Consider the following 115343-nt stretch of genomic DNA (forward strand, 5'->3'; position numbering starts at 1 on the left):
ACCGAACATATGAATGAATACTCATTCATTTATCAGAGTCCAAAACCCTCTGTCAAGCGTTCGTGTCAAAAAATCAGTTGTTATTGATCCATTCAATGTGGCCGCCCCCCCGACAAAGGGATCACCAACGACAATGAACTGCCATTCATTTTTTCAAACAGGCTGCCGCTCGGATCATCCTTTTACATATTACCTTTTATATATTGACATAATCGATACGGTCTGGTTAATCTCGCTTCTTGGCTTACACTTATACATTACACGCACCCCCTTCAACCCGGCGTGAGTGTATCATCTCAATGGCAGTGACCCCATGCCATGACAAACAGGAGGAATGTCAAATGATTGTTGCGGAACGAAAGCCCATCGAAGAGGTCAGGGCCATGGTAAAGGATTATAAAAAAGTCCTTACCGTGGGATGCGGTACCTGCGTGGCGGTATGTCTGGCAGGCGGCGAAAAGGAGGTCGGCGTGCTGAACTCCGAACTGAAGATTGCCCGCCGCATGGAAGGCAACCCCATCGAAACCGGCGCAATGACGGTAGAGCGGCAGTGTGACATGGAGTTTCTCGAAGAACTGGACGGCATAGTGGATGAATACGATGCGCTCATCTCTATGGCTTGCGGTGCCGGCATCCAGTTTCTTGCTGAACGCTTTCCCGAGATCCCCGTGTTTCCGGCGGTCAACACCGCTTTTATCGGCGTCAACCGTGAAGTCGGATGGTACGAGGAAAAATGCCGGGCGTGCGGCACCTGTGTGCTGGGAATGACAGCAGGGATCTGTCCGGTGACCATGTGCGCCAAAGGTCTCTTCAATGGTCCTTGTGGCGGCACCAACAATGGAAGCTGCGAAATCAACACCGACCAACCCTGCGCTTGGCATCGCATTCATGAACGCCTTGCCAAACAAGGCCGCCTGGACAACATTCTGGAAATCTGTCCACCCAATGACTGGCGCAACCAAACCCCCCGAACCATTGTTCAGCCGGGGTACGAGGAACGCCTTGCCGCATTTGGTATCAAATAGCCGGACCCACCGGCAACCAACCATCAACACGACATAAGCCGATATCAATAGAGGGATTACCATATGAAATCAGGAAGCAATCTTGAACAAATACTGCGTGCCGGTCATTTTGCCTTCACCGGAGAGTTGGGGCCGCCCCGCGGATCCAATGTGGAGGCGGTACGGGAAAAGGCCAAACCGTTGGTCGGCAATGTGGATGCTGTCAATATCACCGACAACCAAACCGCCATGGTCAGAATGTCCAGCTGGGCCGCCTCGCTGATCGCCATTGAAGAGGGGCTGGAGCCCAACTATCAAATGGTTTGCCGAGACCGCAACCGGCTGGCCATGCAAGCCGACATCCTGGGTGCCTCGGCCTTGGGTATCCGCAATATGCTCTGCCTGTCCGGCGACCATCAACAGTTTGGTGATCACCCCCAATCCAAGGGTGTGTTCGACATCGACTCCACCCAACTGATCGGTTGCGTAAAAAAAATGCGCGATGAAGGAAAATTTTTAGGTGGCGCAGATATCGATGAGCCCCCGAAAATTTTTATCGGTGGCGCAGCCAACCCCTTTGCTACACCCCACGAATGGCGCGTCCATCGGCTGGCCAAAAAAGTTGCCGCGGGTGTGGATTTCATCCAGACCCAGTGTATTTTCAACATGGAGCGCATGCGCACCTGGGTGAAGGAAGCGGTTGACATGGGTCTTACGGATAAGGTCTATATCCTGGCCGGCGTTACCCCCATGAAGAGTATCGGTATGGCGCGATACATGCAGCTGAAGGTGCCCGGCATGGATGTTCCCAACGAAATTATCAAACGCCTCCAGGGTGTGGAAAAGAAAAAGGTGGCCGACGAGGGAATCAAGATCGCCTGTGAGCAGATTGAGGAGTTCAAGGAGATGAAAGGCGTCGCAGGTGTCCACCTGATGGCCATCGAATGGGAGCATAAGGTGCCGGAAATCGCCGAGCGGGCAGGTGTCCTGCCCCGGCCCAAAGTCTAATCTCCCGCCGCACATCCATTGTCAACCAACGATCACCAAAGGAGTTTTCAAGTGAGTAATGAATCGAAAAAAGTCATGGTCATTGGGGGCGGGATTGCCGGTCTGACGGCAGCCTGGGAGCTCGCCGGCCTCGGCGCACAGGTTGCGCTGGTGGAAAAGGCCGACTACCTCGGGGGACACGCCATCCAATATGCCTGCAAAGCCACCGATGAATGCAAACAATGCGGTGCCTGCGCTGTGGAAAGCATGCTTAAGAATGTGGTCAATGAACCCGCCATTTCCGTCCATCTGGCCACGGAAGTGACCGGCATCAATAAAAACGGTAATTTCAAAATCAGCCTCAAAAAAACCGAAATCAACAAAGACGCCAAGGCCTGCGAGGGCGGCTACAGCGCCGATCCGACCGGTTGCTCCGCGGTCAAAGGCTATTCGCTGAACAACGCCAAATTCTACCAGGCCGACGGCAGCCTGGATCCGGCCACCACCGGCAGCGCCGATGATCTTGAAGTGGATGCCGTGGTCGTGGCCACCGGTTTTACCCCCTTTGATCCAAACATCAAAGGCACCTACCGTTACAGCGAGCTTGCCAACGTTGTCAGCGGCATTGATCTGGAAACGTGTAAACGTGCCAATGGCAAGGTGCTGCGCCCCTCGGACGGCAATCCGCCGAAAAAGGTTGCCTTTATTCAGTGTGTGGGCAGCCGCGACGAACGCCTGGGCAACCTGTGGTGCAGCCAGGTCTGCTGCCCCTATGCCCTGAGAACCGCCCAATCCATGAAACACAAGGACCCTGAACTAGAGATTACCATTTTCTATATGGACATCCAGAATACGGGCAATGATTTCCCCGTTTTTTATCAGCAGTGCAAAGACGAGATGACGTTCGTACGCAACATCCCGGTTGACATGTACAAAACCGAAGATGACCGCATCCGCACCCGTTTCATGGCCTCCGAAGGCAGCAGTGAAGCCGTGGAGGAAGAATTCGACCTGGTGGTACTCTCCGTGGGTATTATGCCAGGCGCCGATAATCACGCGCTTGCCGAGGTGGTCGGCGCGCCGCTGAACAGTGATGGCTTCTTTGCCTGCGCCGACACGTTGAACCGGTCAGCGACCGGCCAGGAAGGTGTCTTTGTGGCCGGCACTGCATCAGGACCAAAAACCATTGCCGAATCCATCGTCCACGCCGGACAATCAGCCAGCGAAGTGATGAAATATCTGGGGAGGGCCTAATGACACAACAAACGCAAATGGAAACCATCAATTTAGCCACCGACGTTCTGGTGGTTGGCGCCGGCATGACCGGTGTAAAGGCCGCCTCTGAAATCGCCGCCAACGGATACAAGGTTGTGCTGATCGATCAGAACGCCGGCCTTGGCGCAACAGCGGGAGAAGCGGCGGGAGATCTTGACGGTGCGGAAGACACTGCGCTAAACGCCCTGCTTGAAATGGTACGGGGATCGGACAAGGTCGAGGTCATGACCGAGACCAGCATCGACGGCGCTGCCGGTGTGCCCGGTGATTTCAAGGTCTGGCTGTCAAGCAACGAAGACATCGTCGAGAAATCCGTGGGGGCCATTGTCGTGGCATCGGAACTGGTCTCCTGTCCCCTCAACGACGCTTATGGCCTCACCCTTTCCGACACCGTGCTCAGCCAAAGCCAGCTGGAAGAAGTCCTGAAAAATAACGCCGGTGCGTTTGCCGGAAAGACCATCGCCTTTCTTATGGGACTGGCCCAGGACGGCAATCCTCTGGTGCTGGAACGGGTGCTGAAAAGTGTGCTGGCCATCGAAAATGTGGATGCCACATCCGCCTATGTGGTTGCCGGTGATCTTAAAGTCGCCGAGGATGGTCTGGAACGGCTTTATCTGGAATGCCGGGACAAAGGCGCCATGTATGTCAAACTCTCCGCCATGCCCACCGTGAATCAGGAGGGCAGTGCCCTTTCCCTGACCTATGACGACCCGGTCCTGCAACGCCCGGTGGAAATCGATCCGGATATCATCGTGGTCGAAGAGGCGATTGGTGCCGACGAGGTCAATGCCGCCCTGGCCGAAATGCTGAAAATCGATGTTGGATCCATGGGCTTTTTGCAGACCGACAACGTTCATCGCTATCCGGTATCCACCAATCGTGAAGGCATTTTTGTAGTAGGCGGCAGCCGCCGGATAAAAAAACGCTACGGCGCCCTGATGGATGCAGAAAATGCGGCCCTCCAGGTTCAGCGTCTGCTGGGTGACGGCACCATCAGCGTCCCCACCGCCAAAGCCGTACTCGATACCGGAAAGTGCACCTTCTGCCTGACCTGCTACCGTTGCTGCCCCCATGGCGCTATATATTGGACGTCCGACAACAAACCGGTGATTTCCAAAGTGGCCTGCCAGGGATGCGGTATCTGCGCCTCTGAATGCCCCATGGATGCGATTCAGATCGGTGACTTCAACGATGCGGCCATGCTCGATGAGGTAACGCAATCGGCAACCGCGAAAACCGATGACGCCCCCACCATCGTGGCCTTCTGCTGCCAGAACAGCGGGCTGGAAGCGGCTCGCATGGCCGAATCCTTCGGCATGCCGCTGCCCAAGGGACTGAAGACGGTCGCCGTTCCCTGCGCTGGCAAGGTGGATATCGACTATGTCCTGCATGCCCTGGCCGAAGGCGCCGATGGCGTGGTGGTCATGGCCTGTCACAATGGCAATTGCAAATCGGAAAAAGGCAGCCTGTACGCCAGCTGGCGGGCAGCCAATGCCCAAACCATGCTGGAAGAGATCGGCATGGAAAAAGATCGCATCTGTTTTGCTACCACAGCGGCCAATATGGGCGCGGACTTTTCATCCATTGTCATGGAAATGGAAACACGCCTGAAAGAAAAATAGCCCGACAACGCTCAATACATTAAAATGCGCGCGTTGCTGCAAGATTGCAGCAACGCGCGTTTTTTTTGGAATCGGGTAAAATGCAACCATCAAGGCCGGCGACAAATCCATAAATAGATATGCAGATTGTGCAAAGCATCCGCTGATTTTAATTTTTTTCTTGTAATTTTCGTCTGTTTCGGAAATAGTTACTAACCTGACTATTTTTGTCAACTTAAAATCGTCGGTGGTCAACTTATAACGGAGGAAATAACAATATGGCGGATGAAGCGATCAAGCTCGGTGGTAAAAAACGATCCGGTTTCATCGACAAGGTGAAGGAAATCCTTCCTGAAGGGGGAAACCTGAACCTGTGCCTGACCTGCGGCGCCTGTTCTTCAGGCTGTCCGGCAACAGGTCTGGAGGGAATGGATCCACGGAAATTTTTGAGGATGGCAGCGCTGGGGATGGACGAAGAATTACTCAGCTCCAAATGGGTCTGGATGTGCAGCATGTGCCAACGCTGCATCTATGTCTGTCCCATGAAAATCGATATCCCCCAGCTGGTGTTCAATGCACGGGCCCAATGGCCCCGCGACCAGCGTCCCAAGGGCATTCTGGGGTCCTGTGACGTCGCGCTGCGCAATGACACCTGCAGTGCCATGGGGGCCACGGAAGAAGACTTCCAGTTCGTTGTCGAAGACGTTCTCGAAGAATACCAGGAAGCCCAACCCGAATTCGTGGAGATGCAGGCGCCGGTCAACAAACAGGGCGCTGAATTCTTTCTGAATCAGAACTCCCGCGAACCGGTCACCGAACCCGACGAGATGGTGCCCCTGTGGAAAATCCTGCACCTGGTCGGGGCGGACTGGACCTATGGCACCAAAGGCTGGGCGGCTGAAAACTACTGCATGTTCCTGGGTGACAATGAAAGCTGGAAACACATTGTCGAGGTAAAGAAAAAAGCCGTGGAGGATCTGGGCTGCAAAGTCTGGCTCAATACGGAGTGAGGGCACGAACTCTTTGCAGTCCGGGCCGGACTGAAAAAATTCAACCTCGATCATAACTTCGAAATCAAAAGCATTATTCAATACTACGCCCAGTGGATCCGCGAAGGCAAACTAAAGGTCAGTTCCGACTGGAACAAGGACCGTAAGATCAAGTTCACGGTTCAGGATCCCTGCCAACTGGTGAGAAAATCCTTTGGTGATCCGGTGGCCGAAGACCTGCGTTTCGTGGTCAAATCCGTGGTCGGTGAAGAAAACTTCGTGGACATGACCCCCAACCGCTCAAACAACTTCTGCTGCGGTGGTGGTGGTGGATTCCTGCAGTCCGGATACCCGGACGAACGGCGCGCCTACGGGAAGCTTAAGGCGGATCAGATCCTGGCCACCAAGGCGGCCTATGCGATCACCCCCTGCCACAACTGCCATGCCCAGGTTCACGATCTGAGCGACCAGTTGGGGCACCCCTGGCAGACTGTCCATCTGTGGACACTGATCTGTCTCTCACTGGGTATTCTGGGTCCCAACGAGCGTGAATACCTGGGTGATGATCTCAAGGATGTGGATGTGTTCCACCCGGAGTCGTCGAACTTCTAAAAACCTTTAGGGCGCAGGAAAGACGAAGGCCGGGGTTTTCAGGATCCCGGCCTTTTGTTTAGGTCATGTAATTCAGTAAACTTATTTAAACACGACCTTTACTTTATCTGCGCCCATTTTAGAGACCTGCAGTTTTTCTTTGTAAAAATTACCCACCCCTTTTATCAGCCCGACCAGGATGTCTACCAGCGCCCCATCGCACGTTCAAACCAAACAAAGCCGACCCCCTGGCAGGGGCCGGCTTTGTTATGGCAATTTCAATTGTTGGCGACGGCATTTCTGGCCAGGCCTGACGCTCTTTTAAAGCGCCGGTCAGGCCTGTCGTCGGGATCTCTGGTCAGGCCGCTTTTAAAACCTTTACCGCGCAGACCTTGAACTCGGGGATTCCGCAGACGGGATCCAGGGCCGCGTTGGTCAACTTATTGGCTGCCGCCTCGGCGAAGTGGAAGGGAATGAAGACCGTGCCTTCCACGGCCTTGTTCGACACCATCACCCGGGCATTGATCTGCCCGCGCCGTGAAGCAATGGTCACCCGATCGCCGTCCGCAATCCCTATTCCCGCTGCATCGCTTTGGGTGATCTCCACAAAGGATTCCGGCGCCCGTTCGTTGAGCCCATCCGTCTTCATGGTCATGGTGCCGGTATGGTAGTGATAGAGCACCCGGCCGGTGGTCAGGTATAACGGATAGTCGTTATCGGCCACTTCTGCCGGAGCGATCCATTCGAGGGCGTGAAACAGCCCCTTGCCCCGGGTAAACTGGGCGCTGTGCAGGATCGGTGTCCCCGGATGTTCCGGTGTGGGACAGGGCCAATGGATACCTTCTTTTTCGATGCGCGGGTAACTGATCCCTGCGTAGGAAGGCGTAACACTGGCCAATTCATTGAAAATGGCCTCGCTGTCCGGGTAAGCCATGGCATATCCCATGCGCGTGGCGATTTCACAGGTGATCGCCCAATCGTCCTTGGCCTGTCCCGGTGGATCCACAGCCTTTCTCACCCGCTGCACCCGCCGCTCGGTATTGGAAAAAGTACCGTCCTTTTCGGCAAAGCATTTTGAAGGCAGTACCACATCGGCCATGCGGGCGGTTTCGGTGAGGAAGATGTCCTGGACAACCAGAAAATCCAGGTGGTTGAAACAGTCCTCGGCATGATTCAGATCCGGATCGGAAACCATGGGGTTCTCACCGATGATGTACATGGCCTTGATCTCACCGTCGTGGGCCTTGGGCAGCATCTCGGTCACCTTGAGGCCCGGTTTGGTGGGCACCCCCTTAACGTTCCAGGCACTTTCAATTTTGGCGATGGCATCCAGGTTATCGACTGTCTGATAGCCGGTGAGCACATTGGGCAGCCCGCCCAAGTCGCAGGCGCCCTGGACGTTGTTCTGGCCGCGCAACGGATTGACCCCGCCGCCGCGAATGCCCATGTTGCCGCACAGCATGGCCAGGTTGGCCAGGGATTTGACATTGTCTGTTCCCGTGGTGTGCTGAGTAATGCCCATGCAGTAAAGGATACTGCCTGCCGGCGCCCCTGCATAAAGCCTTGCTGCGGTAATCAACTGCTCGGCCGGAATGCCGGTGATTTCCTGAACGTACTCAGGCGTATATTTCTCGACGACGGCTTTCATGGCCTCGAAATTCTCGGTACGCTGCTCGACAAAGGCCTTGTCGTAAAGATCTTCCTTGATAATCACGTGCATCATGCCGTTGATCCAGGCGACATCCGTACCTAGCGTGGGCCGAATCCATTGCTCGGCGAATTCGGTCATCTTGATGCGCCGTGGGTCCACCACGATAAGCCTGGCCCCCCGACGGGTCACGGCCCGTTTCACAAATGTGGAGATAACCGGATGGTTCTCGGTGGTGTTGGAACCGACAATGAGGATGACATCGGCTTCTTCGATATCGGCGATGGTGTTGGTCATTGCGCCACTTCCAAACGCTGCGGCCAGCCCGGCCACGGTGGAGCTGTGTCAGAGACGGGCGCAATGATCGATGTTGTTGGTCTTGAGTACCGCCCGGGTGAATTTGTGGGCGATATAGTTTTCCTCGTTGGTGATGCGGGCCGAGGTGAGCACCCCCAGGCTGTCGCTGCCATGGGCGTTGCGGATAGTTTTCAATCTTTCCGCCACCAGGTCAAGGGCTTCATCCCAGGAGGCTTTACGAAACTCACCATTTTCCTTGATTAGCGGATCGGTCAGGCGCTCTTCGCTACCGATAAACGTAAAGCCAAAACGCCCCTTGACGCACAGGCTGCCATGATTCGGGGCTTCATCCACACCCGTCACCTTGACCACACGGTTGTCCTTGGTGTGCAGGTAAAGTTGGCAGCCCACGCCGCAGTAGCTGCAGGTGGTGCGCACTTTTTGGGTTTCCCAGGGGCGCACCTGATAGCGCACATCCTTTTCCACCAGTGCACCGACCGGGCACGCCTGGACGCATTCACCGCAAAAAACGCAGTCCGAATCCTTGAGCGGACGGTCTCCAGCAGCGATGATTTTGGCCTTGGCGCCCTGATAACCGAATTTGATAGCATTGTTAACCTGCACCTCGTTGCAGGCCTGCACACAACGCCCGCATAAAATACAACGCGAAAAATCGCGCACGATAAACGGGTTGACCGTTTCCATGGGATATGTGGCGGGCCTTCCTTCAACGTCTTCACCACTCACCTGGTAGCGATAGGCCAGATCCTGAAGTCGGCAGTCTCCCCACACCGGACACAAGCCGTCACTGGCATCCGCCTTTTCGACACCCAACTGAAACTCGGTCCAGTCACCGTCGTCCCGCCCGCGGACGGCACAGTTGTGGTTGCCCGACGAGAGCATCATGCGCAAAATTTCCTTGCGCGCTTCCACCACCTGAGGGGTTTCGGTGCGCACAACCATGTTGGGCGAAGCCGGGGTGGAACAGGCCGTTAGCAGGGTGCTGGCACCCTCTACCTCCACCACACAGATTCGGCAGGCTCCGGTGGGGGTGGCGCCTTTTAAATGGCATAGGGTCGGGATATCAATATCCGCGCGCCGGGCCACCTCAAGGATGGTTTCCCCGGTTTCAAAGGGGAGTTCATTCCCGTTGATCACGATCAGGTTCGTTGCTTCCATAGGCAGATGCTCCTTTTCGGAGGGTCCTGTTGTGAAAAAGATTGGATGTCATAATAAGGTTATAAATGGACCTATATTTCCTATAAAAAAACGGTTTTTTTGTCAATCCGTGAGAATTGATTACAACGCGGCCATAGATAGACAGTATTGGATGATATTGGTAGCTTTTATATTTATCTATTATTGCATAAACTAAAAATTACTACATACAACGAAAAAAGTCAGACAAGATTTCGTATCGTCATTTTTATATTTTTATCATCTTCTTGTTTGGTTCAGCAGCCCATCAAAAGTGCCACGATGGTCGATACAGGCTGTTAGACATTTTCAGGTCCTTTTGATATCTGCATGAATCGATGTATCCGCATCGATTGTCTTCAAAGCCGTTACGCAGCAAAAGAAAGGTTTATGCATGTCCAGAATGAAAATCCTCGATGCCGCCGTTGCCACCAAACTCAAATTCGTAACCTTGTTCTCGGTGTCCTATCTTGATCGCAAGGCCAACGCCCGGGACTGGCACATGGTCAGTCGCTGTGAAACGCCCAAATGCGTTACCGGTAAAATTCAGCAGCCCGATGCAACCATCATTGTCCCCTATCACCGTGAGCAACAAAAACTGGTGGTGATCAAAGAATTCAGAGTGCCCGTGGGAGATTACATGTTCGGTTTCCCGGCCGGTCTGATCGATCCCGGAGAAGATATGGCCATCACCGCCGGTCGGGAATTGCACGAGGAAACCGGGCTGGAACTGGTCAGGGTGTATCGTCACAGCCCGGCGGTGTTCTCATCCGCCGGCATTACCGACGAGGCCATCAGCATGGTATTTGCCGAAGTAACCGGCACGCCCAGTATCCGTAACACCAGTGACTCGGAGGATATCGACATTTTTCTGATGGATCGTGGGGAAATACGCGAGCTGCTGAAAAGAGGCGATATCGCTTTTGGCGCCCGGGCCTGGTTGGCCATGGATGCCTTTGTGCGCATGGGAAGCAGCTACTTTACCGGTGAATAACAAGATCGATGGATGTGGGGAAATTTGCTTAGAGCCTGTTTTGGAAGTCTGGATCAGGCCCGCTAACAAGGCGGAAAGTGGCTCAAAAGCGGCGCATATATGGTATATGTGAGCATTTTGAGACAGTTTCCAACGCCGTTAGCGGGCCTTAGACGGATTTACCAAACAGGCTCTTAGGCTGAAAACATCGCGTCCAGTCCATGCTGCGCGTAAATATCGGCCACAGGGGAGCTAAACAGGAAATCAAGGCAGCGCCGCCCCCAGGGCCCGCCGTCACCGATTAATCCGGCATGGGTGAACCCGACGACATTCCCCGGTTCAGGATCAGGGACGTTGACGGTCCCGCCCAGCGGGATCAAATCAAAGTCTTCAGGAAAGATGCGCATATAGCGCAAGGCCAAATGATAATAGACCATGGCGGCATCGACGATACCCGAAACCACGGATTCCGGTGCCTCACGATGATGAACAGACTGCCCGAAATAGATTTTGGCGGTCGATACGCGCGTTTCCAGAAAAGCCATATCGCTGCCGGCCCTGGTCCCCAACGCTTTCAGAGTATCCACATATCCCCGATAGCTGACCGTTTCCGTAACCGGGTTGGACAAGAACAAACGCACGTCTTCACGGGCAAGATCACCAGCACCGAGAATCTTTTTGGGGTTCCCCTTGCCGACTAGCAGCACGCTCCCCCGATTGCGCACAAACGGCCGGTGGTCTGCCATGTGGCCCTGGCTGACAAGTTTGTCCAGGACATGGGGCGGGCTGAGAAAAACATGGGGAGCGACCGAAAGAATGAAATTTCCGATCCTGAGCCGGCCATTTTGAAGAAGGTTGAGGATGGGGCCAGGTGGCGTGGTGGCATAGAAAATCTCCCCAACCTGGGGATGGAGTTCCTTGAATGCCTGCAAACTGGGCTCAAGGGCCATGTGATGATTACCATCGGAAAAAACAACCAGATCGGCGTTCAGCGGATCTCCATGAAAATCCAATACCAGGTTCGATTCGGGCTGTGACCATGTTTCGAGCGTACCCTGGGAAAAGATTCCTTCATCGGGCCAGGTCAGCATGATGCCTCCCTTTTCGAACTGGCTGCCGACCCGATGTTGTCCACCGCAGGGTCAGTGAATGGTCGGCCGATCATCATCTTTCTTTTTGCCATCGATAACCGTAAATTTAGATCGGTGTTTCTTCTGCGAGTAATTGAAATATTGCCAACGCCACCAGTTGGGGTCCAAAAGGTACGCGGGCGAGCGGAAATACAGCCAGGCCAGGCCAATCCCGCCCAGATGGTAGGCACCGTATACATTGGTGCGGGCCAGAAACGTCAGGGCGGTCACAATCACGGTACCGTAACTGATATACTTGGCTTTGACCGGCAGAACGAACATCAACAAAATCGTGGATTCGGGTTGCAGCAACCCAAAAACAACAATCAGTCCCAACAGGCTGGGCATCATCCCGGCATAAGGGATCATCGCCGATGTCAGGCCGCTGAAAAGCAGTCCGGCGGCAGCACCGCCAAAGGCGGCGATGATATACAGGTATAGAAACCGCCGGGTACCCAGCGCCGATTCGACCGTACCGGCAAAAAAGAAAAAGACCACGCAATCGATCAGAAACCCGATCGGTGCCGATGGATCGTGGATGAGCGGATGGGTAACCAGTTGCCATGCATAAAACCCGCCACTGCCAAGCGGACTGAGCGCCAGCATCTGGTAAAAGGGTAATCCGAGCCAATGCTGGCCAAGCAGTTCCACAACATACACCGCCGCATAGACGATCAGCATGATTTTACCGGTCTGTGTCAGCGGGTTGTTGAATCCCATTGTCGGTCGTTGACTTTGTTGAAACATGATTGGATCTTAGTTCTATAGTTGACGATAAGCGGTTGTGATTAAATCCTCGGTTTCATCCCAGCCGATACACGCGTCGGTGATGGAAACAAATGGATTCAAATCTTCCTTTTTTGTTTCACCATAAACAAAGGGTTGCTTCCCTTCCTCGACGTTGCTTTCCAGCATCAATCCGCAGATGGCCTTATTGGGGTTGATGTGGATACCATTGGTGTGGCCCATGCGCTGAATCAAAACGCGGTTGAAGACCTCACCCTGACGGCGGTAATCCTTACCCGAATTCTTATGCGAGCAGTCAACAACGACAGCCTGATGAAGCGTTGGGTACTTGGAAAGCATTTCGCAGGCCTCCCCGATGCTGACCGAATCATAGTTGGGGCGTTTACCGCCGCGCAGCACGATATGGCAGTATTTGTTGCCCTTTGAAAATACCCTGGACGTGACGCCAACGGGATCATTACCGATAAATACCTGTGGGGTGGAGGCTGCCAGCAGCGCATTGATTGCGGTGCTCAAATTTCCATCGGTTCCGTTTTTGAATCCCACCGGCATGGAAAACGCGCTGGCCCATTCACGATGATTTTGCGACTCGGTTGTTCGGGCACCGATACACGCCCACGCAATCAAACCGGAAAGGCGCTCCGCAGCCGTTTGACTGAGGATCTCCGTGCCTGCGGCCACGCCCATCTCGTTCAGGTCCATGAGTATTTTTCTGGCCTTGCGCATTCCTTCATCGATATCAAAGGTTTTTTTATCAATATGGGGATCAGAGATCAGGCCTTTGAACCCGACATTGGTGCGCGGTTTTTCAAAATAAACCCGCATGATGAGTTTTATTTTGGTTTTCACTTTTTCCTGCAGCCCCGCCAGCAATTCACCATATTTGATGGCTTGGCGGTGGCTGATAATCGAGCACGGACCGGTTATGACGAGCAGCCGTGGATCGTTGCCGTCGAGGATATTTTTAATATCCTGGCGGCCATCAATAACGGTTTGGGTGGCCCGCTCGGTCATCGGAAATTCTTCACGAAGCTGATCCGGGGTAATAATCGACGTTCGCTTAATGACATTTAAATCATAGGTTTTTTGCATATTCAACTCTTACTGATAAGACTCCCATACCAAATAAGCTCCCAAAACAAGGCTGTCCAGCTAAGGGGGCATTTTCGTTCATCCACTGGAACCGGCTTCTATCCCTTGAATCGTTTTTTTCTACCACAATCCAATCGTCAACTCAATCTTGACGGTTTCGTAAAAAGGCGAAGATTCCAATTTGGCGTCATTCCGGCGCAGGCCGGAATCCAGTGATTTCAATCTGTTCTGGATGCCGAATCAAGCCCGGCATGACGAGTCTGGCACTTTTTACGAGTTTATCAATCTTGACGGTTTCGAAAAAGAAAAAAGGACAGCCGCCTGTTGTGGCACCTGTCCCTTTTTTATTAACTGGTATTAAATTAAATTCTTAGACAACAGTTACATTTGCCGCAGCCGGCCCCTTGGGACCTTCAACGATATCGAATGTAACCCGGTCGCCTTCATTAAGCGTCCGAAAACCACTAGAATTGATTCCTGAATGATGAACAAAGACGTCCGGTCCATCTTCTTGTTCGATAAAACCATAGCCTTTACTACTGTTAAACCACTTGACCACGCCGTTAACCATGCTGGCACCCTCCTTTCGAAAAAATTCTCTTGCTTCATCCATAAAGGGTGCCACTCGACCAACATGACCACCACCTTAGTAACGAAACCGGCCCGCCAAACTGAAACAGGCCTTCGATTAGTACGAATACTATCACGATTTTATGTGAAATCAAGCATTTTTTTATCTACCGGAAATTCCCACCCGAGATGTGCACAAAGCAATCATACGAACACAAAATTCGTCAATTATCGTTCGAACAAAACCATGTCACACCAGGTACAAACACGCTTGTCGACCGTGCAGGGTTCGCTGCCGGCAAACTAAAAAATCAGTCGATGACCATAGACGGTGAATTGACAAACCGGTCCGGGTCGACTAAGACCAAGAGCAGCATTGCTTTTGCTAATGGCGTAATTGAAGTTGGATATTCAAACTGGCGCAACCAACCAACGGAACCGCACCGTGAGTATCAATACGTTTACCTGCCACTGCATTGGTGACACATTGGATGGCCTCCGCGATGGGCTGTCTCATTTTTCGGGCCCCAGCCGCGCCGCGGTTGTCTTTGCCATCACCGGCAATGCGTCCATGTACGTTTTTGATCCCCAGCATTTGCTTTCCGGCCATGAACCCCGACTGAAAGAATTATACGTCGAAAATCAAACCTGGCGCGATTTTCCCTCCATTCAACGGTCCAGTCTGAGATATAACCATATCGTTGCGGAAAAAAACCTTCAGTTGACCGGTCTGATCTCTTATGGTGGCCGTTCCGGTGCAGTCTACTACCAGATGTGGTTTACCGAACATCATCCGGATATGTGCAGCATTGGTCCGACCGAACGATGGCTGGAACATGCGGCGTGGCGGTTTTCCCATGATATGGCCAGCGAAAGTGCCCTTTATACCGGCATTTCCGGCGGTTTTCTGCGTGAATACGCCACCCACGCCGTACGTGATGACATTGTTGATCGCATGAATATTCTGTTGGGGTGGGATACCCGGCTTCGAATCTATCCCATTTTAGATGCGATTTTGGAGCTCTCACGCACCCGCGAAGAGGGCGCTTGGCCCCGTGGGAAACTGGTTTTTGTTGAGCCCCAAAGCCTGGACAGCATTTCTTTTCTGGCTCATTTTTCAACAGCGGAACAGCCTTCCCTGGAAAATATTAAACATGTCCGCAAATTGTTGGCGGCAGTCGAGCAATCCAACCTCAAACTGATTTCAGATGGCTATAATGTTGCGGGTATCGCTTCCGACAATCTGCCGGAATTTACCATCACTGCCGATTTCAGGGGGGGGCACGGTTTTCTGAAGGTTATCGACGACCAAATCTGCAGCTTTGCCGACGGCACATACCAGTCAACCACCCGGCGGGCCAACCTTGTTCATTTAGAAGAAGCCCTTTTGGAAACGGATATTGATCCGGAAGCCGGTAACACACTTTTCAAAATCGTGGCCGCCCTGGTCCATCAGGCGGAAGATCAAAAACATGGCGCAACCCTGGTACTGGATCTCACACCGACACCGATTGCCATTGCCGGTCAGAGATTTGACAGCGCCCTGGATCTTCGCCAGCCGGCCATTTTAGATCTGGCCAAATCGTTGAGCCGCGTGGATGGTGCCCTTCACATTGGCGCCGATCAGTATCTGCATGGATTTGCCTGTCTCCTCGATGGGCATGCCATTGCCGGTGAAAACCGGGCCCGGGGTGCCCGCTACAATTCAGCGCTGCGGTTTACCGCCGAGCATGACCATATCATCGTCGTGGTCGTTTCAGCGGACCGTCCGGTCTCCATCATCCAATCCGGAATAGAAATCAGTGCCGCTTGCCAATGGAAGCCGCTTTCCTGCAGAATCAACCAACCGGTGCACCTTGACAAGTGGGTTGACCATAACGATGAGTAGTCCATCACCCATTTTGCGTTCAACCGTTTATTTCCACCAGGAATATTAAAGCTTGCGCGTCAATCTGCCGATTATCGCTTAAAATGACCCTGATTGAAGCGTGAGTATCTATGGACAAAAATATTGAAAAAATAATCGCCAAGTACGAAGAGCAATACAAAATCATCGAAAAGTCCATTGTTGATGTAATCTGGGTGGTGGATGTTGAAAAAATGCGATTTACCTATATTAGCCCCTCCGTGGAATCCATCAGCGGGTATAGACCGGAAGAGATCCAACACGTCCCCCTTAAAAAGCAACTGACGGAGAAGGGCTATCAAAAGGCAATGGAATACCTGTCTGAAGGGCATCGTAAATACAAGCTGGGGAAAAATGTAAAACGAAAAGCGGAATTTGAGCTCAGGCATAAAAATGGCTCCACCTACTGGGTAGAAATCACGGCCAAATTCTTCAAAGGAGAAGATAAACGAACGCAGCTGTTTGGAGTGATGCGCAATATCTCCAATCAGCGTTCTATTGAAAAGGAACGCGATGAATTGCTTTTGAAGCTGGAAGAATCCCTTAGCCAGCAAAAAGCCCTTGAAGCCGAAAATGAGATGCTCCGCGGATTGCTTCCCATTTGCTCAGGATGCAAAAAGATTAGAGACGAAAATGGCAAATGGTGGCAAGTGGAAGAGTATGTTGCCATGCATTCCGAAGCCGATTTCTCTCACACGATCTGTCCCCCCTGCCGCAAAAAATTCTACCCGGACATTGATTAATGATCGGTACCGGATTGATTGACCCGCCCATGGCAATATGATAATTCAAATGACAGGTAACGTGGTTTTCCCCCTTTCTTGCGTGAACAGGAGGAATTCAGGCGCCACCATTCAACACCATTGTTTTTGCGTCGGCCTCTTCCTACCGCCTATTCTATTGGCTGGCGCACGGCATTGATTAATTACAGATAAACAAAAATGCCGCATTAATTGATCTGTCGACAGCAATGATGCTGCAACGTTGGATGGTTTGGACATCATCACCAACCGCAAAACGACCCAATAAATTAGCATTGCAGCCTGTTTCATTACCATTTTTTATTTATTATTATCACATATAAAAAAGGAGAATCATGATGAGAACGCTGCTTAATCGATGTCTGTTCATTTTTCTTGTTTTAGTCATTACCGCGGCCTGTTCGCACGTTCAATCCCCCGGCCCATCGCCAAACCTGGACCGAATATTAGAAAATGGCGTTTTACGGGTGGGCACAGCAGCCGATATGCCCCCCTTGAACATGCTCAATAAAGCCGGCAGCCCCATGGGCCTGGATGTGGATCTGGCCGCATACATCGCCGGTGGGATGGGGGTCAAGCTGGACATCGTGGTCAAACCCTTCCCCGATCTGTTGCCGGCCCTTAAAGCCGGTGAAGTGGATATGGTCCTCTCCGGTCTGACCATCACCCCTAAACGAAATCTGGATGTTGCCTTTGTGGGTCCCTATCACATTACCGGCAAAGCCCTATTGACCAAATTCAAATCCATGGTCGCTGCCGAAGATCCCTCAAAACTCAACTCGGCCGCATTTGCCTACACGGCCCTGGAAAGTTCGACCTCTGCCGAACTGGTTGAGACCCTGATGCCGAAATCGCGTTTGGTCACGGCAAAAAACTACGACGATGCCGTTGCCATGGTGTTGACCAACAAGGTCGATGCATTGGTTGCTGACTACCACGTTTGTGTGCTGAGTCTGCTCAGGCACCCCAATGAGGGATTGGTGTCCCTGATCACGCCATTTACCTATGAACCGCTGGGGATCGCCATGCCCCCCGGGGATGCTCAGATGATCAACTGGATGACCAATTTTCTGGATACCATGCGGGAGTCCGATGAACTGCTCAAGCTGAAGACCAAATGGATCGAAGATCCGTCATGGTTGGCTGAAATGAAATAGCCGTCAATATCGATCCACTCAGCTAAAAGTGCCCTTTTGCAGGCGATCGCCAAATGGATTCCACAAACCGATTAACGTACTCAAAAAAAGTGCCCGTGTGAGAGAATTCACCAAAGCCCAAAAAGCTCGGCATGCTGTCCGTGAGTTTAAAACGCTAACCGACGCAACGGCCATTCGCGGATTTTACCGTCCTTGCGGAAAAATGGGTCGGGCGATCGAACAATGTCTGCTCAACCTGAGCCCTGAAATTTACGGCAGTATGAACGACCCCCGGATTGTGGAGCTCAAGGGACTTGAATACGTCATCGATCGCCTGCCGAAAGGAATCGAAGCCTGTAACCGCATCATTTTGACGGAAGAGGATCCGTTTAAAAATGAAGGATTATCGCCGACCATCCCCTTGAAACGCCGACGCACTTGCTATCGGGTGGGCCCCAATGAAATGTGTTTCGTCATTACCAGGGGCTTGAGCGAGATCTATGACATTTTCACCCACATGACCTTTCTGGTCGTGGAGGCCCGTAAAATCAACAGCCGTATGACCGATGATTCCGGGCAACCCACTATCGAGTGGCGTGAACTGGAAAAAATTGTACAACAAAAGGACCGGGTTTCCAGTACCGATCTGGATCAGGCGCTGTGGAGTTTAAGTATTATCCTGGGCCGTCCATACCGGGAAACCCGGGCCACCTTTCATTATCTGGACGCCAACCAACGTCAATTTGACAGCAACAATGGCCTGTTCAGTCTCATCTATAACCTGGGCCGGCGAATCGATATGGAACAAAAAAACCGCGACGACGCGATTGTCATTTACCTGACCCCCTCCCTCATGCGCATCATCGGTCAACAGGAATATGAGAAAAAATGGGCGACCGACATCAAGAGTCAGTTGGTCAGCCAAAACCTTCACCGACGCCCGATCCACATTATCAGTGCCAATATGCACAGCGTGTTGAACATGATCTACGGTTTTCCGGCATTGGGCCAGGCAGAACGAAACGATCATGACAACTGGGTTGATTTCTTTCACAATCTGCGAGCACGTCAAAAGGAAATTGAAAATTTTGCCACGGCCCATGGATTTCTAAACCTGCCTGACGACTCTGGTGCGCACATCGACAGCCAGATTATCGACACCCATCGATTACGGGAGCTTGATTTGCATCCCAGGCTGACCATCCATATTCCGGATGAGGCGTCAAAAGCGCCCGTAATTCTGGTTGTTGATTACGCATTTGGCGCCCAGGCTTTTGAAATCATGGAGAACTTGTTGGAGCCGATCCTTCACGGGGATCAGCTGCTGACTTTTGATTTCAGCTCAATTTCCATTATGGGCAAAGCCGGCATCATGACCGGCGATAAAGGGGACATCATGCTGGCCACGGCCCATGTTTTCGAGGGCACCTCCGACAATTACCGGGTGGATAACGATCTGTTGCCATCGGACTTTCCAGCAACGGAGCGTGTGTTTTTAGGGCCGATGGTCACGGTCTTAGGCACCTCCTTGCAAAACCGGGACATGCTGGAAAAGTTTCAGTCCGACTGGAAAGCCATCGGTCTGGAGATGGAAGGCGGGCATTTTCAACGGGCGATCAGTGCGGCCATTATCAAAGGCAACGCACGGGCAGACATGCCGGTGCGCTATGCCTACTATGCGTCGGACAATCCCATTAAAACCGGCAGTACCCTGGCCGCCGGGGCCATGGGCAAGGAAGGCGTCAAGCCAACCTATCTGATCACCAAGGTCATTCTTGAAAAAATTCTCGCCAAGGCGAATGATCCATCTGCAACCCAAATGGAAACATGAAAAACCTGGCACGCAACAATGTGATCCTTCTGGTCTGTCTGATGGCATTGATCTTCCTTGCGCCGTTATTTGTAAAGCAAAGCTCCCTTATTGCAGACATTTTGCGAACGGCAATATTCTTCTCCGGTATCTTTTCACTGGATTTTTCCGCAAAATCGCTGAAGATTCTTTTGCCGCTGGGGACAGCAACGGCAGCCACCACCTGGTTAGGCCGTTTCATCAGCATGAATGCCGTTTTCCTATTGGACCATTTAACCACGTTTCTTTTCCTAGTGGCCATCGTCGTCCTGATGATTCGCCATATCGCCCGCAGCAGCAATGTCACGCCAACTATTATCCTCAGTTCAATCAACGGTTATCTACTACTTGGCGTGTTAGGCAGCGTCCTTTTGGCCATCGCCGACAAGCTGCATTATGATTTCGTTGCTGTAGGCAGCCCCGGCATTCAATTCCCGGGGGCGGCAACGCCTCAGTTCGGCGACTTCATCTATTTTAGTTTTGTGACCTTATCGACACTGGGTTATGGGGATATCACACCGGTCTCTCATCTTTCCCGTTCCTTGACCATTCTCATTGCCATTGCCGGCCAGATGTATGTGACCATCCTCATTGCCATGTTGGTAGGCAAATATTTATCGGGCTACAAAAGGTAATCAAAATGCAACGCACCAGAAAACGCCTGCTGCTCGGTATCGTCTGCGCCTGTGTCTGCATAGTGCTTGGTCTGCTACTGACGGTCGTTTTAGCCCCCCGCCTGTTGGCCAATCGCGATCTGGTCAAGTCCTATATCGTAAAAAAAACCGCCCAGACCACCGGCGGACAGCTGGATTATGATCGCATTGAAATAGACTTCTTTCCGTTGCCGCATCTGGCAGTACAAAATGTGGATCTGGCACTGCCGGGAACATTCAGTGTCCGCGCTCACGAACTTTCGGTATACCCCCGACTTATGGCCCTGCTGCGCGGCCGGCTGTCAATCCACCGATTAAGACTGAGCACACCGGATATTCGGGTAAACATCCCCAAGACCGCTGAACCAGCCGCAGCAGAGGCCAAGGATGCCAAATGCGTTATTTTACCGGCCATTGAAAATCAAATCGGCTCGGTATTCAAGGTGCTCCCCGCCATTGATCCAGGCACCCAGGTGGAAATCCATCAGGGGCGACTGACACTTGATTTCACCGACAATCCGGATATTCAAATCCACGCCATCAATGCCATTGTCGAAAACAGCGACCACGAACTATCATTTGATTTTAGCTGCGCCTCCGACCTGATTAAAAAAGTAACGCTGCAGGCCACAGCCGACGTTGCCCATTCAAAAGCCAAAGGCAATATCACCCTTACCGATATCAATCCGCAACGGATCCTTTCCCAACAGCCCCTTCCCGCCGGCATCAGCGTGGATGGCACGCGGGCCAGCGCAGCCATTGACTTTACCGTCAACGGCACTGAAAATATCAATGGCAAACTCAACGTCCAGGTGCCGGAACTTGCCATCAAACGCGGCAATCAACGACTGAACCTATCGGCGGGTTCCCTTGCCGGTGAAATCGTCTATGAGAAAAACCGGTTGGCGCTGGGTCTGGATCAGATCGCAACCCGGCAGCCGGCTTTGGACCTTCGTGCAACCGCCGTCTTGAAGCAGGATCAGGCAACCGGCAACGCTGATTTGAATATCAGCGCAGCGGCAAAGCAATTGGATATTGCCGCAGTCTCCGATGCGGCCCTCGCCCTTGCTGGTGATCAGGCGTCCATTCGCACAGCGTTTGATATCGCCAGGGCCGGGATGCTGAACAGCCCGGCTTTCTCGGCCACGATGGCCTGCGATCAAAGCGGATGGCACCTGAACCGAATGCAAGCCACCGCCCGCCTTTCTCAAGGGCTGGTAAATATTTCAGCGATCAATGCAACGGTGGAAGACGTAGCTGGAAAAATTTCTTTTGAAAACGATCACGTCGATTTTTTGGACCTTAATGGCCGGTTTGAGGGCGCCACGTTCAACCGTCTGGACCTTGCCATGGATTGGGCCAACCAGTCCACCTGGTCCATCACCGCACCGTCAGTGGATGTTGAAGCGGTACCATTTTTTACCTGGATTACCAGTTTCGAGGCACTGGCCGGGATTCGGACGCATCTTTCCGTCGTCAGCGGCCACGCAGCCATATCCAGGCTCGATATCAGCGGTCCTTTAACCGAACCCGCCAAGTGGGATATGGATATCCTGGCATCGCCGCAAAACCTGGTTCTCAATACGCCGCAAGTTCCGTTTGACATCATACTGTCCGGTGGCCAGATGATCTACCGCCCCGGCAGTGATCAGTCGTCCCATATCGGCATTGAATTTCTGGATGCGTCCTTTGTGGCCTCGCATCAAACATCGGTTGCCGACGATAAAAGAAGCGTCAATCTGGCACTCGATGGATCCGCGGGAGCGGACACGTTGGCCTGGCTACACACCCGGGCCCACATTCCTGAGGACCTGCAGATCAACCCGCCCGTATCCTTAACAAGTGTCAATCTTACCTTAAAACCGGACGCGACGCTTTCACTCACAGGCGGACTCAGAACCGCAAGCGGTTTGGGGATTACCGTTGATCTCACAAAATCATCAGAAACAATTGACATCCACGAACTCCACGTTGCCGACGGATACTCTGATGTCCTTCTATCCGCCCGTATCAAAGACACGCTGATTGATTTGACGTTCAAGGGAAACGTGGAGCAACAAACGGTCGATGGCTTATTGAAAACCAATCCTTTTCTGCGAGGCAGGATCGATGGAGATTTCAAGGCAAGCATCCATACCGATAATCCGCTCGCCAGCACCGTTGTCGGCAAGCTAAGCGGAAACGGACTTCAGATTCCTGAACAAAAAGCGCCCATTCCCATAATGGTAAACCGTTTTTCCGCGGTCGGCCGCGGCAACCGGTTCGAGATCCTGCCTTCCGAGGTGGCCGTAGACGACATGTTGCTGCAGGTGGACGGCACATTGGTTCCGGGTGAGCGGGCCCTTTTTTTCGAGGTCAATGTGAACAGTGACCGGTTGGATCTAAACCTGATCCAATCCCTCAAAACAGATGAAAACGAAAGCCCCCCTGCAGAGGAGGAGAAAAAGCCACCGCCAACGATTGTCCCCAACGGAACGATTCATTTAAAAAGCCGGTCGTTGACCTACGGCGACTTCACCTGGTCACCGGTTGACGCAGATATTCGCATCGAATCCGGCAACACTTACATTACAGTCAATCAGGCGCAGCTGTGCGGCATTTCCACAACCGGAGATCTGGATATCACCGACCAGGGAATCGGACTATCGATCAGTCCCCTGGCAACGAATGCATCTCTTCAAAAGACATACGACTGTTTGTGGGACAAATACATCCGGGTCGACGCCCGCTATGATCTTGTGGGCAATATCGAATTGATGCCGACTCAAAAAGATCCCATATCATCCCTTTCCGGCCGGGCAACATTCTCTTCGAAAAACGGACGGATCTATCACTCCAGCACATTGTTAAAGATTTTCTCGGTACTGAACATCACCGAACTGTTCACCGGCGGCCAATCCGACCTGAACCGACAGGGGTATGGCTATTCCACGGCCTGGATAAAGGCCAGGTTGGGTGACGGGAAATTATATCTGGATGAGGTTCTGCTGGATGGAAACGCGCTGAAAATCACCGGTCAGGGCAGTATCGATCTTAAAGCGGCCACGGCCGATATCATCGTACTGGCCGCTCCCTTGAAAACGGTGGACCGACTTGTCAATAAAATCCCCATTTTCAGGTATATCACCGGTGGATCATTGATCACCGTACCGCTTCGCTTGCACGGTAAAGTCAAAGACCTTTCCGTGGTCCCCCTGCCCCCATCAGCGGTGGGAAAAGGATTGCTGAATTTCATGGAGCGCACATTAAAAGCCCCCTTCAAACTGGTTGAAGGGGCGAAAGGGGCGGTATCCGGTAAGGCAGAGAGAGAAAATTAGGTAGTGCCCATCCAGATTTCTGGACAGACACTAAATATTCTTTCCATCCGCGCGGTTTTGCACATCCTGATGGTGGGCACTTTGAATGTGGATTGAGAGCACATCGTTGTGACGAACCACACCGGCCAGGACTCTGGGGTTATCCTGCTCGACCACCAGCAAATACGCGTCATGGGGATAATTTTTCAGTTCGTGGATGGCTTTTTCCAGGGTGTCTTGCGGGGTGAGCTTCAAGCGGACATCGGAAGCGATGTCATCGGCCACAATCAAATGACGGAGGCTCGGATCAAACGGTGTATTGGCAATGTCACTGTATTTAATAACCCCCACCAGCTCTTTTTGATCATTCACCACCGGCAACCGATCATAACGGCTGTGTCCCAGCGCTTTCAAAACCTCGTCAAACGGCGCCCGGTTGGATATCACGTCCACATTGCGGCGCATGATGTGACCGACCCGAAGTTCGGACGTCTGTTTTCCATTTGATACCGGCGAAATCCCCAGCGCACTGCTGAACTGGGTCAGAACCTGGTGCAACCCCTCTCCATAGCCCACCCGACTGCGTTGGACCACAAGGTTAAGGACCGTTACTTCACCGGCGTTGACCAGCGAAATCCGGGTAAGCAAAGGCCCCACCCCTTCAAATACCACCACCGATGCCAAAATGATCGTCTGCACCACTTCACCGGATTCCGGCCACGCACGGGCCAATGTCTCGGCCAGCCCAATGGCCAGACCAGCCTGGGCCAGCATGGCCGGCCCCAGCCAGGCCTTGATGTTTGGAGACGTACCGGCGATCCTCGCCCCCAGTCGGCATCCAAGATATTTGCCGGCAAAACGCGCGGCCACATAGGCAATCCCCAAAAGGCCCATGCGGCCCAATGATTCCAGATGCAACTCAGCACCGGCCAGGATAAAGAAAAGCACATACAGCGGATAGTCGATCGCCGTCAGTTCCTCGAATATCCGCCTGCCAAACGGAGATGCATTCACGGCGATGACACCGGCAATCATGGTGGTCAGCATGGCCGATAGGTTCATCACATCAGCCAGGCCGGCGGTAATGGCAACCGCGGCGATCACCAGAATCTGCCGTTCCACAGGCCTAACCAACCGCTGATCCATGAGCGCGATACCAAAGCCGATCAAGGTTCCCAAAACAAACGGACCGCTGATTTGAATGATTATAGAAAGAACGGACGCGATTTCGGTCAGTGCACTGTTTCTCAGCAGGATAAAGGCGATAATGGCCACCAGGTTGTTAATGCCGATCAGTGGCAGGATCGTGTCGGTCAGAGAGCCTTCGGACTGATATTCGCGCATGACCATTTGGGTTGCCGCCGGCGCGGTGGTAACGGACATCACCGTCAGAAAAGCGGCCACCAATGGTGATGCCCCCGCAATCATGGTCCCGAATCCAACCAATAGTGCTGTCAGCCCGATTTCAATGACACTGATTCGAAAGCGCCGCAGGCCCATTTTTCGGACCGCCTCAAGACTGAAACTGCCGCCGATGGTGAAAACAATCAGCCCCAATATTGTATCGTGCAGGGGAACGAGGATATGAATTTTCTCAAGGGTAAGCAGCACGGGAAGGCCCAGAAGAGCAACAGAAGGTCCGGCGGCCAGCCCCACGATCAGGTAACCGGTCACGCGGGGCATTCCCATTGTAGCACTCAATCGGCCTGCGCCAAGGGCAAGCAAATACACCAAGCCAAGGGATAAAAGCAAAGGCATCATGGGCGATAGCGATCCAAAGGATAAAGGCATTACCATAAAATGGATGAGGCTTGGTTGCCGGTGATGCCGGCATTACGGTGCATCATCGACGGGCATTCTCTTTCTTTTCGTGAATGAATTCAAGAGAAGATTGTCGAATTGAAGTCCTAATTGGGTGAGATTTTATAAACCACATTGTCGATATCACTGGTCAGATAAATATTACCAGCCTTGGAAACCGTTACTCCACTTAAGGTGAAAAATCCTTCCGGAACGAATAACCCCACAGGCAGATGCTTGACCAACGTGTTGACAGCACCAGTCTCGGGATCTACCTGAAGCAATTCCTGGGTGCCGACATTCACAACCAGAATCGTCCCATCCGGTTTGACGGCGATGCCTTCGGGCTTGCGCAATTTATCGCTAATGGTTTGCTTTTTTCCGGTTTTGATGTCGATCTTCGTGATTCTGCCAGCCAAATACTCGGTCACATACACCGCCTTCTTGCCAGCAGGGGCAATATACATTGGCAGGGCCAGATCCGCAGCCACCGTGGTTCTTTTTTTACCGGCTTTGTCGTATACCCGAACAATGCTGTTGGTTTCCGCCTCAGCAACCAAAATGCTCTGATCATCCAGCATCAACATCCCCAAGGGAGTTTTAAAATCCGGGATGGTGTAGAGCAGATCATCGGTTTTGGCATCAAAGACTTCCACCGCCTTGCGCATCCAACCGGACATCAAAACGGTTTCCCCGGTAATACTGGCTGCGTTGGGAAAGGCGCCGCCCTTGGTCGACTCGTGAACTTCACCGGTAAACCCGTCCACGCGTTTGTAGGCAAAATTATCCGCCACAAACAGGACCTCTCCTTGGGGACTGTCCCAGACCGCAATCCCCTGGGGACAGGCCAGGCGGCCTTTGACCACGGTCCGGACTTTCCCGGTATCGACGTCAACCTCGAAAATGCTGCCATCGCCGTTGGTACTGATAAATATTCGGTCCTGCTGATCAATGGCAAGATTGTCCAGATGGGGCACCAGCGTGGCAACGACCTGCTTCTTTCCGGTCTTGATGTCCACACGGACCAATTCCCCGGCCTTGTTGTCGATTACGAACAGATTGCCCTTGGAGTCGAATTTGACTGCCGCGGGCACTTTAAATCCATCGGCAATCACCGTTATCTTGCCGGTCTTCACATTGACTTTGACCACATCCCCCTTGAACCAGCGGGGGCCGTAAATATAACCATCACTGTGAACCCTGAATGCATTCAATCCGCCCAGGTTTTCGGCAATTTTGCGGTTGTTCATCTTTCCCGACAGATCGAGTTCCCAAAGCGCATCCCCCATAAAGACCTGGGTAAAAAAAACACGCCCGTCCGGGCTCCTGGCGATGGCATTGGCACCGGGAAGGTTTTCTGCCAGGGTGAGGATTTTTCCATCAGCGCCACGGGCGAAAACTTTTCCCAGGAAAAAGGCAGTCCAGATGACCCGTCCACCGGGCTCAAAAATCAAGTCATCCGCGCCCCCATAGGGAGGCAGGATATACGGGGTGAGTTCCCCGCTCTCCTTGTCGATTTTATAGGTTGTGGATGACTGCACCACACCGCCGTATAGGGTTCCCTGGCTGTCGAAGGCAATCCCGTTGAATCCATTGACTTGTGTTTTGGGCATGAGGGCCTGGATCCGATAGCCGGGATCCACAACGGTGGGCAGTGTCATCTGTGTTCCTGCAAGCGCCATTGATGGAACCAGCAGACAAATCGTGAAAAAAAGTACCGATCTGACAAAATTCTTTTTCAACACCATCTCAATCCTCCTCCTTTTCATTGCCATAGTAACGGTTTCTCCAAACGCTTATCGCAATCCTAGCGACAACGACGCTTCATTATCCAAATTCAACGCTAAACGGAGTATTACAGGTGAAGTAAAGATCGGTTTTAACGCAGATTTAAATCGAGCGTTCTAAACAAGAATTAGTCGTTTATCGGTGGTCTGTCAAGAATTCATTGACCCTTTTCAGGTAAATCGATTAAGACGATACCCGTTGACAGGCTAGTTACCACTAGCTACCCATAAACCCATTGATAACTATTGAATTCTTATGATTATCTCACAGTCAGAACTATTTCAAAAAATATCCGCCGCAGTGCTGCACCTTAAAAGTGAAGCCGCTGATAAAATGGAAGCGGCCGGAACCATCGGCATGCTTGAGAACACCCTTAATCTTCTGAGCGCCGCGTCCATCCAACTGAACATCGATGAATTTCCCACCGATGAAGCGGACTGTCTGGCATTGATCAACAATGCTGAAAACGGCTTGGATGAATCCGACCTTGAAGAATTGAAATACTTGGCGCAAAGCCTGCGGTGGGCACTGGACGTCGTGTCCTGAAAAGGCAAGGGGCAACACCCAAAAAGCCTGAACCATCAGCGGGAAAGTGATCAATAACAGTGTGGGAGACTGAAAAAACGGCGAAACATTCTATCTATTCTGACAATTTACAAAGTATATCGACAAAATTTGAAATTTGATCCGATGCACCACTAAACCGGATTCCTGATCGATACTTGCCATCGGCATGGGGCATCGAATAGATTAGAAACGCATCAACCTTTAAGGTCTGCCCATCATTGTATGATGCATGAATGGACAATGTGGTGGCATCTACGGGTTCGTTCGACTCAAACATCATCCCGTCCGTGCTGATATCCAAAGCAAAACCGATCCCCTGGGTTTCAATTTGGCCATTTGAATCGCTGACCACATAAATAATCGGGTAGTTAATCTCTATTCGTTCGGATTTTCTACGTTCATTCATGATTGTTCCACCATTTCTAATTTTTGGTAACTGACTTATTCTCCAGGATAAAACGACAAAATGGTTTCTGCAATGGTTTATTGGGTGTTCTTTTGCCCGCCATTTAAAAAAAATAAAAACCCGGAAAGGGCGTTGTTACCTCCCTTTCCGGGTTTAACATCATCTGAAGTATGCTTAATCAAGCCGGAACAGCTTGCGGCGCAGCACTTTTATCGCCTTCTTCGTTCTCAATGCGTGATGCAACGTTTTTGATTTTTGTCGCCCGTTCAGCTTTTTTCTTCGGTTTTTCGGCCTGGTCAATCGGTTGCTCATATGATGCGAGAGAGGCTGCAATGGCATTGATTTTTTCAGCCATTTTCTGCATGTCGACAGCTAACGAATGGATTTCCTTTTTTATTTTTTCGTTATTGATCATTGTTAACATTTCCTTTCCTTTTTTAAGTTGTTCCAATTTCCTGTTTGCAGGTAGTTTTTTGATTCGGTGCTCAAGCTTGAGGGCGCCGCTTCTGGTCAGGTTTTCACACATTCCCACAAGCGTAACGGGTCTTCGCGATCGGGTATATTTAGCACCATTTCCGCTATTGTGGGCTTGCAACCGCCGCTTTAAATCGTTGGTCACGCCGCAATAAAGGGATTGATCTGCACACCTGACCAAATACACAATCCAGCTGTGATCAAGGCTCAACTGTTCACTCAACCGTTTGTTCTCTTAATTCGATTTCGAGCTTGTTCATGAAAAACACCGGTTTTGAAATCGGGGTTGAGACGTTAAAAAAGGAAGGTCTAAAACAAATATCCGTCGCCGGTTATAATGTCAACAACTTGTTGCTTGCCTGTGAAATTTTCGTTGAAGCGAATGAGAAAAAGTGTATCCACTTGTGCGTGATTGAGGGCAAAACGGGAATTGGAAGTCATCTTTTAGATAGTGTCCATCCAGAAATAGGCAAATTTGGTCGAGATCAAGGCGCCCTAAAAATTTTACCACAGACATATGGTTGATATTTCGAGGATAAAATTTTTCGCGCAACGCCGATATCGGGCAAATTGGTCATTTCTGGATTGGCAATAGATATGGGTAGTCTATTTATCCTCAAGCAAAGTCTCCACTTCCCTTATCCGGGTTTTAACCAGCTCCTCCGGGATATAGACCTGACCGCAGTCCGGGCACCGCAGAAGATCGGTGAAGAAATGGTTTCCCAGATACTCGAAATCGACTTTTTGCTTTTCCAGCCTTTTCTGGCACAACTGGCATATTTTATTTGGTTTGTCTGCTGCCATAGGTCACTTTTCCACTATCTCCATGCGATGCCCGTACCCGTTTACCAATTCATAGGTCAACGGGTTCCCGGCACGGCCCCGGATGCGGTATTCGACCCAGAAGGTCATGTGGCCGATCTTGAGATGGCCGATATAAAGGTTGGTGTCCGGGTCCAGGATTTTCTTGCCGGTGGTTTCACAAAAGGTCACCACGGCCTGCATGTCTGATTCCAGAATTCTCTTGCGGCTGAGATCGGCCTTGACCGTTTCGGGAATATGCAGGTTCACGCCGGCGTTCCTTTCTTCTGCCTTCGCATCAGGTTCTTCTCCCCAGAATTTCTTCAGGGCCTGCCGTTTGAGAAGCGCACGGTTGTTCTGCTGCTCGGTCAGGGTTGGCGGTCGCCGGTCCGGCCCGTTAATATTAAAAAGGATATCCAGGATATGGTAAACGGGTTTGCCCACCCGGGCAAAAATGTCACGGCAGTTGATGCAGTAGGCGACATAAGGATGGGGGCGCTGGCTGATCCTGGATCTGGCGATTTCACGGGCATATCCGGGGCTGGCAATGGAAATCTGCCCGCCCCAGCTGCAGCACTGGGCCAGGTCCTTTTCCATGGGCAGCGGCTTTATGTCAAATCCCGCTGCGCCGACAAGGTCCCTGATGGTCTGCTGAAGTTCTGGCTCTTCCCGGCTTGCACAGGGATCAAAGACGCAGACGGGTGCGGCTTGGCGGTTTTCGACCGTGTCCGCAATCGACTTTTCATCCCGCTCCTGAAGCAGAGGATAGAGGAATTGCCCCGGAATATCCGGCAGATGCCGCCGGATCAGCTGGCTGCAGGTGGGGCAGGCAAAAACCATCTGTGGTTTGCCCAGGGCAACCCATTGCTTCCGGATGTCCGCCAGTATGTCTCCGTGCTGCTTTTCCTCTCCGGCCCAGTGGGCAGGAGCACCGCAGCAACCGGTCATCAGGGCGGTGTCCGGGTAGAGCGCCAGCAGCCGCTCGTAGGCGCCGATCACATATCGGGGATCCGATCCGCCCAGTCGGCACCCCGGGAAAAACAGATAGCGGCTGGTTCCTTTTTTCTGATCGGCCTGTTCCGGTGGCGGCTTGACGAGCCGGACCCGATCCGAATTGCTGAAGGCCATATCCTTGAGCCAGAAATCGTGAAAGGCCCAGGGCATGGCCCCTTTTTGGGCCATGATGCGATGGCTGGCCAGCAGGAATTCGCCCATGTCGATGTCCAGGGGACAGACGGTGCGGCACAGCCCGCAATGGTTGCAGGAGGCCATGAATCGCTTGGCAATGGTGCCGTCGCCGGCCAGGGTGCCCGGATGGATGGTGGCTTCCACATCGTCGGCGACCTTTACGGGGGTTTTCTTGGCGTGCCGCATGAGATCACAGTGGCGCACACAGGCGTCGCAGGCACACTTCAGGCATCGTCGGGCCTCATTGACGGCTTCGTCTTTGGCATAGCCCGTCCCGTCTGCCGGTAAAACAGACGAAAGCGCTTCAATCCGCCGGGTATTCATCCGCAGACGGGTTCCCCGCTGCCGCATGGGGGCGTCCATGCGGCCCACCTTGAGATACCGTTCAATGGCATGTACGGCCTCGAGTCCATCGGCAATAGCCTCGCAGCAGTTTCTGCCCAGCAGCCCGCCGCCCATGAACACCCCGGGCCGGTCCGAGGCAAAAGCCCCGTTCCGATCCGGTTTTAACCCGAAATCCCGTCCATTGGCGCCGGTGGCCACATAGACGGCTTCAAAATCAGATATGATCTCATCAAGATGGGTGATTTCCCGATCGACCAGGGTGTATGTTTCATGCATGAACTGCTGGTCGATGTCCGGCATGTAGACATCTTCCGGCAGCAGATCCTTCAAGTGGCCGCCCACCCGCCCCTTTTTGTCAAACAGGGTCACCGCATATTTTTTCTGGCACAGGCGCAGGGCACAGGCCAGCCCGCCGGGGCCGGCCCCGATGACGGCAATGGTTTTGTTTTTTGCCGGCAGGTTGAAATCATAGGGTGCTGTCCGGGTGGCGTGATCCAGCACCGCCTTTTCCAGAAGCCCCATGGAAACGGAATCATCGACCTGCCCCCGGATGCAGACCGGTTTGCAGGGCTGCTCGCACAATCTGGACACAATGGCCGGAAATCCGACGGCATTGTGATAGGCCCTGAATGCCCCGTTAAATGCCCCTCGTTCAATTTTGGTCACAAAATCCGTGACATCCAGGTGAAACGGACAGGCCGCCGTACAGAAAGCCGGTTCGTTCTGCAGGCATTGGCCGATGATGTCCTTGCGGGAGATCAATAGAACCGCGCTCCTTCCCCTTCTCCCAGGAATTCAAACATGTCGTGTCCCCGGAATTTCACGGGATTGGCCTTGATGTTTTCCAGTTCCTCATACAGATCGGATCCCAGAAAATATTTTTTCGGCGGCGTGATCGTATTTCCTGCGGCCAGAAGATCCAGGCCGGCCTTGACTTTTTCAGGCAGGGCCGGCAGATCGAAGATCCGCACCCCGCAGGCATTGTAGATGGCGTTGATCAAGGCAACATGGCCGGAGGACTGGAAGGCCTCCGAGGCCCCGGAAGAGCCGAAGGGACCGTCTTCTCTGGCATTTTCGCAAGCGATCAGAACAATCTGGTCCGGAATGTCCTTGATATAGGGGACCCCGCTTCTGGCGATGTTGGTGTGTTTCTTCACATCACTGTAGTCCTCGCTGAGGGCAAACCCGATGGAGTGGGAAATGCCGCCGTAGGCCTGTCCCTCCACGGCAGCGATATTGCCGATTTTTCCCACATCGTAAACACAGACAAAGCGCATTACGGTGGTCTTACCCGTGGCTGTATCCACCTCCACCTCAGCCATGTTGAGCACGTAGGTGAAGGCCGGGGTGGGATCACCGACGCCGGTGTTGGGGTCCAGGCGGGTGATGGTGGGATCCACCGTGCAGGTATAGGTGGCCTCGAAGCGGGTATCGATGTCCTCGGCCTTCATCTGTGCATAGGTCCGGTAGGTGCCGTCGGGTTTTTGCATGGCCGCCATGAGTTTTTCCGCGGCCATTCGGGTCGCATGGCCGTTCATGTAATGGGACCGGCTGGCCGCGGACATGCCGGAATCCGGGCAGATTTTGGTGTCGTTCTGGCAGAGCCGGATTCGATCGGGGGTGACGCCCATGGGTTTCAGTGCCTCCAGGGTGACCATGAGCGATCCCACGTCACCTCCCTGGCCCAGGTCCTGCCAGGTGTCGAATTTGAGGATCCGATCCTCGGCATCCAGTTCCAGGATTACCGTACATTGATCGGTGCCGCCCTCGGTAACGTTGAAGCCGCCCCAGGCAAGACCGACGCCCCGCCTTTTCTCCGGCGTGTCGGCCGCTTTTGCATCGGCCACCGCCGTCTCGTAATGGGGGCGCAGCTTTTCCATCATCTCTTGCATGGGATAGTCTTTGAACACATGGCTGTTGATGTTGGTGTCACCGGGACGGGCAATGTTGATCCAGCGGAATTCAAAAGGATCGATGCCCATTTTCTCGGCCAGCATGTCCATGAGGGCTTCGGACATGGTATAGGCCTGGGGAGAACCATAGCTTCGGTAGGCGGTTCCAAAGGTATGGTTGGTGTTGGCCACCCGGCACAGGCCGGCCACATGGGGAACATTATAGGGAAAAAATGAAAACCGGACGGGTTTTTCCATGACATGGTCCCCTCCCCAGGAGTAGGCGCCGTGATCCAGCCCGACATCAAACTCGGCCGCCGTGATCCGCCCCTTTTCATCACAGGCCACCCGGCCGTTGGAATACGACGGACACCGTTTGCCGCTGAAATGCTGATGTTCTTCGTAACTCAGAGATAGCGCCACCGGGCCGTTGACGGCAACGGCGGCCGCCCCGGCCAGACACAGATCGCCGGCGTTGGTGGACCAGCCGAAACTGGCGCCGTTGAAATTGTCGACGATGCGCAGCTTATCCATGGGAACCCCGAGGGAAGCGCCGATCCGGCTGATGGACGTATAAAGTCCCTGGGATTTGCACTGGAAGGTCAGGCAGTCTTCTTCGTCGAAGTAGGCCTGAACCGTGCACCCTTCGATGGACAGATGCGGCTCCCGGGAGGAGTAAAAGCTGCCTTCCACACTGCAGGCCGAGTCGTCCAGGATTTCAGGAATTTTTTCCGCATCCTCCAGGGCATCCCCCTTCAGGACCGGCTGGTAGCAGAACAGGTTGGGGGTGTCCTCATGCACCCGGATCGCATCAGGCATGACCGCGTCCAGAAAATTGAGGTATTCGGGCAACGGCTCGACGTCCACCACCACCTTGGCGGCCGCGGCCCGGGCCTGGGCCGGGGTGTGGGCAATGGCCAGGGCCACCACATCCCCGTAGCGGAAGATTTTCTCATCACAGAGAATTTTTCTGGACGGAAGGGTTACTGTGGACCGTTCGTGCAGGTTGGCCTCGGCCATCTGGTTGGTGCCCCCGTTGGCCTTGATGTCCGCATGGGTGATCACCTTGACCACGCCCGGCATGTTAAGGGCCTCTTCCGTGTTGATTTTCAAAATTTTGGCGTGGTGGGCCACCCGGGGCTGGACCACGGCCACGTGAAGGGTTTCGGGCGGCATTTTCAGCGCCATGTCCTCGCCGTAGTCAGCCAGGCCCGTGACCTTTGCCAGGGCCGCCGGGCGAACCAGGGGCTTGCCATAGCATTCATTGTCTTCCGGCGGGGTGTAGGAGATCTCCTCGATGGTGGCTTCCCCACGGACTACCCGGGCCGCAGCCATGACCGCATCCACGAGCTGCTTGTATCCGGTGCAGCGGCACACGTTTCTATGCTTCTGAAACCAGCCCCTGACTTCTTCCCGGGTAGGATTGTCGTTTTGGAGCAGCAAAGCATAGGCGGAAACAATGAATCCCGGTGCGCAGAACCCGCACTGAACCGCGCCATGATTCATCCAGGCCACCTGAAGCGGATGCAGGTTGTCCGGGGTGCCGATGCCTTCGAGTGTCGTGATTCGGGAGTATTCCTCCACTTTCTTGATTTTTCTGGCACAGGAGCGGACGAGTTTGCCGTTCAGGATCACGGAGCATGATCCACAAACGCCCGTGTCACATCCGATTTTGACACTGGTCAGTCCGATACGGCGCAGTACCTGGGCAAGATAATCGTTTTCCGGATCGCAGACCAGCATGCGGTCCGCGCCATTGATGGTCAGCCATATTTTTCTTGGTTTCATAGCGTTTTTTCCTTCAAGCTTTATAACTTTTCAATAATCATTTGTCTTCTATACTACACCCTGATCGATCGTGGCATCAACTACCTTGACAAAGCCGAATCCTTATCGATTTCCTGTAAAATCGAGTCCACTGTTGCCGTGTATCCATAGGCCGTGCGGGCACCGGCCGGGCATTCGTCGACGCATTGCCGGCAGTCGCAGCAGCGGTTCATGTCGGTGGTGAAAACATCCTGTCCGGTATCGTAGGCAATGGCATTTTCGGGGCAGTTCTCCACGCAGTTGAAACAATGGGTACACTTGATTTGACGGACACCGAAATCGGTGACCATCTCGTGTGATTCCGGTGTGGAGCACCATTGGCATCGCAGCGGGCAGCCTTTCAGAAAAAACACGCTGCGCAATCCGTCTCCGTCGTAGCTGGAGAGCTTTTCTATTCTTAGAATCCTGCCACTGGTCATCTGTTTCACCTTATACAATCCTGAATTACGCACTTAACCAATGATTCGGTACTGATGGGCCATTCAGGTGAGTTGAAGGGCCCATCAGCGTTTTTCATGCGCTCGTGAATGAACCGTCGTGTTAGCAGCAGCCGCCTATGGGTGCGCCGGAAAACGACTCCTGAACGGTCCGGTCGATGATTTCATCTTGAACGTCCGGGCAAAGCTCAACAAAATAGGCGGTGTATCCGGCGACCCGTACCAGCAGGTCACGGTAGTCGTCCGGATCTTGTTGGGCTTTGATGAGGGTCTCTTTGTCCACCACATTGAATTGGGCATGATAAACGCCCAGTGAGCATGCACTTTTAACCGGAAGGCAGAGCACCCACCACTTTTCCCAGCGGCACGTGGGCGGTCACCGGCAAGATGCCCGCCATCAGCTTACCGTATTTGCTGTCCTGGGTGTTGGTTTTGATTGCCAAATAGGAAAGCATTTCTGCGGCCACCCGGTCGGGTCCTTCTAAATCGTTGCCGTATTTTTCGGCATCCAGGCATTTTTTGTGAACATCCTCAAAGCTGACAAAGTCGGCTGTCAAGGCGTGCAGGAGTTTTTCCATGGAAACGGTTTGCTTTTCGAAAACCAGTTCTTTGGCTGTGGCAATGCTGTTGATGAAGTCAGACACACCGTCATAGATAATGCCATTGCCGCACTCATACTTGGTGCCGCCGTGGGTGTAGTCGGTGGCCGTATCGATACAGTTGCGGAAGCTTAAAGAAATAAGCGGATGCGTCCGCTAAGGTTGGTCTCCACGCAGCCGCAAGGGTTCCAATCGTAGGCCTCGTGCAGCGGTACGCCTTTGTTCTGCATCATGCGGATGCCCACTTCGTCATTGTGAAAGGCAGGAAATCCATTACCGGTGTTGATGCATTCGGCGCATTTGCGCAGGTAGGAATCGGGATTCTTGGCCAGGTTATAGCGCACGGACAACGAGGGTTGGTAGAGCATGGTGTCCATGGAGGCCTGGATGACCATATAGGAGAGGTCGTTGACCGCGTCCTGCCCGTTGGCATCGATCCCGCCGGCACAGACGTTCTGAAACATGGTGTAGCCGTTGGCGTACTCGGCGGTGACTTCATCCTGGAACAGACAGGGCTCGGCCAGCTTGATCCAGGTGCAGTCCAAAAGCTCCTGGGCGGCTTCGGGAGTTATTCGGCCGGCCTCGATATCGGCCTTGTAGTAAGGATAAAGATACTGATCGATGCGGCCCAGGTTGTAGCTGGCGGCATTTTGTTCCATGAAGATCGATGAATGGTATAGGTAGACAAACTGCAAGGCCTCATGAAATGTGCGGGCAGGGCGGACGGGAATCTGGGAAAACACATCGGCAATGTTCTCCAACTCCTCCCGGCGCTGTTCATCGATTTCTGCGGCCGCCAGGCGCAACGCTTCCTCGCGAAATGATGAACCCTTGTCATCCAATGGCTTATTGTTGTGTGCGTATCAGGGCATTGATCGGTGTCGCCCTGTGACTATTCATTTTGTTTTAGAGTGTTACGGTCTCTGGCGCATTACCCACAGCTTTGTTGGCAGCCCTAAAGCTTTCAATTTAACATCGAATACGACCTGTCAAATGCTAAGGCATATACCAAAATGGAGAGATAAAAATAATGCAAACCCAAAGACATGTTCGCTTATTTCGAAACGGACGCAATCAGGCCATCCGGATTCCCCGTGAGTTTGAACTCGAGGGCGATGAAGCGATTCTGCGCAAAGAAGGCAACCGGTTGATCGTGGAACCCATCGAAAAAAGGGGATTACTAAAGATTCTGGGCGGTTTGAAAAAGCTGGACGAGACGTTTCCTGATATTGACGACGAACTGCCGTCTTTGGAAGATATAACACTGTGAATCCGAAACGACGCTTCTTACTGGACACCAACATTCTCTCGGACTTGGTTAGAAATCCTCAAGGAGCAGTTACCAATCACATTTTAAAAGAAGGCGAAAGCAGTGTCTGTACCAGTATCGTTGTCGCTACTGAATTACGATTCGGAGCCGAAAAGAGAGGACCTCAACGTCTCACCACGCAACTTGAAACCATACTTTCCGCCATAGAAATATTGCCGATGGAGGAACCGACGGATCGTCAATACGCCAGGCTCAGATATCATCTGGAAAAAGCAGGAACCCCTATCGGTCCGAACGATATGCTGATAGCAGCCCATGCGCTCACTCTGGGCCTAACCTTGGTCACTGCCAACCAGAATGAGTTTCACCGTGTTCCGGGACTTGCGGTGGGAAACTGGCTGGAGTGAGAATTCGCTGAATCAGATCCCAGCCGTCACCCATGGGCACCGCAGTACCCATGGGTGATATGGTTGATATGTTTTTTTGGTGCTCGAGAATCGAGCATTTCACGATGCCTAAACAGGCACATCCATAACGAAATAGCCATATGGTTTTTTGGTCAATGTGAACTCTGGGGGGACAACGATTGTCGTATCCGTTAACGGCACAATTGCCGGGCCGGTAACGACCATTCCCGTTTCAAGTTTTTCACCGTCATAAAACGGAGTCTCCGCAAAACCAAAATCAGGGCCAAAATATGCCTTCTGTTTTCCCAAAAGCGTTCCTGAAGGGTCTGCGGCTCTGATGTTGTCATCTTTTTTCAAGGAAGTCGCCAACCGCTGGTTGGAAATCCACATTAAGAGTTCAAAACGAAAAACCACATATGACCGATACAACTGAATGCTGAAACTGTATATCAACCCGCAGATCGGTTCATTTGAAATCGACTGTCTTGCCCGTGGTGATGTTATCAAGACGCTTCGGAGTATACGGGCAAAGGGAAAGTCCAAAAACACCGTTGAAGCTGGCAGGAACGTCATCAGCGGTGTTTGTGAATATGCAATCGACGAGGAACACATAAAGGACAATCCATGTGTCGGTGTGATCAGGCGCTTGGGCTTCCAGCGTAAAAAGGACCGAAAACCCATTACCGTCTTTACGCCGGATGAGGTGGAATCCATCCTGCAAAAAAGCCTGGAATATGGTCCACAATGGCATCCCCTATTCTTGGTTTGTTTTCGTGCCGGACTTCGGCTTGGTGAGGCGCTTGCGCTTGAATGGTCGGATCTGAACTGGAGAGAGGGTTATATTTTGGTGCAACGTTCTTTCCGCAATGGTCGAACCACACCAACAAAAAACGGTCGCCTTCGTCGAGTTGATATGACAGATCAACTGATTCCGGTTTTACGGAAATTGAACCTCAAGCGCACGGTTGATATTTACGGTCACATTCTGCCCACCGAAAACCGCAACATCCTCAACAGCCTGGACACACCCAACCGCACCCTATACGCACCCAGTAAAAATGAAAAGGCTGCAACCCGATAGGATTACAGCCTTTATGCTTAATTGGTGGCGATGCAGGGACTTGAACCCCGGACGCTGCGGATATGAGCCGCATGCTCTAACCAGCTGAGCTACATCGCCGTTGTTTTTTCCGTATCAAAAGAACAGCGGACTATTAACAGCTCATCGGCCATTAGTCAAGCCGAAAACCAAACCTTTTTATTTTAAGCTGGTCGAGCCAGTCACCTCAATGGTGAATTCTTCCAGGTCATCTGGTAAACTTGAAAAGACCACCATGAAAGGAATTGACTTGCCGGGTTCAATTTTCACATTACTCCGATTATCCCCCAAACGATTAGCCAGGCGGGCCTGGATTTTATCCCATTCCAGGTTGGACAACTCCAAATCTGACATCACATTTCCACAATAAACCGTCTCTTCATGGACTTCGACTTTGCCTGACTTAAAAATTTTACCAGTGATAGTGACCATGCCACGATTCTCGGTGTAACCATTTTTAACCTTACCAGTGATGACAAACAATTTTCCAACATTGGTATTGTCGATAAACCGGCTGTTGATATCATGCGTAGCCAATTTAATGTTGCCTGGATCCTGGTCTTTGGGTTTCAAATAGTCACTGATAAATGGAATTTCGATATTGCTCTTGTTTAAAAAATAATAACTCCCATACCCGGCACCGCCCAGAATAACGATAATCAGAACAAGAAATACGAGCGACTTACTACTGGTTTCTTTTTTCTCCGGTTTGGGTTCAGGTGCGGATGCTGGTGCCGCTGGGGGAACGGTATCAAGGGTCTCATCTGCGACGTCTTCTTGATCGGCCGGTGCTGCCGCTGCCACAGCGTCAACCATGGCGACAGTTTCTTCAAGGCCCTCATCGGCCAAGGCTTGGTCCTCTAAGCCACCTTCATCCATCTCGAATTCCAATTCCATGTCCGCTGGCTGTTCAGAGGCAGCCTTATCAGCGAATTTGGCTGGAACATCATCTTCAAAATCGGATAAATCAAATTCAAGATCGTTATCAATGGCAACCGTTTCCGCTGCTTTGGCATTGTCATTGTCATCAGATAAATCGAGTTCCAGTTCCTGATCCTCTATGGTATCGTCACCAGCATCCGTGTCAACGTCTTCCAAAACCTGCTCAAGTTCGGAAAGATCCAGTTCTTCATCCGCCACGATTTGATCATTTCCGGATTCGGACATCCACTTTTCTGATTCAAGACTGGCTTCGATATCCAGATCCAAATCCTGCTCCGGAACACTGACTTTCTGTCCGCCGGCTTGCGGTTCTTCAAGCATTTTCTCGATTTCCGACAAATCGAGTTCACTGTCCTCAACACCACCGCCTGAAGACTCGGTTTTGCCCTCCTCATCCAGTTCCAATTCAAGATCTGCCAGTGTTTCGTCAGCGCCCTGGCGTTGATCCGTCTCATCTTTTGTGGGTTCATCGTATAGTTCAAGATCTAATTCGGGCAATTCATCTGCATCAGCAACCATGGTTGCGCTGTCATCTGCGCTTTCTTCATCGAACATTTCCTCTAAACTGGTCATGTCCAAATCGTCTTTAAGCACGGTTCCATCCGTTTTCGGTTTTTCCTCGCCCAGGCCATCATCTTCCAGGTCAAGTTCCAGCTCCAGTTCCATTTCGTCATCGGCAGATACGTCCGTATCCGATGCCGGTTTTGCCTCTTCGTCGGTGTCCACTTCCAGATCGAAATCAAGGGAAAGCTCGTCCATCTCGATATCATCTGATTCAGCAACCGGCGCCTCGGTCGATGGAACCGCTTCATCGATTTCAAGGTCCAGCGAAAGATCCAGATCATCCCCCGTTTCCATTGGTTCTTTGTCGAGTGAAACCCCACTATCATCGTCTTCTTCGAGTTCCAGAGACAGGTCGTCATCGTCCAAATCAATGGATTCATCTTCATCCAGATCGGTAATGACCATAGTCACACTATCATCGTCATCACTCGTTTCAGCAGGCATATCCAGATCAAGGTCGTCTCCCTCAAGATCGACAATAAGGGTCTCATCAGAATCCGGTTTTTCATCAAATGAAAGATCAAAGTCATCATCATCTAAATCGGCAACAACAGTGGCCGATAAATCGTCATCCTCAGTTGGCTCTGAAGACAAGTCCAATTCCAGATCATCATCATCGTCCAGGTTGGCGATCATCGTTGCTTCATTATCACCACCGGTTTCACCGGCGTCTAAATTCAGATCCTCGAGATCTTCGTCCAAGGCTTTGCTGACGGCTTCATCAATTTCATCAACTGTGTCATCGTCCGTATCTTCCGGCATCCCCATCGCCGTGGTTAAAGCGGCCTTGGATTCCTCCCTGTCGTCTGTTGATTCGGACGACGATGCCTGATCCGGGAATACGGTAAAAACACTGGCGCACACCGAACACCTGACTTTTGAACCCGTTGGTTTAAGCATCTTGTCGTCAAGATTAAAACTGGTGTTGCACGCTTTGCAGGTGATAATCATGACACCCTCACTAAAGTTTCAAATGGTAAATTTCCGGTAGATTCCTGTAATCCTCCGCATAGTCCAAGCCATACCCGACGAGGAAACCTTCCTGCACAGCGACACAGGCATAATCAACCGTTATCGCCGTTTCTCTCCGTTCGCTTTTGTCAACCATGGCGCACACCTTAACACTTTTTGGACCAAAATTCTGCAGGTGGCGGATCAGATGAGTCAGGGTCAGGCCGGTATCGACGATATCCTCGACCAGGAGCACATCTTTACCGCGAATATCAATGTCGATATCTTTTTTCAATACGATCTTCTCTGAAGATATTGTATCGGCACCATAGCTAGAAGCTTGAATAAAATCGATTTTTATATTTTCCAAATTTATTTGGCGAACCAGATCAGCGAGAAAAAGAAAAGCCCCTTTTAGGACACCAATAAGCACCAGTTCACGCCCCTTGTAATCAGTGGAAATGGCTTTGGCAGTTCTGGATAGTTGGCGTTGGATCTCATCTTTCCCAATAACAGGTATGAATTCAGGCATATATATTCAGTATTCACTACCCTTTTATTAACGGGCAGGCGTTTGTCCCTCATAGTATAAAATAAGCAACAGGAATCATGGAAGCTTGTAAAAAAGCGCTGAGTGGATACCGTCACTGACAAGTTGGCGGATTCATGTCCATCAGTGTTGAGCTTCGAGAGGGAATAAATGCAAGTAATAATCCAAGCTTATCAAATAATCAAAAAAATACCTTAACTAGTGATAGATGTCAATGAATTTAATTTGTTACATGCCTGTGGCGGCCAGCTTTTTAACTAATTTTTTCTGTTCGCTGGTCAATTTTTTGGGAACATCAACGGCTACGGTTACGTAAAGATCACCCTTGGTGTGTTCTTTCATCTTAGGCAGACCATGCCCGGCCAGACGCATGCGGGTTTTATGCCGAGTCCCTGGTGGAATTTTTAAATTTAACTCTCCCCCCTCAATGGTGGCAACGGCAACCTGGGTGCCTAAAAGAGACTCACTGAGCCGAATCGTCACGGTTGTATTCAGGTCGTAATTTTCAGCGGAAAAAACGGGATCAGCGATGACCTTGGCCTGGATAAACAAATCACCGGGAGCCCCCCCATAACTGCTTTGTTCCCCTTTTCCTGATAAACGGAGCTTCTTACCGCTGATCATGCCCGGCGGAATTTTTACGGTGATGTTTTCCGTCCGGCCCTGATGCTGGAAGGTCACACTTTTGTTCGCACCGCTGGCCACCTCCTGCAAGGTCAAGGGCAATTCGTACACAAGGTCCGATCCTTTAGGGGGTGCCTGGCGTCGCTGGCGCCCACCAAAAGGGCTTCCCCCAAAGGGTGATCCACCGCCAAATGAAAACCGCATACCTTGGCCACCGAATCCAAACTCTTTGAGAATATCTCCCAGATCAGCATTTCTAAAGATATCCTCTTGAGAATAACGCTGATGAAAATCCGTTGATCCAAAGGTATCGTATTGCTGACGTTTCTCTTTATCACTGAGAACAGCATAGGCTTCACTGACCTTTTTGAACATTTCCTCTGCGTGCTTATCACCCTTTGAATGATCTGGATGATATTTCATCGCCAGTTTACGGTAGGCCTTTTTTATCTCAGCGTCTGTGGCGGTTTTGGATACACCCAATATCTGGTAATAGTCCTGTTGGGACATGGCTGACTTTGCTCCCTTATTTTTTGTTAATTTCAACACATGGTTGAATTTTCATCAATCATTCGATTTGACGATACAAAATAAGGTGTTAGAATTTCGATGTCAAGCAACTGAACAGTTCCTGATTGGGATGAATGCAATCCGTTTGCCCCTAATCGATGTCGGTCATGCAACCGGGGAATCAGCTATTTTTCCATACGCGCAAGTACACCATGAGAACGGAAATCGCCGCCGGCGTGATGCCTTCAATGCGGCTGGCCTGTCCCAGTGAGGCGGGCCTTACAGCGGTGAGTTTTTCCTTAAGCTCGCTGGAGAGGCCGTGAACAGAGGCATAGTCCAGGTTTTCGGGCAATTTGACCTGCTCCAGATGCCTGAACCGTTCGATCTCCTGCAACTGACGCTGAATATACCCCTCGTATTTGATTTCAATCTCCACTTGCCGGGTAACAGACCGGGGCAATGGGGGGGTGACCGGTGCCAGCGTTTCTACGGTATGGTAATCCAGCTCCGCCCGTTTGAGTAGCTGCGACAGATGAACACCGTTATCGATGGGCCGCGTTGCTCGCTTTTCCAGGTAGGTGTTGACCGCCGGTACAGGCTTGATCACCGTCTTTTTGACGCGCTTGATTTCCGCTGCGATCTGCGCTTTGCGCTGCTGGTTGTCCTTGACCGTATCGGTATCCACCAACCCCAGTTCATGGCCGATCTCAGAAAGCCGCAGATCGGCGTTATCCTCCCTTAGCATCAGCCGGTATTCGGCTCGCGAGGTGAACATACGGTAGGGCTCGCGGGTCCCTCGGGTGACCAGGTCATCCACCATCACGGCCATGTAAGCCTGGCTGCGATCCAGGATGAACGGCGGCCGCTTTTGAACCGCGCAGGCGGCATTGATACAGGCCCACATGCCCTGGGCCGCCGCCTCTTCATAGCCCGACGTCCCATTGATCTGGCCGGCCAGATAAAGTCCCTGAATTCGTTTGGTTTCAAGCGTCGGTCGCAGTTGCACGGGATTGATGAAATCGTACTCGATGGCATAGGCCGGCCGCATGATCTCGGCCTCCTCAAGGCCTCGCACCGACCGGACCACCTGGAGCTGAACCTCCATGGGCAGGCTGTTGCCCAGTCCCGAGGCATAGATTTCCTGGGTATCCAGTCCCTCGGGCTCAAGAATGATCTGATGACGGTCGCGGTCTGGAAAACGCACGATCTTGTCCTCGAATGACGGGCAATAACGCGCCGGTACGCCTTTAATGATACCGCTGTGCAGGGCGGAAAGGTGCAGATTGTCACGCACCAGTTGGTGAACCGCCTGGCTGGTATGACCGATGTAACTGGGCCGCTGGGGCAGGCGGTCAGCCGGCGCAGAAAAGGAAAACGGCCGGACCGGATCCTCCAGGACCTGCTCTTCAAACTGGGAAAAATCGATGGTGGTTCGATCCAGACGCGGCGGCGTACCAGTCTTCATACGCCCCAGGGTAAACCCCAGTTCCTTGAGATGAAGGGGCAGGCTGTACGCAGCAAACTCACCGGCCCGGCCGGCCTGAATGGATTTGAAACCGATGTGCACCAACCCTGAAAGAAACGTGCCTGTGGCCAGCACCACGCAGGGTGCCTGAAAACCAAATCCCGTGTGATCCTCAACGCCGCACACCCGATCTTTGTCAACGATCAGACGTTCCACCAGGGCTTGCTTGAGGTCCAGATTGGGTTGGCTCTCCACCACTTTTTTCATGGCCGTGTGATAACGGCCCTTATCATTTTGCGTACGGGTGGACTGAACCGCCGGCCCTTTTTTGGTGTTCAGGGTTTTGTACTGAATGGCCGTCAGGTCCGCCAGCTTGGCCATTTCGCCGCCCAGGGCATCGATTTCCTTGACCAGTTGCCCTTTGGCCATGCCGCCGATGGAGGGACTGCACGGCATGGCGGCAACCTTGTCCAAATCGATAGCCAGCAGCAAGACCCGGCAGCCCATGCGGGACGCGGCCAGCGCCCCTTCACACCCGGCATGCCCACCGCCAACAACGATGATGTCGTATTTTTTCTGATAAATTCCCATTAATCCACTGTCAGTTCTTTTACTTTTCAAATGGCAAACTATATAATTGAAAAATTACTAAGGTCAAGGACCGGATTGTCATGCAAAAAAAACCCTATCGGGATCTGAATACATACTTTCGAAGCCTGTTCGGCAGCCGGGTGCATAAGGTCACCGTGGATGCCGGCCTCACCTGTCCCAACCGGGACGGGACCCTGTCCACCGGTGGCTGCATCTATTGCAATGCCAAGGGCTCCGGAACCGGTGCCCATCAAAAGGGGATTTCCATCACCCAGCAGATCGAACGCAGCAAAGTCCGAATCGCCCGCCGTTTCAAAACCAACAAGTTGATGGCTTATTTTCAGGCCTTTACCAACACCTATGCGCCGGTTGCGCATCTTAAGGCGCTCTGGGACGAAGCGCTGGCCGTTGACGGTGTGGTGGGCCTTGCCATCGGCACCCGGCCGGACTGTGTTGAACCGTCGGTGCTCGACCTTTTGGAAAGCTATGCCCGCAGCCATTTAATCTGGATCGAATACGGTTTGCAAAGCGCCCATGACCAAACCCTGACCCGCATCAACAGAGGCCATGATTTTGCCTGCTTTGAGCGCACCGTGGCAGCCACCCGCAACCGCGGCATCAACATCTGCGCCCATGTCATTTTAGGGCTGCCCGGCGAATCCCGCCGACAAATGCTGGAAACCGCCGATGCCGTCGCAGCTCTGGGCATTGACGGTGTCAAGCTGCACCTTTTGTATGTAGTCCGAGGAACTGCGCTGGAAACTATTTACCGCCAAGGCCATTACCACCCTTTGGAACAACAGGCCTATGCTAATCTGGTCTGTGAATTTATCGAAAGGCTCCCCAAAGCGATGATCATCCAGCGTCTTACCGGAGACCCTCACCCGCACGAGTTGATCGCCCCGCAATGGTCTCTGCAAAAACGCGAAACCATGGAACTGATCGACCAGTGCTTTGCACAGAAACAAACCTGGCAGGGCAAACATTTCCGGGATAATGCCCGCACGCTTTGAATGCTATGCTATACCAGCCCATTGGATTTTCTTTCTCCGATCGGCCATGGGAAAAAAGAACGCCCGGCAACGCTTCCCCCAAACGGGACGTTGCCGGGCGTTGTGTCATTTTATGACGGATTCGTTACAAAACCGTCAAATCTTAAATTGATTTACAATCTCTTTCAGTTGAGACGCCATTTGATTTAATTGGGCGGCATTGCTAGTGACCTGACCGCTGGCCGTTGATATATCATTGGCTTCGTTATTGACCTGGGTAATATTCTGGGTAATGTCACCGGCAACGGTGGAACTTTGATTCACATTTTCATTCACCTCCTGAAGTCCGTCGGAGGCTTGGGCGATGTTATCGGCAATTTCCCTCATGGATACGGATTGTTCCTCAACGGCTGTGGCGATGGTCCCGACGATATCGTCAATATTACCGATAATACCTGAAATTTTATCTATATCGGTAACCGTCACCTCAGTGGTGGATTGAACTTCTTCGATCTGTCTTTTGATATCCAGGGTGGCCTCTGCCGTTTGTTTGGCCAACTCTTTGATTTCATTGGCCACTACCGCAAATCCTTTCCCTGCCTCCCCGGCCCGGGCCGCCTCGATGGTCGCGTTCAATGCCAGAAGGTTGGTCTGCTCGGAAATTTCCGTAATGGTCTCCGTTACCTTCCCAATGGCCTGGGCGGCGTTGCCCAAGGTATTCATTTTTTCCGACGTCTTCTTTGACTGTCCCACGGCCTGATTGGAAATATCCCTGGCCCGTTCTGCATTTTGGGCAATTTCAGCAATGGTAGCGCTCATCTCCCCTGCGGCGCTGCTGACCATGGACGTGTTGGTGGATGACTGTTCCATGGCCGCTGCCACGGTGTTCAGGTTGGCGCTCATCTCCTCGGCGGCGCTCGACACGTTGCTCGCCCGACTGGCAGTATTGTCAGCACTGTCTTTTAGCTGCAATGCGATGGAATTCAGTTCGCCTGAAGCATTGTCCACATTTTCGGTGTTTTCGCGAATCTGCCGGATCATGCCTTGCAGTTTTTCAATGAAGGTATTAAACCAGTGGGCCATTTGTCCCGCCTCGTCTTTGCTGTTGACGGCAAGGCGCATGGTCAAATCCCCCTCTCCATGGGCGATATCCTTCAGGTTGCCAATGGCTTGGTTGATGGGCTGAACCATCAGTTTGGAGATAAAGAAGATGACGCCGATGGCAACGACAACGCAAACGGTGCCCAGGAGCAGGGCGATCCATCGAATTCGGTGAACAGGCCCCATGAATTCGTCCGCCGAAACGGCTGCCGCGACAATGAGTTGCCGTTTGTCGTAAGAATTGAAATAGACCACCCACTCTTTTCCATCCTGAATATACGACAGGTGACCGTTTTTCATCTCCAGCATCTTTTGGCCCCAATCCGTCTCGGCGATATTCTCTTTGAAAATCATTTCTGTATTCGGGTGGGCAACGTATGTACCGTCTTCGTCTACCATGAACAAATATCCAGTTTGCCCCAACTTGAATTTACTGATGGCATCATCGGAAAACACATTGAGTTCAATGGGATTGCCCGTCATACCAAGAAACTCACCATTATTTCCCATGACGGGTGCGGAAATGAGCACCACAGGATGGCCCGAAGCCGGGGATTTTGAGACCCGGGAAACCGCCAGTTGTCCGGACTTGTTAAGATCGATATATTTTTTAAAAGGCGGAAGGTCCCCCAGCACCAGGCCAATGGTTTTCCCCCCCACAGCATCAATAACGACATTGGTGGTATGGTCTGTAATGAATATATTTTCATAGACCGGGGATGCCTTTTTGATTTCATTGACAAATGCCTGCGCCGTTTCACGCCCGTTGCCCTTTGCGGCTTCGACAAAGACAGGATTCTTGCTAAAAAGAACGCCTTCGCGAATACGGTCCTCGAACCATCGTTGCATTTCCCCCATGGTCTTTCCCACCAGTTTTTTCATCATGACTTCCTGGCTGGTAAAAACCGCTTTGGCACCCTGCAAATAGGTCATCCATGCAACGAAACCGATAGATAAAACGACAATGGGAACAAGTGTCACAAGCAGTTTGCTACGGAACTTCATTTTGCCTCCCGATCTAATGCGATTCACGGTTTGAAAATATGTTCATAAAAACAACCATCGCAAACCAGCTGGATGGAAACACCATTTTGACTCTGGAAAAAGCAGTCGTGTCAGCTGGTACAATGTCTTTTTATCGGTACTATTTCACTTTAATTAAGTTTTTTTAAAGTCGGAACGATATAACCAACTGGTTGCAGCTGGGATGGAGAATTATTGTGAAGCACTTCAGGTTGGAATTGATATTGAAAAACTTGATATTATCGATATTGAGGCTGTATTAGAAGATGTAACCACGCAGGATTTGGTAACCGTTTTGAATCATCTTCTCATCGGTCCGATTGCCGGGGCGTTTTTATATTCTGGTCCCTTCACTCCAACGGCCCCGGTTTGATGATGTTTTTACCAGCCTGTTTCAAAAGGTCTTCCGGTATTTCGATGCCGAATTGCTTTGCTTTTACCAAATCGAACGCCACACCAAACGCATCGACTTCTTCGGGTAATACTTCTTTTACAGCAGCACCGTCGAGCAATCGGCTGATGATTTTTGCGGTCTGTTTTCCGATTCCTTCGGTGGTGGGGAAAATGGACATGGTTGCCCCGCGTTGTTCCATCACATCCATTTTATTCAGACCGACGAGTGGCTTTGTCGACAACTCGTACACATTTTTGGGGAAAAAGGGTTGTGAGGCAAGCTGGTCATTTGGACTTAAAAACAAATCCACTTTCTGATCGAGTTCCTTGATGTGTTTTTTAGACTCCATCGCCATGCGGATCATCCCGCCTTTGCTTTCCACAAAAGGAACCGATCGGAAAAAGATCTCACAGCCATGACACTGTGCATTATTTTCCAGGTAGTCACGAAGCCAATTGTTGTAGCCACGGGATTGGGGCATATCGGCATAGATCAGTCCGATTTTTCTGGCCTCCGGCATCACTCGCTTTACAAAATTGATTCTTTCCGCAACAGGTATGGCATAGGTAACGCCGGTAAAATTATGCGTTGGCGGGCTGACAAAATCATCAATAACGCCAGCACCCACCGGATCGGTCACGCATGAGAAAACAATTTTTTCATATTCGGGATCATCCAAGATGTTTTCCTTGAGGGCAATCGTTCCGATAGTGCCAAAAACCGCGACCAGGTCGTAACGGTTTCCCTCCTCTATCAACAAAATTCTTTTCACCCTGCCTTTGTAATGGTCAATGGAGTATAGGGGCTGTTTCTAAAAAAAGCCTTAACATTTTTACTCAGTTATGCTGGTATGCCCAGCATGAGAAGACATGAGATATCAGATGAGAAATGGAAAATTATAGGCCCTTTGCTGGTTCGTGAAAAAAAGGATCCGCGTGGCAGACCGCCTAAAGACGACCGATTAATGTTTAACGGAATTCTTTGGATCATGAAAACAGGAGCTCCTTGGCGCGATTTGCCTGAATCGTTCGGCCCATGGCAGACCGTTTACAAACGGTTTGCCATGTGGGCCAAATTGGCCATTTGGGATGACATCCTCTTGGTGGTATCGAAGGATGCCGACTTAGAATCGATCATGATCGACGCTTCTTATGTAAAGGTCCACCAGCATGGGACCGGCGCAAAAGGGGGCACTTCAATCAGGACATCGGCCGAAGCGCGGGTGGCCTGACAACTAAAGTCCATGCTTTGGTAGACGCATTGGGCAATCCTTTGCGTATTGGTTTGACCGGTGGAAACGTTCACGACATTGTTCCAGCTCCGGATTTGGTTTCCAGCCAATCGGCTGATAACCTTCTCGGGGATAAAGCCTATGACGCAGATCAGTTCATTGCTCAGGTGCAATCTCAGGGAATAAAGATTGTAATCCCGCCCAAACGCAACAGACAAGAAATGCGGGATTACGACCGCCATATTTACAAAGAGCGGCATCTGGTGGAATGCTTTTTTGCCAAGATTAAACAATGCCGTCGTGTTGCCACTCGTTATGAAAAATTGGCCCTAACATTTAAAGCCGTTGTCATGATAGCTGCTTGCTTGGTTTGGTTAGATTGATTTTTTTAGAAACAGCCCCTAATTTGAATGAAAAATTTTTATCCTGAACATATCCCAACCTTGATAATTCGGATATCGTGAAATCAAAGGCACTTTGATAAGGCTCGCCCAGCTCGGACAGAATCACAAGCATGCTGTGCTGATTTGCCAGGCACTGGACATCCCCAGGCCCCCAAAAAGAGCAAAACAGAAACAATAAGCAAAAAATGGATAGACGCTTTTTCATTTTTCATATCGTCCGATCAAAAAAGAGGACCTCATAACTTGGCCGAACATTTAAATTGCTGTTTAATTTATATTCATAACAAACCAGAACGGAAATCTCAATTGGCCTGTGCAGGAAAAAAACAAAGGGCGCGGGCCAGGCTGCGGATAGAATATTGTCTAAAACCGAACCTGCTTATCCAGTGACAAAGCCACTGATGTGGTGGTAGAATAACAAATATTGTTTGTCTTTACAGCCAGCGCCCTCTTTTATCTGAACAACCCAATCCAATTTAACGCTTACAGGGGGTACCATGCAGATACCAAATGGAAAAAAGATGGAAATGCTAAGGTCGTTGCTGCTTTCCCGTAAATTTGAGGAAGAGCTGACCGAACTGTGCAAAATAGAGCGTAAAATCCCGGGCATGATGATCTTGTGCACGGGTCAGGAGGCCGTTGGGGCGGGGGTGTGTGCGGCGCTTGCCCCCGAGGACGTGATCATCACCAATCATCGCAGCCACAGCCATCTTTTGGCCAAGGGTGCCGATCCCAACGCATTGATGGCTGAAATTTTCGGCAAACGCACCGGGTGCAACAAGGGCAAAAGCGGGACACTGCACCTGGCGGTTCCCGAAGTCAATGCCCTGTGCACGACCACCGTGGTCGGCGGTGGTCCTCCCATTGCGGTCGGTACGGCCTTTGCCCAACAGTACCGGCAGGAAAAGTGGGTAACCGTCTGTTTTATCGGCGATGGCGCTGCCAACGAGGGGTCCGTTCACGAAGCACTGAATCTTGCCAGTGTCTGGGCGCTTCCGGTGATCTTTGTGTGCGAGAACAATCTTTACGCCGGTGCTCAGCGCTATGAAGAGCATACCAAATCATCAAACATCGCCGACCGGGCCGCCGGTTACGCCATGCCCGGCGTTGTGGTCGACGGCAATGATGCCCTGGCGGTCTATCAATCGGCCGTGGACGCCCGGGCGCGCGCCGTGGCCGGAGACGGCCCCACACTGATCGAATACAAAACCTACCGCTGGCGGGGTCATGGCGAAGCCGATCTCCAGCTTTACCAGCCCAAGGAAGAGATTGAGGCCTGGCAGGCCATGTGCCCGATTCCCAAGCTTCGGGGTGACATGCTTGCCCAGGGGCTGATCAGCCAGGAGGAATTAAAGGAAATGGAAAAGCGGGTTGCTTCCATTGTGCAGGATGCGATCCGCTTTGCAGAAGAGAGCCCTTATCCCGAGCCCTTCGAGGCCCTTGAGGATGTATTCGCTTAATCGATAATATTCCATCGTGAAAGGAACATCATTATGCAATCATTGGGAATGGGACAAGCCATCAATCAGGCCCTCAGAGAAGAAATGCAGCGGGACAAGGATGTATTTTTGGCCGGAGAGGGCGTTGGGGTGGGTATCCATAGCAGCCCCATGCTTCCCACCGCTGGCTTATTGGCGGATTTTGGTGCCAGCCGGGTAAAGGATACGCCCGTTTCAGAAGCAGCCATCGCAGGGCTGGCCGTAGGTGCGGCTGCGGCCGGATTGAAGCCGGTGGTGGAGATCATGTTCAATCCGTTCTTTACCCTTGCATCGGATATGATCGTCAATCATGCCGCCAAATTGCGTTATTTGTCCGGCGGTAAATCCGCTTTCCCGCTTGTGGTACGCATTAAAAGCGGTGCCGGCTTCGGTGCCGGCTGCCAGCATTCGCACAACCTGGAAGCATGGGCGGCGCATTGTCCAGGCCTGACGGTCGTCATGCCGTCCACACCGGCCGAAGCCAAAGGACTGCTCAAATCCGCAATCCGTGATCCCAATCCCGTTGTTTTTTTTGAAGACATGATGCTTTACTTTGTGCCCGGCCCGGTCCCAGAGGAAGACTATCTCACCCCTATCGGACAGGCCGACGTCAAACGCCGCGGCACCGATGTAACCGTGGTGACCTGGTCCAAAATGGTGGGCATCGCTCTCAGGGCGGCTAATACACTCGCCCAAGCGGGCGTTGAAATGGAAATCGTAGATCTGCGCACCCTCGTGCCGATGGACAAAAAGACGATCCTTGATTCGGTCAAGAAAACCGGTCGCCTGGTCGTTTTACATGAGGCCACGCGAACCGGCGGCTTTGCCGGTGAAGTGGCAGCCGTGGTGATGGAAGAAGCCTTTGAAAGTTTAAAAGCGCCCCTGCGGCGGGTGACCGGCCCGGATATTCCGGTTCCGGCCAGCCCCCCTTTGGAACAATTTTACATCCCTAACGAGGAAAAGCTGATCGTGGCGATCAAGGAAATCGTTTCGTAAGAGAGCAAAGAAAGGCCATGGGGTCGTTCCTCCTTGCCGGAGTAAAGACCGTCATGGCCTTGATTGTGTGCAATTACTGTATTGCCGCCATTGAGGTTGTTAATTAAAACTCAATCGCCAACTGGGCGGTTAATGCGGTTTCTTCGTTATCATTTTCATATTCATCCATCAGGTATTCCAGGGCCAGGGTAGTATTCTCGAAAATGCCCACACCGATAGAGCCCAGATAACGCGTCTCGGGTAGAATGTTCTGGGCATTGTCCGTGGCTTGATACGCCACGGCAAGGGTGGTTTCCTTTCCACCGATGGCGAACCCGAAACCGATTTCCAGGTTCCAGGCTGCAATTTTATCATTATTGTAATTTGTTACATCACCGGTGGTTTCATTTTGATACACCCACTCGACATCGTCCAAGGCCGTGATATATTCACCGATAAAGGTGATCGGTCCCACACCAATGATGGCATAGGCGCCAAGACCGCCGACATAGTCCTTCAGCCCGACGACGAACTCCTCATCATCCCCCACCAATTCATCTTCCACACCGGCTGTTATTTCCTCGAGCGTATCCTCCCAATTGTCGGCTTCGGTCAGGTTGTTGATGTAGCTGACCCCGACATCGACGCTGAAGGCATCGCTTTCCATCCCGAACCCGGCATTGGCGCCAAAATTATCGATGTGATCGTCACTATCATCGATTTCGTTCATGTCGCCATTGAAAATAAAGGCCGAGGCGTATAACCCGGCGATCTCGGTACCGACCTGGAGGGCGCCTTCGCCTGTCTCGGCGATTTCCAAGGTCAGCGGATCTGAAATCATATTCGATTCGAAATTACCGAAGGGGACATAAAGTTGACCGACACGCAGGTAGAGCGGAACGGCATCCTCGCCATCGATGGTGATAAATGCTTCGTCAATGTTGACACCGTCATCCCCGTCTTCATACAGAAAAAGAATGTCACCGGAAACATGATCGACGATTTTCGCACCGATCCCCACCTCTACCGTGGCCACGGCGATATCACTACCATCGGTACTCTCACCGCCCACCGGATCTGAGGTTGTATAACCGACTTCAGCCTCTACGACACCACCGATGGTGATCCGTTGGGCCCATTCAGCCAGAGCTCCTTCTTCCTCTGTTTGTAGTTTCTCCTCCAGTTGCTTCACGCGTTGCGACAATTCATGATTCGACATCACCTCTGCAATGGCCAATGGAATATTCACCACTGCATACAGAAGCAAGAACAGCAATACCCACGTCATCTTTTTCATCTTTTCACTCCTCAATAGTTAAATAATGTTAATTATCTTTTGTTTATCGCGTAAAGTTTTTTTCAACTAACTTTATAGGCGACAAACAGCCCTCCATCTTGCGATGTTATCGTTTATGATCGCAGGACAAAACCAAAACGCGGTCCGCACCGTTTTTCACAACAACGGTATTGTCAATGGATTTTCAAATCAGTTTGCTTTCGTTCGTTGGGGATTTGATCCTTAGGGCATGATTACGAACAGCAAGAAAACACCGAGCAATGCGCACCATGGATATGTGTTCTCGCTTGTCCGCTTGTGCATCATCGTGGTTCTACTCTTTTTTTTGTAATTGATTTCACTTGTCTTTCTGACCCCTCCGGCACCGAAGAATCGTTCATCTGAGACATTTTGGCCATGAAACGGCGCATGTATTCCACGACGGTATCTTCAACTACATGACCAAGACACTTCGCCGCCTGGTACGACGACGGTTTATCCATCAACAACACTTCTGTCATAAAACGGAAAAGAACACGATTGCGCCATGAAACATTTTCGGCAATTTGCCTCCCCATACGGGTCAATGTCACCGGATGATAGGGCCAATAGTTGATGAATTTTAGATCTCTCAGCTTTTTCAGGGCCCCGGAAACCGATCCTTTGCTCAATCCCAATTCGTTTGCGATATCGGTAACACGCGCCGCTCCATGGCTGTTTTCAATTTTTAAAATCGCTTCCAAATAATGATCACACTTATTCTTGCCTGGTAAATTACTGCTGCCTGACGCGAATTTCTGTCTAACCGTCTGTCTCCTTGCTGGTGGCATGCATGTGCCCTGGCATAGCCCCAATATGCATAGTTAAGGCTATTATAAACAAACCTCATTCATAATAGGCCGCCAGCGATTTAAAAGGCGCCTGATCGCGAAAAATCAACCCCCCTCTTTGCGCATCACCGGCGATCATATCGGCCGTGAACAGGGTCACCACCTGTTGTTGTATACAAAGCACATAATAATCGTTCTTGAACAACTCGATCCGGTAGAGTGTTTTCGGCTTTGATTCTCCCTTGTAAGTATCGGCAGACAAATACACCGTTCGCCCATCGTTTTGAACACGGTTCAATGCCTGGGCAATGACTCGCCGGATCTCTTTGCTGGTGCGGCGCTTTCGTTTTACCGCCGGATCGGGGACCCTGTTTTTATACGAGTTGACTGTATGTGCCCCAATCGTCCAGTTACTTCTCGTTCGTTTTCCGATTTTGGCCATAATTTTGCGTCCTTTCTGTCAAAAGGGATTGTATATAGGACTTCATGAACAGATGATTCCCTGTATACACCCTCCCAGCTTATCGCACCGACGCCTCAACCGAGGCGGAGCAAAAAGGGCCGCAAGTCGTAAGGTGTTCTAATTTTTATTAGAGCAATCTATTTTTTGTAGAGATGGCTCTTACAGCAATTTACTTGGGTTTGTCAACCTGTTTTCAATGAGAGTGGCTGGGTTTTCAGGATGCTTTTTCGATTGCCGTCAAAAAACGTTGCGCCGCCACCACTGGCGCCATGCACCTTTTGGTTGCAGACGTCATATCCAGACGGCCCTCGGATTCAAATGCGCTGTTGGCATAGGCTGTCAAAAGGGCATCCTCATAGGCCTGGCGAAGTTTTAGAAACGAGTCCTCAATTTCAGGATAGTCGTTGCCCTGGCGCATGGGCAGCATCAACGTTTCCCGGCAGTGACCGGTCTTGTGAGAAGGAGAACACAAATCATATACCTGGGTCGGCGCCTCCCGGCCGCGTTCCTTGGTTCCCGGCCACACATAGTGCTGACCGGCATCCGGCGGTTTGGGAATGGTGCTGGTGATTCTCACCATGGGAACGGCCAGTTCGACTTCAAAATCCTCCAGGGTCATCGCATAATATAATTTGGGACGCAGGTGCCCGGCCCGCTTATGGATTTTCCATTCAATGCGCATGCGTACTCCTTTTCTTATTTGATATGAACGCGCTCCCCAAATGGCGCACGCATGGCCTCATCGCCGATGGTCGCCCAGAGCACCGGGTAATCGGGTTCATCGGGAAACCGGTTGCAGGCCAGATCGGTCAGATAGATCATGCAAAGGGGTGAAATCCCATGCTGCGCGACCCAGTCAAAAGCCGGTCTGAAGTCCGTACCCCCACCGCCCATGGGTGTCACGGTAAGCGGCAAATCCTGGCGCTCTAAATTTTCCGCCCGGGCCACCTGCGTATCGCAGTAGAGAAGATGCACGCGTTGAACACAGGTTTCCAGAATCGCCGATAATTCAGCGGCAAACTGATCCAGTTCGCTTGCGCTGACACTGCCGGACGTGTCAATGGCAACAACGGCTTCGGGAAGGTCGCTGCTTCGCATGGCCGGTAGATAAAGCCCCTGGTGCACATATCGTCGGTTGGGCGGCATCCAGGCGTAGTCACAGCGTGCTGACGCCTGGATAAAACGGTGAAGCAACTGCCGCCAGTCCAGTTTCGGGCTGAGCAGAGTGTCGATAAAACGCGCTAATCCAGCCGGCAAATCCCCCATGGATCTGGCCCGTGTTGCAGCCTGAGCCAAATTGATGCGCCACTGACTTTCATCCGCTGTTTCCTCACCCATACCGCCGGCCCCCGCTTCGGGCGGCGGGGCATCCCGGACTTCTCCGGAACGGCCCGGATCACCCTGGGAGGACGCCTGCTGATCCGGATTTTCCCTTTGGCTGTCCGGTGTTCCCATAGCATCGGCGTCATCTATGGCCGCATCGGTTTCCTCATGAGGTTGCTGGTGACCTGGACCTGCGGCATCATCGGGAAGATCGATGGGCTCACCATCATGGGAAGAATGCTTCTCATGGGGGTTGTCGGAGGCCTCCGATTTCTTGCCTGAGCGCTCCGATTCAAGACGGACATAAATCTCATCGGCGGTCTTGCCACGCAGTTTGGGATCATCCAGAAAACCATCGGGCAGCACCAGCCCCGCCTCCAGCAGAATCCAATTGATCGCGTAATCGCAAGCCATGTTCCACATGCCGGGATCACGTCCATTGCGCCGCAGATGATGGCGGCAGACCGGGTGCATGACCACGTGGCTGACCAATCCCTTGAGTTTTTCGAAAGGCAGGATTTTTACATAATGTGGATTGTATGCGAGGATTTTACCGTTCGTCCACGCTGTATCGCATTTGCCATCTTCCACAAGTTTCATCCGTAGGGCCAGGTGACCGAAAAATGGATGCTCCAATACCAGCGCTGCCCGTGCACGAATGACGTCTCGATATGTTTCGGTACGGATAGTCATCGTCAAATCAAAACATCGGCATGCGCCACCGCCCATGAATTAAAATCCGGTGTCTGCACAATGGCGCTGTTGAGTCTGGCCGCATCGCGCACCAACAGGACGCTGAACTCCGGCGGTAATCGTTTGGCATAGGTCATCATCCGGGGCAGGTTCGACATATCTGTCCGTTGAGAAAGCAGTTCGCAAACCGCATACAACGTTGCCGGATCATCGGGTACCTCGGCTGTTTCCGGGGATTCCAGCAAGGTCTCCGGATCCGGGAGGTTGTGATAAATCCGTAAAAACCCACAGAACTCAGCTGCCGCCCCTTCCCCGACCACACCGGCGATCAACTCCAAGTCAGGGACGGCCTGGTGTTTTTGGTTCATGATGCGCGAGACAAATTCCCAGGAACGGGGCGTGGGAAAAGCCTTGTCGTCCTTCTGGTGATCGAAGGCATGCAAAAGCGTGGGACGAAAACGAATAAAGGCCGTCACTTCCGGGGCGATGTCGTTACCTTGAGCCCAGGTCAGCCATTCGTTTGCATCCACATCGAAATCAAGATGAACGAAGCGATTGGCCAGGGCCGAGGGCATACGGTGGGTAACGGCCCGGTCGGTTTCCCGATTTCCGGCAGCGACGATACTCCAGCCGTCGGGAAGCCGGTATTCGCCCAAGCGCCGATCCAGCACCAGTTGATAACAGGCGGCCTGTACCAGGGGCGGCGCGGCGTTGAGTTCATCCAGAAAAAGGATGCCTTTACCGTCCACGGGTAAAAACTCAGGCGGACACCAGCAGGCACGCCGGTTGTTATCGATATGGGGCAGCCCCCGCAGATCTACCGGATCCAGCAAAACGGCGCGGACGTCCACAAGGCTTAGCCCCTGTTTCCGGGCCACCAGGGCGACCACCTGACTTTTCCCCACACCGGGCGCCCCCCAAATGAACACCGGCTGGCGGACGTCGATCAGGGTTTTCAGGGTGTTTATAATGCGCGATGGTTTCATTGTTCTCCTCATGGGCTCAGACCAAAAAAAGGCGCTAATGGCTGCCCGATAAAAGCCGCCTTGCACCTTCACTGCCTTGCGCACCGCTAACCGGCCGCGAGTCGTAAGGTCTATTTATTTATATTAGACATATCTATTTTTTACAGATCATTTACCTTTCAATACGTCGGTTGTCAATCGTTTTTTGCGATCTTCGAAATCGGCCTTAAAAAGCGAGCGTTAATTCAATCTACCGCTTGTTCTCGCGCCCTACCTGCCAACGTTTGGAACTTTTGACTTTGTTCAGGCTTTGACTGCGATTACGGATTGGCCGGCGGAGTCGGTGTTAAACTTCCATTCCAGGCAATGTGGGAATCGCTCTGAAAAAAGACTTTGCCGGATTCGGTTTAATAGGAGCCATCGATTATATGGACCTGTCCCAAAACGTCGGCGAAGATAATGATTGGGCGAAGCGGCTCCACATGGGTATCGAATTCCAACTGCCCAAGATTCTGAGCTTACGAGCGGGACTCAACCAAGGGTACGGCACTGTTGGCGCCACCATCGATATCTGGCTGGTGCGGTTGGATTTCGCCACCTACGCTGAGGAGGTGGGCGCTTATTCCGGTCAACGCAGTGATCGCCGTTACATGGGGCAGCTGTCCATCGGCTGGTAATATGCGGGGACCATTTCCTCATGAGCATTGATAATTCTTCCAGTTCGCGTACAAAATTCTCGATAACCGCCACCTATTTATCCGTCAGTCGGCTCACCTATTCATAAGAGTCCCTATCCATCTTTTCTTGATATTGCTCGTAGGCGTATTAGACCAGCTTGCCCTTGTTTGTCAGAAAAATCGGCTGTCGCGAAACACTTCAGTTAGATTTCTCGCTTTGCCATGCCTTTATTGGGCCGTATGAAACAAGCTTATCGGCCGCAATAATACACATTCGCCTGACTCCTTTTGTTCCGCAAATGATCTTTATTGTTTCGCAAATGATATTATTCGAAAGGCCCTTATGGTGTTTTTAAACAAAATTCAAACGATGCAGTTAGCAGTTAGCGGTTAACATTATAAAAGGAACTGCAAGCACGGCTAAAAACGGATTGCACAGGTCAAATTTGACAGCGCCCCCCTTTTTTAATCCGCACCCCTGTTGCAAAGGCGCACCGGTTTTACCTCGAGCTGGAGAAACACAGGATGACAACCAGTATTCACTCGCCCAATACCCCATATCCGTCCATGGCGGCATTATTTGATCTGTTGGTTGCACCGGTCAGATGGGCTGTTCTGGAAGCCGCCATGGCGCTTGGCATGGCCGACATTCTTAATGAGACATCGAATGTGGATGAAATCGCCGCAAGAATCGGCATACAGACCGACACCGCCGGCCTTGTTTACTTTCTGGACGCCATGGTGGCGCTCGGGCTGGCCGATAAAGAAAACCGGAAATACAGCAATACAGACTTCGGAGCCCATTTCCTCGATAGCAAGAGTCCGGTTTTCATGGGCGGTCTGTTAACAAACATGAAAGCCATGCAGCATAAGAATCTTTCAAAAATTGTGGACATTGTGAAAAACGGCCCGCCAGCGGTGCCGCAGACAGAAGCCTTGCAAAACGAATCCAAGTGGGAACGGGCCACCGCTCATCTGGCAGCCTATCAGCGGGCGGGCATGGGGGCCATTTGTGCGGATCTGCTTGAAACGCTCCCGGAGTTTGGCAATGTGAAAAAAATTCTGGATCTGGGCGGCGGCCCCGGGCTTATCGGTGCCGAGATTCTGCGCCGCCGTCCCGAGGCAACAGGCGTGCTGCTGGATCTGCCGGCCATCATACGTCTGGCTGAAAAGGAGCTGAAAAAAGAAGGCATGGCCGACAGGATTTCCTGTATCGCCGGTGATTACAATGAGACGCCCCTGGGCAGCGGCTATGACCTGATCTGGGCCAGCCACAACCTTTATTACGTCAAAGAGCGGGTTTCCTTTTTTCAGCGCGTCAAGCAGTCGCTCGCCCCCAATGGCGTTTTGGTCTGCCTGCACGAAGGATTGACCGGTGAACGGACGGCGCCGTCCAATATTGTCTTGATGCGGCTTTCCCTGTCTCTGGAAGGGCAGGATTTTTCATTTGCCAAGGGAGAAATTGCCGCCTGCCTGACGCAGGCCGGTTTTAAAGAGGTGAATTCAACGATGCTTGATTTGCCTGCGGGACAGGCTGAACTGGTTGTAGCCAGGTAAAGGGATTCAAGAGAGCGTCCATGCGAACAGTCGTCGTTACTGCACTTTGTTGTATTTTGATGGAATTTCTTCTCCTAATCGGCGGCAGACAGGCTGCGGTTGCCGCTGACAAGGCCGCCGCCTTGCGGACCGTAACCGACCTTCAGGGCAACACGGTCAAGCTTCCACCGCCAAAGGACTTGCAGCGCGTCGTGATCGTTGCGCCGCCGCTGGTCTCGACATTTGCCGCGCTTCGTATTGAGAATACCAAAATCGTTGGTACGCACAAGGTCGCCTTTGCGGATGCAAACAACCAACTGCTCGATCTGCTCTTGCCGGGATGGAAGGGTATTCCGACCGGATTTCTCACCGGTTTTCAGTCAAACGCCGAAGAACTGCTCAAGCTCGAACCGGACGCCATCCTTGTATATGGAAAATTTCAGCGAGAAGGACTTCAGGGATTACCCGTTCCGGTCCTGGATTTTTATATCGACAACCAGGATAACGAAGTCTGGTCCGTGGCCATAGAAACCCTTATGCGGGAGATATTTACTGCCAGCGGTGGCACGCTTTCTTTGCAGAAGGAGTGGGATCAGGCGAAAAAAAAGGCGACCGCTCTTTTGTCCAACAGAAAAGGCCCTAAGAAGAAGGGCTTGATGATTATGTCCAATACGGGAGACAAGGTGACGGTTCGGGGCATCGGATCATACGGTGACGACTGGCTGAACAAAAGCGGTCTTGTCAATGCCGCCGATATCAAGGGCGACAACAGGGAAGTTTCCATGGAGCAGCTCTTGGCCTGGAACCCGGATGTTATCTATGTGTTCCGGGGAATTCCCGCCTCCAGATACTTAAATGGCAGTATTCCCGGCCAGAACTGGCACCCCATCACGGCGGTTCGCAAAGGGGCAGTCCATGACATGCCGTTGGGGCTCATGAATTGGGGGGCGCCCCATGCCGATTCACCGTTAACGCTTTTGTGGCTGATCGCAAAAAACTATCCGGACCTGATTAGTCGTGCTGAGTTCAAGAAAGAGATGAGGGCCTATTATTCCCGTCGATACAACATCACCCTTTCTGATCACCTCATGCAATCCATCCTGCATCCCCATGCCAAGTAAAAAAAACGAAAAAAATTACCGGCTGATCTATGCAATGCTGGTCATCTGCCTGCTGTCACTGATGTTTCTGTCCCTTTTCATGGGCAGGTACGCGGTGCCCCCGAAAGCGGTGGTATCGATTCTGCTGGATAAAATCCTCGGCATCACAGCCGATTGTACCGCAGCGACGGTGGTCTGGAATATACGCATGCCCCGGGTTCTGCTCTGTGTGATGGTCGGCGCCGGGTTATCTGTTGCCGGGGCATCGTTTCAGGGCATTTTCCAGAATCCGCTGGTCAGTCCTGATATCCTGGGCGTCAGCGCCGGGGCCGGGTTCGGTGCTGCGCTGGGGATTCTGTTAACCTCCGGGGGCACGGGCATTACCGCGGTATTGGCCTTTGGATTCGGCCTGCTGAGCGTCCTTTGTGCCTACACCATTTCCAAAATAAAAAAAATGTCCTCGCCGGTATCTCTGGTGCTGGCCGGCTTGATTGTCGGGTTTTTCTTCAATGCACTGATATCACTGGTCAAGCTTGTTGCCGACACGGATTCCCAGCTGCCGGCCATCACGTACTGGCTGATGGGCAGCTTTGCCAACACCACCTTTGCCGAACTGGCCGTTGTTGGCCCCCTGATTGGTGGCGCAACGGTGACACTTCTTCTCCTGCGGTGGCGGATGAATATACTCTCCATGGGCGATGAGGAGGCCTTTTCGCTGGGCATCCATCCAAGGCGCCTGCGATTCAGTATCATTGCCCTGGCAACGGTCGTCACGGCGGCAAGCGTGATGGTGTCCGGCATTATCGGCTGGGTCGGCCTGATCATTCCCAACGTCTGCCGGATGGTTGTGGGCGCCGATCACAAGCATCTTCTTCCGGCGGCGTTTTTCATGGGCGGCATTTTTCTCATCATCATTGATTTTATTGCCCGGGTGGCCACGGTGGCGGAGATTCCCATCGGCATCTTGACCGCCATTGCCGGGGTGCCGCTGTTTATCTATGTGTACAGATATTCCGGTTGGGGAAGCTGATGAAGGTTGAGGTTAGAAACGGTCACTTCAGTTACTCACGGGAAGAAGAGATCCTGAAGGGAATTTCTTTCACCCTGCCGTCCGCGCAGATCCTGACCATCCTTGGCCAGAACGGGATCGGTAAAACCACCCTGCTCAAATGCCTCTTGGGTATTCTGCCGTGGCAACAGGGGCAGACCCTGATTGACGGTGAGCAGATGAATTACAAAAAGCACATGCGCCGCATCGGCTATGTCCCCCAGGCGTACAAATTCGTATTCCCCTACTGCGTTGAAGATACGGTCATGATGGGCTTGGCCGGCAATATCGGTTTGTTTTCCATCCCCAGCCGGAAAGACAGGCAAAAAGTACATCAGACCCTGGCTGAAGTCGGCATCGCGCATTTGAAGAAAAGGCTCTGCTCCCAACTGAGCGGCGGCCAGCTGCAACTGGTGTTTATGGCGCGGGGGCTGGTGAAAGACCCTGAGCTGATGATCCTGGATGAGCCGGAATCGCACCTGGACTACAAAAATCAAATCCGGGTCCTGAAGATGCTGGAAAAGCTGGCCAAAGAACGCGGAATCTCGTGCATCATCAACACCCATTACCCTGAGCATGCCTTGCGGATCTCCGATTTGACGCTTATGCAGGGGCGTACGGCATCCGAAGAAAAGACCTACATTTGCGGACCGACTGCGAAGATCATCACTGAAGCGACCATCAGGTCGTTTTTTGAGGTCGAATCGAAAATCATTACTGTTGAGAAGGACGCGACAACAACATTCAAAGCGCTTGTTGTCATGGAATAATAGGGTTGGGCTACAAGGATCTTTATGAGGAGAAAAGCACATGGACAATGAATCAAAGGCAACGGGATTGCGCAGAAACGGTTACCGAAGGCGATTTTGCTTTAAGTCAATGGTGGTCATCATGGCCGTGTTTTGCTGTCAGCCGGTATGGGCCCAGGGTGATACAGCGGTTGATAAAAAGAGCAAGTCCGGTGCGCATATCGGCGATATCACCATTACCGCCACCAAGATGGCCACAACGGTTGACAACATTCCAACCAATATCGCGGTCATATCCCGTGAGAAACTGGAGCAGTATCCCGGGCATTACAATGCGCTCACCGTGCTGCGGGACATGAATATACCGGGCATGTATTTTGTCGGCACAGACAGGGGATCGACCAGTGGCGATATCTCGATGAGCAGCCGCGGCGGCGAAGTGTCGAACTGGGCCATGAAGGTAATGATCAACGGCATCGAGTTTAATCCGGGAATTGGATACGTGCGCTCCGGCAGCCTGGCCATCCACGATATCGAACGCATCGAAATCACCAAAACGCCGTCGGCCGAGTATGGAGACCAGGCCATCGGCGGTGTGATCAATATCATCACCCGAACAGCCAACAAACCGGTGGAGGCCAGCGCGGGTCTGGCGTTCAGCAGCCTGGGCGGCGGCAACGGGTATAGTGTCATCAATGGCGTTAAAGAGAAATGGCAATACTATATCGATGCATCTGCCGTACGCGAGGACGCGTATCAGGATGGCGGCTATCTCCATGGCGATAACGTTTATGCCATGACGCGATACGCCGTAAGTGATGATGCCGACATTTCCTTGCATGGATCTTTCCGCGACTCAAAGGGAAATTTTACACAAGCGCTGACCCGGCAGCAGTTCGAGGAAGATCCTTCCCAAAATCCGATTACCGGCGCTGATTATCACAACGAGACCGAAGGCATTTTGGGCGCCCTGGTGTACACCCAGCAGCTGGGACCGCATACACTCATGGCCAAAGCAGAAATGGAAGACACCAATTTTCAATTATATTGGGGAGCTTATGTTGACCAGGAGGGGTGGCAGGCGCACCCGGAGGTGAATGTGACCTTGAACCACGATATTGCCGGGATGGTCAACAAGCTTGTTGTCGGCGGGGAGTATCGCTACCACGATATGACGGCAAAAAGATATATGGCAACCAGTTTTTACGATATCGGGGAGATTAACAGAGACTTTTCACGCAAAGATATCAGTTATGCGGGGTATCTGCAGGATGAGCTGTGCATGACTGACAGGCTGACGGTTAGCGCCGGTCTTCGCTATGACTATTTTGATCTGGAGCAGGTCGCCAATATCGCCAGCAGCGATTCCTGGGATCAGGCCAAAGGCGACGTCAGCCCCAAGATCGGCTTTACCTATCAAGCCAGCAAAGCAGTGAACCTGTTTGCAGGGCTCAACAGCGGAATAAAAAGTCCGGTCAGGCTACCGATGTGGTACACGAACGGTGAGCTGGATCCGGAAAGGCTCTGGGCTTATGAAGCGGGTTTACGCGGCAATATCTCCAGCTGGCTGGACTACAACGTTGCCCTTTTCTGGCAGGATGTCACCGATAAATTCGTTCGATCCGGATCGGATTTGAGTGCGCAATACGAAAACGCCGGCGAAACCACCGCAAAAGGGGTCGAGGTCGGCGCCAATGCAAGATTGCCCCACGGCTTCTATGCCTCGACCAGCTTTACCTGGCAGCAATCCGAGTTTGATGAATTTGTCAGCCGGGGCGTTGATTATTCCGGGAATAAGTTGACCGGCGTGCCGGATATCATGTTTGCCTTCAAACTGGGTTTTCGCGATGAGATGTTGGGCGATATTTCCCTGAATCCCGTGTATACGGGAAAGCGGTATTTCAACTATGCCAATACCACCGAAGAAGATGGGTTTTGGATTCTCAATGCAAGATACGCAAAACAGATCGGCGCAGCCGAATTGTACCTTGTGGCCAACAATGTTTTTGGTGAAGATGCGGTTGGCAGCGGCAGCGGTAATCCCGGTGATGAATCTCTCTATCCATTGCCGGGGTTCAATGCGATCTTTGGTTTGAATGTGCGTTTTTAGACCGCTTGCGCAGCCGATGCTTTTTTTCAAGCGCACGAGCGAAAATCCCTGGGCGGCTTTCCATAGACTTGGTGGAAACAGTGACAAAAATGGCTGGAGGAGCAGAAGCCGGCCGCATGAGCGATGTCGGTGATGGGCATGTCTGTCTGGCACAACCACTGGCTTGCCCGGCGCAGCCGCTCCCGGCGAATATATTCGAACACGGTGCAGCCATGCACCTTTTTAAACAGGCGGTTGAGTTTGGTACGATTTACGCCCGCCATCCTGGCCAGGCTGGAAAGGTTGAAATCGCGACCGATGTCCGATGCAATGTACGCCGCCAGCTCGCGCACCCGATCGTTTTCTCTGGTGCCAATCGCAGCGTTTCGATCGAGAAAAATGTCGCAGATCAGATCGATGGCATGGGCCTGGGCCAGCAGGCACTCGGTGGCACTGTTCATCCGGTTGTGGTGGATTTTCTCAAGAATCACACTTGTTGACGGTGAATTGCCGCGAATCAGGGGCACATGTCCGCGCCTGAGTCCATTGGGCAGGGCAAGATCCAGGTCGCTGCAGATACTGGCCAGCCGCTCATCACCGACTCTGACGACCAGGGCTTCCATGGTTTGATGGGCTGGTGTCTCCCGCCGAATCAGGTCACCGCCATCAACATACGCACACACCTCACCGGCATGCATTTCCACCCAGGAAGGGCAGCCGGCAATGCGGATGCGCGTGCTGCCGCGGAGCATAAAAACAAAGGCCGTGGAATGGGTTGGCGGTTCAAAACGGGAACGAAAGGGCTGGGGTGAGCATAAATAGCTCTGGGTTAAAAAAAAATCGTCATCCAGTCGCCGGCGCCGGATATACCCTTCTCCAGCATCATTTTTCAAGCGCCAGTCAAAACGTGTTCCGGGAAAAGCTGCAGCTTCAGGCTGAGTAAAGTTTTTCGTAATCATCGTGTGCCCCCCGATCGGACAAAACAAAAATCCCGGGCCCAATGTGGACCCGGGATGCCGTTTTCAATCCCGTACAGATCAATTGTAATCCGGCAAAACGATATAGTTTCCGATAGGTTTTGCCATGTGAATCATGGCAGGTCTTCTGACTTCACTCACCTTGGACAACCTTCCCATTCACTTTTTTTAAAAATGAACAGTGGCCAACACTTGCCCAAGGTTCGCCTTCTGTAAATGATCGAAAGCATGAGTGTTACAGCGGCGGATCCGTTCCCGATTCTCACGGAATTCCCTATCAAGTCCCATCGGACACCGATGATTCATCTTTCATATGTTAGGCGATGGTTTATTGAATGAAAACCAATCTGTCAAGATAATAAGATCGAATGACACCCGGACCGGGGCTGTGGTTAAAGCATCGGCTCGGAATCAATTTCTTCGTAAGCTTCGAGAACGAATCGCGGGGTACACACAACCAAAAAAACAAGATCCGTGTCTCCGGTGTTGGTAATTTTCTGGGAACTCGCAGGAGTCACCATCACCATATCCCCGGGGCCGACTGGCTGTGCTGGAAGCCCATCTATCTCAACCAGACCGCCGCCTTCGAGAATGGTATAACGCTCGGTGATACCATGCAGACGATGTAGCTGGGTCGCCATGCCGGGGGTAATCCGCGCCCGAGCAATGGAGGCGTCGGGATCATCCGGTATGTTGTACAGCTCGAGAATATAACATCCTTCGGCAAAATAAAATTCGCCGTTCGGGTTGACCTTGAAAATAGTTGACGACATAATTATCTCATTAATTTGCAATAGATGAATGGCGCATCGAATACAACAAAAAGCGTTTTTTGGCAATCATTTAGGGGTTCACAGGTTCTCCCACTCACATTACAACCGACCGCTTCGAACAACAATGTGCTTGACTTTCAACTCAGGTACCGCCAACAGTTGTTTGCCCATATACCCATTGTCTTTTGTGGAATCAACAATTTTAACGACAGCCTGAGAGGATAAGAACTTGCTCAAATGGGGCATGATTCCAAAAAGATCGCCCTTGGCGCCAAAGTGGGATTTGGAAAAATCGGCGCATAGGCATCCTTGTCAATGGCAATGATGTGGTTCGTTTTACGGCGAGCTTAAACGACAAATACCTTGCCGGGATTTTTTAGGGTATGGTCATCGTTCATGTAGTTTGGCCGGCTTCCGTTTCTCATTATGGCGTCGAAACCTTCCGGATCATAAGGCTCGATCCGAACCTCCGGTGATTGATCGGGTCCGGTCTCCTCGCACAATTCAATGTGGCGCTCGAGTTTGGTGATGGAGAACGACACCAGTTCCTTTAAAAATCCAAAGGCGTGCCGCATCTGGTGGAAGCCGTATTTTTTCATGAGGGCGTACCCGTTCACCGCGTCCTGTTCGGCGCGTATGCCGGGAGAATCCTCATTGGTGGTACATGCGCTGTGGATGGACGGCAAATCCAGCTTGCGGCAGATGGCGCTCATCAGCAGGTTAGCCACATTGTGGGAAATCAGCCCCAGATCGACCGCGTAGTTTTTCTGCAGATTGGCAATGGACGGGAGCCCCGAATGCACGCAGGTGATACCGGGGTTTACCAGCTGCGTCAGGGTCAGTCCAAACAGCGCTTCGGCGTGGGTCAGCGTCAACAGCCCGGACATGGAATAAGGGGCCGATAGCCCGGCCATTGGCATGGTGGACACATAAATGGGAAGTCCTTTGCGCACACAGGACAAAAAAGGCCTTTCCATCTCCGGCATCACATTCAGCGGGCTGTTGATCAGCGAGAACTGAACGGTGATGTTCCCGCGTTGGTTGTGAATTTCCTCGGTGCGCGCAATGCCGGCGTCGGTAACCGCGGCCACATAAAGGGGCTTCTGGCAATGGGCCACCAAAACGTCCATGACCTTGACTTCCTGCTTGGGAATCAGAACACCGCGGGCCATGAAGTTGACCACACTCGCCTGGTCAACAATGGTGGCAATGCGGGCCAGATGGTCGAAGGTTGGGGCGACCAGCTCGCCGCTTTTATCGTCGAAGACAAAAGGGGCCGTCCCCCCCACGCCGAATGAATTTTCAGGGATCCAGTATTGATCTCGCTTGGGCACCGTAACCAGCGCCTGCTCGACAAGCGGCGCGAGCACATGCAGGTGGCCGGTGGCATCGTCGACAGCCGCCAGGCCGGTTTGCTCGAAAATTCGTCTGATTTCAGGTGCATCGCATCTGACCCCAACCTCTTCCAAAACGCGGAGGGCATCCAGATGGATTTGGTCCAGCATCACCGGATCGATCAGTTGATCTTGTTGGTGGAATGGTTGATCATTCATTGTTGACTCCTTTTTTATGCTGGATATCGGTCGCCAGGGAATACAACATAAGGATCAAGACGCTCAATCCGCAAGGTGAAAGCAATACGAATCAACGTGGCGATAACGCCGATTCGATTCAGTAGCGCTGTACGCATTAGCCTTCGTCAGGTGCGTTTCTCAATGCGGATTGTCGGCCAGAATCTTCTGCAGCCCGGGATGGAGTTGGGGAAGGCAATCCTTCCAGTCCCCGGGCAACGGCTGCAGGTCAATGCCGGGAAAGGAGCGCTGGACAAAGCCGTGGAAGAACCGGCCCATCTCAGCCATGATTTTCAAGTAACGGGGTACGCAGGCACAGATCTCCCTGGAGACCGTGTCGCGGTTTTCCCATAGCGTCTCCAGGGAGCTCAGCAGATGATCGCCCAGGTTGGCGTCGTTGGTGGACAGGTAGTAGTCGTCCAGGTGGCCGCACTCCTGAAAGATGTTGTAAAGCCGCTCGTCCATGGAGACCGCTATCGAGGGAACTCCGCCGGTCATGGAGAGAACCCGGGCGTGGTAGCGCGAGGTGACCAGCATGCTCAGTGAGTGCAACACGGCGGTGAGTTGGTAGCCGTCATAGATTCGTGAGGTGAAGATCTTTGCCGGAAGCCCCAGGGCATTGCAAAGGTCGGTGCAGGGTTCCAGGTCGATAGCCTCCATACCAACGGGTATCACGTGCACATCGTGCTTCTTCCTGAAACGGTCGACGGCATCGGCGATGCCCTTGATGTAGTTCCAGTACAGCCGGTTACGATCCTTCGAAGAGGAGAAAAAATACCATTTTTCGTAGTGGTGGCCCCAGTTGCGGGTGACTGCCGAGCGAGCCAGGCGGGTAAGCGACGGCTTGACCGGCCAGTAGAACGGGTTGACCACCGCCACACCCAGAAGCGGCTTTTTCCCGTTCCATCCGGTCTTGTCGGCGATCTCCTGCCTGGCCCAGGCCGCAATCGCCGGGAGGAAACGGCCAGGCGGTGTCGGTGCCCAGGTGTCCCTTAAGGCCCATTGCGCTGATAATCTTCAGTGACGGCTCGGTCCGGGCGATGAAGTAGGTTTCCGAGCAAAGCTTTCCGGCAACCGCCTGGACCATCTTGTCCATGGCACCGGCCTCTGAGCCGTAGGCGATGCACGGATTGCTTTAGGATTAAAAAGTCACCTTCAATCCGCCGAAAGTGCTGATCCCTGCCATGGGGTATCCGTCGCTTTCCTTATAATCCTCATCCAGAATATTGTCGACAGCCAGAATCGCATCACATTTGATCCTGTCCTTTTTCAGGAAAGTGTAGATGGCGTAAAAGTTGAGCAATGAATAAGATCCCAGGGTTTCCACTTCTCCTTCGGCAAACCGGTCCCGGTCGCCGATGTGGTTTAGGGCGAGTTTCATCATCAACCGATCCATGCGGTAATCCAGTCCCAAATTATACATGATTGCCGGCACATCGGGCAGTTGATTGCCCAATACGTTTTCCGTATCGTAAGGATCGCCGGATTTTTCCCCATCCTGCCAGGTGAAATTCGCCCAGGCCCGCAAATTCTTTAAAATATCGACGGACAGCTCGGACTCACAGCCCTTGATGGTCACATCATCAATATTGTATACGACTTGGCCATAACCACGAACGGAGGTCGAGGTGATATAGTGTTCAATGTCATAGTAGTATCCCCGCAACGTAAGCAGAACCCTTGAAAACAGCCGCTGCTCAAGGCCCACTTCATATTGCACAGCTTCCTCGGGCTCCAGTGTCGTATTAAAAAACTGGGTCCCTTTGTTCAAATACCACCAGAAACTTTCAGGCGATGTGGGATACCGGTGAACAATCCCCAAACGCGCGGATATGGACCCGCCTTTCCATGGCCGCCAGGACAACGCCCCCCGTGGATCCAGATGGTTTTCATCGATCACGTCTTCTTCGGTTTCCCAGTCAAACCCGAAGGCCTCCGGGTCCACTGCATCGGTTTTAAACCATTCCTGACGCAGTCCCAATTCCAGTTCCCAATTCGGATGAAACGTCCAGGTGTCCTGGAGATAGAGCGCCGTGTATTTTTTATTCCGGGGCTGGCCTTTGAAACCCTCTGCAATATAGTAGTATCTCTCAACCATGGATTCATCAAAATAATTCATATTGATATAAGGCACGGCTTGATCTCCCCACCCGTATTGCTTGTGCTCGCCGCCCCACTCCACATGGTGGTTTTGCACCTGATGATCCGCACCCAGGGTGATCAGCCAGTTATTGTCCTCGATGTCCGTCTCTCGCTCATATATTTTGTTGTGCGGTGCTTCAATGTCGAAATAATATTCCGTTCTTTTCCGGTTCCACAGTCGGAAGTCAAGCTTTATACCGCCGTTGGTCAACTTTTTGCCTAAAAAGGCGGACACCGCATTACTGGTGTCATTTTTGTAGGAATCATCACCCGCTGTTCCAGTCATCCGCGTTCCAGGCCCCCCCAGTGATCCGCCGTCCGCTACGGGGTAATCACTGTCATAATAGGAGCTTTCCGGATCATTTTCCACAATCAGTCCAGCTTCGGCATCCGAGTATTCGAACCCCGCTCCGAGTTCCCAATCATTAGGCAAATCCAGCCCGATTTTCATATTGATGTTATTTCTGTCATTATAATTGTTGCGCAGATACCCGTTGGTTTCAAAATGGCTCCCGTCGATGGTCCACCAGAAATGGCCGAATCCAGCGCGGTGACTGAGCCGGGTGTCCCAGGTATCGAACTTTCCGTAGGTTGAACTGACACTGGTTCGGGGATCATCGGACGGCTTTTTGGTGACGATGTCGATAACACCGCCCAAGGTATTGCCGTATTTGGCTGAAACCGCTCCTCTTTGGATTTCGATTTTCTCTACATCATCGGCGGAAACAGCATCCCAGTTCATCTGGTCCCCGCCATAACTGCCGTCTAAATTGATAGGCACCCCGTCCTTTTCAATCAACAGTCTGGACTCGTCAAACCCTCTCATCCGGACATTGTTACCCGTTGTTGGTGTGGTTCGCCGAAACTGAATACCGGCCTCGTTTCTCAGTGCATCCTAAACCGAACTACTCAAAGAAGGACGGCCGACATCTTCTTCGGAAACCACCGTCTTCTTATATTCCGGTACTGCCTCCCCTTCTTCGCTTACGATAATGTTTTCCAGCTTGTAATTTTCATCATTTTCCTGCTCCGCCCTGGTTTCTATTGGCAACGGCAGAACCAGCGCAATTCCCAGCAGCAAGCCCAATATACGTCTCATCTTCATCCTCTTCCTCCTCCGCTTCTGCGAGGTTTCTCTTTAAAACTTCGTTAACGACCATGTGCACCCCCATGTTGCAACACTGGGGGGTACTTGCCCCTTCCCAAAATATATTTTCGGATCGGACAAAAAAAGGCCACCAAGACATGTTCCTTTTTGGGAACGATGACCTTCGTGGCCTGATTATTTCCTTCCTGCGCCCTTACCAAGGCGTTGTCGATTATATCTCAGGAAGTATTCCTGAAAGTATAACCCGATTGCGATAAATTACCAAAATTTCTGTTTTGTCTCTATTACCAAGGGTTTTATGATACCGCGTTCACAAACCACCCCTTCCGCCATGCACACCCGTTCGCTAGGCGTCAATTAAAAAACATGACTCATGGCTTCCCCAATGCATAGAACAGGATTGCTTGCTCCTTTCTTGATCTTCGCAACCGCGGCCCGGGTGATATTAGCCTGTTCAGCCAATTCTTTAGCTGTGATACCCTATTTTTTTCTTAATGTGCGAATAATCGAAAAATTAGAATTGTTCACGGCCCCTCCGCATTTGCGCGTTTTGTAAATAATAATTTGCAGCATGTCAATTATATTATTCAGAATTAAATTATTTTTTTTCAAAACGATAACTTAAAAAATCTCCCACGTAGATCATGTATTCAAACGGGGATTTTCACCTTTGAGCCGATTGACAATGTTACCAATGGAACCGATGATCACCCTTTCCTTGTCGCGGTATCCGGCATGCTGAACGATGGCGACCGGCGTGTCCTGTGGATAATGGATGCTGAGTTTCTTGATCACTTTTTCGATGTCCGTAAACATGGTGAAAAAGGCCATGGTAGCCTGGTGTCTGGCCAGGCTTTCAATATTGTCGGGACCGTCGTACGCATCCTCCCGTCCGAAGGTTGCCGTCAGAATCACCGAATGGGCGGCCTGCCCGTAGGTGATCCCTTTGCGCAGGGCGGCGTTGGCAGCGTTGAAACAACTGACACCGGGCACGATTTCGGGATTCAGATCCTTATTGCCAAACTTGATTGTTTGCTCATAATACACCTCCTGATATCCATCTTTTCGATGGGATGGTTTTGATCGACTGATTCTTTTGAATTACTCAGGATAAACAGCAACGGTGTTGTCAGATATAAAAAAAAGTCTTATCGCGCGGAAAGGCATAGCACCCGGGTTTTCCCCAAGCACATCGTGCCCACTACAGTGAGCATTTTAAAAATGGAGAGGGTAAAAATCAGTTGAGTCCCATTCCAATGACAAGGCCAATGGCAATCCCCATCCCGATAAAAATAGAACCGACAACAATTCCAACGGCTGTGTTCTTTTTGGCCAGTTCTTCAGCGGTGTTAAATGGCGTTATTTTATCGAAAATTTTGTATCCCAGAAGCATGAAAAGAATGGTAAGTGACGCGCCGCCCAATGCGTAAAGAAAATTAAGAAGAATTATGGAAATTTGCATTATTTGAGAGCCTCCCTGATATCTTTAATCTTTTTTACGTATTCAATGGTTTGGTTGCTGCTTCTGCCGGTAACCCGGGGAAGAGTAACTTCGATGGATCTCCAGAGATTCGGGTTCTTGCCTTCTCTTTTTGAAATACGCTGTGCTCTGATGATATTTCCTTTTCCGGCATTATAGGCTCCGAACATAAAGGACAGTTTGTCCTGAAAAGGACGCTTTGCTTTGAATATCAGCCATATCTGGCGGTCATAATAGATACCTGCAGCAATGTTCCAACGGGGATTATTTGCCGCCCCTTTTATTTCAGGATTTCTGGTTTTAATTTCCTTGAACGTGCGGGGCATGATCTGCATGACTCCTTTTGCGCCCACATGGGAAACCGCGTCTGATTTCAGGTGAGATTCCGCGATTGCCTGAGCTTTGAAATAGCGCCAGTCAAAACCCGGACCAAAATAGCGTTTGGTGTATTTTGAAAAATGCGGGTCGTATTTCATCACTGCGTTGAATCTTTCAAACCCAAAAGAAAGAGAGGGAAGAATAACTAAAATGAAGACAAGGATGCTTTTTTTCATTGTGAAAAATTCGATGTGCGCCTCTTAAATTTTGATTCAAATAAAATGCAGCACCCACATTTTCTGAAAATAAGATTGGCATCTTGCTCTCAAAGCGGCCGGCCACATAAACCTGTTTGCCGTGCTTGCCCCACGCTTCGGAACTTTGGGTCGGTTGAGCAGATCATTCGGCCGGCGGTGCCGCCGAAGGAGGCGGAGGAGACGTGGGCGGTGGCGGAGGCGTCGAACCCTGTGGTGGGCCTGGTGGTTGCGCTGCGGGTGCCGGCTGCATTGGTGGCGGTGCCAAAGCTGACAACGCCTTTTGGCGGGCCTTCCTTCTCCAGATCACCCAGGCAACCAGGGCGACACCGCCACCCATCAGGGAAAGGCCCAGCACCGGGCGATAGAAAATCCAGGCCACGCCCATGACCATCAGTCCGAAGAAAAACGCCAGGACAAAGGCGATTAGGCTGGTTCCCGCTTCGACCAGGTTGCCGAAAAAGGGAATCACATCGGCGAAGACCGACAGAGGTTTGAGCAGCGAGGCCAAGCCGATGAACATGAGCAATAGCCCGCCGGCGCGGATTCCCCAGGTGATCAGACGATTGTGGAAATGGGCTGTTTTAAACATGTCGGCGGCACTGTGGATTCCCGGCTGCAGGAGGCTAATGGACCCGCCGGCCGCAGTAGTATAAGGAGCAAACGATTTGCCCTGTTGGGCGGCAATCAGGCTCACCGGCCCGGGATAAACGGCGTTAAACGTGATGCGAACATCGCCGATGGCCGGATTACCCGGGTCCTGTCCACGGTAGTACCCGTTGCCATGGATCATGCCCTGTGATCCCAAAGCCGCGGGGATCGCCGTCGAGGCATCGATGGTCACCGGCACCCAATTGTCGATTTCCCGGACCAAGGCCGGGGAAAGGACGAAGGCTCCCAGCATGACGTTCGATGCATTGAGGGTTTTGGAGCCAAAGGGCATGTCGGTGGGATTTTCGTGGCCGTTGCGCCGCTTGAAGCCTGATGAACTGATTACCGACGCGGACCAGACACGAGAATAGGAATAGCTCGTCTCCTTTTTCTCGCCGCCGCCGGTCTGTTTAACCGTTCGCGTCTCCCGGTGCTCCTTCCACTGGTACATCTCCACCATGCGCTTGAGGCGCAGGGCTGTCTGGGAAACAGCAAAGGTGGCGTCGGTCAGCGTTTCATCGGTATCGGCCCTGGCGCTCAAATGAACCAGCCGTCCCTGGTTGGCCGGATCGACCTGTTCGTCCGACACGGAAACCACCGCCCCTTCCCCCTCTTTGAGGGTCTGGTAGCGTTTGACGGCCCGGCCCTCGTTCCAGAACAACAGGGGAAACGCCCCCAAAAAAAGGATTAGACCGAAAATGATACCGCATATTTTTATTCATTTCAATTTTTTTTAATCATCTGAATTTTTAGCCTATTTTTACTATTAGGTGAGTCGGCATGGATTACTTACTATAAATGCGGTTACCCTGAGGGTCCTGCCCACGGTGATTTTGTTCTGATGTAAAAATATCCGAATTAACAAAATTTTGTATGCATATATGGACAATCCCCTCTAAATGAGGTATTTAAGCAGTCATTATGACATTTCATTCAGAGGCCGTAGTGTCTGATTTAAGCGAAATCATTGTCCGTCCTGCTGTTCCGTCTGAAGAGCATCGTTTCAAACACCTGATGCAGTCCCACCATTATCTGGGATCTTTACCCAAAATCAGTGAAACTATCTGGTACATTGCCACTTGTGGTGACGCCTGGGTTGCGTTACTTACTTTTTCCGCCTCAGCTTTAAAATGCTCAGTCAGGGACCGTTGGATCGGTTGGGATCTTCGTTATCAATACGGTCGCCTAAAACTGATCACCAATAACAGTCGTTTTTTAATCCTTCCCGATTGGCATTTGCCAAACTTGGCCTCCCGGGTATTATCATTGTGCCAAAAAAGACTACCGGACGACTGGCAGAAAAGGTTTGGTCACCCTTTATTACTGCTGGAGACATTTGTCGACCCACAGCGATTTCACGGCACCATCTATAAAGCCACCAACTGGATTTATTTAGGCGAAACCAAAGGCTTCCGACGAACTCGAGAAGGTTATAGCGCCAAAGACAACTCACCGAAAATGGTTTTTGTTAAGCCGTTAACTTCCCACGCGCAAATACGATTATCTCAACCATCCCTTCATCCAGACTATCGTATCGGAGGTACTAAAATGATGCTCACGGCACAGCATATGCGAACCTTACCAGACTTTTTTACCGAGATTCCTGATCCGCGCCGTGCCCAAGGCCGGCGACATCGACTGACAACGATTTTGGCTATTGCCGCTGCTGCAACGCTTTGTGGGATGCACGGATACCAGGCCATTGCGGATTGGGCCAAAGACCTCGGCCAAAGAGCGCGACGCCGATTTGGTTGCCGTAAAGTTAACGGAAAGTTCCTTGTCCCTAGCCTGAGTATCATCCGTGATGTACTCATCCGCGTCGATCCCGTCCATCTTGATCGCGCATTGGGGCAGTGGAATGCAGCGCATGCACAAGATGACGAAAGCCTGGCTATCGATGGCAAAACAATGTGCAATGCGATTGATGCCGATGGATATCGCACCCATATCTTAAGCGCCATCGGGCATCAGAGTAAAAACTGCTATACCCAAAAAAAGTAGGCACTCTGCCGGGAAACGATGACACCGTAAAACGTACTAATGAAATCAATACGATCATCCCTATGTTGGATGCCATCAACATCCAAGGCAAGAACATCACCACGGATGCTTTATTGACCCAACGCAAAGTCGCCACTTACTTGGTCGAAGAACGCCACGCCCACTACCATTTTACCGTTAAAAACAATCAGCCAGGACTTTTTCAAGACATCGCCTTGTACTTTGACGATCGAGAAGAACCCGATTTTATAATTTGTGATCCGCCAGACCATGGCCGCATTGAAATCCGAAAAATCTGGATAACAACCGAACTCAACGGGTATTTAAAATTCCCTTATGTCCGGCAAGCGTTTGTCATTGAGAGAGAATCCACAACCAAAAAAACTGGCAACGTCTCTCATGACATTGCATACGGCATCACTAGTCAACCCCCGGAACAAGCATCCCCCCAAAAAGTCCTTGAAACTAATCGTGGTCACTGGAGTATCGAGAACAGTTGCCATTACATCATCGATTGGAATTTTGACGAGGACCGAAGCCGTATTCGTACCGGCTATGGCCCCGAAAACGTATCCCGCTTACGCCGTTTTGCTGTAGGGCTCATCAAATCCAAAGGGGTACGCAGTGTCTCTCAAAAAATGCAGCAACTTAATCGCAACATCCGAGCGGTATTTGACTTTCTCCGCATGACTAAAAATGCCATGCCATGCAAATTAAGCCATTAGAACAAATTTACCGTGGGGTCCTGCCCGGTGTGCTTGACATTGTGATCGTATTATGACAGAAAAGGTCGTACCATTAATGGCAATTAAATCGTTTATATGGAATAAAATTGTAATTTAAAGCTTATATTGATCGAAAAGGTAGTACCAAAAGAGTCACGGCTCGTCTGGACAATCACCATGCCGAATTTCAATTTTTCAAGGAAACGGCGGATCCCCCCCCAATCGAAATTAATAGGGTTGTCCCCGGCAATGACGATGGGGTTCGTCCAGGCATCCCTTTCCACTTCACGGTTGTGAGCGTGCGTTTTATTTCCACTGTTTTTCCAAGGAGGCATTGATGAGAAGAGATTGGTTGGCGTTGCTACTGGCAGTTGTTGTGATGGGTTCATCTTTTGGCGTGGCATTTGCCCAAGACGAGGGGGGAATTTTGGCTGCCGACAATTTCAGCAGCACGCTCACCTTTACCACGGAGTACATGTACGACGGCGTATCGATTTCCGATCAGGACCCGGCGGTCCAGGGCTCCATGGATTATTGCCATGCCGCCTCGGGCATATTCCTTGGGCTGTGGGGCTCCAGTTGGGACGACGGCGGTTACTCCAATGATATCGAACTCGGCGTGTGGGGCGGCCAGGCCGGGTCGTTGGGACCCATCGATTATGACCTGACCCTTTACTATTGGTTTTACCCCGGAGCACAAGACGACGGTTTTGAATTCGACTATTTTCAGGCCGGCATCAATGCGGGGCACACCTTCGCGGATATGGTCCTGTCGCCGACCATTACCGTCGGTTACATGTGGTCTCCGGACTTTTTCGGAGAAGAGGGCACCTACCACAAATTCAGCGGCAAGCTCGGATTCTCCCTGGTGTACGGCGTTGGCCTGGAATTCGAGGCAGCCCATGTGGACATCGAAGGCGGAGCGACCACCGGCAATGGCGGCGGCATGGATGGCGGCGACGGCTACGACTGGGAATTTTACCGCATCGGCCTATCCAAGGAACTCATCGCGAGCTTCAATGTCGACCTGAGCTACTATGTCAACAGCGAAAAAGAATATTTTGAAGCGTTCTACGGCGGTGAGGATGTGGCAGATCCACGCCTGGTGTTCACGCTTTCCAGGACATTCTGACAGACCGTCAACGTTTTGTTGCTTTTCGACGCCCCCGTGTTTTCGCTATCCTTTGCAAACACTTAACAAAGGGGAAGCCTTTTCGTTGTCGTTGTCGTAATCGAACGGTGAAAGATCGATTACGATTACGACAACGACAACGATTGGGTCGTGCGATGTTGGGCGATACTTGCGGTGCAATCTATTCTATTTTGCTCGGCCCCCGAAGGCTTCAGTTGAGGAACGAAACCCAACAGAATCATGCCCGTCTTCCCGTTCTGTATTGGGTTTCGCTTAAGCTCAACCCAACCGACAAATATCCTTAGCGCCTGTTTGAGAAGTCTGGATCAGGCCCAATAACAAGACGGAAAGTGGCTCGAAAACGGCGCCTATATTTAATATGTAAGCATTTTTAGACACTTGTAGGCGCCGTTAACGGGCCTTAGACGGATTTGTCAAGCAGGCGCTGACAGTACTTTGAGGCAGACATGTCCCTGGTAACCCAAAAAAACGGGTTCTTTCTATTGCACCATAAAAACAACCCGTGCCTGAGCGAACAGATTTGATTTTAAATTGTGCTTATAAAGTATCTCAGCATCATCGAGGGAAATTTTTGCATCAGTAAATTGATCGACATCCGTGCATTTAACAAGCATTGGATTCTTGCTTCCCCAATTCTCAAGCATGACCTTTGCCTTGTCATTATCGTTGGTAAACCCGCCACATCCACGTTCAACTAATATATTACCTAAAATTTTGGAGGGATCGAAAATAACTTGTTCCTTTTCGGTAAGGATCCGGTTGACCATGGCCGGCCGGAACTGGAATCCACGGGCATCAACGATCAGTCCGTCGTAAGGATCAGCGATGTCATTTGAGGTGGTGTCTTCAGCCTTGGCTTCTTCCTGTTTTCCCAAATCACCGCTATCATTGGCCGGAACCGCTTCCTGGGCGGGTTGATAATCCGGTTTTTTATCCTTGACCATCCGATCTTGCATGAACAGCGGCAACATGTTCTCATACATCCCTCCCCTACCCCGAATATTGATGCGCATGCACACTTCGGCATAGCGTTGCTCGGGATAATATTTCTCACCGCATTTTATGGCACCCTTTAAAAAGCCTTCAACGCTGGTCTTGATTTGATCTGACTCGAGCATGCCGTCCGCTACGGATGTCGATCCCGTGAGTGTCAAGCCCTGCAAGGCTTCCAACAAATCGCGCTGAGCCACCACTTGTGCCGCACGCGTGGCCCGGTAGCGGCTCTGCCCCTCTTCCGAGGAACTGATGACCTGAGCATAGCCCTGCTGGAAGACGCTTTCCGAATCGGTGACCGACTGCCAGTTGTCTTGGGCCCAGGCCACGTTTATTAAAAAACCAATGCATAAACCAACAACTGTAATACCTTTCATCATGGTCCGTCTCCTCGTTCGTTTAATAAATATTCATCACAGCGCTCAAACACATAACAGCATGGACAAAAAAAACAAAGTAACATTCGATGCTTTTGCATGAATGGGATTTCCGTATTTCGTTTTGGGGGTGGTTGATATTACAGACGGAAATATGAATTATTTTTGTCGGTGAAAATTCTGATTGGATTCAAAAGAGTCATGTGGCTTGTTAGGCAACCCCACCATAGCTGACAAAGACCGTCGTCATGGCAAATGTCCTTGGATTGCATATCAGGTGCTGAAGCTCGTTGAAAAATTCCTCGGTTCGTTCATCGAACTGGCCGGCCCGTTCAAGCACCTGGCGTTTGAAACTATAGACAATGGAGAAAAAGGTTTCCCGCCCGAAAGCCGTGGCGGTAATGGGAATGGGTTCGACGCCAATATTGGTTAGGCCGGCCTTATGCATATAGCCGTAAAGCTTTCTACCCACATGGCGGTCTCCACCGATTGCGGCCTGAGCGGCGGCGATTCGCTTTTCAAAAATCGCCATATCTTTTGGGGCCGGGTGAACGATATTGGTGCGATCATCCACATCCAGCACCACGACGATCCCGCCCTTGCGGGTAACCCGGCGCATTTCGCCGAGGACCGCGAGCGGGTTGGGCAGATGCTGGAACAGAAGCCGGGCATAGCTGAAATCCGCGGTGTCGTCATCCAGTGGAATTTTATCGCCGGTTCCTTTTAGAAAACGGCAACGCCCGGCAAGGCCCTGGCTTTCGACAAGAGCGCGGGCTTTATCCCTCAACAGATCTTCGGGTTCCACGCCAATCACCGAAGCTGATTTCAATCGTCTGGCAAAGAGCAGTGAGGTCACTCCCGGACCGGCGCCCAGATCCAGCACCGTCATTCCGTCCGCAAGACCGATCCGGTCGAGAACGCCGAACTCGACCGCTTCTCCAATGGAGGCCTGGGCGATCAGCCGTTTGAACTCATTTTCCTGATCCCCGAGACTGTCAAAATGGTACGATTCGATCCGGTTTTCGATTTCATTCTGATCCGGTTGCAGATATAAAAGGGGCCGTTCCACCTTGACGGTGGAGGCGTCGTCACCTGCTGTGGCATAGGCCATATCGGCGAAACGGGAGGCGATGACGTTGAGCAGTCTGCTGGCAAGCTTGAGTGCTAAGTCCGGATTGACGCGAGCCACCCGTTCCAGAAAATTATCGGGCATCAGGCAGGCCGTCGATTTTTCCAGGGCAACGATATCGGCCGTCCGACGACCAGCGCCAAGTCCACGGATTTCTCCGAACGGCTCACCGGGCTGGATGACATTGACAATCCTGGGCGCACCGGCCATCATGGCCTCCACGCCCAGGCTCCCGGATACCAGAGCGCCCATGGACGGCTCGGTTTCACCACGGCGGTAAACATACTCGCCCTCCGAAAAGGTGATTTCCGATACCTTGGTGCTGACAATTTTCATTTCTTCTTCCGAGAGCTGATCGAAAAGAAAATGCTTATGTCCGTTTCGGTCTGCCGGGGTAGTATAGGCAAGACGTGCCCACAAGTGTTGCACGTCGGTTTTGGAAAAAGCAGGTACTCTGAAGCCCGGAAACCGGGCAGCCATTTTTTGGGCCGCCTCGCCGCCGTCATTGATCTGCCTGGGACACAGGCGGGCCAGCGGGCTTCTGATCGATCTCAGATAGTCTCGATCACGGCCGCAATGCACAAGGGGGACGCGAATGCCGGCATCGATGCGAAAATTGTCCGTATAGGGGCGATAGCCCAGCTGATAATAAAACGTCACATATTGCAGGGCACAATAGCAGATGCCGATCGTGATATCTTCGTTCAGACAATAGCGGTAAAGAGCGCTGATGAGAAGTGACGCAACGGTTTTTCCCCTGGCATCGGGCGCAACGGCGAAATGGGAGTTGTAGCCGATTCTCTGTTTGTCGAAGACAGTGACCAATTCGTCCAGTTTCATATGGTGTCGAAGAAACGGCGGGAAGGTGCACTGGTCCAGAAAATTGACCCTTACACACCCCAGTATGCGGCCCGAATCGTCGACGGCGATAAAGTGCTGGCCGGTTTCGTCCAGGGTATCTTTCATGATTCGCCGGTCATGGTCCATACCGTCCATGCAGCGAGAGAATTCATCAGCCCAAACCTCGTACAAAAACCGATAAATACGCTTTTTATCCTGACTGCTTTTAGGCTGCATCACATGAATTGTCATTTGTGTGTCTCCCTGGAAAAAGGGATGGATACCCCCCTAAAAAAAATAGCGCTGAACAGGGCTCAAACGGACCGATTATACGGGTGATGCCAGCGCCTCCTTCAGCTTGGTGACAAGCTCACTGCGGGTAGTGTTTTTTGCAGCAACGTGTCGTCCTTGTTGAAACGCTTCTACTCAGGATGTGGCATTGGAGAAATAAAAGAATAAGAACTTGCTTTTTGTAAAATTAAGTATGCCTGCCAGGTCGCTTGTGTGTCAATACATTTATGATTACAAGACATTGACAAATCAGCGTATCATCCGCACTATAGATTAGTCTTAGACCAGTTGTTATGGAAGAACGCAAGAATCGGAATTAAAATCGGCTGGATGCCACTGCAGGTAAGGACGCAGGAAAAAAATGCTTCTCAAAACCTTTCGACTGGAAATCGTCAACAACCACTGCATGCCCGGAGCCATGAGCGTCAACGGCATCGCCCGGCTAGACCAGGATGTGGGCTGTGCCCTGCCGTACTTAAATGCCGTGCTCGGCGCCATCGAATATATAAAAGATCCACCCACCGCTACGTTTCGCACCCAGGGACGCCTGATCTCTGTGCGGTCCGATCAGATCACGGTTAACGCTGTACAGGATCGTGAGCAGGCCGAAAAAATTATCGATTGGATCCGCCGTGAAATCAACGACGCATGGCAAAACCGCGAAACCATCACCCCGCGCTTTAAAGGTATTGATCGCCCTCAGGTGGTGAAAATACTAAAACACCTGCCCCACACCAACTGCGGCGAATGCCGCCAACCGACCTGCATGGTATTTGCCCTCAGGCTGGCCGAGGGCGCTAAAAGTGTGGATGATTGCCCGCACCTTGAAGCGGACGCCAAGGCTGCCCTGGATGGATACCTGAGCGGATTTGTTTTCGATGATTAATCAGATGTGATTTGCCGGACACGGATCACCGAACCGGTTGGAAACGCTTCCTTTGCTTCGGCAATGGCGCCGAATCGCCTGCGCGTTTACATTAAAGGGTCAAATCTGCGTATCGGATTACACGTCGGCGCGACACCTGCAATAAGCCAAATCATCCTTGAACTCTATGGCAAGGCAATATAGGCTGTTTATAGGAGAGCCTTATGATGGTTTCTTTGTTGAGCACTTAACCTCCAGCAGTAAATTATTACGGCTTCATCCTTGGCGCATTGGCTCTGAAGCCCTACGACTTTTGCAATGCTGGGGTGAACCCACCATGATCGGCGCTTAAGATCGTTCGTAAAACAGAAAGGAGAAAATATGTCTTGGTTGAAAAAAAAATGTGTCATCGTACCCACCGATTTCTCCGAATACAGTTTTCGGGCGTTGGATGTAGCCAAGGAATTTGTTGAGCAAAACGCCAATTTGCATTTCATTCACGTCACCCGGCCTTGGAATGAGCATGAAATTGGAGGCAGCTGGGGTCAGGAAACCGAAGAAGAACGAATTCATTCGCTCGAAAAACATTTGCAGGATAAATTACAGGATGCCGAATACAAAGATGTTCAAATTGCGATTCGCATGGGAAGCCCGGCATCGGAAATTATCGGTTATGCCGAAACGGCTGGCGCTGAATTAATTGTCATGCCCTCCCATGGAAGGACCGGGTTGAAGCACTTTGCCCTGGGCTCGGTTGCCGAAAGGGTCGTCCGTCGGGCCCATTGTCCGGTACTGGTGCTAAGGGAAAAAAAAGGCAAAGCGGGAAAGACCAAAAAAATCATCTCTTATGACTGACCGGAAACGCGGCCAAGCGCTCCCACGTGAAGCAAAAGCCTCAGCCCTGGCCGTCGGCATGTTTTTCCAGCGTCGACATTGAGGCAGTGGATCAGGTTCCGAACCACTTTTCTTTGATCTGCTGGTACAAGCCCTCTTCCATCAATTTTAGAAGGGCGACGTTCACCTTGTCGCGATAGGGACTGCGCACCGGCATGGCGATGCCGTAATTCTTTTCCTGAAACATCAAGCCCACCACATGCACTTGACCTCTGCCCTTTTTAGCGGCGTAATGTTGCAGTACCGGGGCATCGTAGACCACTGCGTCAACACTGCCGGTTTCCAACGCCTTATAGGCCTGATCCACATTCTCCACCTGTTCGGCGGCGATCCCTTGGTCACCCAGGTATTCAGCGGCCGTGCTTCTGGCCACGGAGGCCACGCGCTTGCCGAATAGATCCTGGGGCTCATTGATTGTGCCATACAGCTCCTGGACGGTTGCTGTGGTGGTCACGCTGGCGGTAAAATAAGCAAAAACGAAATAGCCGGACAGGATCCATACAATACCGAAAAGCCGTCCAACCGCCCCCTTGGGCGTCTTGTCGCCATAGCCGACGGTGGTCACCGTCACCACGGCCCACCAGACGGACTGCCAAATCCCCTGCGGGTAGCGGCGTGGGAATTGCGGATTACCCTTGCGCTCGAGGATCCATATGACGTGCGCAGCGATCATCAATACGATCAGAAAGAGCCCCACGGCATAAATCACCTCGGAGGAGAACAGAACCGAGCGAACTTTGGAAAACACCTCCCCGAGCACCGATCCGGTTCCTTCCCGCACCATGATTTGGAGTCCGGACGTATAGTAGGCATGAGAAAAGTCAAGCATCTTCTCACGATCAGAAGTAATACCGATGCCGGCCACGGCCACATCGGCGGCACCCCGTTTGACATCGTCGAGAAGCTTGGCGATGGTGTTGACGCCGTAGATCGTATAGTCGATGCCGAGCATCCGGGCGATCTGGCACCACAATTCGATGCTGAAGCCCTCGTAACGGCCGTTACGATAGACCACAAACGGCTCGGCCCGCAAGGTCACCACCCGCAAAGGAGACGCGACGGCGGTTTCAGGCGACTCGCTGTCGGCAAGCTGCCTATTCGGTGCAATGCGCTGCATCGCCCGGGCCGCTTGCAGCCATCCCGTTACCGTTTGGCGGTGGTCGGCGATCCACTCGCGGGCATGGCGCCGGATATCGTCATAGGTATTCTCACCGCCGATCATGCGGGCATTCTGACGAGAGATGTGTTTGAGGGGAATCTTTACCGATTCTAACAGCCGCCACACATCGGGATGGCGTTCGAGGAAGTCGGCGTTGGCCACCGCGCGAATATCGTTGGGGGGAAATCCCAAAGCACACGGATCGGAGGGGCAACCGGGAACCCTTTCGACCACGCTATTCGGCTCGCGTTCCTTTTGTGCGGCGGGCAAACTGGCAAACGGCACCTGCAACCAGATCACATCCCGCCCCGGCACCAGCTTGCCCACCGTCCAGTTGGGGGTCCAGGTATAAAACAGCACCGATTCACCCGCCCGATAGCGGGCGATGGTATCGTCCATCAACGGCGAGTAGTCACCCTGGACGTGGCTCACTGCCTCGCGCAGGGCGTAGGCATCCAGGTGGTGGTCTACCACCCGTTCGCAGCCCCATCCGGCATTGCAGCCGATCAGATCCGCCCGGCCGTCGCCGTCTCGATCGAAGGCGGCGGCCACATTCGGCTTTCTCAAATCGGCGAAGCTGTTGATATTCAGCGCCTCGGCGGTGCGCTTGTCCACCAGATAGCCCTGTAGCGCGCCGGCCTTGACTTCGTACCCCACCGGCACGACCCTGCCGCGGACGGCCTCCTCCTGCAAAAACGCATTATGGCTCGGGAACCAGCCATTGGCCCACAAATCGACCTCGCCCCTTGCCGCGGCCTGGTAAAATGCACGGTTTTCCATGGTCTGTGGGGGGGCGACCGCGTACCCCAGCCCCTCGAGCAGGGCGAGAAGGATTTCGGTCTGGAACCAGCCGGTATCCCAGGTGGCCCGGGCCAAGGTGATGGTCTCGACCGGGGCGTTGGTGATTTCAGGAGCGGTTGGACGCGCTTTCGTCGCCATTGGGCCGTCGGCTCCGAAACCGACGTCCGGCATAAGCATCAAGCCCAGCCCACCCCATATCCAGCAAAGCGACGCAATCAAATGGCGGACGGCCCAGCGGTATCGCGGATGTTTCACTGCACCCAGGTCTCGATCTGTTGTGGATGAAAGCGCATGTACCGCAGGGCTTTTTCTCCAGGAAACGCGCCCTCGTCCTCCTTGATCCAGATCATCAACTGCTCCAATTGTTCAGGCGTCCAATTGAATTGATCGAGAAAGCGGTACACCCGGGGCATGTCGGCCTTGAGACCTTTGCGGACAATGGTGCGGATCTCCTCCTTGGTGCCATAAATATTCTTGGGATCGTCGAGAAAGCGGAGTTTCCAGCGCCCGAACATCCAGTGGGGTTCCCAACCGGTAACGACGATCCAGCGTTGTTTGCGAATGGCATTGGAAAGCTCGGCGGTCATGGACACTTCGCTGCCCTTGATCAGTTCGAAGTTGTGAAGGCCGTAGGCCCGCATCGCCTCCCGGGTTTTCTGCATGATACCGGCCTCCGGATCGATGCCGATGATGCGGCGATGAAATTTGTCCGGGTAGGCTTTCAGATCGGCGATGGAAACCGCCTTGATGTAGGGTTGGTTGCGTTGCCCGGAGGCCGCGGTTTGCCGGCCGACGGCAATGTCGGGTACCACCAGGCCGATTTGGGTGCCGACCAGGTTCGGGCCCAGGTCCTCGATCCGGTCTTTGTACTGGTCGTAAAAATGGGCGTGCGTCGTTGGCAGCCACCCCGCAACCATGCCGTCCACCGTGCCTTCGGCCACCGCCTGCCACATCTTATCCGCCGTCATGGGTATGATTTCACATGCATACCCGAGTTTCTCCTGGATGACGGTTTTCACCATGTTAGTGGCGGCCACCGTTTCGGACCATTCCACGTAGGAAAGGCGCACGGTTTTTTGTTCCGCCATCGATTGGCCAAGCCATGGCACGATACCCAGCAACATGATCGAAATCATCAGCGGCACGATTATCACGGTTCTCTTGTCAAGCATATGATCCTCCTGTCTTGCGCCGGTACTCGAGAAAAAGCGCCGCAGTGCGGCATGCGAGTGATCCGGCGCCTTGTTTGTCATTCCTTGTTTTGCTGTCTGATCCTTGCAATACCACGGATTAATCAACACCATGCTTTTTGTAGTAGTCCACAAGTCCCTTGACCACTGCGAAACACATCAGAAACATCACGATGGCAAAGGGCAGACCGGTGCTGATGGCCGCAGTTTGCAAGGCCACCATGCCACCACCCAGCAAAAGGATGGCGGCCACGGTGCCTTCGAGAATGGCCCAGAACAACCGCTGGGGTTTGGGCGGATCCGGATTGCCGCCCGCCGTGATGATGTCGATGACCATGGAGCCCGAGTCCGAGGAGGTAACAAAGAAAAAAATCACCACTACGATGGCGAGAATGGACGTCAACCAGCTCAAAGGAAAGTTCTCAAGGAAGACAAACAGGGAGACCGGAATGTTCTCCTGGACCGCTTTGGCCATGCCGCCGCCCATGTACCGTTCAATGTAGATGGCGCTGTTGCCGAAGATCGTCATCCAGCAAAAGGTGACCGCGGTCGGCACGACCAATACGCATGTCAGGTACTCGCGCAACGTACGGCCATAGGAGACCCGGGCAATGAACATGCCCACGAACGGGCACCATGCGATCCACCATGCCCAATAGAAAATGGTCCATGAGTTCTGCCACCGGCCGCCTTCGGTGTATGTTTCGTTCCAGAACCCCAGGTTGAAAAAATTCTGGATGTAGTTGCCCAGGTTTTCGACCAGGCCGTTGAGCACAAACAAGGTTGGCCCGAGCACGAAGACAAACAGCATCAACAGCAGCGCCAGTCCGATATTGATATTGCTCAGCAGTTTGATGCCGCCTTCGAGACCACGCACCACCGACCAGGTGGCCAGGGCCGTGATGCCGGCGATCAAGATCAACTGAACCCATGGATTCTGGGGAATGCCGAACAGGTGGGCCATGCCGGCGTTGACCTGCTGCACCCCAAAAGCCAAAGAGGTGGCAACCCCGTAAAGGCAGGAAATGGTGGCCAGGATATCGATGGCGTTGCCAAAACCGCCGTAGATGCGATCTTTGAGCACTGGATAGAAGACGTTACGGATCGACAAAGGCAGTCCTTCGGTAAATCCGAAAAAAGCCAGGCCCAGGCCGATCATGGCATAGATGGCCCAGGGATGCAGTCCCCAATGGAGATAGGTCAGCTGCATGGCCATCTTGGCGCTTTCAATGGTCCCCGGTTCCGACAAGGGATTGGCCACATAGTGGAACATGGGCTCCGCCACCCCGTAAAAAAGCAGACCGATACCCATGCCGGCGCTGAACAACATGGCAAACCAGCTCATGTACCCGAATTCCGGTTTGGCATCGGCGCCGCCGATGCGCAATCGTCCCAGGGGCGAGACCAAGATACCGATGCAGGTCGCCAGGACGAAGTTCATGGTCAGCACCAAAAACCATCCGGTATAAGTGCTGATCCAGTCCTTGATCGATGAAAAGAGCCGTTCGGCGGCATCCCCGGCAAGAATGGTGAATATCAGACCTACGAAAATCAGACCCGCGCCACCAAAAAAGACCCAGGGCTGGATATCGTATTTCCAGATCTTGTTGTCCATGTTCCGGATGGTTTTGGCGGTGGTGATCTTAAACTCTTTTTCAGTCACGAAGCATCTCCTTTTTCAACAGGGCTAATCATCTTTGATTTTTTGCAAGATAATCCGGTCGTCCTCGACAATCATCTCGAAGGCATCGCCCGGTTCAAAACCGGTTTTGTCGAGCAGTTCCTTTGAAAAAACGATGCCTTCCTTGCGGACCTTGGGTTTTTCTTTTTCCGAATGGTCGAAAAGCCCCTCAATGTAGTACACTTTTTTGTCGAGTGCCTGAAGCATGGTCAGATGCTCCCTGAGTGTGTAAGGAGAAATGGAAAATTCCTTGATGATCTCTTTGGCGGACTTGCCATCTTCGATCATTTTCCTCAGTTTGTCAGGATTGTAACGGATACTGTAATTACCTTTTGCCATCTTTCCTCCTCCCAGTCATGTAATGCGTTTATCACGATCGCCCAATTCCGGATACGCCGCCCCAAGGCCAAGCGCGCTGGATTGTCCGAACACGGATAACGGTTCTAAAATCTGGAAAATTGACAACTATATATAGACGGCAGCAGAATTAAAAATGACGCCGATGCTGGCGTTGAAGCAAAAAAAATGCCGACCCAAACAGAAGAATACGCCTCATATATTTTTATATCATACATGCTTATGCATGAAAGATCAAATTGGCCGTGAAACGGCGGTTATTGGTCTGGATTCCACGCACGATGATATTCAGGAATCTAAAGCCATTCTCTAACTGGAAACGACTGAGTAATATTCGTTTTAAAAAAAATGACGGAGGTCTCGAGAAGTCAACTTGCGAAGTAGGGTAAAAGTATGTATAGTAGTCATCATTCAAGATTTCCTTTCACTTTTTACTTCTCTATATATTTAAAAAAGGAGGTTTCACATGGCTTTACCTGATAACACGAAAAACAGTGAATGGGTTAAAAAGGATCTGGATTACTGCAATGAGAAAGGAGATAAATTCTATAATCTATATCTGAGGGATGGAACGAACTTCGTTTCCTGTAGCGAATCAGTGGTTGATCGATTAAGTAGATCTATCAGGTATTTTAAAATAGAAAGTAAAGGTCAGCTCTTGAATTCAAAGAGATCATTAGTAAGTATATTTAGAAACGCAGGTAATTTCAAATTGTAGCGGGCGTTTCACACACCATTGTCTTACCCAAAAAGCAAAAGGGTCAAGTAAGCTTGTTTTTGACCCTTTTGCATCTCTTTTTTATTCTTAGGTTTTAGTCGTTTTCTGGATAGACACTATGGAATTCTCTGCACAACGACCACTGAACCGGCCGGGAGTGCTTCCTTTCCCTCAGGTATACAGGCCACGGCCGTTGCTTGGCCAATAGCGGAAAGGCGGCTGCGCTTCTTCATGGGGTGAAAAAGTGGCAGGCCATCTCCCGCTTCAAGCGTTCCGTAGTACATATCCGTCCAGTTTGTTTTTCCGTCTTTTATATCCCGGGTTAGCCTGGCGGTGATGGTGGGCAGCCCTGGATGAGCATGACCGCAAAGCGCCTGAAGACCCGGCAGTGCAATCTGGACAAACCCCATCAGGTTGGAGGGAGGACCGCCGGCAAGGATGAATACAGGCTTTTGACCAAGCATACCGAAGCCCACAGCCTTTCCGGGCCCCATGCGAATCCGGTGAAACATTTTCTTCCACCCGAGGGCGCCTAAAGCCCGGGCGACAAAATCGCGGTCTCCCGTCCAGGCACCGCCGCTGGTAATCAGGGCGTCGGTCTTATCCAAATATGCTTTCAGGGTGCCGTAAAGAGCGTCGTAGTCGTCCTGAACAGTAGTCATTCGAGCAGTTATGCCCAATTTCCGGCACCAACCGGCCAAGGTCACGATATTGCTTGCGTACAGTTGCCCTTCCTTTAATGGCGTGCCTGGCACAACGATTTCGTCGCCGGTTCCCACAATACCCACTGTGGGTGTTTTGCGGACCGCAACCGAGCTGTATCCGCCCGCAGCCAACAGGCCGGCAACGACCGGCGTAATCGGTTGCCCTGAAGCGACAAGCCGGCGGTCCAGTGAGACATCGCTGCCACGAAACAACACATTTTTACCAGGTTGAATCGGTGCATCGAAAAAAACCGTGTCGCCCTTACGGACAACATATTCCTCCGCCACGACCGCATCGGCACCGGTGGGCGTCCGGGCGCCGGTCAACACCCGGACGGTGGCACCTGCGCAGAGCTGGATGTCATTCTTTTCACCGGCAGCCAGGGTTCCTGAAATCTTAAGCGAGACAGGGGAATTTATTGTGGCCCCGGCAATGTCCACGGAAGCGACCGCATAACCGTCCTTGCGGGATGAATCCATGGCCGGCGAGTCCACCCGGGAAAAAAGATCGGTTGCTGCCATCCGGCCCACACTTTCCACCAGGGGGATCTTCTCGGCGGAAAGGGGGCGAATGGACTTAAGGGTAAGCTGCAGCGCCGCTTCAAAGCCACAGTAAAGTGGTTCTGGTTCGTTATGCCTTCCTGTGGCGCATCGTCCGGAGCCGCCGCCACCCGGCAGTGCATCTTTCATGAATAGCGATTTTTCCATAGACCGGAATTAGTAAAAAATTGAAAATTCTACCCCCAATGTTGCAGCATCAGGGGCTATCCTGCCATCTGCTTTTTCATCTGGGCCAGTTTGCGAATATGGCCCTTTTCCTCATCAATCAGACCTTCGACGATTGTGCGGTCGGCGTCATTCAAAAAAGGAATGAACTCGCGAAAATATAAAATGGCATCTTTTTCAAAGCCGATGGCCATATCGAGTACATTGCCCTGACCAATGGCCTTCTGGACGAATTCCTTGGAATCGATGTCGGCATAGAGCCGGTCGTCAATGACCGAATCCATATAGGCTTCCATCTCTTCGGCATACTCTTCCGGCTGCACGCCATCTTCGGGAATATGATCACGAATTTTTTCAAATTCATGAACGTGATTGTCTTCTTCCTCTTTGAGGAATGTAAAAAGCGCCTTGAGTTTTTCATCCGTGGTCAGATCGGCCACAGACTGATAAAACGCTCTACGCGCCTTTTCTTTTTCAACCGCTGCTGCGGCGACCTCTCGGGCGGAGAATATGACCGCCATGCTGCACCTCCTGTAAGGATTCCAATCGCAGTTTACTTTGCTAATCGCTAACAGCTAATTGCTCAATTATAGTACCGCTATGACGCTTTCTCCAGTGGAAGCGACGGAAACGCGATGGTATGGGTCAAATGGAAAGCGGCCTGCAAATATGAGGTCGGACACAGCGGAAAACACTCCTTGCAGTCCCAGCAATGTTGAGCGGCCAGCTCCGGGATGAAGTTTATCTCCCGTTTGGCCCCCTGGTCAACAAATCCGATCACGTTCAGCTTTTTGACCTCGGCACAGTACCTCACGCACAACCCGCACAGGATGCAGAACGAGGCTTCCTTTCCGAACCGGTCCTTGTCCGCCCCGTATTCAGCGGCCAACTCATTCATGCGCACGGAATCCGGTGCATGGGCGAGTAAAAATTCCAGAATCAGCTTGCGAACCTTGTCCACCTCTTGGGTACGCGTCCGAACAATCAGGTCCGGCTCTACCGGATACAGACAACTGGCCACCAGTTTTTTCCTGCCACGGCTTTCCACCTCCACCGTGCACAGCCGGCATCCACCGTAAGGTTCGAGCATTTCGTTGTGGCAAAGTGTGGGAATAAAGATATCCACGCTGCGGGCAGCCTCTAAAACGGTGGTTCCCTCTTTTGCCTCGACGCTTTTGCCGTCGATTTCTAGTGTGATGTCACCCATCGATCTACCCTCTTTCGAGTCCGTTTATCTGATTAACTGCATGCGTCGGCAGTCGTTCCCCCAACCCATGCAGGCGTTTTTCATTGAATGTTGGCTTCGTATTCCTCCCTGAAATATTTCAGGGTCCCCCGAAGCGGATCAGTGGCGGTTTTGCCCAGCGAACACAACGACGCCGCGCTCATCACGTCGGCAATCTCCTCCATGGTCTCGATATCGCCTTTTTTGCCTTTTCCTTCGCACAGGTCCGCCAGGATCTTGAGCAGTTGCCGGATTCCCTCACGGCAAGGCACGCATTTACCGCAGGACTCATTGGTGAGAAAGGTCAAAAAGAATCTGGCCATCTCCACCATATCCGTATCTTCGTCCATGACCATGAGCGCACCGGCACCCATAGGCGCGCCCGCCTTTTTCAAGGCATCAAAATCAAGCGGCGTATCGATGAGGCTTTCGGGAATCGAGCCGCCCATGGCACCGCCAAAGTGAAGCGCCTTGAGCTTCTTGCCGCCGGGGATGCCGCCGCCAATATCAAAAACGATCTGTCGCAGCGTGGTGCCGAAAGGCACTTCCACCACACCGGAATTGACGACGTTGCCGGAAAGCGAAATCATTTTCGTTCCCTTGCTACGCTCGGTTCCCGTACCGGTGTACCACTCGGCGCCTTTTTCAATGATCTGCGGCACGTTGGCCCAGGTCTCGACGTTGTTCAGGTTGCTGGGCTTGTCCCAGATACCGCTGACCGATGTACGGATGTACTTGGGCCGCGGTTCCGGATTGCGACCTTCAATGGAGCGCATCAGGGCGCTGGACTCACCGGAAACGAAGATACCCACGTCATAATGGACTTCCACATCGAAGTCAAAACCGGAACCGAGAATGTTCTCACCCAAAAGTCCGCACTGCCGGGCCTGTTCCAGGGCCAGGTCGATATTCTTTTTGAGCAGCTTCGAGTCATGGCGGGTATAGATGAATCCCTGATGCGCACCGATGGCGTAGGCGCCGATAATCAGCCCCTCCAGCACCAAATGCGGGTTGCCCGTGAAAACGGCCCGGTCCATGAACGCGCCCGGTTCTCCCTCATGGCCATTGACAATCACGTACTTTTCTTTGTCCGGCGCATTTCGGGTCGTCTCCCACTTCAGGCCGGCGGGGAATCCACCGCCGCCGCGCCCGCGCAGGTTGGCCTTTTTGACTTCGTCAAGCACCGCTTCGGGTTTCATTTCAAATAGGGCTTTGGAAAGCGCCGCATAACCGCCGATCCCAATGTAGTCGTCGATGCTGGACGGATTGATCCGCGTGTTGTTGCCGATCAGATTCCGATTCTGGTATTTGTAAAACGGAATTTCGTCCAGATGAACCGCTTTCTCACCGTTTTCCGGATCCGTATAGACCAGGCGATCGACCACCTTTTTGCCGGCAATGGTTTCCTTCACGATGTCGGCAGCGTCTTCGGGTTTCACATGGATATAATAGATCTCTTCCGGATAGATGACCACATTGGGCCCCAGTTCGCAAAGGCCATGGCATCCGGTGGCTCTGAGCTCCACTTTTTCCGCCAGCCCCTGCGCGTCCAGTTCTTTTTCAAATGCCGCGATCACCCGGCCGTTGCTCAGGCCCGCGCAACCCGCGCCCGAGCATACCGCGATGGCCGGCCGGTCGGGGTCTTTCCCGGACTGTAACTCTTTTCTTCTTGCATCCAACTCAGCAGCTGAATTTATCCTTTGCATGGTCATTCCTTACGCGTAATTTTTCAGCACTTCTTCTGCACTGTCAGCAGAAAGCCTGCCATGGTGTTCTCCATCCACGATCATCTCCGGCCCCAGTGTGCAGCTGCCAAGACAGCAGCCGGTCTCCAGGCTGAATTTGGCGTCCGCGTCCACTTCCCCGACTTTGACACCCACCAGTGCCTGAACCGAATCCAGCAACGCGTCCGCGCCCCTCAGATGGCAGGATGTACCACTGCACACATGGATCCGATGGCGGCCCTTGGGCGTCAGGCTGAAGGTTTTGTAGAAGGAAGCAATCTGCATCACCCGGCTCAAGGGAACATCCAAACGCTCGCTGATGGCGTTCAGGATCTCCTTGGGCAGCCAGTGGTTTTCGCTCTGGACTTCCATCAGCACATGAATCAGTGCGCCGGGCTTACCTTCGTATTTGGCGAGAATCGCCTCTACTTTTTCATTTTCCAGTGCCGCAGGCCTGACCTTCTCGGCCTGCGCTGCGGTGCGCTGCGCATCATTCTCATAATAAGCGGCGGCAACCAGGTTCTTGCTTTCGTCAAACCGGCACAACCCTTGCCGCGCCGAGATGTTCGCATGCCTGGCAATCTCAGATGTCGTCAACCCTAACAGCTGGGCAAGCTCACTGGTGGTGTGCGGCTTTTCCCGGAGCAGCGCGATCATCTGACTGATTTCCAGTTTGTCGGTAATCAGCTCCTTGAACAGCGCGTCGAATTCTTCGCTGGCATAAAAATCAGCGTATGCTTGTTCCGTTCTCTGGTTGCTATGCAAACGCTCTCTTTCAACCAGTTTGATATAAGGCACCATCTTCATTGCCGCATCAAGCCTGCGTTTAAGGACATCTTCAGCCACGCCTTCGCTTTTTCCGGCGGGCCCCAGTTTTTTGAGTTTCGCGGAAAAGTCGTTCATGACCTCTGCAAACCGGATGCCCTCGCCGGCGGAGACCCATTCCAGACGAAGCCGCTCTGGATCCAGGCCGATATGTTCCATTAATTTTTTAACAATGCCGACCATGCCGTAAGCGTCGTAATTGCCTTCGGTATTATAGTGACAGTCGTTGATATGACAGCCACCGACAAACACCCCGTCGACGCCGTTGCTAAAGGCCTTGAGCACGAAGCTCGGATCGACCCTGCCGGAGCACATCACCCGGATAACCCGAATGTAAGGGGGGTATTGAAATCGGGAAACACCGCAAAGATCTGCGCCACCGTAGCAACACCAATTGCACAGAAACCCCACGATCCTCGGTTTGAATGCAAGTTCTCCTGCCATTGCTTTTTCCTCCTTAATCGTTTTGTTCTATGCTGTTGCCAAGATTCTCTCGTCGGGAATTTCCGCATCGAGTTGGCGAACAATTTCTTCGTTGGTATAATGTTTCAACTGAATGGCCCCGGTCGGACATTTGGCGTTGCACAGTCCGTCGCCCTTGCACAAAACAGGATTGACCCTGGCCGGTCGATACCCCTTCTCGTTTTCATAAAAGTCGATGGCGCCGTAGCTGCATACCGAAATACAGGCACCGCAGGAGACGCACAGGCTTTCCTCGACCTGGCAGACCGATCCGGATGCCACCAAGGCATCCTGGGCCAAAAGACCCGCGGCACGACCGGCCGCACCGTATGCCTGGCTGATGGTTTCACCGATGTGTTTCGGATAATGCGCCATACCGCACAGAAAAATACCTTCCGCTGCAAAATCCACGGGCCGCAACTTGACATGCGCTTCAGTGAAGAAACCGTCCGGTCCCAGGGTAACCTTGAACTGGCGGGATACTTCGTCACTGGTGGACGCCGGAACCGTTGCCGCTGACAGGACGAGAAAATCAGCATCCAGTTCGAGTTTCTGACCCAGGACATAATCGGTGGCCGTCACGCGAATAACCGGTGTGCCTTCGGCTTCGGCCGCCTCCGCGGTCGGGGCGTCTTCCGGCTCAAAGCGGATGAACTTGACTTCGTTTTCCGAGGCCTTGCGGTAGTAGTCTTCGGCAAACCGGTAGGTGCGCATATCCCGGAAAAGGACATAGATGTTCATGTCCGGATTCTTCTCTTTCAGCGCGAGTGCGTTTTTAACCGCATGGCTGCAACAGATCCGGCTGCAGTAATTTCGATCTTCGTTACGGCATCCCACACACTGGATCATTACGATATTTTGCGCCTCGGTAACGGCCGTATCACCACTTGCGATCCGCTCTTCCAGCTCCAACTGGGTCATGACCCGCTCGTCTTCTCCATAAAGGTACTCGGACGGGCGATATTCTTGTGCACCGACGGCGATAATCGAAGCGCCGTGCTTGATGTCGGTCAGTCCCCGTTTGGAGCGCACCGTGGTGTGGAAATTGCCCACATACCCTTCGGTCTGCTCAATGGACGCCTCAGTGTACACATGGACCAGGGGATGCTGGAAGACTTTTTGCGTAAGGTCGTTCAGATAGGCCTGCACGTCCATGCCTTCCAGTGTGGAATGAAGCCTTCTGGCCATCCCCCCCAGCTGTTTTTCCTTTTCGATCAGGTACACATCGTGCTTTTGATTGGCCAGCGAAAGCGCCGCAGTCATGCCGGCCACCCCGCCGCCGACAACCAGGGCGTTCTTGTCCACGGGCAGTTCGAATTCCTGCAGCGGTTCCAGGCAGCAGACGCGGGCCACCGACATGCGGATCAGGTCTTTGGCCTTTTGTGAGGCGGCTTCCGGTTCCTTGGAATGCACCCACGAGCAATGTTCCCGGATATTGGCAAATTCAAAGAAATACTGGTTGATGCCGGCCTCACGCAGCGTGTCCCGAAAAAGCGGTTCATGGGTTCGCGGCGTACAGGCGGCAACCACCACGCGGTTCAAACCCTTTTCGCGGATGGAATCGGCCAGCCGCTGGGCAGCCTCGGTGGAGCAGATAAACAGACTGTCTTCGGCATGGACCACGTTGGGAAGCGACAACGCGTAGTCCACGGTGGACGGAATATCGACAATACGTCCGATATTGGCGCCGCAATGGCATACGTAGACCCCCACGCGGGGCTCCTCGGCGGTAACGTCCCGCTCAACAGGATAGACACGGCTTCGGGCCAGCTCACCGCGCTGGTAATCCAGCAGCTCGCCGCACAAGGATCCCGCGCCGCTGGCGCTGAGCACCGATTCCGGAATGTCCATGGGACCGGCAAACGCGCCGCTGATAAAAACCCCTTTTCGGGAGCTTTGCATGGGATTGGTGGGGTTGATCTGGCAGAAGCCATGCTCGCTCAGCTGGACACCGAACTTGTCCGCCAGATCCTTCATGCCCTTCGGCGGCGTCAGCCCAACGGACAGCACTACCATATCAAATTCTTCTTCCTTGACGCCCGCATCCGGCGTTGAATACCGGACGGTCACGTTTCCCGTTACCGGATCCTCTTTGACGATGGAGGCATAGCTGCGAAGGAACCGAACGTCGGGCAGACTGGCGGTCCGCTGGTAAAAGCGTTCGAAGTCCTTTCCGAACGAGCGGATGTCATTGTGGAAAATCGTGCATTTGGCATCCGCGTCGTGGTCCTTGGCCAGAATCACCTGCTTCTGGGTATACGTACAGCAGACCCCTGAACAATAGCTGTTCTCTCCCGGTGTGATTCTTCTGGAGCCCACACACTGGATCCAGGCGATGTTATGGGGATGTTTTTTGTCGCTGCCGCGCAGAATTTCCCCCTCATAGGGGCCTGTGGCGCACAGCAGCCGTTCGAAGTCCAGGGATGTGACGACATTGGCAAATTCGCCGTATCGGTATTCTTTCTGCACCGACGGATCGAAGGCTTCGATACCCGGTGAAAGAATCACCGCGCCGACCTTGACGGTCGTTTTTTCCGGCTTTTGCGTAAAATCGATGGCATCGGCCGTACAGACCCGCTCGCAGAGCCGGCATTTGCCCTCTTTCAGGTACAGACAGCTGTCATCGATATAGGTGACCAGCGGAACGGCCTGGGCGAAGTAAATGTGGATGGCCTTGTTGTCCGAGATGTTCTGGTTGAACGGATCTGGATAGTTGATGGGGCAATACTCCACGCAGGCGGTACATCCCGTGCATTTGTTCTCATCGATATACCTTGGTTTTTTTACCAGTGTAACGGCAAAATTTCCAGCATTCCCGTCGACCCCGGCAACTTCCGTATAGGTCAGAATTTCGATATTGGGATGCCGGTTGCACTCGATAAATTTCGGCGACTCGATGCACATGGAGCAGTCATTGGTGGGAAATGTCTTGTCCAGCTGTGACATGTGCCCGCCAATGGTTGGGGATTTATCGACAAGGTATACTTTGAAGCCTGCCGAGGCAAGATCCAGCGATGCCTGAATACCGCTGATGCCGCCGCCGACGATCATGACGTCTCCGAAATCGCCGTCAGCAAGGCTATTTTTTAAAATTTCATTCCGGTGTGTGTCCACTTTATATCACCTCACCTGTTTAAAGGATAGATAGTGTCCATCCACGAATCGGAAAATTTGGTCGAGATCAAGGCGCCCTAAAAATTTAACCACAGGCGCCCGAAAGAAGTGCCCTCGGGGTACATATGGTTGATATTCCGAGGATTAAATTTTTCGGGCAACGCCGATATCGGGCAAATTGGCCATTCGTGGATGAGCACTAGATCACGGCCTGTATGATTTCGGTAATGTCTTTAATGACGATCTTGTCTTCGATTTCCATGGTGATCCTGCTGTCTTCGAACATGGTGATGCAATACGGACAGCAGGTAACCAGTTCCTCGGCACCGACGTCCAGGGCCTGCTGCAATCTTAAGGCACCGAACCGCTGTTCCTTGTCCGTTTCCATCCAGACCCGTCCGCCACCGCCACCACAGCAAAGACTTTCCAATCGCGATTCGAAAAGCTCGTTGAATCCGATACCCGGCACGCTTTTCAGAACCTCGCGGGGTTCTTCGAAAATGTTGTTGTGCCGGCCCAGATAGCAGGGATCATGGTAAGTGATTGTTTTTTTGTATTCCTTGTTGATTTCGAGTCTGCCCGTTTGGATCAGTTCAAACAGATACTGGGACATGTGGACGATCTCGAAGTGTACCATGAACTCCGGGTATTCGTTTTTAAACGTATGATAGCAATGCGGTGAGGATACAAGAATTTTGCTTACGCCCTGGTCAATGAAGGTTTTGATGTTTTCCTTGGCCAGTTTGACGAAGAGTTCTTCGGCTCCGGTTTTACGAATACTTTCACCGCAGCAGCTTTCTTTTTCTCCCAATATCCCGAATGTCACGCCGGCTTTGTTCAAAATTTCGGCAGTGGCCCGGGCGACCTTTTTCATTCTCGGGTCGAAGCTTGGGTAACAGCCTGGGAAATAGAGAATTTCCATATCCCCGGTGAACGGCTTGACGGACAACCCTTGGGCCCAGTCCGCTCTTTTGCCCCGCTCCCCACTTAAGGAATTGCCTTCGCTGATCAGGCTTCCCCGAATGGTGCGCAAGGGTTTTGCCGTTGCGGGAAACACGTCGTATTCGTTTGCGATCCGCCTCAGGGCCACACCGGATTCGATCTGCTGCACACCTCTGGGACACCGTTCAGGGCATCTTCCACAGGTGGTGCAAAGCCACATATCTTCACCGTCGATCTCGGTCAACCCGAAGGTGGCCTCTCTAACCAGTTTGCGCATGGAAAAGTCTCTGAACCGGTTCCAGGGGCAGACGCTGTCACATAAGCCGCACTGAAAGCACATCTTGAAGGCTTCACCGCCGCATTCCTTTATTTCATCTATGACTTCTTGCAAAGGGGCTACAGTTTCCAAAGGATTTCTCCCTCATCCGGCTTTACCGGAAGCGAATAGCCGTTAGCCGTTAGCTATTGGCTCGAAAATTGTTCAACTAACCGTTGGTCCAGTGTCGATGTCGTCACTCACGATTTTTGAGACATTCTGGTAACGGCGTCTTTAATTTCATCCAATCCATACTGGTTGGCAAGGGCCTGTAGGCCGACCTTCATCTCGTCCAGTTTCACGTCCTCTTCCTCGACTTCCACTTCCCGTTCCTCGTAGGTGAGAACGTCACGCATGCACCATTCCACGCAAACCGGCGTTTCCTGCTCCGGAATGCTCTGACACATGTCGCATCCAAGCGGCAGGCCGGAATCCGGCTCGACAAACCGTCCCCTGGAAGGGCATACGGCCCTGCAGAACGCGCATTCTCCGTATGATTTGTTGTCGATCTCGTAGTTGAGCCGTCCGCTGCACTCGGCGGCCGTGTATTCTCCGGCAAATACCGGTAGCCAGATATCTTTCAGGGGATCGCGAATGATCTGAATGCGGGCCCTGGCCGGGTTAATTGTGCCATATTTGGGAGTGGAATGCGCCGCCGAGCACATGATTTCGCACAACCGGCAGCCGTTGCACAGATCCGCCTTGATGTTGATTCTTCTTATCGTTTTTTTTATCTTGGCCATTTTAAGCTCCTTACAGATTATCTAACCCAGCTTCGCTGGATAAGACCCTTAGGTGTTAAAATTTTTACACCAAACCATGGATTATTTTAACAAGGGTCTAATATCCCCATTGCTCATGCCGCCGATGTATCCACGCTTCCTTTTCATCATCCGTCGTCTCGACCTTTTTCAGGATTCCCAGTTCCTCCAGCTCATCGGCGACGTATCCCAGTTCCAGCTCCTCAAGGCGCATGCGCGTCGGCACGCCGTCATCGTTCCATCCCTTGAAATTGTAATAGGTCGTCAGGAGTTTTTCCTCGAGTTCGGGGAAGCGGTGGCGCCAGTGATCCGCGGGTGGCGCATCGTCGGCCCGGGTCATGCCACGTCTCATTTGAAAGGCCCGGTGCAGGTTGCGGCTCCTATGAATAATCTTCCTGAGCCCGTATTGATCCACATCGATGCCTAGTGCCGATGAAACGAATTTGTAGTAATTGTGCACATGATAGGCCGGCTTCAGACAAAATCCGCCCATACCGCAACAAATCCCCAGGGAATCGTCGTAGTTGTGGATTTCCTCCATCCAGTCCACGATATCGGAAGCAATCTCCGGGGTCGGGTACTCGGGATTCATGAATGGACCACCTTCACGGCTCTTGGGCTCCCAATCCAGAAAATACTTAATAAACCGTTCATGAGGAAGGTGGATCCAGTCCTTGACAAATGCCTTACGGTCTTCAATATCCCTGAAAGCATCCTGGGTCCAGTTACCCTCGATCTGGGGAACACTCTGTTTCTCATTGGTAGCAAACATGAGAAAGTACATGGGATCGAGCATGCCCAGTTTGACATTCATCTGCTCTTCCCCTTTGGTAATATTGTGCGCGTAGTGCTCCGGATTAACGCCGATCTTTTCAGCCGCGGCTTTGGTTCCCAGGGCAAATATTTTGCCAATCCCCTGTCCTTTGCCGATCCGGTCCAGCAGCCACAGGAAAACGCCCTGCTTGTCTTCCGGGGGGGGGCAGGCAGGATATTCATCGGTTGCGGCAAAGTCTTCTTCCTTCAGGACGCCGTCTCTTCTCATTTCTACGGCCATTGCCAGAACCTGCGGAGTCGAGAAAGAATCCACGCCATACCGAAAGGCCTTCGAAAGAATTTTCCAAGAGAAGTTCTGGTCTTCTGTCTCGGAACCGAACAGATAGGAAAGCTTTGAGTAGCACTTGGCCATGTAAGGCGGATCCTCTTCATGCCAGATCAGGGCCCCACATTGCTGCGGGCAGGCATAACAGCTGATGAAACGCTGGATCGCGCCGTATTGAATTTTTGTCCAGGCTTCTTCGAGTTCATCGTTCCAGAAGTCTTTTTTGCGGTAACGGGCATTTCCCCATGAAAACCCGCCCGTATGCCAGCTTTCATCCACGATCTCCATGGCCTGCGGTGATCCCACGCCGGTGTGAATGTCCATGATATTCTTGCTGGACAGACGGTTGTGATTGCGTTCGTCTACAAAGTCCCGCATTTCCTTCAAGGCTTCCAAAAAGGCCGGGCCATCGGCCAGGTTGACGTCTTTGGTCCCTCTGACCGCAACGGCCTTGATTTTCTTGTCCCCCCACACGGATGCCGCTCCCATTCGACTGGCGCTGCCGCGGCCCATCTCGACGGTGGCGATATATGACTTCAACTCCCCGGCCGTTCCGATCGCCGCGACCTGGGCATTCGGTTCATCCAGTTCTTCCCGAATGAGATCCTGGGCTTCGATGGCACCCGTCCCCAGCAGATGTTCCGCGTCTCGGATCTCCACCTTGTCATTATGTACCCACAGGTAGACCCACTTGGGTGATTTGTTGGTAAAGATGATTTTGTCATAGCCCGCGTATTTCAGTTCCGGAGCAAAGAACCCACCCCCCATGGGATAGGCCAACAGGTTCGTTTTCGGAGAAAGGGTGCAAATAATGGTGCGGTTGGAACTGAATGCCGGCGTGCCTGCCATCAGCCCGCTACTGATAATCAGGAGGTTTTCCGGATCAAACGCGTGCGTGTCCGGGGTGGTCCGGTCCCACATTATTTTAAGACAGGTGCCCAGGCCACCAAGAAGGGTTTCCGCCAGATTCGGATCTGTTTGAACCCTTTCAATATTTCCCGTGGCCAAATCAACTTCTAAATTATACCCCGTTTCTGCGTATCGCATACCTAAAACCCTCCGTTATGTTACCATCCTCGCGAGTTGTAATCCCGGATTTGTTTTTTGCCATAAGGCCATCGAAAGAAAGCGTTGATAAACGCTATAGCATTCAAAATGATGGTTTTGAGCGGGATTATCGGTGGGAAGCGATATTGTTATACCGCTTTCGCCATATCGTCTTGCCAAAAGCATTATTTCAAATCCTATAGTTTTTTATGGAGAACGATTGATCTCTATAATGACCGCGTTATATCAGACGTGACATATCTGTCAAACTTTTTTTTGAGAAAAGATACAATAATCCAATAAAATCCTCTCAGGGACAAACGTCTCGCAATCTTTTTTTAATACCAGGCAGTTTTCTTATTGATATATTCTATGATTCAAGCTGTGACGGAAGGAAAGTAAATCACAAAGATTTTCAGCAAGAATGGCAAATGCGGTATACAGGTTATGTCTCCGAGGGGATAGGCAAAACGGCCGCCCGAATCCCCTCGGGGTATCTGAACTGTCCTTTAAATCCGTGTATTCAAAGCAGTTTTTGATCCGGCAGAAATTGCACCGTTAGCAGAACCCAGCATGCCGAACATATTTTCCGACTGTTCGTTTCCCGCCGCCATGCTTGCCATTTTCAGGTAGTTATCGATGCCTGCCATTTGAACGAAAGCCCCGCCCATTTTACTGGACTGATCCAGGGGTGAAGTATCTTCGGGACGGTTGTCCGCCAGTGCGGCGATTGCTTCATCTTCGCTGAGGACGCCGTCTTCATCGGCATCGTAGGCCGCCATGAGGTCATCTACGGCCAAATCCTGGTCCGTGGCGTTGTTGATCATGTCATGGAATAGTTCATGGAACTTCCAATACTGTTGATTGTCATGATTTTCCTCCTAGTCGATTAGGGTTGGTTACGTCCGTACCATGGACGCCGAGCAATTGAGAAATAAACCGATGCGGTAAGACATGCTGTCATTCATCGGCAGAAATGGTTTTGACTCAAGAATGGTAAAACCGGCAAAAAAATCCAGTTGGTTGCGCCAGGGTGAATTTTTTGCCTATTGATCCACCAGGCTGGGTAGCGCTAAGAAAAAGGGAGGAAGCTGTATAATCAATACCGCAACGACCGATAACGCAGTCCAAAAACATTATCTTGAATGCTATAACTTCGTCCACTTACCGTTCCCACGCATAGCGTATCCCCGTCAACTTAAGCGGTAAGATCGTAGGTCGGGTCGAGCGCAGCGATACCCGACCTACGATCAATCTGTTGGGTTTCGTACCTCAACCCAACCTACAATGCTGACAAGGGACAACGCAATCCCCAGTCGCGGTCGTTGTCGTTCAACCCCAATGTTGCAACATTGGGGTCAACGGTGTGTTAACGGCTCAGCACGTCGGCCCAGCGCCGCAGGATATGCGGATATTCGATTACGCTGGAATCAATATAGCCGGGCAGGCTGTAAACCGCATGGGATTTAACGGCCGGCACGTCGGCCAGGGCCGGGTTCTTGCGAATGGCTTCGGCCAGGGCCTTTTGCACGGCGACGGACTCACCGGTCATCACGATGGCATCGGGGGCGGCGGCAATCAGGCCATCAAGCTTGCGAACTACCACATGTCCCTTGGACGGCTTTTTACTCGTTTGGTAAACCTTTCCCCCCACGTTCTCAATGCCCATGGACTTGAGCAGAAAGCGGTCCGCATATCCGCCGGGGGCCTCGACACGCAAAAATGTCTTTCCCGTGGAAGCCTGATACGTGCCGCGCAAAATGACAACCGTCTTGACAAACTGCCGCTGGGCCATCTTTTTACGGGTCTTTTGGATCGCCTTGGTGTAATCGGTCAATACAACATCGGCCTTTTCCGCAAGCCCCAGCATGTCAGCTGTTTGGCGCACTGCCTTTTCCAGTCCTTTGGTAAAATCCACATACTGAATGTCAAAGTCCTGACCATCCAAAAAAGACGCGATCTTCTCAAGCTGCAAGTTGGGCACATAGGTGCAAAATGGGTCGCTGTGTTCGATCAGGACGCGTTTGATTTTATGCTGCTCGGCAAACGTCAGCAGTGGCGCCGCTTTTTTCTTGGTCATGCAATTGGGGCAGCCTAGCACCTGAACGGATGATTTCAAAGATTCACACAAGGGCCATAGAGAGCAGCGCACCGACATGGCCGCCGGTACCACGCCCAAGCCGTGGGCCACATCCACCAAACGGTCGCCGATCATGATCACGTCGATTTTTCCGGGTGATTGGACCGGGGTAGCCATGACCGTAGAGACCGGTACGGTCATACCCAGCACAGACAGTGTTGCCAATGACAGCACCATCGCCTTTTTGGCCTGCACCCGCTGACGGATTTTATGCGTCATGGGCACCGCTGACGAATCGGAAGCCGGCACAGCGGCAAATAGCGTTTTCATCATATTATAGGTGAAAAGCAAGGCAGAGACCGTGATTAGCACCCCACCGGCGGTTACAACCATTTTAAAGGGAGCGGCCACGCTTCTGAATTCCGGCGATCCCGCCGTATGGCCAGACGCCAGGCCGAACACACCGGTCAAATGAAATCCCAGCGCGAGAAGAATGACCCCGGCGGTTTGGCAGGCCCAATTCGAGTAGGCGGCCCATGGCCGATACCGTTCGACGCCGCTGATTTGAGGAGCGAGATAGTAGAGCATGCCCATGAGCGCGGACCCCACCCAACCGATGAGATTGACATGGGTGTGAATCTTGGCCACGAAATAACCGAAAAAGGTTTTGAGATGTTCCGGTGGAACGTGGAAAACAGTGGTATAAACGGATTGCATTTGAAACTTGGTGGGAAACATCAATCCCTCGACACAGCCGATTATAAAAAAAATTAAACTACTGGTGATGAAGTATTTTGCAATTTTGGTAGACATCGAATCAACCCTTTCAGAGATAAAACGTTTAACTGTTCAGAAAATCACCGACATAGATAAGGTGGGCAAAGGAAAGCGCGCCCTGCTTTTCGACGATTGCAACGATAGTATCCAACGTGCCCCGGACCACGCGCTCCTTATCTGCGTAACCCGCATTGATCACCACGGCAATCGGTGTATCACCAGGATAATAACGACTTAACCGTTCCACCAGCGGGGTCAACCGGGTAAACATCGTAAACACGACCATCGACGACCGAGTCGTTGCCATGCGCTCGATAGTATCCATCCCGTTGTACCCTGCCTTTAGTTCGGCGGCATTGGTCAAAATCGCCGAATGCGCCGCGCGGCCAAAGGTAAGTCCCCGCTTGAGGGCGGCGTTGGCGGCATTGAGGCTACTGACCCCGGGAATGATCACCGGATCCAGTGCTTCCAGCACCTTCATGGTCCAGATATACGGCCCGTAGATACAAGGGTCACCATAATCGAGAAGAGAAACAATCTTGCCCGCCTTGACGGCATCGGTCACCGTGCGCACAAATCGGTCCAGTTCCCCTTGAATCGCCGCATTGGAAACTTCTTTTCTTTTTATTTTGGCCCCTTGGGCAAATTCCCCCTTGAGTGATTGAAAATACTTGTGGATCTTCAGGCTCGGCTTAGGGAGAATCTGCTTCTCCGCCATCAGATCGGGATAGACGGTTTTAAGATCAGCATCACCGAATATGATATCCGACGATTTGATGACCTTCATGGCCTTGAGCGTGATGTTGTCTGCGTCGCCGCACCCCACGCTGACCAGATAGAAGCGCCCGCCGTGGGTTGCTTCGGTACCACTAGTGGCGGTTGCCGTTATGGCGACGGCCAAACATCCGATCAGGGTTGATATCAATAAAATGATTGCCGGTTTTCGAATAACGGGCATGGCCCCTCCTCGTTGATTTGAGTTTTCGATGGACAGCAAAAATACCACTTTCAAGCATCCGTCGATGTCCCGAACACTCTTCTCAATGCTGCAACATCAAAGGTGGTAATGTGACTAATAACGCAGCGAAACGCCTCCATAGTAGAAGGTCGGTTCGATATCGCTATCCGCTCCGGTGTCGAAAATATTGTCGATCCCGGCAAACAGCATCACGTTCTTCATGATCTGCTTGGACAGGTAGGCATGCACCAGGGTAACGTCATCTTCCGGTTCGTCGGCATAGTAGCGCTCGCCGATGTACTCGACACGCACATTGGCCTTGAGTCCCATATCCGCATGGTGATAAGCGAGCTTCAACGCCCCCTTGTAATCCGGTCGGCCTTCGAGTTCTTCTCCTGTGTCCCCGTTTTCCGCGTCCAGGTAGGCCAGGTTTCCGGACAGATCGAAGCCCATGGGAAGCCCCAATGTCCATTCTGCCTCCACCCCCGAAATGGTCGCATCGCCGATGTTCTGATATTGATAGTAGTCCTTTTTGCTCCTTCCTGTGCCGCTGGAGGAATAATAAACCGCCTCGATCATATCCTCGATGCTGTTTTTAAATGCCATCACCCGCCCGCTGAACCGTCTATATTCTCCCTCGAAGCCGATTTCATAACTTTTGGATGTTTCCGGCGTGAGATCGGCGTTGGGCTCAAACACCTGCTTGCCGCACTTCATATAGGTAGGGACATATAGTTCCAGGAATCCGGGTGCACGAAACCCCTCTCCATAACCGGCCTTGAGCCTTAAATGCGAAAGGATGCTGTAAGTCATGGAGACGCGGGGAGTCCACTGCGAGCCGAAATCCGAATGATCGTCCCAGCGTACACCCAATACCAGATACAACGGATCGACCACCTGGATTTCATCCTGTAAATAAGCACTCAGGTTGTCGATATCTTCGTCCAGACCGGAATCGTCCTCACGCCCCTCCTCACGGTATTCGCCGCCGATGGTCACCAGATGACGGCTGAAAAACATCCCGCTGAAACGGCCCTCCGCCTGATCCAGCCGGCGTTGGGCATGGGTTTCATCGCCAATGCCACCGGCAATCAAGGATGTGGGCGGATCGAAATCATAGTCGTTTTCGTGTTCGGAATGGTTCACGCGCAGCATCAGGGAGGACAGGTCCGTGGGATGCCCGGCATACTCCAGAAAGTAATTGAGGCGACGATCATCGGCGTCCCGCTGACGGTCCATTTGCTCGATATTCCTCAGTCCGCCGGCATTCCGGTCAACCACCTCGAGGCCTGTCAGCAAACGATGATGATCGTTCAAATCAAAGGAGATCCGCCCCCCACCAGATCCGAATTCGATGTCGTCGCCATCATCCGGGGGCACCCCGTCCCGGTCGTAGCCATCCTTGTCCCGATATCCGCCGGCAAGCAACATTCCCAAGCGCCCCCAGGTGTCACTCAAATAGGCGCTGCCGATCGCCTCCTGTCCTTCATGATAAATGCTTTGCCCGTACTGGGCGGTGAGTCCCATGGACAAGTCCCGGGACGGCGTTTTGGTGATGACATTGACCACACCGCCGATGGCATCGCTGCCGTAAAGGGCCGATGCGGGACCGCGCACCACCTCGATCCTCTCGATCATGTCCATGGGGATCTGTTCCAACCCGAGCAAATCCTTGAACCCGGCGGCCAGCCGGCGGCCGTCAATCAACAGCAGGGTATGGTTATTGCCGGTACCCCGGATGCTGGGCCGTTTCTGACGCCCGGTTTCGGTGGTCACCACCAGACCGGTCGCCTCGGCCAGCGCATCGGCCACGGTCTGTGCATTCATCTCGATCAGTTCCTGGCCGGTAATGACCTCCACCGCACCCGGCACATCCGCTACCCGCTTTTCAGTCATGGTCGCCGTCACCACCACTTTGCCTGCGTCCACCATGTCGCCACTCCCATCGCTGCCATTTTGGCCGGCCAACAGCCCTTCTGGAATCAGTGTCAACATCAAGCCAGCCATCAATATCCACCGCTTCATCAACCCCTCCTCATAATAAAAAAAGGCGCCGATAAATCTGACATCAATCAGATCCACCTGCGCCTTCACTTCATACCGCGTCGACCAGCGACCGGCTGCCGTAAGGCACATCTTTCTTTGTTATACAGCTCGAACTATGAGCACTCTCTCATATAGCCCCATTAATCACCTGTCAACCCTTTTTAACCTGCACACTTAATCTTCAACGCTCAATTCCAAACCGCTGAATGCCGATGATACGCATAGCCATTGACACTCGGTCCATGATATAGAGGCGAAGCGCAGGGCAATCAATATAATACCACCATTTGGCATTTTCATTGGACATTTGACATTCTTGGAATTTGCATTTGCCAATGGAAAGCATTCGGTGATAAAGACGTATGCGAATCAGAAATGAAATAATCGGCGGGTTGGGTCGCCGACTGAAAATCACAACGGTAATTCTGGCGATCCTTATTGCTTGCGGTCCATCCGCACTGTGGGCACATCCTCACGCGTTTGTTTCCTGCACGGTATCTTTTGTCATGGACGAAGCCGGACTGGTGGGTTGCCATCAGCGTTGGATACTGGATGCAATGACTACGGTTGCGGTTCTTGACGTGGTTGATACGGATCGCAACACCGTCCTTTCGGATGATGAGCAAACAGCATTGAGTGATTTAACCGTGGAAAGCCTCAGGGATTTTCATTATTTCACGGCCATCCGCGTGAATGGCCACAGCGTCCCGGTAAAATCGATTACCCATTTTTCTGCGGAGGTCAAAGCCAACCGGCTTGTCTATGATTTTCTGGTGCCCTGCCGCGTGGCAGCCACACCAAACAAGCGCCAGCAGGTAAAAGTAGCGGTCTTTGATGACTCGTTTTACACCTATGTGGCCTATGCTGCCGAGGATGAGGCCACCATCGACCCGTCCCAGGATCCGATGTTCGCCAATCGGGAGGCACCGGCAAGTCCAGGGGATTATGAGCGATTTGCCAAAGCCGTGGGGGTTGCCAAATTTAATGGAAAAATTAGGGTTACGGGCAACACGCAGATTTTCAAAATCGAAACGAAGGTGGAGGATGCAGCCGACATGGCTTATTTTCACAATCAAATTATTCCCCAAGCCGCTGTTATGGCCTTTGAACCGAAATGATTGTACGCCGGCTTGCCGTTTTCATTTTGATTTTGGCCCTCACATTTCCGATTGCCGGGATCGGTGGCGATTCGGCCCAGGCAGCCCGCAATCCATTTATCACTTCAAAACGAGCCGACAATACACCTGACCAACAGCCAGCCGTTGGTTATCCAGCGTTTCTCCAGCCTGCCATGCAAAAGATCGTTACGGTGCAGTTTGCCATCCGGCAGAACATGGTCCGCCTGGCCGGGGACATCCAGCAGCACCCCTTTGGCCACGCCTTTCGGATGTTCATGCTCTTCTCCCTGCTTTACGGCATGGTTCACGCCCTTGGGCCGGGCCACGGCAAGGTTTACGCCTGTGCCTATTTTCTCAACCGCCCGGGCACCATCAAACGGGGACTGCTGCTGAGCGGCCTAACTATGCTCATTCATGTGCTGAGCGGAACCGTCCTGATTCTTGTGGGCGCCCTGGTCCTGAAAACATCCGGGGCCATGACCCTGGAAAATGCCGGTGTAGTGCTGGAGCGTGTCAGCTACGGGCTGCTCGCCGGCCTGGGGGTATTCCTGGCCGGGCACACGATTATTCAGTTGCGCGCCAAAACGATTCACATCTCTGACCGTTGCATGGACGCGTCGGACAATAAAAGCCTTTTTGTCGCGGCCCTGGCCGTGGGCATCGTCCCCTGCCCGGGCGCGGCCATGATTCTGCTTTTCTCATTGACCCTTGGCATTCTGCCGGCCGGCCTGGGGGCCATGATCTGTATCGCCGCCGGCATGTCGTTCACCACCGGCCTGTTCGCGATTTTGACCATCGTCCTCAAACAGCGTTTTCTGGTTCTGGCCGAGGGTAACCGGCGGCTGTTCACTGCGGCTTACACCCTTCTCGCCCTGGGCGGGGCGGTCGGGATCACCACCCTTGGATCGGTGCTTTTTATCGGATCTGTCCTATAGAGCCTGTTTGAAGTGTATTTCCATTTGTGCTATTTTATATATTTAACCGGTAAACACATATAAAGGCTTGAAAAATGCTGAAATTATATTCCGTTAAAGAGATCGCGTCGTTTTCCGGGCTTACGGATAAGCGGATTCGTCAACTCGGGCCGGAGCTGATTAGATTTGGTCATGCACAAAAGGTTGGAAAGATTCTGGTTCTGGCCGATACGGCGATTGATTATATACAAAACCGCCCTGACGGACGTGGGAAATTAAAAGACGAACCGTCAACCGAAAAAAAAATATCACCCAACGTCTCAGCACTGGTTGGTATTTTGAAGGGTAAAGATGTCTCAGAAGAAGATTACAGAGCCTATCTCCGCGAGAAGTATCTTTGATGAAAGCGATTGTCGATACCAACGTGGTCCTGGACGTTCTTCTTGAACGTGATCCTTTTGTGAAACCGGCCGTCGAGATTTTTTCACTTGTGGATGAACAACGTATCGGTGGATTCATTTGTGCAACAACCGTCACAACCGTTGATTACTTGTTATTAAAATCCCTTCCTAAGATAAAGGCCCGCGATGCCCTTCGTTTACTTATCCGTATATTTGAAATTGCCGCCGTCAACAGGATGGTAATTGAAAGAGCACTCGTCAGCGGGATTAAAGATTTTGAAGATGCCGTTCTGGATGAATCCGGTAAATTAGCAGGCGCTGATGCTGTTATTACCCGCAACGACAAAGACTTCGTAAAATCCACATTAAAGGTTTTTACTCCGCATGAATTCCTTGAACTGATAAATCATTGATTGCCTGATAATGAAAAACGCATCAGGAATTGAGTCGCTGCTCCCAATCAAATTCTTTATCGGTAACCAAATCCTCCATGCGCTGAATGCGGCGATTTAAATTCTCAAACCGTCGTTTCATGCGATAAACCGATCCTTTCCTTGAGTGGGTATAGCTGTCATAGAATTCCTGTTCTTCAAGACTCTCCAGGGGGATTGCCGGTTCCATCTTCATGATTACGGCAGCCAACAGATATAGTACCACGATTGGCCAGAATCCGCTGAAAATAAAAACAATGATTCCAATTGTCCTCAACCAGAAAACCGAAAAATCAAAATAATCGGCGATTCCTTTGAAAACACCCAAAATCACGCCGTTTCGGGATCGATACAGTCTATTTTCAAGACGACCAGATCGTTGGTAGTGACCGTTCCCGGAATATTGTCTATCACGATAGATATTCATTTATTACATATCCTTTATTACGTGTTCCTTTTTTCCTTTTCCAAAAGAAGCGTTTCAAGCGCTTCCACACGCGCTTCCATTTTGGTCAGGCCATGATAAATTTCTTGGATCATTTTGGCTTCTTCGTCGGCCAGTGTCCGGCCGCCTTTTGAAACACCTCCCTTGATTATTTTGATGGCAAAAAGGATTGTCACCGGAATGATCGCCAGTGCGATAATGATGCTACCAAATACGATGGCCACGATAAGCACCTGATCCATGACGGTTTTCTCTCTCCCTTGGCATTTTTATTCGGGTATTTCCGGCTGATTCGTTTTTTCTCGTGATTTCAGTGCGGCCAGTTCGCTTTCAATTTCCTCATCGGCCATCAGATGATCGAACTTGTCCTCGAGCGTTGGTTGTTTACCAACATTTACCAGATCCGCTTCAGACTCAAGCCGTTCGATCCGGTTCTCAAATTGGTTAAAGCGCAGTATGGCCTCCTCACTGTCCATTCGCCGGATCTCTTCCTCTGCCCGAATTTTCTTCTGGGCGTGAATGTGCCGTTGAACCAAAATACGTTGTTTTTCGCGCGCCGATCGCAGTTTATCTTCCAGCTCGAAGATATCGGATTTGTATTTATCCACCAATTCATTGAATTCAGACAGCTCAGCCTCCAGGGATTGCGCTTTTCTCGAATACCTGCGCTTTTCGACCAGGGCCTCCCTGGCCATATCATCACGGCCTTTGCTCACCGCAAGCGTGGCCTTGTCGTTCCAGCCTGTCTCTCGGGCCCTGACCTCATTGAGCTGGCGCTCGACCGTTTTCCGATTGGCCATCACCCCGGCACACGAGGATTTAATTTCGACCAGCGTATCTTCCATTTCCCGAATCATCAAGCGAATCATCTTTTCAGGATCCTCCGCCCGGTCCAACATGGAATTGATGTTCGCGCTGACGATATCTCTAAACCTTGTAAAAATGCCCATGGCACCCCCCATTAATTTTTTTTTGAGTAACGGTTTTGTCTTCATAAAGAGCACCATTTGTGCCAGACAATTTTTTATACGCAATATCAAGGGGTTAAAATATTTTCGACTTAACACAGGCATTATAAGTTGGCATTTTAGGCCAATTTTTGGTTGAATCAACCAAAAATACACAAAATTAGCCATGGGTACATCACCACATACCGCCAATGGAGGCTATATGCCATCTTCACCCCGTCAGGAACCCAGCGAGGCCTTGGGGCAATCTGAAGTATTTTTGTCGTTCCAGGAAAAAATCTCGAAAATCGCCCCGGTCAACCGCCCGGTCCTGGTTATCGGCGAACGCGGCACGGGAAAGGAATTGGCGGCGTCGAGGCTTCATTTCTTGTCCACACGCTGGCAACAACCGTTTGTGACCATCAACTGTTCCAGCCTTTCCCCATCCCTAATTGAATCGGAATTGTTTGGTCATGAAAAAGGCGCGTTCACCGGAGCCAGCCAGAAGCGGTTGGGACGGTTTGAGATGGCCGACCAGGGCAGTTTATTCTTGGATGAAATCGGGAACATTCCCTTGGAAGCCCAGGAAAAAATTTTACGGGTGGTGGAATACGGCACGTTTGAACGCGTGGGCAGTTCAAGCCCCTGTCATGTGGATGTGCGAATTATCGCCGCCACCAATGCTGATCTGCCCGCCCTGGCTGAGAAGGGGCAATTCATGCGCGATCTTTTGGACCGGCTTTCATTTGAAGTCTTGTACATGCCCCCGCTTCGCCATCGAAAAGGGGATATCTCACTGTTGGCCAACCATTTCGCGGCCCGCATGGCATTTGAAATGGGATGGGAAGACCTGCCCCGGTTCAGCAGGCAGGCCCTTTCAACACTCGAGGCCTACGCATGGCCCGGAAATATCCGCGAACTGAAAAATGTTGTGGAGCGAGCGGTTTACCAGTCAGCATCCCCAATCATACGCACCATTGTATTCAACCCGTTTAAGAATCCATATGCACCCGCCGCGGCAACGGAAAAACCAAACGACCAGGAACCCGTGCCGGACGCCTCTGCCCAACCGGTAGTCGACGATACTGTTCTTGATAAACCACTTGACCAAGCCGTTTGGGAGCTGAAAGTGCAATTATTGAAACATGCGCTGATCAAAGCCAATTTCAATCAAAAGCAAGCCGCCCGGCTGCTCGGCATGACCTATCATCAGTTTCGCGCACTGTATCGGAAGCATAAGGAAGAAGTATACCCCGTGCACCATTCTGATGCATCTTGAACGGCTCGGATGTGTCAAAATGCCCGGTTCCCGGCCCACCATGTAGATTCGCGCGTTCATATGCATCAGCAAGGTTTCGGGGTATCCGGTGAGAACGACGACCATTACCTTTCATCTGCCGCAGTGGGCCAATGGGTCGTAAATCTGAAAATCTTTTCATCATTTGGACGGAACTGATCCAGCCGTAGCACAGTCCACCCACGTCTTACCCGCACGCTTAATTCGTAATCCCTTTCATTTTCCAGCTCGAATGCAAAACTGTCCATGCTTTTCTCCCGTTGTTCGAGCGAAAACCGTCTGGATTGTGAAGCGTCGACAGTCCAGGCTGCCGTCTCATCACTATCGTATGGCCTTGATTTCAGCTCTACAGTGACGGTGCATCGGCGTGATGATCGCAATCTGCCGTAGTTCTGAACCCAGTAGTAAAGCGTATAGCTGTCATGCGGATAGAGCCAGTCAAAAGCCTGCCGAGCCACGTACCATAAACCGGGGCTGGGTTGGTTGATAAAATTGAGAAATGCCGGATGGCTGGATATCGCTCCTGGAGCGCCCGGGCCGTCCACACCAATCTTGGCCGCCAGAATGCCCAAATCTCTGAGAGGGCTGCCGTTGGCGTCATTGGTGTCAACAGCATGCGCTTCATCGTCGTCAAATACAATGCCGGTGGTAGTGGCACTGCCCGGTGCGTCCGCCTGGCCAACCAGGTAGGTCGCCATGGGAAAAAAACTATCATGGATCAAGTTTCTCACCCTCGAGCTGGAGGGATGAAAGGTGTTGGATTGATCGGTTTCTCGGTAACGGAATTCAGAGGTTTCATAATCCGTACCCCGGCGGGGGTTGTACGGAGGCAGTTCGATAAGAAAGGATTGGATGTGCTGATTCTCCTGGAGCCAGGCCGTAAACTGGCCGCCTCCCGTACCGGTTCGGTATCGGCTGTCAAGCGTAAAACGAGTGACAAAGTCATACAGCCTTAATCCGTAGAAGAACCAGTCCCCAAGCGAAGATCCTGCGGCCGGGGGGTCGTAAATCCGCCTGGCCAGGTTTTCCAACCCGCGATCCCACTTTTCAATAGCGCGCTGTTTCATTTTTACGCCGGACTTGTCATCGGTTCCCCATCCATTCCAGATGCGTTGACTGCAGCTGTGAACATCCACGGCCATGCAAATCCAATGGTTCTGAACAAACTGCATGAGCGCTGCCGTTTCATAGTTGGAGGATGGTGCCAGACCTTCGAAATGCCGGTCCCAGCCGCAGCCCGCATCATCGGCGGTTCCCCATCCAGTGGGGAAATTGCGGGCAAGATCCACTGCGGATGGACAATCCCTGAAGTCGGCGGTGTGACGCCAGCCGTATTGCGTATTGCCAGCGCCCCTGTAAAAATCTTCAGGATCACCGGAATTCAGGTCAT

The 115343-nt window shown here is 52.1% G+C and carries 101 protein-coding genes, 1 tRNA gene, 3 pseudogenes and 1 riboswitch (2 of these 106 cut by a window edge); of the genes and pseudogenes, 40 read left to right on the plus strand and 65 right to left on the minus strand.

From position 1 onward, the window contains the following. On the minus strand, window positions 1–25 hold the start of the coding sequence (locus Dvar_RS31310) for a TetR/AcrR family transcriptional regulator (protein WP_419657057.1). 641 nt of this gene lie to the left of the window's left edge; only the first 25 of its 666 coding nucleotides appear in the window; the start codon lies at window positions 23–25; the stop codon falls past the left edge of the window. Window positions 26–341: 316 nt separating this feature from the next. Between Dvar_RS31310 and Dvar_RS31315 the strand changes: the two genes are divergently transcribed. The 5 genes from Dvar_RS31315 (at window position 342) to Dvar_RS31335 (ending at window position 6468) form a co-directional block, all read left to right on the plus strand. Continuing rightward, complete coding sequence (locus Dvar_RS31315) at window positions 342–1025, plus strand: methylenetetrahydrofolate reductase C-terminal domain-containing protein (RefSeq protein ID WP_419657058.1); 684 nt, start codon at window positions 342–344, stop codon at window positions 1023–1025. 63 nt (window positions 1026–1088) lie between these two features. Next, window positions 1089–2012, plus strand: a complete 924-nt coding sequence (locus Dvar_RS31320; protein ID WP_419657059.1) for a methylenetetrahydrofolate reductase — start codon at window positions 1089–1091, stop codon at window positions 2010–2012. Window positions 2013–2063: 51 nt separating this feature from the next. Then, a complete protein-coding gene (locus Dvar_RS31325) occupies window positions 2064–3245 on the plus strand; it encodes an FAD-dependent oxidoreductase (protein ID WP_419657060.1) in 1182 nt (393 codons plus the stop codon). Then, window positions 3245–4888: an FAD-dependent oxidoreductase gene (locus Dvar_RS31330; protein ID WP_419657061.1), complete on the plus strand. Its 1644-nt coding sequence runs from the start codon at window positions 3245–3247 to the stop codon at window positions 4886–4888. The genes Dvar_RS31325 and Dvar_RS31330 overlap by 1 nt, the downstream gene beginning before the upstream one ends. Window positions 4889–5145: 257 nt before the next feature. Next, complete coding sequence (locus Dvar_RS31335; RefSeq protein WP_419657062.1) at window positions 5146–6468, plus strand: (Fe-S)-binding protein; 1323 nt, start codon at window positions 5146–5148, stop codon at window positions 6466–6468. Between the two features lie 337 nt (window positions 6469–6805). Here the strand turns inward: Dvar_RS31335 and fdhF are convergent, their stop codons facing one another. Then, window positions 6806–9571, minus strand: a complete 2766-nt coding sequence (fdhF, locus tag Dvar_RS31340) for a formate dehydrogenase subunit alpha (RefSeq protein WP_419657064.1) — start codon at window positions 9569–9571, stop codon at window positions 6806–6808. Window positions 9572–9983: 412 nt separating this feature from the next. Between fdhF and Dvar_RS31345 the strand changes: the two genes are divergently transcribed. Further along, window positions 9984–10583: an NUDIX hydrolase gene (locus tag Dvar_RS31345; protein WP_419657065.1), complete on the plus strand. Its 600-nt coding sequence runs from the start codon at window positions 9984–9986 to the stop codon at window positions 10581–10583. Between the two features lie 173 nt (window positions 10584–10756). On the opposite strand, the gene Dvar_RS31350 is transcribed toward Dvar_RS31345, so the two are convergent. The 4 genes from Dvar_RS31350 to Dvar_RS31365 all read right to left on the minus strand — a co-directional run bounded on the left by Dvar_RS31350 (window position 10757) and on the right by Dvar_RS31365 (window position 14102). After that, window positions 10757–11653, minus strand: coding sequence for a substrate-binding domain-containing protein (locus Dvar_RS31350; RefSeq protein WP_419657066.1), 897 nt, complete (start codon window positions 11651–11653; stop codon window positions 10757–10759). 51 nt (window positions 11654–11704) lie between these two features. Next, window positions 11705–12439, minus strand: coding sequence for a rhomboid family intramembrane serine protease (locus Dvar_RS31355; protein ID WP_419657067.1), 735 nt, complete (start codon window positions 12437–12439; stop codon window positions 11705–11707). Between the two features lie 15 nt (window positions 12440–12454). After that, entirely contained in the window at window positions 12455–13531 is a 1077-nt protein-coding gene (locus Dvar_RS31360; protein WP_419657068.1) for a 3-deoxy-7-phosphoheptulonate synthase, read from the minus strand. Between the two features lie 370 nt (window positions 13532–13901). Continuing rightward, a complete protein-coding gene (locus tag Dvar_RS31365; protein WP_419664185.1) occupies window positions 13902–14102 on the minus strand; it encodes a cold-shock protein in 201 nt (66 codons plus the stop codon). A gap of 444 nt (window positions 14103–14546) precedes the next feature. Between Dvar_RS31365 and Dvar_RS31370 the strand changes: the two genes are divergently transcribed. The 6 genes from Dvar_RS31370 to Dvar_RS31395 all read left to right on the plus strand — a co-directional run bounded on the left by Dvar_RS31370 (window position 14547) and on the right by Dvar_RS31395 (window position 23723). Continuing rightward, complete coding sequence (locus Dvar_RS31370) at window positions 14547–15989, plus strand: DNA integrity scanning protein DisA nucleotide-binding domain protein (RefSeq protein ID WP_419657069.1); 1443 nt, start codon at window positions 14547–14549, stop codon at window positions 15987–15989. Between the two features lie 110 nt (window positions 15990–16099). Next, a complete protein-coding gene (locus Dvar_RS31375) occupies window positions 16100–16750 on the plus strand; it encodes a PAS domain S-box protein (protein WP_419657070.1) in 651 nt (216 codons plus the stop codon). A gap of 353 nt (window positions 16751–17103) precedes the next feature. Beyond that, window positions 17104–17925, plus strand: a complete 822-nt coding sequence (locus Dvar_RS31380) for a transporter substrate-binding domain-containing protein (protein ID WP_419657071.1) — start codon at window positions 17104–17106, stop codon at window positions 17923–17925. 97 nt (window positions 17926–18022) lie between these two features. After that, window positions 18023–19735 (plus strand): DUF6909 family protein, encoded by a 1713-nt coding sequence (locus tag Dvar_RS31385; protein WP_419657072.1) that lies wholly within the window; start codon window positions 18023–18025, stop codon window positions 19733–19735. Then, on the plus strand, window positions 19732–20388 hold the full coding sequence (locus Dvar_RS31390; RefSeq protein ID WP_419657073.1) for a potassium channel family protein: 657 nt from the start codon (window positions 19732–19734) through the stop codon (window positions 20386–20388). The genes Dvar_RS31385 and Dvar_RS31390 overlap by 4 nt, the downstream gene beginning before the upstream one ends. 5 nt (window positions 20389–20393) lie before the next feature. Beyond that, window positions 20394–23723, plus strand: a complete 3330-nt coding sequence (locus Dvar_RS31395) for an AsmA-like C-terminal domain-containing protein (RefSeq protein WP_419657074.1) — start codon at window positions 20394–20396, stop codon at window positions 23721–23723. 30 nt (window positions 23724–23753) lie between these two features. On the opposite strand, the gene Dvar_RS31400 is transcribed toward Dvar_RS31395, so the two are convergent. Both Dvar_RS31400 and Dvar_RS31405 read right to left on the minus strand, forming a co-directional pair. Then, complete coding sequence (locus Dvar_RS31400; protein ID WP_419657075.1) at window positions 23754–25499, minus strand: cation:proton antiporter; 1746 nt, start codon at window positions 25497–25499, stop codon at window positions 23754–23756. 110 nt (window positions 25500–25609) lie between these two features. Continuing rightward, on the minus strand, window positions 25610–27163 hold the full coding sequence (locus Dvar_RS31405; RefSeq protein WP_419657076.1) for a PQQ-binding-like beta-propeller repeat protein: 1554 nt from the start codon (window positions 27161–27163) through the stop codon (window positions 25610–25612). Between Dvar_RS31405 and Dvar_RS31410 the strand changes: the two genes are divergently transcribed. Together Dvar_RS31410 and Dvar_RS31415 are read left to right on the plus strand one after the other, a co-directional pair. Beyond that, window positions 27150–27410, plus strand: coding sequence for a hypothetical protein (locus Dvar_RS31410; RefSeq protein WP_419657077.1), 261 nt, complete (start codon window positions 27150–27152; stop codon window positions 27408–27410). The genes Dvar_RS31405 and Dvar_RS31410 overlap by 14 nt on opposite strands. Before the next feature lie 135 nt (window positions 27411–27545). Next, a complete protein-coding gene (locus tag Dvar_RS31415; RefSeq protein ID WP_419657078.1) occupies window positions 27546–27836 on the plus strand; it encodes a hypothetical protein in 291 nt (96 codons plus the stop codon). Window positions 27837–27930: 94 nt separating this feature from the next. On the opposite strand, the gene Dvar_RS31420 is transcribed toward Dvar_RS31415, so the two are convergent. Continuing rightward, window positions 27931–28263 (minus strand): PilZ domain-containing protein, encoded by a 333-nt coding sequence (locus Dvar_RS31420; RefSeq protein WP_419657079.1) that lies wholly within the window; start codon window positions 28261–28263, stop codon window positions 27931–27933. 178 nt (window positions 28264–28441) lie between these two features. Next, on the minus strand, window positions 28442–28960 hold the full coding sequence (locus tag Dvar_RS31425; RefSeq protein ID WP_419657080.1) for a GIY-YIG nuclease family protein: 519 nt from the start codon (window positions 28958–28960) through the stop codon (window positions 28442–28444). Between the two features lie 35 nt (window positions 28961–28995). Between Dvar_RS31425 and Dvar_RS31430 the strand changes: the two genes are divergently transcribed. After that, window positions 28996–29262 (plus strand): hypothetical protein, encoded by a 267-nt coding sequence (locus tag Dvar_RS31430; RefSeq protein ID WP_419657081.1) that lies wholly within the window; start codon window positions 28996–28998, stop codon window positions 29260–29262. A gap of 81 nt (window positions 29263–29343) precedes the next feature. Here Dvar_RS31430 and Dvar_RS31435 read toward each other — a convergent pair whose 3' ends face one another. The 7 genes from Dvar_RS31435 to Dvar_RS31465 form a co-directional block, all read right to left on the minus strand. After that, window positions 29344–29541 carry a DVU_1557 family redox protein gene (locus Dvar_RS31435; protein WP_419657082.1) on the minus strand — a complete coding sequence of 66 codons (198 nt, stop codon included), beginning with the start codon at window positions 29539–29541 and terminating at the stop codon, window positions 29344–29346. Between the two features lie 3 nt (window positions 29542–29544). Further along, window positions 29545–31833, minus strand: a complete 2289-nt coding sequence (locus Dvar_RS31440; RefSeq protein WP_419657083.1) for a pyridine nucleotide-disulfide oxidoreductase/dicluster-binding protein — start codon at window positions 31831–31833, stop codon at window positions 29545–29547. Then, on the minus strand, window positions 31830–34751 hold the full coding sequence (locus Dvar_RS31445) for a molybdopterin-dependent aldehyde oxidoreductase (protein WP_419657084.1): 2922 nt from the start codon (window positions 34749–34751) through the stop codon (window positions 31830–31832). The genes Dvar_RS31440 and Dvar_RS31445 overlap by 4 nt, the downstream gene beginning before the upstream one ends. 80 nt (window positions 34752–34831) lie before the next feature. Continuing rightward, on the minus strand, window positions 34832–35209 hold the full coding sequence (locus tag Dvar_RS31450; protein ID WP_419657085.1) for a 4Fe-4S dicluster domain-containing protein: 378 nt from the start codon (window positions 35207–35209) through the stop codon (window positions 34832–34834). Between the two features lie 121 nt (window positions 35210–35330). Then, window positions 35331–35573 carry a glycine radical domain-containing protein gene (locus tag Dvar_RS31455; RefSeq protein WP_419657086.1) on the minus strand — a complete coding sequence of 81 codons (243 nt, stop codon included), beginning with the start codon at window positions 35571–35573 and terminating at the stop codon, window positions 35331–35333. Beyond that, window positions 35554–35967: a pyruvate formate lyase family protein gene (locus Dvar_RS31460; protein WP_419664186.1), complete on the minus strand. Its 414-nt coding sequence runs from the start codon at window positions 35965–35967 to the stop codon at window positions 35554–35556. The genes Dvar_RS31455 and Dvar_RS31460 overlap by 20 nt, the downstream gene beginning before the upstream one ends. Continuing rightward, the gene (locus tag Dvar_RS31465) at window positions 35958–36668 is read right to left on the minus strand and encodes a pyruvate formate lyase family protein (protein WP_419657087.1); all 711 of its coding nucleotides are present in this window, start codon (window positions 36666–36668) and stop codon (window positions 35958–35960) included. Before Dvar_RS31465 ends, Dvar_RS31460 begins: the two co-directional genes overlap by 10 nt. A gap of 188 nt (window positions 36669–36856) precedes the next feature. On the opposite strand from Dvar_RS31465, the gene Dvar_RS31470 reads away from it, so the two are divergent. Further along, on the plus strand, window positions 36857–37096 hold the full coding sequence (locus tag Dvar_RS31470; protein ID WP_419657088.1) for an antitoxin: 240 nt from the start codon (window positions 36857–36859) through the stop codon (window positions 37094–37096). Continuing rightward, a complete protein-coding gene (locus Dvar_RS31475; RefSeq protein WP_419657089.1) occupies window positions 37093–37503 on the plus strand; it encodes a type II toxin-antitoxin system VapC family toxin in 411 nt (136 codons plus the stop codon). Before Dvar_RS31470 ends, Dvar_RS31475 begins: the two co-directional genes overlap by 4 nt. Window positions 37504–37611: 108 nt before the next feature. Here the strand turns inward: Dvar_RS31475 and Dvar_RS31480 are convergent, their stop codons facing one another. Continuing rightward, complete coding sequence (locus Dvar_RS31480) at window positions 37612–37860, minus strand: hypothetical protein (protein ID WP_419657090.1); 249 nt, start codon at window positions 37858–37860, stop codon at window positions 37612–37614. Between the two features lie 76 nt (window positions 37861–37936). Here Dvar_RS31480 and Dvar_RS31485 point away from each other — a divergent pair, with 76 nt between their 5' ends. Beyond that, on the plus strand, window positions 37937–38584 hold the full coding sequence (locus Dvar_RS31485) for a tyrosine-type recombinase/integrase (protein WP_419657091.1): 648 nt from the start codon (window positions 37937–37939) through the stop codon (window positions 38582–38584). 22 nt (window positions 38585–38606) lie between these two features. Here Dvar_RS31485 and Dvar_RS31490 read toward each other — a convergent pair. The 5 genes from Dvar_RS31490 to mnmG all read right to left on the minus strand — a co-directional run bounded on the left by Dvar_RS31490 (window position 38607) and on the right by mnmG (window position 44799). Continuing rightward, a tRNA-Met gene (locus tag Dvar_RS31490) sits at window positions 38607–38683 on the minus strand. 78 nt (window positions 38684–38761) lie between these two features. Continuing rightward, window positions 38762–41059 carry a zinc-ribbon domain-containing protein gene (locus tag Dvar_RS31495; RefSeq protein ID WP_419657092.1) on the minus strand — a complete coding sequence of 766 codons (2298 nt, stop codon included), beginning with the start codon at window positions 41057–41059 and terminating at the stop codon, window positions 38762–38764. Between the two features lie 10 nt (window positions 41060–41069). Beyond that, window positions 41070–41591: a hypoxanthine phosphoribosyltransferase gene (gene hpt / locus Dvar_RS31500; protein WP_419657093.1), complete on the minus strand. Its 522-nt coding sequence runs from the start codon at window positions 41589–41591 to the stop codon at window positions 41070–41072. 246 nt (window positions 41592–41837) lie between these two features. Then, complete coding sequence (locus tag Dvar_RS31505) at window positions 41838–42743, minus strand: DnaJ C-terminal domain-containing protein (RefSeq protein WP_419657094.1); 906 nt, start codon at window positions 42741–42743, stop codon at window positions 41838–41840. Between the two features lie 181 nt (window positions 42744–42924). Further along, window positions 42925–44799 carry a tRNA uridine-5-carboxymethylaminomethyl(34) synthesis enzyme MnmG gene (gene mnmG, locus Dvar_RS31510; RefSeq protein WP_419657095.1) on the minus strand — a complete coding sequence of 625 codons (1875 nt, stop codon included), beginning with the start codon at window positions 44797–44799 and terminating at the stop codon, window positions 42925–42927. A gap of 80 nt (window positions 44800–44879) precedes the next feature. Here mnmG and Dvar_RS31515 point away from each other — a divergent pair, with 80 nt between their 5' ends. Continuing rightward, window positions 44880–45812 carry a TIGR01212 family radical SAM protein gene (locus Dvar_RS31515; protein ID WP_419657096.1) on the plus strand — a complete coding sequence of 311 codons (933 nt, stop codon included), beginning with the start codon at window positions 44880–44882 and terminating at the stop codon, window positions 45810–45812. Window positions 45813–45947: 135 nt separating this feature from the next. Here Dvar_RS31515 and Dvar_RS31520 read toward each other — a convergent pair whose 3' ends face one another. Next, window positions 45948–47897: a methyl-accepting chemotaxis protein gene (locus Dvar_RS31520; RefSeq protein WP_419657097.1), complete on the minus strand. Its 1950-nt coding sequence runs from the start codon at window positions 47895–47897 to the stop codon at window positions 45948–45950. Window positions 47898–48081: 184 nt separating this feature from the next. On the opposite strand from Dvar_RS31520, the pseudogene Dvar_RS31525 reads away from it, so the two are divergent. Then, window positions 48082–48288, plus strand: a pseudogene (locus tag Dvar_RS31525) (DUF2202 domain-containing protein); the annotation flags it as partial. On the opposite strand, the gene Dvar_RS31530 reads toward Dvar_RS31525, so the two are convergent. After that, window positions 48266–49081 carry an ABC transporter substrate-binding protein gene (locus Dvar_RS31530; protein WP_419657098.1) on the minus strand — a complete coding sequence of 272 codons (816 nt, stop codon included), beginning with the start codon at window positions 49079–49081 and terminating at the stop codon, window positions 48266–48268. The pseudogene Dvar_RS31525 and the gene Dvar_RS31530 sit on opposite strands and share 23 nt — an antisense overlap. A gap of 114 nt (window positions 49082–49195) precedes the next feature. Between Dvar_RS31530 and Dvar_RS31535 the strand changes: the two are divergent. The 3 genes and pseudogenes from Dvar_RS31535 to Dvar_RS31545 all read left to right on the plus strand — a co-directional run. Further along, window positions 49196–49920 (plus strand): annotated as a pseudogene (locus Dvar_RS31535) (transposase); the annotation flags it as partial. A gap of 521 nt (window positions 49921–50441) precedes the next feature. After that, window positions 50442–51404 (plus strand): thiamine pyrophosphate-dependent dehydrogenase E1 component subunit alpha, encoded by a 963-nt coding sequence (locus tag Dvar_RS31540; RefSeq protein ID WP_419657099.1) that lies wholly within the window; start codon window positions 50442–50444, stop codon window positions 51402–51404. A gap of 33 nt (window positions 51405–51437) precedes the next feature. Next, window positions 51438–52418 (plus strand): alpha-ketoacid dehydrogenase subunit beta, encoded by a 981-nt coding sequence (locus tag Dvar_RS31545; protein ID WP_419657100.1) that lies wholly within the window; start codon window positions 51438–51440, stop codon window positions 52416–52418. Window positions 52419–52521: 103 nt separating this feature from the next. On the opposite strand, the gene Dvar_RS31550 is transcribed toward Dvar_RS31545, so the two are convergent. The 6 genes from Dvar_RS31550 to Dvar_RS31575 all read right to left on the minus strand — a co-directional run bounded on the left by Dvar_RS31550 (window position 52522) and on the right by Dvar_RS31575 (window position 57968). Continuing rightward, entirely contained in the window at window positions 52522–53694 is a 1173-nt protein-coding gene (locus Dvar_RS31550; RefSeq protein WP_419657101.1) for an LbtU family siderophore porin, read from the minus strand. A gap of 302 nt (window positions 53695–53996) precedes the next feature. After that, complete coding sequence (locus Dvar_RS31555) at window positions 53997–54503, minus strand: metal-dependent transcriptional regulator (RefSeq protein WP_419657102.1); 507 nt, start codon at window positions 54501–54503, stop codon at window positions 53997–53999. A 55-nt stretch (window positions 54504–54558) separates the two neighbouring features. Continuing rightward, on the minus strand, window positions 54559–54945 hold the full coding sequence (locus Dvar_RS31560; RefSeq protein WP_419657103.1) for a hypothetical protein: 387 nt from the start codon (window positions 54943–54945) through the stop codon (window positions 54559–54561). 235 nt (window positions 54946–55180) lie between these two features. After that, window positions 55181–55648, minus strand: coding sequence for a hypothetical protein (locus Dvar_RS31565; protein ID WP_419657104.1), 468 nt, complete (start codon window positions 55646–55648; stop codon window positions 55181–55183). A 14-nt stretch (window positions 55649–55662) separates the two neighbouring features. Continuing rightward, on the minus strand, window positions 55663–56982 hold the full coding sequence (locus tag Dvar_RS31570) for a DUF2201 family putative metallopeptidase (protein WP_419657105.1): 1320 nt from the start codon (window positions 56980–56982) through the stop codon (window positions 55663–55665). Window positions 56983–56984: 2 nt separating this feature from the next. After that, window positions 56985–57968, minus strand: a complete 984-nt coding sequence (locus tag Dvar_RS31575) for an AAA family ATPase (RefSeq protein ID WP_419657106.1) — start codon at window positions 57966–57968, stop codon at window positions 56985–56987. 407 nt (window positions 57969–58375) lie between these two features. Between Dvar_RS31575 and Dvar_RS31580 the strand changes: the two genes are divergently transcribed. From Dvar_RS31580 to Dvar_RS31605, 6 genes are all read left to right on the plus strand, one after another. Then, window positions 58376–58624, plus strand: coding sequence for a hypothetical protein (locus Dvar_RS31580; protein WP_419657107.1), 249 nt, complete (start codon window positions 58376–58378; stop codon window positions 58622–58624). Window positions 58625–59149: 525 nt separating this feature from the next. Further along, window positions 59150–60181, plus strand: a complete 1032-nt coding sequence (locus Dvar_RS31585) for a methyltransferase (RefSeq protein WP_419657108.1) — start codon at window positions 59150–59152, stop codon at window positions 60179–60181. A 20-nt stretch (window positions 60182–60201) separates the two neighbouring features. Then, complete coding sequence (locus tag Dvar_RS31590; RefSeq protein WP_419657109.1) at window positions 60202–61281, plus strand: ABC transporter substrate-binding protein; 1080 nt, start codon at window positions 60202–60204, stop codon at window positions 61279–61281. Beyond that, entirely contained in the window at window positions 61271–62290 is a 1020-nt protein-coding gene (locus tag Dvar_RS31595) for a FecCD family ABC transporter permease (protein ID WP_419657110.1), read from the plus strand. The genes Dvar_RS31590 and Dvar_RS31595 overlap by 11 nt, the downstream gene beginning before the upstream one ends. Further along, window positions 62290–63078 (plus strand): ABC transporter ATP-binding protein, encoded by a 789-nt coding sequence (locus Dvar_RS31600; protein WP_419657111.1) that lies wholly within the window; start codon window positions 62290–62292, stop codon window positions 63076–63078. The genes Dvar_RS31595 and Dvar_RS31600 overlap by 1 nt, the downstream gene beginning before the upstream one ends. 40 nt (window positions 63079–63118) lie before the next feature. Then, on the plus strand, window positions 63119–65167 hold the full coding sequence (locus Dvar_RS31605) for a TonB-dependent receptor (RefSeq protein WP_419657112.1): 2049 nt from the start codon (window positions 63119–63121) through the stop codon (window positions 65165–65167). A 26-nt stretch (window positions 65168–65193) separates the two neighbouring features. Here the strand turns inward: Dvar_RS31605 and Dvar_RS31610 are convergent, their stop codons facing one another. The 10 genes from Dvar_RS31610 to Dvar_RS31655 form a co-directional block, all read right to left on the minus strand. Beyond that, window positions 65194–66105: a helix-turn-helix domain-containing protein gene (locus Dvar_RS31610; protein ID WP_419657113.1), complete on the minus strand. Its 912-nt coding sequence runs from the start codon at window positions 66103–66105 to the stop codon at window positions 65194–65196. 117 nt (window positions 66106–66222) lie between these two features. After that, a riboswitch (cobalamin riboswitch) is annotated at window positions 66223–66437 on the minus strand. A 78-nt stretch (window positions 66438–66515) separates the two neighbouring features. Then, a complete protein-coding gene (locus Dvar_RS31615) occupies window positions 66516–66896 on the minus strand; it encodes a cupin domain-containing protein (protein ID WP_419657114.1) in 381 nt (126 codons plus the stop codon). Window positions 66897–67243: 347 nt separating this feature from the next. Continuing rightward, window positions 67244–68449: a trimethylamine methyltransferase family protein gene (locus Dvar_RS31620; RefSeq protein ID WP_419657115.1), complete on the minus strand. Its 1206-nt coding sequence runs from the start codon at window positions 68447–68449 to the stop codon at window positions 67244–67246. A 159-nt stretch (window positions 68450–68608) separates the two neighbouring features. Beyond that, on the minus strand, window positions 68609–69340 hold the full coding sequence (locus tag Dvar_RS31625; RefSeq protein WP_419657116.1) for a hypothetical protein: 732 nt from the start codon (window positions 69338–69340) through the stop codon (window positions 68609–68611). Window positions 69341–69608: 268 nt separating this feature from the next. Then, complete coding sequence (locus Dvar_RS31630) at window positions 69609–71498, minus strand: TonB-dependent receptor (protein WP_419664187.1); 1890 nt, start codon at window positions 71496–71498, stop codon at window positions 69609–69611. A 6-nt stretch (window positions 71499–71504) separates the two neighbouring features. Continuing rightward, the gene (locus tag Dvar_RS31635; protein WP_419657118.1) at window positions 71505–71714 is read right to left on the minus strand and encodes a hypothetical protein; all 210 of its coding nucleotides are present in this window, start codon (window positions 71712–71714) and stop codon (window positions 71505–71507) included. Window positions 71715–72359: 645 nt separating this feature from the next. Continuing rightward, window positions 72360–72764 (minus strand): SAM-dependent methyltransferase, encoded by a 405-nt coding sequence (locus Dvar_RS31640; protein WP_419657120.1) that lies wholly within the window; start codon window positions 72762–72764, stop codon window positions 72360–72362. 190 nt (window positions 72765–72954) lie between these two features. Then, a complete protein-coding gene (locus tag Dvar_RS31645) occupies window positions 72955–73179 on the minus strand; it encodes a DUF350 domain-containing protein (protein ID WP_419657121.1) in 225 nt (74 codons plus the stop codon). Then, entirely contained in the window at window positions 73179–73751 is a 573-nt protein-coding gene (locus tag Dvar_RS31650; protein WP_419657122.1) for a transglycosylase SLT domain-containing protein, read from the minus strand. Before Dvar_RS31650 ends, Dvar_RS31645 begins: the two co-directional genes overlap by 1 nt. A 163-nt stretch (window positions 73752–73914) precedes the next feature. Continuing rightward, window positions 73915–75081 (minus strand): TMEM43 family protein, encoded by a 1167-nt coding sequence (locus Dvar_RS31655; RefSeq protein ID WP_419657123.1) that lies wholly within the window; start codon window positions 75079–75081, stop codon window positions 73915–73917. Window positions 75082–75341: 260 nt separating this feature from the next. On the opposite strand from Dvar_RS31655, the gene Dvar_RS31660 reads away from it, so the two are divergent. The 3 genes from Dvar_RS31660 (at window position 75342) to Dvar_RS31670 (ending at window position 78278) form a co-directional block, all read left to right on the plus strand. After that, window positions 75342–76421: a Druantia anti-phage system protein DruA gene (locus Dvar_RS31660; RefSeq protein ID WP_419657124.1), complete on the plus strand. Its 1080-nt coding sequence runs from the start codon at window positions 75342–75344 to the stop codon at window positions 76419–76421. A gap of 5 nt (window positions 76422–76426) precedes the next feature. Continuing rightward, a complete protein-coding gene (locus Dvar_RS31665; RefSeq protein WP_419664188.1) occupies window positions 76427–77146 on the plus strand; it encodes an ISAs1 family transposase in 720 nt (239 codons plus the stop codon). A gap of 337 nt (window positions 77147–77483) precedes the next feature. Further along, window positions 77484–78278 (plus strand): TorF family putative porin, encoded by a 795-nt coding sequence (locus Dvar_RS31670; RefSeq protein WP_419657125.1) that lies wholly within the window; start codon window positions 77484–77486, stop codon window positions 78276–78278. Window positions 78279–78778: 500 nt separating this feature from the next. On the opposite strand, the gene Dvar_RS31675 is transcribed toward Dvar_RS31670, so the two are convergent. Both Dvar_RS31675 and Dvar_RS31680 read right to left on the minus strand, forming a co-directional pair. After that, a complete protein-coding gene (locus Dvar_RS31675) occupies window positions 78779–79672 on the minus strand; it encodes a hypothetical protein (protein WP_419657126.1) in 894 nt (297 codons plus the stop codon). 208 nt (window positions 79673–79880) lie between these two features. Continuing rightward, window positions 79881–81890 carry a GNAT family N-acetyltransferase gene (locus tag Dvar_RS31680; protein ID WP_419657127.1) on the minus strand — a complete coding sequence of 670 codons (2010 nt, stop codon included), beginning with the start codon at window positions 81888–81890 and terminating at the stop codon, window positions 79881–79883. 400 nt (window positions 81891–82290) lie between these two features. Between Dvar_RS31680 and Dvar_RS31685 the strand changes: the two genes are divergently transcribed. Further along, window positions 82291–82815 (plus strand): (Fe-S)-binding protein, encoded by a 525-nt coding sequence (locus tag Dvar_RS31685; protein ID WP_419657128.1) that lies wholly within the window; start codon window positions 82291–82293, stop codon window positions 82813–82815. 360 nt (window positions 82816–83175) lie between these two features. Beyond that, complete coding sequence (locus Dvar_RS31690; protein WP_419657129.1) at window positions 83176–83649, plus strand: universal stress protein; 474 nt, start codon at window positions 83176–83178, stop codon at window positions 83647–83649. Window positions 83650–83740: 91 nt separating this feature from the next. On the opposite strand, the gene proX is transcribed toward Dvar_RS31690, so the two are convergent. From proX to Dvar_RS31710, 4 genes are all read right to left on the minus strand, one after another. Then, window positions 83741–85786: a glycine betaine/L-proline ABC transporter substrate-binding protein ProX gene (gene proX / locus Dvar_RS31695; RefSeq protein ID WP_419657130.1), complete on the minus strand. Its 2046-nt coding sequence runs from the start codon at window positions 85784–85786 to the stop codon at window positions 83741–83743. A gap of 113 nt (window positions 85787–85899) precedes the next feature. Next, window positions 85900–86820, minus strand: a complete 921-nt coding sequence (locus Dvar_RS31700) for a glycine betaine ABC transporter substrate-binding protein (RefSeq protein WP_419657131.1) — start codon at window positions 86818–86820, stop codon at window positions 85900–85902. A gap of 118 nt (window positions 86821–86938) precedes the next feature. Beyond that, the gene (locus tag Dvar_RS31705) at window positions 86939–88501 is read right to left on the minus strand and encodes a BCCT family transporter (protein ID WP_419657132.1); all 1563 of its coding nucleotides are present in this window, start codon (window positions 88499–88501) and stop codon (window positions 86939–86941) included. A gap of 24 nt (window positions 88502–88525) precedes the next feature. After that, window positions 88526–88858 (minus strand): hypothetical protein, encoded by a 333-nt coding sequence (locus Dvar_RS31710; RefSeq protein ID WP_419657133.1) that lies wholly within the window; start codon window positions 88856–88858, stop codon window positions 88526–88528. 154 nt (window positions 88859–89012) lie between these two features. On the opposite strand from Dvar_RS31710, the gene Dvar_RS31715 reads away from it, so the two are divergent. Further along, the gene (locus tag Dvar_RS31715; protein ID WP_419657134.1) at window positions 89013–89189 is read left to right on the plus strand and encodes a hypothetical protein; all 177 of its coding nucleotides are present in this window, start codon (window positions 89013–89015) and stop codon (window positions 89187–89189) included. A 521-nt stretch (window positions 89190–89710) separates the two neighbouring features. Here the strand turns inward: Dvar_RS31715 and glp are convergent. The 14 genes and pseudogenes from glp to Dvar_RS31785 all read right to left on the minus strand — a co-directional run bounded on the left by glp (window position 89711) and on the right by Dvar_RS31785 (window position 108379). Next, window positions 89711–90988, minus strand: a complete 1278-nt coding sequence (glp, locus tag Dvar_RS31720; protein WP_419657135.1) for a gephyrin-like molybdotransferase Glp — start codon at window positions 90986–90988, stop codon at window positions 89711–89713. 74 nt (window positions 90989–91062) lie between these two features. Then, a complete protein-coding gene (locus tag Dvar_RS31725) occupies window positions 91063–91545 on the minus strand; it encodes a ferritin-like domain-containing protein (protein ID WP_419657136.1) in 483 nt (160 codons plus the stop codon). A gap of 77 nt (window positions 91546–91622) precedes the next feature. Beyond that, on the minus strand, window positions 91623–92231 hold the full coding sequence (locus tag Dvar_RS31730; RefSeq protein ID WP_419657137.1) for a 2Fe-2S iron-sulfur cluster-binding protein: 609 nt from the start codon (window positions 92229–92231) through the stop codon (window positions 91623–91625). An 80-nt stretch (window positions 92232–92311) separates the two neighbouring features. Continuing rightward, window positions 92312–93955: an NADH-ubiquinone oxidoreductase-F iron-sulfur binding region domain-containing protein gene (locus tag Dvar_RS31735; RefSeq protein ID WP_419657138.1), complete on the minus strand. Its 1644-nt coding sequence runs from the start codon at window positions 93953–93955 to the stop codon at window positions 92312–92314. 9 nt (window positions 93956–93964) lie between these two features. After that, window positions 93965–94492: an NAD(P)H-dependent oxidoreductase subunit E gene (locus Dvar_RS31740; RefSeq protein WP_419664189.1), complete on the minus strand. Its 528-nt coding sequence runs from the start codon at window positions 94490–94492 to the stop codon at window positions 93965–93967. After that, window positions 94478–95242: pseudogene (locus Dvar_RS31745) on the minus strand (hydrogenase iron-sulfur subunit); the annotation flags it as partial. The pseudogene Dvar_RS31745 and the gene Dvar_RS31740, both read right to left, overlap by 15 nt. Before the next feature lie 27 nt (window positions 95243–95269). Further along, window positions 95270–98311 carry an FAD-dependent oxidoreductase gene (locus Dvar_RS31750; protein ID WP_419664190.1) on the minus strand — a complete coding sequence of 1014 codons (3042 nt, stop codon included), beginning with the start codon at window positions 98309–98311 and terminating at the stop codon, window positions 95270–95272. Window positions 98312–98573: 262 nt separating this feature from the next. Further along, the gene (locus tag Dvar_RS31755; protein ID WP_419657139.1) at window positions 98574–99725 is read right to left on the minus strand and encodes a (Fe-S)-binding protein; all 1152 of its coding nucleotides are present in this window, start codon (window positions 99723–99725) and stop codon (window positions 98574–98576) included. 107 nt (window positions 99726–99832) lie between these two features. Further along, entirely contained in the window at window positions 99833–100375 is a 543-nt protein-coding gene (locus tag Dvar_RS31760) for a (4Fe-4S)-binding protein (RefSeq protein ID WP_419657140.1), read from the minus strand. Window positions 100376–100472: 97 nt separating this feature from the next. Further along, window positions 100473–102539: an aldehyde ferredoxin oxidoreductase N-terminal domain-containing protein gene (locus tag Dvar_RS31765; protein ID WP_419657141.1), complete on the minus strand. Its 2067-nt coding sequence runs from the start codon at window positions 102537–102539 to the stop codon at window positions 100473–100475. A gap of 509 nt (window positions 102540–103048) precedes the next feature. Beyond that, the gene (locus Dvar_RS31770; RefSeq protein ID WP_419657142.1) at window positions 103049–103366 is read right to left on the minus strand and encodes a hypothetical protein; all 318 of its coding nucleotides are present in this window, start codon (window positions 103364–103366) and stop codon (window positions 103049–103051) included. A 542-nt stretch (window positions 103367–103908) separates the two neighbouring features. Continuing rightward, on the minus strand, window positions 103909–105357 hold the full coding sequence (locus Dvar_RS31775; RefSeq protein WP_419657143.1) for an ABC transporter substrate-binding protein: 1449 nt from the start codon (window positions 105355–105357) through the stop codon (window positions 103909–103911). Window positions 105358–105460: 103 nt separating this feature from the next. Next, window positions 105461–106354, minus strand: a complete 894-nt coding sequence (locus Dvar_RS31780) for an SAM-dependent methyltransferase (protein ID WP_419657144.1) — start codon at window positions 106352–106354, stop codon at window positions 105461–105463. Window positions 106355–106468: 114 nt separating this feature from the next. Beyond that, entirely contained in the window at window positions 106469–108379 is a 1911-nt protein-coding gene (locus Dvar_RS31785; protein WP_419657145.1) for a TonB-dependent receptor plug domain-containing protein, read from the minus strand. Window positions 108380–108762: 383 nt separating this feature from the next. Here Dvar_RS31785 and Dvar_RS31790 point away from each other — a divergent pair, with 383 nt between their 5' ends. The 4 genes from Dvar_RS31790 (at window position 108763) to Dvar_RS31805 (ending at window position 111246) form a co-directional block, all read left to right on the plus strand. Next, on the plus strand, window positions 108763–109518 hold the full coding sequence (locus Dvar_RS31790; protein WP_419657146.1) for a DUF1007 family protein: 756 nt from the start codon (window positions 108763–108765) through the stop codon (window positions 109516–109518). Continuing rightward, entirely contained in the window at window positions 109515–110453 is a 939-nt protein-coding gene (locus Dvar_RS31795) for a nickel/cobalt transporter (RefSeq protein WP_419657147.1), read from the plus strand. Before Dvar_RS31790 ends, Dvar_RS31795 begins: the two co-directional genes overlap by 4 nt. Before the next feature lie 74 nt (window positions 110454–110527). Further along, on the plus strand, window positions 110528–110833 hold the full coding sequence (locus tag Dvar_RS31800) for a hypothetical protein (protein ID WP_419657148.1): 306 nt from the start codon (window positions 110528–110530) through the stop codon (window positions 110831–110833). Continuing rightward, window positions 110833–111246, plus strand: a complete 414-nt coding sequence (locus Dvar_RS31805) for a PIN domain-containing protein (protein ID WP_419657149.1) — start codon at window positions 110833–110835, stop codon at window positions 111244–111246. Before Dvar_RS31800 ends, Dvar_RS31805 begins: the two co-directional genes overlap by 1 nt. A 22-nt stretch (window positions 111247–111268) precedes the next feature. On the opposite strand, the gene Dvar_RS31810 is transcribed toward Dvar_RS31805, so the two are convergent. From Dvar_RS31810 to pspA, 3 genes are read right to left on the minus strand one after another with little or no spacing between them, the layout of a single operon-like run. Beyond that, window positions 111269–111691, minus strand: coding sequence for a PspC domain-containing protein (locus Dvar_RS31810; RefSeq protein WP_419657150.1), 423 nt, complete (start codon window positions 111689–111691; stop codon window positions 111269–111271). A 17-nt stretch (window positions 111692–111708) separates the two neighbouring features. Further along, complete coding sequence (locus Dvar_RS31815) at window positions 111709–111951, minus strand: phage-shock protein (protein ID WP_419657151.1); 243 nt, start codon at window positions 111949–111951, stop codon at window positions 111709–111711. A gap of 27 nt (window positions 111952–111978) precedes the next feature. Next, window positions 111979–112704 (minus strand): phage shock protein PspA, encoded by a 726-nt coding sequence (gene pspA, locus Dvar_RS31820; RefSeq protein ID WP_419657152.1) that lies wholly within the window; start codon window positions 112702–112704, stop codon window positions 111979–111981. A 175-nt stretch (window positions 112705–112879) separates the two neighbouring features. On the opposite strand from pspA, the gene pspF reads away from it, so the two are divergent. After that, window positions 112880–113935: a phage shock protein operon transcriptional activator gene (gene pspF, locus Dvar_RS31825; protein WP_419657153.1), complete on the plus strand. Its 1056-nt coding sequence runs from the start codon at window positions 112880–112882 to the stop codon at window positions 113933–113935. 104 nt (window positions 113936–114039) lie between these two features. Here the strand turns inward: pspF and Dvar_RS31830 are convergent, their stop codons facing one another. Further along, on the minus strand, window positions 114040–115343 hold the 3' portion of the coding sequence (locus Dvar_RS31830; protein ID WP_419657154.1) for a M14 family metallopeptidase. It continues 526 nt past the right edge of the window; only the last 1304 of its 1830 coding nucleotides appear in the window; its start codon lies beyond the right edge, outside the window; its stop codon occupies window positions 114040–114042.

Origin of the sequence: Desulfosarcina variabilis str. Montpellier, from assembly GCF_048565275.1 — a bacterium.
Taxonomy (GTDB): Bacteria; Desulfobacterota; Desulfobacteria; order Desulfobacterales; family Desulfosarcinaceae; genus Desulfosarcina; species Desulfosarcina variabilis.

Excerpts from the sequence above, each read along its gene's own strand:
- Dvar_RS31315 (WP_419657058.1), top strand. The coding sequence starts at position 342 with ATGATTGTTGCGGAACGAAAGCCCATCGAAGAGGTCAGGGCCATGGTA.
- Dvar_RS31320 (WP_419657059.1), top strand. The coding sequence starts at position 1,089 with ATGAAATCAGGAAGCAATCTTGAACAAATACTGCGTGCCGGTCATTTT.
- Dvar_RS31330 (WP_419657061.1), top strand. The coding sequence starts at position 3,245 with ATGACACAACAAACGCAAATGGAAACCATCAATTTAGCCACCGACGTT.
- Dvar_RS31345 (WP_419657065.1), top strand. The coding sequence starts at position 9,984 with ATGTCCAGAATGAAAATCCTCGATGCCGCCGTTGCCACCAAACTCAAA.
- Dvar_RS31350 (WP_419657066.1), bottom strand. The coding sequence starts at position 11,653 with ATGCTGACCTGGCCCGATGAAGGAATCTTTTCCCAGGGTACGCTCGAA.
- Dvar_RS31355 (WP_419657067.1), bottom strand. The coding sequence starts at position 12,439 with ATGTTTCAACAAAGTCAACGACCGACAATGGGATTCAACAACCCGCTG.
- Dvar_RS31360 (WP_419657068.1), bottom strand. The coding sequence starts at position 13,531 with ATGCAAAAAACCTATGATTTAAATGTCATTAAGCGAACGTCGATTATT.
- Dvar_RS31365 (WP_419664185.1), bottom strand. The coding sequence starts at position 14,102 with ATGGTTAACGGCGTGGTCAAGTGGTTTAACAGTAGTAAAGGCTATGGT.
- Dvar_RS31375 (WP_419657070.1), top strand. The coding sequence starts at position 16,100 with ATGGACAAAAATATTGAAAAAATAATCGCCAAGTACGAAGAGCAATAC.
- Dvar_RS31380 (WP_419657071.1), top strand. The coding sequence starts at position 17,104 with ATGATGAGAACGCTGCTTAATCGATGTCTGTTCATTTTTCTTGTTTTA.
- Dvar_RS31390 (WP_419657073.1), top strand. The coding sequence starts at position 19,732 with ATGAAAAACCTGGCACGCAACAATGTGATCCTTCTGGTCTGTCTGATG.
- Dvar_RS31395 (WP_419657074.1), top strand. The coding sequence starts at position 20,394 with ATGCAACGCACCAGAAAACGCCTGCTGCTCGGTATCGTCTGCGCCTGT.
- Dvar_RS31400 (WP_419657075.1), bottom strand. The coding sequence starts at position 25,499 with ATGGTAATGCCTTTATCCTTTGGATCGCTATCGCCCATGATGCCTTTG.
- Dvar_RS31405 (WP_419657076.1), bottom strand. The coding sequence starts at position 27,163 with ATGACACTGCCCACCGTTGTGGATCCCGGCTATCGGATCCAGGCCCTC.
- Dvar_RS31415 (WP_419657078.1), top strand. The coding sequence starts at position 27,546 with ATGATTATCTCACAGTCAGAACTATTTCAAAAAATATCCGCCGCAGTG.
- Dvar_RS31420 (WP_419657079.1), bottom strand. The coding sequence starts at position 28,263 with ATGAATGAACGTAGAAAATCCGAACGAATAGAGATTAACTACCCGATT.
- Dvar_RS31430 (WP_419657081.1), top strand. The coding sequence starts at position 28,996 with ATGAAAAACACCGGTTTTGAAATCGGGGTTGAGACGTTAAAAAAGGAA.
- Dvar_RS31435 (WP_419657082.1), bottom strand. The coding sequence starts at position 29,541 with ATGGCAGCAGACAAACCAAATAAAATATGCCAGTTGTGCCAGAAAAGG.
- Dvar_RS31445 (WP_419657084.1), bottom strand. The coding sequence starts at position 34,751 with ATGAAACCAAGAAAAATATGGCTGACCATCAATGGCGCGGACCGCATG.
- Dvar_RS31450 (WP_419657085.1), bottom strand. The coding sequence starts at position 35,209 with ATGACCAGTGGCAGGATTCTAAGAATAGAAAAGCTCTCCAGCTACGAC.
- Dvar_RS31470 (WP_419657088.1), top strand. The coding sequence starts at position 36,857 with ATGCAAACCCAAAGACATGTTCGCTTATTTCGAAACGGACGCAATCAG.
- Dvar_RS31485 (WP_419657091.1), top strand. The coding sequence starts at position 37,937 with ATGCTGAAACTGTATATCAACCCGCAGATCGGTTCATTTGAAATCGAC.
- Dvar_RS31495 (WP_419657092.1), bottom strand. The coding sequence starts at position 41,059 with ATGATTATCACCTGCAAAGCGTGCAACACCAGTTTTAATCTTGACGAC.
- hpt (WP_419657093.1), bottom strand. The coding sequence starts at position 41,591 with ATGCCTGAATTCATACCTGTTATTGGGAAAGATGAGATCCAACGCCAA.
- Dvar_RS31505 (WP_419657094.1), bottom strand. The coding sequence starts at position 42,743 with ATGTCCCAACAGGACTATTACCAGATATTGGGTGTATCCAAAACCGCC.
- mnmG (WP_419657095.1), bottom strand. The coding sequence starts at position 44,799 with ATGGGAATTTATCAGAAAAAATACGACATCATCGTTGTTGGCGGTGGG.
- Dvar_RS31515 (WP_419657096.1), top strand. The coding sequence starts at position 44,880 with ATGCAAAAAAAACCCTATCGGGATCTGAATACATACTTTCGAAGCCTG.
- Dvar_RS31520 (WP_419657097.1), bottom strand. The coding sequence starts at position 47,897 with ATGAAGTTCCGTAGCAAACTGCTTGTGACACTTGTTCCCATTGTCGTT.
- Dvar_RS31540 (WP_419657099.1), top strand. The coding sequence starts at position 50,442 with ATGCAGATACCAAATGGAAAAAAGATGGAAATGCTAAGGTCGTTGCTG.
- Dvar_RS31545 (WP_419657100.1), top strand. The coding sequence starts at position 51,438 with ATGCAATCATTGGGAATGGGACAAGCCATCAATCAGGCCCTCAGAGAA.
- Dvar_RS31550 (WP_419657101.1), bottom strand. The coding sequence starts at position 53,694 with ATGAAAAAGATGACGTGGGTATTGCTGTTCTTGCTTCTGTATGCAGTG.
- Dvar_RS31555 (WP_419657102.1), bottom strand. The coding sequence starts at position 54,503 with ATGCCACCAGCAAGGAGACAGACGGTTAGACAGAAATTCGCGTCAGGC.
- Dvar_RS31560 (WP_419657103.1), bottom strand. The coding sequence starts at position 54,945 with ATGGCCAAAATCGGAAAACGAACGAGAAGTAACTGGACGATTGGGGCA.
- Dvar_RS31565 (WP_419657104.1), bottom strand. The coding sequence starts at position 55,648 with ATGCGCATTGAATGGAAAATCCATAAGCGGGCCGGGCACCTGCGTCCC.
- Dvar_RS31570 (WP_419657105.1), bottom strand. The coding sequence starts at position 56,982 with ATGACTATCCGTACCGAAACATATCGAGACGTCATTCGTGCACGGGCA.
- Dvar_RS31575 (WP_419657106.1), bottom strand. The coding sequence starts at position 57,968 with ATGAAACCATCGCGCATTATAAACACCCTGAAAACCCTGATCGACGTC.
- Dvar_RS31580 (WP_419657107.1), top strand. The coding sequence starts at position 58,376 with ATGGACCTGTCCCAAAACGTCGGCGAAGATAATGATTGGGCGAAGCGG.
- Dvar_RS31585 (WP_419657108.1), top strand. The coding sequence starts at position 59,150 with ATGACAACCAGTATTCACTCGCCCAATACCCCATATCCGTCCATGGCG.
- Dvar_RS31590 (WP_419657109.1), top strand. The coding sequence starts at position 60,202 with ATGCGAACAGTCGTCGTTACTGCACTTTGTTGTATTTTGATGGAATTT.
- Dvar_RS31595 (WP_419657110.1), top strand. The coding sequence starts at position 61,271 with ATGCCAAGTAAAAAAAACGAAAAAAATTACCGGCTGATCTATGCAATG.
- Dvar_RS31600 (WP_419657111.1), top strand. The coding sequence starts at position 62,290 with ATGAAGGTTGAGGTTAGAAACGGTCACTTCAGTTACTCACGGGAAGAA.
- Dvar_RS31605 (WP_419657112.1), top strand. The coding sequence starts at position 63,119 with ATGGACAATGAATCAAAGGCAACGGGATTGCGCAGAAACGGTTACCGA.
- Dvar_RS31610 (WP_419657113.1), bottom strand. The coding sequence starts at position 66,105 with ATGATTACGAAAAACTTTACTCAGCCTGAAGCTGCAGCTTTTCCCGGA.
- Dvar_RS31615 (WP_419657114.1), bottom strand. The coding sequence starts at position 66,896 with ATGTCGTCAACTATTTTCAAGGTCAACCCGAACGGCGAATTTTATTTT.
- Dvar_RS31620 (WP_419657115.1), bottom strand. The coding sequence starts at position 68,449 with ATGAATGATCAACCATTCCACCAACAAGATCAACTGATCGATCCGGTG.
- Dvar_RS31635 (WP_419657118.1), bottom strand. The coding sequence starts at position 71,714 with ATGAAGATGAGACGTATATTGGGCTTGCTGCTGGGAATTGCGCTGGTT.
- Dvar_RS31645 (WP_419657121.1), bottom strand. The coding sequence starts at position 73,179 with ATGCAAATTTCCATAATTCTTCTTAATTTTCTTTACGCATTGGGCGGC.
- Dvar_RS31650 (WP_419657122.1), bottom strand. The coding sequence starts at position 73,751 with ATGAAAAAAAGCATCCTTGTCTTCATTTTAGTTATTCTTCCCTCTCTT.
- Dvar_RS31660 (WP_419657124.1), top strand. The coding sequence starts at position 75,342 with ATGACATTTCATTCAGAGGCCGTAGTGTCTGATTTAAGCGAAATCATT.
- Dvar_RS31670 (WP_419657125.1), top strand. The coding sequence starts at position 77,484 with ATGAGAAGAGATTGGTTGGCGTTGCTACTGGCAGTTGTTGTGATGGGT.
- Dvar_RS31675 (WP_419657126.1), bottom strand. The coding sequence starts at position 79,672 with ATGATGAAAGGTATTACAGTTGTTGGTTTATGCATTGGTTTTTTAATA.
- Dvar_RS31680 (WP_419657127.1), bottom strand. The coding sequence starts at position 81,890 with ATGACAATTCATGTGATGCAGCCTAAAAGCAGTCAGGATAAAAAGCGT.
- Dvar_RS31685 (WP_419657128.1), top strand. The coding sequence starts at position 82,291 with ATGCTTCTCAAAACCTTTCGACTGGAAATCGTCAACAACCACTGCATG.
- Dvar_RS31690 (WP_419657129.1), top strand. The coding sequence starts at position 83,176 with ATGTCTTGGTTGAAAAAAAAATGTGTCATCGTACCCACCGATTTCTCC.
- proX (WP_419657130.1), bottom strand. The coding sequence starts at position 85,786 with ATGGCGACGAAAGCGCGTCCAACCGCTCCTGAAATCACCAACGCCCCG.
- Dvar_RS31700 (WP_419657131.1), bottom strand. The coding sequence starts at position 86,820 with ATGCTTGACAAGAGAACCGTGATAATCGTGCCGCTGATGATTTCGATC.
- Dvar_RS31710 (WP_419657133.1), bottom strand. The coding sequence starts at position 88,858 with ATGGCAAAAGGTAATTACAGTATCCGTTACAATCCTGACAAACTGAGG.
- Dvar_RS31715 (WP_419657134.1), top strand. The coding sequence starts at position 89,013 with ATGACGCCGATGCTGGCGTTGAAGCAAAAAAAATGCCGACCCAAACAG.
- glp (WP_419657135.1), bottom strand. The coding sequence starts at position 90,988 with ATGAAAGATGCACTGCCGGGTGGCGGCGGCTCCGGACGATGCGCCACA.
- Dvar_RS31725 (WP_419657136.1), bottom strand. The coding sequence starts at position 91,545 with ATGGCGGTCATATTCTCCGCCCGAGAGGTCGCCGCAGCAGCGGTTGAA.
- Dvar_RS31730 (WP_419657137.1), bottom strand. The coding sequence starts at position 92,231 with ATGGGTGACATCACACTAGAAATCGACGGCAAAAGCGTCGAGGCAAAA.
- Dvar_RS31735 (WP_419657138.1), bottom strand. The coding sequence starts at position 93,955 with ATGCAAAGGATAAATTCAGCTGCTGAGTTGGATGCAAGAAGAAAAGAG.
- Dvar_RS31750 (WP_419664190.1), bottom strand. The coding sequence starts at position 98,311 with ATGATCGTCGGCGGCGGCATCAGCGGTATTCAGGCATCGCTGGATCTT.
- Dvar_RS31760 (WP_419657140.1), bottom strand. The coding sequence starts at position 100,375 with ATGGCCAAGATAAAAAAAACGATAAGAAGAATCAACATCAAGGCGGAT.
- Dvar_RS31765 (WP_419657141.1), bottom strand. The coding sequence starts at position 102,539 with ATGCGATACGCAGAAACGGGGTATAATTTAGAAGTTGATTTGGCCACG.
- Dvar_RS31770 (WP_419657142.1), bottom strand. The coding sequence starts at position 103,366 with ATGATCAACAACGCCACGGACCAGGATTTGGCCGTAGATGACCTCATG.
- Dvar_RS31775 (WP_419657143.1), bottom strand. The coding sequence starts at position 105,357 with ATGTTTCCCACCAAGTTTCAAATGCAATCCGTTTATACCACTGTTTTC.
- Dvar_RS31780 (WP_419657144.1), bottom strand. The coding sequence starts at position 106,354 with ATGCCCGTTATTCGAAAACCGGCAATCATTTTATTGATATCAACCCTG.
- Dvar_RS31785 (WP_419657145.1), bottom strand. The coding sequence starts at position 108,379 with ATGAAGCGGTGGATATTGATGGCTGGCTTGATGTTGACACTGATTCCA.
- Dvar_RS31790 (WP_419657146.1), top strand. The coding sequence starts at position 108,763 with ATGCGAATCAGAAATGAAATAATCGGCGGGTTGGGTCGCCGACTGAAA.
- Dvar_RS31795 (WP_419657147.1), top strand. The coding sequence starts at position 109,515 with ATGATTGTACGCCGGCTTGCCGTTTTCATTTTGATTTTGGCCCTCACA.
- Dvar_RS31800 (WP_419657148.1), top strand. The coding sequence starts at position 110,528 with ATGCTGAAATTATATTCCGTTAAAGAGATCGCGTCGTTTTCCGGGCTT.
- Dvar_RS31805 (WP_419657149.1), top strand. The coding sequence starts at position 110,833 with ATGAAAGCGATTGTCGATACCAACGTGGTCCTGGACGTTCTTCTTGAA.
- Dvar_RS31810 (WP_419657150.1), bottom strand. The coding sequence starts at position 111,691 with ATGAATATCTATCGTGATAGACAATATTCCGGGAACGGTCACTACCAA.
- Dvar_RS31815 (WP_419657151.1), bottom strand. The coding sequence starts at position 111,951 with ATGGATCAGGTGCTTATCGTGGCCATCGTATTTGGTAGCATCATTATC.
- pspA (WP_419657152.1), bottom strand. The coding sequence starts at position 112,704 with ATGAAGACAAAACCGTTACTCAAAAAAAAATTAATGGGGGGTGCCATG.
- pspF (WP_419657153.1), top strand. The coding sequence starts at position 112,880 with ATGCCATCTTCACCCCGTCAGGAACCCAGCGAGGCCTTGGGGCAATCT.